The organism is Bacillus sp. JK62, assembly GCF_053663455.1.
In genome coordinates this window covers 452909-568251 of the sequence record NZ_JBSJQA010000006.1, presented here as the reverse complement: position 1 = coordinate 568251, position 115343 = coordinate 452909, and the positions used below count along the sequence as shown (strand labels likewise).

The 115343-nt window shown below is 46.0% G+C and carries 114 protein-coding genes (2 of these 114 running past the window's edge); 113 read left to right on the top strand and 1 reads right to left on the bottom strand.

Annotated elements, in window-relative coordinates:
- From ffh to mutL, 109 genes are all read left to right on the top strand, one after another.
- A protein-coding gene (gene ffh / locus ACWJJ4_RS16105; protein WP_014417759.1) for a signal recognition particle protein crosses the window boundary here: on the top strand, positions 1 to 606 show its end. Its footprint begins 735 nt before the window's first position; only the last 606 of its 1341 coding nucleotides appear in the window; its start codon lies beyond the left edge, outside the window; its stop codon occupies positions 604 to 606.
- A gap of 105 nt (positions 607 to 711) precedes the next feature.
- Positions 712 to 984, top strand: coding sequence for a 30S ribosomal protein S16 (rpsP, locus tag ACWJJ4_RS16100; protein WP_003154296.1), 273 nt, complete (start codon positions 712 to 714; stop codon positions 982 to 984).
- Positions 984 to 1229: a KH domain-containing protein gene (locus ACWJJ4_RS16095; RefSeq protein WP_007611392.1), complete on the top strand. Its 246-nt coding sequence runs from the start codon at positions 984 to 986 to the stop codon at positions 1227 to 1229. The genes rpsP and ACWJJ4_RS16095 overlap by 1 nt, the downstream gene beginning before the upstream one ends.
- Before the next feature lie 90 nt (positions 1230 to 1319).
- The gene (locus ACWJJ4_RS16090; RefSeq protein WP_003154291.1) at positions 1320 to 1706 is read left to right on the top strand and encodes a YlqD family protein; all 387 of its coding nucleotides are present in this window, start codon (positions 1320 to 1322) and stop codon (positions 1704 to 1706) included.
- 4 nt (positions 1707 to 1710) lie between these two features.
- Complete coding sequence (gene rimM / locus ACWJJ4_RS16085; RefSeq protein WP_003154290.1) at positions 1711 to 2235, top strand: ribosome maturation factor RimM; 525 nt, start codon at positions 1711 to 1713, stop codon at positions 2233 to 2235.
- Positions 2232 to 2963, top strand: a complete 732-nt coding sequence (gene trmD, locus ACWJJ4_RS16080) for a tRNA (guanosine(37)-N1)-methyltransferase TrmD (RefSeq protein ID WP_003154289.1) — start codon at positions 2232 to 2234, stop codon at positions 2961 to 2963. Before rimM ends, trmD begins: the two co-directional genes overlap by 4 nt.
- Positions 2964 to 3103: 140 nt before the next feature.
- Positions 3104 to 3451, top strand: a complete 348-nt coding sequence (gene rplS / locus ACWJJ4_RS16075; protein ID WP_003154288.1) for a 50S ribosomal protein L19 — start codon at positions 3104 to 3106, stop codon at positions 3449 to 3451.
- A gap of 142 nt (positions 3452 to 3593) precedes the next feature.
- On the top strand, positions 3594 to 4442 hold the full coding sequence (ylqF, locus tag ACWJJ4_RS16070) for a ribosome biogenesis GTPase YlqF (RefSeq protein ID WP_070081818.1): 849 nt from the start codon (positions 3594 to 3596) through the stop codon (positions 4440 to 4442).
- 72 nt (positions 4443 to 4514) lie between these two features.
- On the top strand, positions 4515 to 5282 hold the full coding sequence (locus ACWJJ4_RS16065) for a ribonuclease HII (RefSeq protein ID WP_094246942.1): 768 nt from the start codon (positions 4515 to 4517) through the stop codon (positions 5280 to 5282).
- Positions 5283 to 5298: 16 nt separating this feature from the next.
- Positions 5299 to 7002: a glycosyl transferase gene (locus ACWJJ4_RS16060; protein WP_454021808.1), complete on the top strand. Its 1704-nt coding sequence runs from the start codon at positions 5299 to 5301 to the stop codon at positions 7000 to 7002.
- Entirely contained in the window at positions 6999 to 7280 is a 282-nt protein-coding gene (locus ACWJJ4_RS16055; RefSeq protein WP_007409769.1) for a FlhB-like flagellar biosynthesis protein, read from the top strand. The genes ACWJJ4_RS16060 and ACWJJ4_RS16055 overlap by 4 nt, the downstream gene beginning before the upstream one ends.
- A gap of 174 nt (positions 7281 to 7454) precedes the next feature.
- Positions 7455 to 8612 (top strand): ADP-forming succinate--CoA ligase subunit beta, encoded by a 1158-nt coding sequence (gene sucC / locus ACWJJ4_RS16050; RefSeq protein ID WP_003154283.1) that lies wholly within the window; start codon positions 7455 to 7457, stop codon positions 8610 to 8612.
- A gap of 28 nt (positions 8613 to 8640) precedes the next feature.
- Positions 8641 to 9543 (top strand): succinate--CoA ligase subunit alpha, encoded by a 903-nt coding sequence (sucD, locus tag ACWJJ4_RS16045; protein ID WP_003154281.1) that lies wholly within the window; start codon positions 8641 to 8643, stop codon positions 9541 to 9543.
- Between the two features lie 64 nt (positions 9544 to 9607).
- Positions 9608 to 10507: a DNA-processing protein DprA gene (dprA, locus tag ACWJJ4_RS16040; RefSeq protein WP_454021807.1), complete on the top strand. Its 900-nt coding sequence runs from the start codon at positions 9608 to 9610 to the stop codon at positions 10505 to 10507.
- A 181-nt stretch (positions 10508 to 10688) separates the two neighbouring features.
- Positions 10689 to 12764 (top strand): type I DNA topoisomerase, encoded by a 2076-nt coding sequence (gene topA / locus ACWJJ4_RS16035; RefSeq protein WP_454021806.1) that lies wholly within the window; start codon positions 10689 to 10691, stop codon positions 12762 to 12764.
- Positions 12765 to 12828: 64 nt separating this feature from the next.
- On the top strand, positions 12829 to 14136 hold the full coding sequence (trmFO, locus tag ACWJJ4_RS16030; RefSeq protein WP_012117550.1) for an FADH(2)-oxidizing methylenetetrahydrofolate--tRNA-(uracil(54)-C(5))-methyltransferase TrmFO: 1308 nt from the start codon (positions 12829 to 12831) through the stop codon (positions 14134 to 14136).
- A gap of 69 nt (positions 14137 to 14205) precedes the next feature.
- Positions 14206 to 15123: a tyrosine recombinase XerC gene (gene xerC, locus ACWJJ4_RS16025; protein WP_007409774.1), complete on the top strand. Its 918-nt coding sequence runs from the start codon at positions 14206 to 14208 to the stop codon at positions 15121 to 15123.
- Between the two features lie 15 nt (positions 15124 to 15138).
- The gene (hslV, locus tag ACWJJ4_RS16020; protein ID WP_003154267.1) at positions 15139 to 15684 is read left to right on the top strand and encodes an ATP-dependent protease subunit HslV; all 546 of its coding nucleotides are present in this window, start codon (positions 15139 to 15141) and stop codon (positions 15682 to 15684) included.
- A gap of 16 nt (positions 15685 to 15700) precedes the next feature.
- Complete coding sequence (gene hslU / locus ACWJJ4_RS16015) at positions 15701 to 17104, top strand: HslU--HslV peptidase ATPase subunit (RefSeq protein WP_014305002.1); 1404 nt, start codon at positions 15701 to 15703, stop codon at positions 17102 to 17104.
- Positions 17105 to 17141: 37 nt separating this feature from the next.
- Positions 17142 to 17921: a GTP-sensing pleiotropic transcriptional regulator CodY gene (gene codY, locus ACWJJ4_RS16010; RefSeq protein ID WP_003154263.1), complete on the top strand. Its 780-nt coding sequence runs from the start codon at positions 17142 to 17144 to the stop codon at positions 17919 to 17921.
- 353 nt (positions 17922 to 18274) lie between these two features.
- On the top strand, positions 18275 to 18664 hold the full coding sequence (flgB, locus tag ACWJJ4_RS16005) for a flagellar basal body rod protein FlgB (RefSeq protein ID WP_003154260.1): 390 nt from the start codon (positions 18275 to 18277) through the stop codon (positions 18662 to 18664).
- Positions 18664 to 19116 (top strand): flagellar basal body rod protein FlgC, encoded by a 453-nt coding sequence (gene flgC, locus ACWJJ4_RS16000; protein WP_003154259.1) that lies wholly within the window; start codon positions 18664 to 18666, stop codon positions 19114 to 19116. The genes flgB and flgC overlap by 1 nt, the downstream gene beginning before the upstream one ends.
- Positions 19117 to 19126: 10 nt before the next feature.
- Positions 19127 to 19447 (top strand): flagellar hook-basal body complex protein FliE, encoded by a 321-nt coding sequence (fliE, locus tag ACWJJ4_RS15995; RefSeq protein ID WP_007409777.1) that lies wholly within the window; start codon positions 19127 to 19129, stop codon positions 19445 to 19447.
- Positions 19448 to 19489: 42 nt separating this feature from the next.
- The gene (fliF, locus tag ACWJJ4_RS15990; protein ID WP_101563016.1) at positions 19490 to 21100 is read left to right on the top strand and encodes a flagellar basal-body MS-ring/collar protein FliF; all 1611 of its coding nucleotides are present in this window, start codon (positions 19490 to 19492) and stop codon (positions 21098 to 21100) included.
- A gap of 12 nt (positions 21101 to 21112) precedes the next feature.
- Positions 21113 to 22129, top strand: coding sequence for a flagellar motor switch protein FliG (gene fliG, locus ACWJJ4_RS15985; protein WP_003154256.1), 1017 nt, complete (start codon positions 21113 to 21115; stop codon positions 22127 to 22129).
- Complete coding sequence (gene fliH / locus ACWJJ4_RS15980; RefSeq protein ID WP_094246938.1) at positions 22122 to 22877, top strand: flagellar assembly protein FliH; 756 nt, start codon at positions 22122 to 22124, stop codon at positions 22875 to 22877. The genes fliG and fliH overlap by 8 nt, the downstream gene beginning before the upstream one ends.
- Positions 22874 to 24190, top strand: coding sequence for a flagellar protein export ATPase FliI (fliI, locus tag ACWJJ4_RS15975; protein WP_094246937.1), 1317 nt, complete (start codon positions 22874 to 22876; stop codon positions 24188 to 24190). Before fliH ends, fliI begins: the two co-directional genes overlap by 4 nt.
- A 5-nt stretch (positions 24191 to 24195) precedes the next feature.
- Positions 24196 to 24639 carry a flagellar export protein FliJ gene (gene fliJ, locus ACWJJ4_RS15970; RefSeq protein ID WP_003154253.1) on the top strand — a complete coding sequence of 148 codons (444 nt, stop codon included), beginning with the start codon at positions 24196 to 24198 and terminating at the stop codon, positions 24637 to 24639.
- Positions 24640 to 24650: 11 nt separating this feature from the next.
- The gene (locus tag ACWJJ4_RS15965; protein WP_015388236.1) at positions 24651 to 25265 is read left to right on the top strand and encodes a MotE family protein; all 615 of its coding nucleotides are present in this window, start codon (positions 24651 to 24653) and stop codon (positions 25263 to 25265) included.
- Positions 25266 to 25271: 6 nt separating this feature from the next.
- A complete protein-coding gene (locus ACWJJ4_RS15960) occupies positions 25272 to 26615 on the top strand; it encodes a flagellar hook-length control protein FliK (RefSeq protein WP_454021805.1) in 1344 nt (447 codons plus the stop codon).
- Positions 26616 to 27056 (top strand): flagellar hook assembly protein FlgD, encoded by a 441-nt coding sequence (gene flgD, locus ACWJJ4_RS15955; RefSeq protein ID WP_173612750.1) that lies wholly within the window; start codon positions 26616 to 26618, stop codon positions 27054 to 27056.
- Positions 27057 to 27080: 24 nt separating this feature from the next.
- Positions 27081 to 27857, top strand: coding sequence for a flagellar basal body rod protein FlgG (flgG, locus tag ACWJJ4_RS15950; RefSeq protein WP_003154244.1), 777 nt, complete (start codon positions 27081 to 27083; stop codon positions 27855 to 27857).
- A 39-nt stretch (positions 27858 to 27896) separates the two neighbouring features.
- Entirely contained in the window at positions 27897 to 28112 is a 216-nt protein-coding gene (locus ACWJJ4_RS15945; RefSeq protein ID WP_003154243.1) for a flagellar FlbD family protein, read from the top strand.
- A complete protein-coding gene (fliL, locus tag ACWJJ4_RS15940; RefSeq protein ID WP_454021804.1) occupies positions 28109 to 28528 on the top strand; it encodes a flagellar basal body-associated protein FliL in 420 nt (139 codons plus the stop codon). The genes ACWJJ4_RS15945 and fliL overlap by 4 nt, the downstream gene beginning before the upstream one ends.
- A gap of 33 nt (positions 28529 to 28561) precedes the next feature.
- Positions 28562 to 29560 carry a flagellar motor switch protein FliM gene (gene fliM / locus ACWJJ4_RS15935; protein ID WP_003154240.1) on the top strand — a complete coding sequence of 333 codons (999 nt, stop codon included), beginning with the start codon at positions 28562 to 28564 and terminating at the stop codon, positions 29558 to 29560.
- Positions 29550 to 30668 carry a flagellar motor switch phosphatase FliY gene (fliY, locus tag ACWJJ4_RS15930; protein ID WP_077722196.1) on the top strand — a complete coding sequence of 373 codons (1119 nt, stop codon included), beginning with the start codon at positions 29550 to 29552 and terminating at the stop codon, positions 30666 to 30668. The genes fliM and fliY overlap by 11 nt, the downstream gene beginning before the upstream one ends.
- A gap of 26 nt (positions 30669 to 30694) precedes the next feature.
- On the top strand, positions 30695 to 31057 hold the full coding sequence (gene cheY / locus ACWJJ4_RS15925; protein WP_003154238.1) for a chemotaxis protein CheY: 363 nt from the start codon (positions 30695 to 30697) through the stop codon (positions 31055 to 31057).
- A 14-nt stretch (positions 31058 to 31071) separates the two neighbouring features.
- The gene (fliZ, locus tag ACWJJ4_RS15920) at positions 31072 to 31725 is read left to right on the top strand and encodes a flagella biosynthesis regulatory protein FliZ (protein WP_003154237.1); all 654 of its coding nucleotides are present in this window, start codon (positions 31072 to 31074) and stop codon (positions 31723 to 31725) included.
- Entirely contained in the window at positions 31718 to 32383 is a 666-nt protein-coding gene (gene fliP / locus ACWJJ4_RS15915; RefSeq protein ID WP_003154235.1) for a flagellar type III secretion system pore protein FliP, read from the top strand. The genes fliZ and fliP overlap by 8 nt, the downstream gene beginning before the upstream one ends.
- A gap of 14 nt (positions 32384 to 32397) precedes the next feature.
- The gene (fliQ, locus tag ACWJJ4_RS15910) at positions 32398 to 32667 is read left to right on the top strand and encodes a flagellar biosynthesis protein FliQ (protein WP_003154234.1); all 270 of its coding nucleotides are present in this window, start codon (positions 32398 to 32400) and stop codon (positions 32665 to 32667) included.
- Positions 32668 to 32673: 6 nt separating this feature from the next.
- Positions 32674 to 33453: a flagellar biosynthetic protein FliR gene (gene fliR, locus ACWJJ4_RS15905; RefSeq protein ID WP_454021803.1), complete on the top strand. Its 780-nt coding sequence runs from the start codon at positions 32674 to 32676 to the stop codon at positions 33451 to 33453.
- On the top strand, positions 33453 to 34532 hold the full coding sequence (gene flhB / locus ACWJJ4_RS15900) for a flagellar biosynthesis protein FlhB (protein WP_007409787.1): 1080 nt from the start codon (positions 33453 to 33455) through the stop codon (positions 34530 to 34532). Before fliR ends, flhB begins: the two co-directional genes overlap by 1 nt.
- 33 nt (positions 34533 to 34565) lie before the next feature.
- Complete coding sequence (flhA, locus tag ACWJJ4_RS15895) at positions 34566 to 36599, top strand: flagellar biosynthesis protein FlhA (RefSeq protein WP_003154231.1); 2034 nt, start codon at positions 34566 to 34568, stop codon at positions 36597 to 36599.
- The gene (flhF, locus tag ACWJJ4_RS15890; protein WP_146276778.1) at positions 36599 to 37690 is read left to right on the top strand and encodes a flagellar biosynthesis protein FlhF; all 1092 of its coding nucleotides are present in this window, start codon (positions 36599 to 36601) and stop codon (positions 37688 to 37690) included. Before flhA ends, flhF begins: the two co-directional genes overlap by 1 nt.
- Positions 37687 to 38580 carry a MinD/ParA family protein gene (locus ACWJJ4_RS15885; RefSeq protein WP_031379117.1) on the top strand — a complete coding sequence of 298 codons (894 nt, stop codon included), beginning with the start codon at positions 37687 to 37689 and terminating at the stop codon, positions 38578 to 38580. Before flhF ends, ACWJJ4_RS15885 begins: the two co-directional genes overlap by 4 nt.
- Entirely contained in the window at positions 38577 to 39644 is a 1068-nt protein-coding gene (locus ACWJJ4_RS15880; RefSeq protein ID WP_017417783.1) for a protein-glutamate methylesterase/protein-glutamine glutaminase, read from the top strand. The genes ACWJJ4_RS15885 and ACWJJ4_RS15880 overlap by 4 nt, the downstream gene beginning before the upstream one ends.
- 5 nt (positions 39645 to 39649) lie before the next feature.
- A complete protein-coding gene (cheA, locus tag ACWJJ4_RS15875; RefSeq protein WP_017417784.1) occupies positions 39650 to 41668 on the top strand; it encodes a chemotaxis protein CheA in 2019 nt (672 codons plus the stop codon).
- A 22-nt stretch (positions 41669 to 41690) separates the two neighbouring features.
- Positions 41691 to 42164 carry a chemotaxis protein CheW gene (gene cheW, locus ACWJJ4_RS15870; RefSeq protein ID WP_003154225.1) on the top strand — a complete coding sequence of 158 codons (474 nt, stop codon included), beginning with the start codon at positions 41691 to 41693 and terminating at the stop codon, positions 42162 to 42164.
- Positions 42165 to 42179: 15 nt separating this feature from the next.
- Positions 42180 to 42809, top strand: coding sequence for a CheY-P phosphatase CheC (cheC, locus tag ACWJJ4_RS15865; protein WP_014417781.1), 630 nt, complete (start codon positions 42180 to 42182; stop codon positions 42807 to 42809).
- Positions 42806 to 43306: a chemoreceptor glutamine deamidase CheD gene (gene cheD / locus ACWJJ4_RS15860; protein ID WP_003154219.1), complete on the top strand. Its 501-nt coding sequence runs from the start codon at positions 42806 to 42808 to the stop codon at positions 43304 to 43306. The genes cheC and cheD overlap by 4 nt, the downstream gene beginning before the upstream one ends.
- A 26-nt stretch (positions 43307 to 43332) precedes the next feature.
- Positions 43333 to 44097: an RNA polymerase sigma-28 factor SigD gene (gene sigD, locus ACWJJ4_RS15855; protein WP_003154217.1), complete on the top strand. Its 765-nt coding sequence runs from the start codon at positions 43333 to 43335 to the stop codon at positions 44095 to 44097.
- A 27-nt stretch (positions 44098 to 44124) separates the two neighbouring features.
- Positions 44125 to 44598 (top strand): DUF6115 domain-containing protein, encoded by a 474-nt coding sequence (locus ACWJJ4_RS15850; RefSeq protein WP_062623359.1) that lies wholly within the window; start codon positions 44125 to 44127, stop codon positions 44596 to 44598.
- A gap of 143 nt (positions 44599 to 44741) precedes the next feature.
- Positions 44742 to 45482: a 30S ribosomal protein S2 gene (rpsB, locus tag ACWJJ4_RS15845; RefSeq protein ID WP_003154215.1), complete on the top strand. Its 741-nt coding sequence runs from the start codon at positions 44742 to 44744 to the stop codon at positions 45480 to 45482.
- Between the two features lie 99 nt (positions 45483 to 45581).
- Positions 45582 to 46463, top strand: coding sequence for a translation elongation factor Ts (tsf, locus tag ACWJJ4_RS15840; RefSeq protein WP_003154214.1), 882 nt, complete (start codon positions 45582 to 45584; stop codon positions 46461 to 46463).
- Positions 46464 to 46608: 145 nt separating this feature from the next.
- A complete protein-coding gene (gene pyrH, locus ACWJJ4_RS15835) occupies positions 46609 to 47331 on the top strand; it encodes a UMP kinase (RefSeq protein WP_003154213.1) in 723 nt (240 codons plus the stop codon).
- Between the two features lie 2 nt (positions 47332 to 47333).
- Positions 47334 to 47891, top strand: coding sequence for a ribosome recycling factor (gene frr, locus ACWJJ4_RS15830; RefSeq protein ID WP_003154212.1), 558 nt, complete (start codon positions 47334 to 47336; stop codon positions 47889 to 47891).
- Positions 47892 to 48016: 125 nt separating this feature from the next.
- Positions 48017 to 48799 carry an isoprenyl transferase gene (locus ACWJJ4_RS15825; protein WP_003154211.1) on the top strand — a complete coding sequence of 261 codons (783 nt, stop codon included), beginning with the start codon at positions 48017 to 48019 and terminating at the stop codon, positions 48797 to 48799.
- 3 nt (positions 48800 to 48802) lie between these two features.
- A complete protein-coding gene (locus ACWJJ4_RS15820) occupies positions 48803 to 49600 on the top strand; it encodes a phosphatidate cytidylyltransferase (RefSeq protein ID WP_007409796.1) in 798 nt (265 codons plus the stop codon).
- Positions 49601 to 49655: 55 nt separating this feature from the next.
- Complete coding sequence (gene dxr / locus ACWJJ4_RS15815; RefSeq protein ID WP_070081828.1) at positions 49656 to 50807, top strand: 1-deoxy-D-xylulose-5-phosphate reductoisomerase; 1152 nt, start codon at positions 49656 to 49658, stop codon at positions 50805 to 50807.
- A 6-nt stretch (positions 50808 to 50813) separates the two neighbouring features.
- A complete protein-coding gene (gene rseP, locus ACWJJ4_RS15810; RefSeq protein ID WP_007611459.1) occupies positions 50814 to 52082 on the top strand; it encodes an RIP metalloprotease RseP in 1269 nt (422 codons plus the stop codon).
- A gap of 31 nt (positions 52083 to 52113) precedes the next feature.
- Complete coding sequence (proS, locus tag ACWJJ4_RS15805; protein WP_003154202.1) at positions 52114 to 53808, top strand: proline--tRNA ligase; 1695 nt, start codon at positions 52114 to 52116, stop codon at positions 53806 to 53808.
- Between the two features lie 111 nt (positions 53809 to 53919).
- On the top strand, positions 53920 to 58233 hold the full coding sequence (locus ACWJJ4_RS15800) for a PolC-type DNA polymerase III (protein ID WP_024085302.1): 4314 nt from the start codon (positions 53920 to 53922) through the stop codon (positions 58231 to 58233).
- A 239-nt stretch (positions 58234 to 58472) separates the two neighbouring features.
- Complete coding sequence (rimP, locus tag ACWJJ4_RS15795) at positions 58473 to 58943, top strand: ribosome maturation factor RimP (protein WP_003154197.1); 471 nt, start codon at positions 58473 to 58475, stop codon at positions 58941 to 58943.
- Between the two features lie 39 nt (positions 58944 to 58982).
- Positions 58983 to 60104 carry a transcription termination factor NusA gene (nusA, locus tag ACWJJ4_RS15790; RefSeq protein ID WP_003154195.1) on the top strand — a complete coding sequence of 374 codons (1122 nt, stop codon included), beginning with the start codon at positions 58983 to 58985 and terminating at the stop codon, positions 60102 to 60104.
- Positions 60105 to 60117: 13 nt separating this feature from the next.
- Positions 60118 to 60393, top strand: coding sequence for a glucose-induced regulator RulR (gene rulR, locus ACWJJ4_RS15785; RefSeq protein ID WP_003154193.1), 276 nt, complete (start codon positions 60118 to 60120; stop codon positions 60391 to 60393).
- A gap of 1 nt (position 60394) precedes the next feature.
- Positions 60395 to 60697, top strand: coding sequence for a YlxQ family RNA-binding protein (locus ACWJJ4_RS15780; RefSeq protein WP_003154192.1), 303 nt, complete (start codon positions 60395 to 60397; stop codon positions 60695 to 60697).
- Positions 60698 to 60716: 19 nt separating this feature from the next.
- Positions 60717 to 62864 (top strand): translation initiation factor IF-2, encoded by a 2148-nt coding sequence (gene infB, locus ACWJJ4_RS15775; protein WP_015388229.1) that lies wholly within the window; start codon positions 60717 to 60719, stop codon positions 62862 to 62864.
- Positions 62861 to 63139 carry a DUF503 domain-containing protein gene (locus ACWJJ4_RS15770; RefSeq protein ID WP_003154188.1) on the top strand — a complete coding sequence of 93 codons (279 nt, stop codon included), beginning with the start codon at positions 62861 to 62863 and terminating at the stop codon, positions 63137 to 63139. The genes infB and ACWJJ4_RS15770 overlap by 4 nt, the downstream gene beginning before the upstream one ends.
- Before the next feature lie 16 nt (positions 63140 to 63155).
- Complete coding sequence (rbfA, locus tag ACWJJ4_RS15765; protein WP_003154185.1) at positions 63156 to 63509, top strand: 30S ribosome-binding factor RbfA; 354 nt, start codon at positions 63156 to 63158, stop codon at positions 63507 to 63509.
- An 83-nt stretch (positions 63510 to 63592) separates the two neighbouring features.
- Positions 63593 to 64522 (top strand): tRNA pseudouridine(55) synthase TruB, encoded by a 930-nt coding sequence (truB, locus tag ACWJJ4_RS15760; RefSeq protein ID WP_069013689.1) that lies wholly within the window; start codon positions 63593 to 63595, stop codon positions 64520 to 64522.
- 19 nt (positions 64523 to 64541) lie between these two features.
- On the top strand, positions 64542 to 65483 hold the full coding sequence (gene ribF / locus ACWJJ4_RS15755; protein ID WP_007611467.1) for a bifunctional riboflavin kinase/FAD synthetase: 942 nt from the start codon (positions 64542 to 64544) through the stop codon (positions 65481 to 65483).
- Positions 65484 to 65648: 165 nt separating this feature from the next.
- Positions 65649 to 65918, top strand: a complete 270-nt coding sequence (rpsO, locus tag ACWJJ4_RS15750) for a 30S ribosomal protein S15 (RefSeq protein WP_003154182.1) — start codon at positions 65649 to 65651, stop codon at positions 65916 to 65918.
- A 174-nt stretch (positions 65919 to 66092) separates the two neighbouring features.
- Positions 66093 to 68216: a polyribonucleotide nucleotidyltransferase gene (pnp, locus tag ACWJJ4_RS15745; protein ID WP_172614695.1), complete on the top strand. Its 2124-nt coding sequence runs from the start codon at positions 66093 to 66095 to the stop codon at positions 68214 to 68216.
- Positions 68217 to 68328: 112 nt separating this feature from the next.
- Positions 68329 to 69288 (top strand): polysaccharide deacetylase family protein, encoded by a 960-nt coding sequence (locus ACWJJ4_RS15740; protein WP_003154180.1) that lies wholly within the window; start codon positions 68329 to 68331, stop codon positions 69286 to 69288.
- 39 nt (positions 69289 to 69327) lie between these two features.
- Entirely contained in the window at positions 69328 to 70563 is a 1236-nt protein-coding gene (locus tag ACWJJ4_RS15735) for a M16 family metallopeptidase (RefSeq protein ID WP_003154178.1), read from the top strand.
- A gap of 78 nt (positions 70564 to 70641) precedes the next feature.
- On the top strand, positions 70642 to 70899 hold the full coding sequence (locus ACWJJ4_RS15730) for a YlmC/YmxH family sporulation protein (protein ID WP_003154176.1): 258 nt from the start codon (positions 70642 to 70644) through the stop codon (positions 70897 to 70899).
- Between the two features lie 156 nt (positions 70900 to 71055).
- On the top strand, positions 71056 to 71946 hold the full coding sequence (gene dpaA, locus ACWJJ4_RS15725) for a dipicolinic acid synthetase subunit A (protein ID WP_025851250.1): 891 nt from the start codon (positions 71056 to 71058) through the stop codon (positions 71944 to 71946).
- Positions 71947 to 71948: 2 nt separating this feature from the next.
- The gene (dpaB, locus tag ACWJJ4_RS15720) at positions 71949 to 72539 is read left to right on the top strand and encodes a dipicolinate synthase subunit B (RefSeq protein WP_007409809.1); all 591 of its coding nucleotides are present in this window, start codon (positions 71949 to 71951) and stop codon (positions 72537 to 72539) included.
- 134 nt (positions 72540 to 72673) lie between these two features.
- Positions 72674 to 73714 (top strand): aspartate-semialdehyde dehydrogenase, encoded by a 1041-nt coding sequence (gene asd / locus ACWJJ4_RS15715; protein ID WP_003154169.1) that lies wholly within the window; start codon positions 72674 to 72676, stop codon positions 73712 to 73714.
- An 87-nt stretch (positions 73715 to 73801) separates the two neighbouring features.
- The gene (gene dapG / locus ACWJJ4_RS15710) at positions 73802 to 75016 is read left to right on the top strand and encodes an aspartate kinase (RefSeq protein WP_025649453.1); all 1215 of its coding nucleotides are present in this window, start codon (positions 73802 to 73804) and stop codon (positions 75014 to 75016) included.
- A 30-nt stretch (positions 75017 to 75046) separates the two neighbouring features.
- A complete protein-coding gene (gene dapA, locus ACWJJ4_RS15705) occupies positions 75047 to 75916 on the top strand; it encodes a 4-hydroxy-tetrahydrodipicolinate synthase (RefSeq protein WP_003154166.1) in 870 nt (289 codons plus the stop codon).
- A 178-nt stretch (positions 75917 to 76094) separates the two neighbouring features.
- Positions 76095 to 77762, top strand: a complete 1668-nt coding sequence (rnjB, locus tag ACWJJ4_RS15700) for a ribonuclease J2 (RefSeq protein ID WP_003154163.1) — start codon at positions 76095 to 76097, stop codon at positions 77760 to 77762.
- Positions 77763 to 77877: 115 nt separating this feature from the next.
- A complete protein-coding gene (locus tag ACWJJ4_RS15695) occupies positions 77878 to 78615 on the top strand; it encodes a ClpP family protease (RefSeq protein ID WP_025851243.1) in 738 nt (245 codons plus the stop codon).
- Positions 78612 to 78821: a YlzJ-like family protein gene (locus ACWJJ4_RS15690; RefSeq protein ID WP_003154161.1), complete on the top strand. Its 210-nt coding sequence runs from the start codon at positions 78612 to 78614 to the stop codon at positions 78819 to 78821. The genes ACWJJ4_RS15695 and ACWJJ4_RS15690 overlap by 4 nt, the downstream gene beginning before the upstream one ends.
- Positions 78822 to 78955: 134 nt before the next feature.
- Positions 78956 to 81316, top strand: a complete 2361-nt coding sequence (locus ACWJJ4_RS15685) for an FtsK/SpoIIIE family DNA translocase (RefSeq protein WP_025649451.1) — start codon at positions 78956 to 78958, stop codon at positions 81314 to 81316.
- Between the two features lie 124 nt (positions 81317 to 81440).
- A complete protein-coding gene (locus ACWJJ4_RS15680; protein WP_015388224.1) occupies positions 81441 to 82166 on the top strand; it encodes a GntR family transcriptional regulator in 726 nt (241 codons plus the stop codon).
- A 111-nt stretch (positions 82167 to 82277) separates the two neighbouring features.
- Positions 82278 to 83507 carry an MFS transporter gene (locus tag ACWJJ4_RS15675; RefSeq protein WP_071391824.1) on the top strand — a complete coding sequence of 410 codons (1230 nt, stop codon included), beginning with the start codon at positions 82278 to 82280 and terminating at the stop codon, positions 83505 to 83507.
- 106 nt (positions 83508 to 83613) lie between these two features.
- Positions 83614 to 84069, top strand: a complete 456-nt coding sequence (locus tag ACWJJ4_RS15670; protein WP_003154157.1) for a MarR family winged helix-turn-helix transcriptional regulator — start codon at positions 83614 to 83616, stop codon at positions 84067 to 84069.
- Positions 84069 to 87188 carry an MMPL family transporter gene (locus ACWJJ4_RS15665; protein ID WP_173612754.1) on the top strand — a complete coding sequence of 1040 codons (3120 nt, stop codon included), beginning with the start codon at positions 84069 to 84071 and terminating at the stop codon, positions 87186 to 87188. Before ACWJJ4_RS15670 ends, ACWJJ4_RS15665 begins: the two co-directional genes overlap by 1 nt.
- Positions 87189 to 87339: 151 nt before the next feature.
- Positions 87340 to 88620 carry an EF-P 5-aminopentanol modification-associated protein YfmF gene (gene yfmF, locus ACWJJ4_RS15660; RefSeq protein ID WP_014305019.1) on the top strand — a complete coding sequence of 427 codons (1281 nt, stop codon included), beginning with the start codon at positions 87340 to 87342 and terminating at the stop codon, positions 88618 to 88620.
- A complete protein-coding gene (gene yfmH, locus ACWJJ4_RS15655; RefSeq protein ID WP_454021802.1) occupies positions 88617 to 89903 on the top strand; it encodes an EF-P 5-aminopentanol modification-associated protein YfmH in 1287 nt (428 codons plus the stop codon). Before yfmF ends, yfmH begins: the two co-directional genes overlap by 4 nt.
- Before the next feature lie 58 nt (positions 89904 to 89961).
- Entirely contained in the window at positions 89962 to 90690 is a 729-nt protein-coding gene (gene ymfI, locus ACWJJ4_RS15650) for an elongation factor P 5-aminopentanone reductase (RefSeq protein ID WP_454021801.1), read from the top strand.
- A 75-nt stretch (positions 90691 to 90765) separates the two neighbouring features.
- Positions 90766 to 91023, top strand: coding sequence for a DUF3243 domain-containing protein (locus ACWJJ4_RS15645; RefSeq protein ID WP_003154150.1), 258 nt, complete (start codon positions 90766 to 90768; stop codon positions 91021 to 91023).
- A gap of 127 nt (positions 91024 to 91150) precedes the next feature.
- Positions 91151 to 91942, top strand: a complete 792-nt coding sequence (locus ACWJJ4_RS15640; protein ID WP_003154149.1) for a DUF3388 domain-containing protein — start codon at positions 91151 to 91153, stop codon at positions 91940 to 91942.
- Between the two features lie 18 nt (positions 91943 to 91960).
- Positions 91961 to 92860 carry a helix-turn-helix domain-containing protein gene (locus ACWJJ4_RS15635; RefSeq protein WP_070081839.1) on the top strand — a complete coding sequence of 300 codons (900 nt, stop codon included), beginning with the start codon at positions 91961 to 91963 and terminating at the stop codon, positions 92858 to 92860.
- Positions 92861 to 92933: 73 nt separating this feature from the next.
- Positions 92934 to 93515: a CDP-diacylglycerol--glycerol-3-phosphate 3-phosphatidyltransferase gene (pgsA, locus tag ACWJJ4_RS15630; RefSeq protein WP_003154147.1), complete on the top strand. Its 582-nt coding sequence runs from the start codon at positions 92934 to 92936 to the stop codon at positions 93513 to 93515.
- 17 nt (positions 93516 to 93532) lie between these two features.
- Entirely contained in the window at positions 93533 to 94783 is a 1251-nt protein-coding gene (locus ACWJJ4_RS15625; protein ID WP_454021800.1) for a competence/damage-inducible protein A, read from the top strand.
- Positions 94784 to 94952: 169 nt separating this feature from the next.
- Positions 94953 to 95996, top strand: a complete 1044-nt coding sequence (recA, locus tag ACWJJ4_RS15620) for a recombinase RecA (protein WP_003154145.1) — start codon at positions 94953 to 94955, stop codon at positions 95994 to 95996.
- Positions 95997 to 96163: 167 nt separating this feature from the next.
- On the top strand, positions 96164 to 97345 hold the full coding sequence (locus ACWJJ4_RS15615; RefSeq protein WP_077722212.1) for a serine hydrolase domain-containing protein: 1182 nt from the start codon (positions 96164 to 96166) through the stop codon (positions 97343 to 97345).
- Positions 97346 to 97637: 292 nt separating this feature from the next.
- Complete coding sequence (gene rny, locus ACWJJ4_RS15610) at positions 97638 to 99197, top strand: ribonuclease Y (protein ID WP_003154140.1); 1560 nt, start codon at positions 97638 to 97640, stop codon at positions 99195 to 99197.
- A 60-nt stretch (positions 99198 to 99257) separates the two neighbouring features.
- A complete protein-coding gene (locus tag ACWJJ4_RS15605) occupies positions 99258 to 100052 on the top strand; it encodes a TIGR00282 family metallophosphoesterase (RefSeq protein ID WP_003154137.1) in 795 nt (264 codons plus the stop codon).
- Between the two features lie 199 nt (positions 100053 to 100251).
- Positions 100252 to 100512, top strand: a complete 261-nt coding sequence (gene spoVS, locus ACWJJ4_RS15600; protein ID WP_003154135.1) for a stage V sporulation protein SpoVS — start codon at positions 100252 to 100254, stop codon at positions 100510 to 100512.
- A 257-nt stretch (positions 100513 to 100769) separates the two neighbouring features.
- Positions 100770 to 101816 (top strand): L-threonine 3-dehydrogenase, encoded by a 1047-nt coding sequence (gene tdh / locus ACWJJ4_RS15595; RefSeq protein WP_326375040.1) that lies wholly within the window; start codon positions 100770 to 100772, stop codon positions 101814 to 101816.
- Positions 101817 to 101828: 12 nt separating this feature from the next.
- Positions 101829 to 103007, top strand: a complete 1179-nt coding sequence (locus tag ACWJJ4_RS15590; protein ID WP_029325912.1) for a glycine C-acetyltransferase — start codon at positions 101829 to 101831, stop codon at positions 103005 to 103007.
- Between the two features lie 142 nt (positions 103008 to 103149).
- On the top strand, positions 103150 to 104679 hold the full coding sequence (gene miaB / locus ACWJJ4_RS15585) for a tRNA (N6-isopentenyl adenosine(37)-C2)-methylthiotransferase MiaB (RefSeq protein WP_003154116.1): 1530 nt from the start codon (positions 103150 to 103152) through the stop codon (positions 104677 to 104679).
- A 2-nt stretch (positions 104680 to 104681) separates the two neighbouring features.
- Positions 104682 to 105113, top strand: coding sequence for a RicAFT regulatory complex protein RicA family protein (locus ACWJJ4_RS15580; RefSeq protein ID WP_003154113.1), 432 nt, complete (start codon positions 104682 to 104684; stop codon positions 105111 to 105113).
- Positions 105114 to 105366: 253 nt separating this feature from the next.
- Positions 105367 to 105912: an outer spore coat protein CotE gene (cotE, locus tag ACWJJ4_RS15575; RefSeq protein WP_003154111.1), complete on the top strand. Its 546-nt coding sequence runs from the start codon at positions 105367 to 105369 to the stop codon at positions 105910 to 105912.
- 118 nt (positions 105913 to 106030) lie between these two features.
- Positions 106031 to 108616: a DNA mismatch repair protein MutS gene (gene mutS / locus ACWJJ4_RS15570; protein WP_094246926.1), complete on the top strand. Its 2586-nt coding sequence runs from the start codon at positions 106031 to 106033 to the stop codon at positions 108614 to 108616.
- A gap of 15 nt (positions 108617 to 108631) precedes the next feature.
- Positions 108632 to 110509, top strand: a complete 1878-nt coding sequence (mutL, locus tag ACWJJ4_RS15565) for a DNA mismatch repair endonuclease MutL (protein ID WP_038463888.1) — start codon at positions 108632 to 108634, stop codon at positions 110507 to 110509.
- 399 nt (positions 110510 to 110908) lie between these two features.
- Here the strand turns inward: mutL and ACWJJ4_RS15560 are convergent, their stop codons facing one another.
- Complete coding sequence (locus ACWJJ4_RS15560) at positions 110909 to 111118, bottom strand: hypothetical protein (protein WP_454021799.1); 210 nt, start codon at positions 111116 to 111118, stop codon at positions 110909 to 110911.
- Positions 111119 to 112185: 1067 nt separating this feature from the next.
- Between ACWJJ4_RS15560 and ACWJJ4_RS15555 the strand changes: the two genes are divergently transcribed.
- The 4 genes from ACWJJ4_RS15555 to fabD (ACWJJ4_RS15540) form a co-directional block, all read left to right on the top strand.
- A complete protein-coding gene (locus tag ACWJJ4_RS15555; protein ID WP_038458061.1) occupies positions 112186 to 112863 on the top strand; it encodes an MBL fold metallo-hydrolase in 678 nt (225 codons plus the stop codon).
- Positions 112864 to 113177: 314 nt separating this feature from the next.
- Complete coding sequence (gene fabD / locus ACWJJ4_RS15550; protein WP_454021798.1) at positions 113178 to 114047, top strand: ACP S-malonyltransferase; 870 nt, start codon at positions 113178 to 113180, stop codon at positions 114045 to 114047.
- Positions 114048 to 114183: 136 nt separating this feature from the next.
- Positions 114184 to 115158, top strand: coding sequence for an acyltransferase domain-containing protein (locus ACWJJ4_RS15545; protein WP_003154101.1), 975 nt, complete (start codon positions 114184 to 114186; stop codon positions 115156 to 115158).
- A 1-nt stretch (position 115159) separates the two neighbouring features.
- Positions 115160 to 115343, top strand: partial view of an ACP S-malonyltransferase gene (gene fabD / locus ACWJJ4_RS15540; RefSeq protein WP_454021797.1) — the 5' portion only. 2057 nt of this gene lie beyond the right edge of the window; 184 of the gene's 2241 nt are visible here — the first part of the coding sequence; the start codon lies at positions 115160 to 115162; its stop codon lies off the right edge, out of view.

Here is a 115343-nt window from a genome sequence, read left to right as displayed (position 1 = left end):
GTCATTTTAACAAAGCTTGACGGGGATACCCGCGGAGGTGCGGCGCTTTCTATCCGCGCGGTCACCGAAACGCCGATTAAATTCGCCGGAATGGGAGAAAAGCTCGATGCTCTTGAAGCGTTCCATCCTGAACGGATGGCATCCCGGATTCTCGGAATGGGTGACGTGCTGACGCTGATTGAAAAAGCTCAGGCGACCGTTGATGAAGACAAAGCCAAAGAGCTTGAGCAGAAAATGAGGACGATGAGCTTCACATTGGATGATTTTCTGGAGCAGCTCGGCCAGGTCCGAAACATGGGGCCTCTTGACGAATTGCTGCAAATGATGCCCGGCGCAGGCAAAATGAAAGGCTTGAAAAACATCCAAGTCGATGAAAAACAGCTGAATCATGTGGAAGCGATCATTAAATCAATGACTGTTCTTGAAAAAGAACAGCCGGATATTATTAACGCCAGCCGGCGGAAGCGGATTGCCAAAGGAAGCGGAACATCCGTTCAGGAAGTCAACCGTCTTTTAAAGCAGTTTGAGGAAATGAAAAAAATGATGAAGCAGATGACCAACATGTCAAAAGGGAAGAAAAAAGGCTTTAAATTACCTTTTATGTAATCGGTTATACATGATAAAACCGTTGTTAAGAAAAAACACTTTACAAACACTTTTATCATTGTTAATATACTATCTTGTTGAAATATTTTCGGAGGTGCTAGTAAAATGGCAGTAAAAATTCGTTTAAAACGTATGGGAGCAAAAAAATCTCCTTTCTATCGTATTGTTGTAGCAGATTCTCGTTCACCGCGTGACGGCCGTTTCATCGAAACAGTCGGCACATACAACCCGGTTGCAAAGCCGGCTGAAGTGAAAATCAACGAAGAGCTTGCTCTTAAATGGCTTCAAACAGGAGCTAAACCTTCTGATACAGTCCGCAACTTGTTCTCAAGCCAAGGAATTATGGAAAAATTCCACAACGCTAAACAAGGCAAGTAATGACTGATCAGAACTTGGAAGATTTGATTGTCAGCATTGTGGCTCCGCTTGTCGACCATCCGGAAGACATAACGGTCACAAAGGAAGAGACTGATCAAAAGATTGCGCTGCGCTTATCTGTCAATAAGTCAGATACCGGTAAGATTATCGGAAAGCAAGGCCGGACTGCAAGAGCGATTCGAACCGTCGTTTTTGCAGCTGGCGCACAGTCTTCTAAGAAAGTTCAATTTGAAATATTTGACTGAAAAAGGGAGAGGGCCGGCACCTCCCCTTTTTTTACACGTAAAAAAGGCAAATGAACAGAAATATGTTGGAAGAGTGGGGAGTCTGGTCCTATGCAGATTATTCACAGGGTAACCGTTATGCAGGTTCTGACCGAGCAAAGCAAGGAAAAGCTTTTGGCCTCTTTTGCAGAAAAAAAGCAAACGCTTGAACGAGAATGCAGCCAGCTCTATTTTCAGCTTAGAAAACATGAAAAAGATCAGCAGAATCCCGATGTAGCAGAATCTTTTAAAAAAGCCATTGAAAAAAGACAAGACAAAATCAAAATGATCGATTTCCAAATAAGCCAGACAGAGTCGCTCCCGCTTGGAAGCGAAGTGAAGGAAAAGGAGATCGATGCGCTGCTTTCAATCAATGTCGGTGATAACTGGCATGAAAAAACAGCGGCAAATACCATCGTCATAAAAGACGGGGTAGTAATTGAAATCCGCCCGAGGTGATAATATGACAAACAGATGGTTTAATGTAGGCAAAATTGTAAATACCCACGGCATTAAAGGCGAAGTGCGGGTCATTTCTAAAACGGACTTCGCCGAAGAACGGTACAAGCCCGGCAATACGCTCTATTTGTTTGCGGAAGGGGCTGCGGAGCCAATCAAAGTAACGGTCAGCGCCCACAGGCTTCACAAGCAGTTTCACCTGCTGCAATTCAAAGAAATGCCGAGTCTCAATGAAGTCGAACACTTAAGAAACATGGTGATCAAAGTCCCTGAAGAAGACTTGGGAGAGCTTGAAGAAGATGAATTTTATTTTCATGAAATCATCGGCTGCGAGGTTGTGTCAGAAGACGGGGAACTGATCGGCACAGTGAAGGAAATCTTGACGCCCGGGGCTAATGACGTATGGGTGGTTGCAAGAAAAGGCAAAAAAGATGCGCTCATTCCGTATATTGCTTCTGTGGTAAAGGATATTAATATAAATGAGAAGAAAATTAAGATTCATGTAATGGAAGGGTTAATAGACGAATGAAAATCGACTTTTTAACACTGTTTCCCGAAATGTTTCAAGGGGTGCTCGGCTCATCCATTCTGCAAAAAGCACAGGAAAAAGAGGCTGTCCGTTTTGACGTCATCAATTTCCGGGCTTTTTCGGATAATAAACACCAAACGGTTGATGATTACCCGTACGGCGGGGGAGCCGGGATGGTGTTAAAGCCGCAGCCCGTATTTGATGCGGTTGAAAAGCTGACAGCCGGTACGGACGCCAAGCCGCGCATTATTCTCGTCTGCCCGCAAGGTGAGCGTTATACGCAGAAGAAAGCCGAGGAGCTGGCGGAAGAGGAACATCTCATGTTTATTTGCGGACATTATGAAGGGTATGATGAACGGATCCGGGAACATCTTGTCACTGATGAAATCTCCATCGGGGATTTTGTGCTGACCGGGGGAGAGCTCCCTGCCATGATGATTGCCGACAGCGTTGTCAGGCTTTTGCCGGGCGTCCTCGGAAAAGAAGCATCCCACGTGGAGGATTCCTTCAGCACGGGGCTTTTAGAGCATCCGCACTATACGAGGCCAGCAGATTATAAAGGCTTAAAAGTGCCTGAGACCCTTCTGTCCGGCAACCATGCCAAAATACAAGAATGGCGCAATAAAGAATCAATCAGAAGAACCTTTTTAAGACGTCCGGATCTTCTTGAAAACTATCCTCTCACTGATGAGCAAAGAAAATGGATTTCCGAGTGGGAAAACGAATAGATTCTATTGCGCAGGTGATGAAGATATGATAAGATACTACTTGTGGCTTAAGGAGGCTTATCCTTCAGAAGCTTGAAAACGATGTTCCGCTGTGCCTTGCAGTTGTGGCCAAGAGCATCTGTTGGAAGGAGTTGAAAACGATGCAAAAACTAATTCAAGATATCACAAAAGAACAGCTTCGCACTGATCTTCCTGCGTTCCGTCCTGGTGACACTTTACGTGTACACGTAAAAGTTGTTGAGGGTAACCGTGAGCGTATCCAGATCTTCGAAGGTGTTGTGATCAAGCGTCGTGGTGGTGGAATCAGCGAAACGTTCACAGTTCGTAAGATTTCTTACGGTGTTGGCGTTGAACGTACATTCCCTGTACACACACCAAAAATCGCGAAAATCGAAGTTGTACGTTACGGTAAAGTACGTCGCGCTAAGCTTTACTACCTGCGTGAACTTCGCGGAAAAGCGGCTCGTATTAAAGAAATCAGACGATAATGATAACGAACGAAAAGAGCTTGTTACCCGTAACAGGCTCTTTTTTTATATGAAATTTGTAAAAGCGGAACAAGCAACGTAAAATACATAAGAGATCATCGGAACATCCGGTTCCGGTAAATAAGGCAGGTGTCGAAGTCACATGACCATTCAATGGTTCCCGGGCCATATGGCTAAAGCGAGACGGGAAGTAACAGAAAAACTGAAATTAATTGATATCGTATACGAATTGGTGGATGCGAGAATCCCGATGTCATCGAGAAATCCGATGATTGAGGAGATTTTAAAAAATAAGCCGCGCATTATGCTTTTAAATAAAGCCGATAAGGCGGATGCGGCTGTGACTGCCCAGTGGAAGGACCACTTTCAGGAACAGGGCATTCCCTCTCTTTCAATAAACTCCGTTAACGGGCAGGGACTGCATCAAATCGTGCCGTCCTCGAAAGAGCTGCTGAAGGATAAGTTCGATAAAATGAAAGCAAAAGGCATTAGGCCGAGAGCAATCCGCGCATTAATCATCGGCATTCCGAATGTCGGCAAGTCTACGCTCATTAACCGGCTGGCCAAAAAAAACATTGCCAAGACGGGAGACAGGCCCGGCATTACCACTTCACAGCAGTGGGTAAAGGTAGGCAAGGAATTAGAGCTGCTCGATACACCGGGAATTTTATGGCCTAAATTTGAAGATGAGCTTGTCGGCTTGCGCCTGGCGATCACCGGGGCGATTAAAGATACGATTATCAACCTGCAGGATGTGGCTGTTTTCGGGCTGCGCTTTCTGGAAGAGCATTATCCCGACCGTTTGAAGGAGCGCTACGGACTTCAGGAAATCCCTGAGGATATCGCCGCTCTTTTCGACGCGATCGGTGAAAAACGCGGCTGTTTGATGGGCGGCGGAATGGTTGACTATGATAAAACAACGGAAGTCATCATTCGGGACATCCGTACGGAAAAATTCGGCAGGCTTTCATTTGAAGCACCATCAGAATAAAGACGCGCAGCGATGCGGGTCTTTATTTTTTCCGCAGAATACCGATATACATAATGTAAGGGAGAAGAGAACGTGAATACATTAACCGTAAAAAGCGTAAAAGAACGCCTGCAAGAGATCAGGGACGAAAGCGACCCCTTCCTTGCCCAATGTGAGAAAGACCCGAGAAAAAGCGTACAGACGCTTTTAGAGCAATGGCTGAAAAAGCACGCGAAGGAAAAAGCTCTTAAAGAGCAATGGCTGAACATGACGGCATACGAAAGACTGTCATCCAAAAAGGGCTTCCGCCTGATTGCGGGTGTTGACGAAGCCGGAAGAGGGCCGCTTGCCGGACCGGTTGTCGCCGGCGCCGTCATTTTGCCGGCAGAATGCGAGATTCTCGGTCTCACGGACTCGAAGAAATTGTCGGAAAAGAAGCTCGAGGAGTATTACAGCCGGATCACGGAAGAAGCGGCGGCTGTAGGAGTCGGCATTGTCCATGCGGACGTCATTGACCGGATCAACATTTATGAGGCCGCGAGACTGGCGATGGTAAAAGCCGTCAATGCTTTAACGGAAACTCCTGATTATCTGCTTGTTGATGCCATGACCCTTCCGCTCGACATTCCGCAGTCATCAGTTATAAAAGGGGATGCCAAAAGCGTGTCAATTGCCGCCGGAGCCTGCATAGCAAAAGTAACGCGGGACCGTCTCATGGCTGAGTACGCCAAAACCTACCCCATGTACGGCTTTGAAAAAAATAAAGGCTACGGAACGAAAGAACATCTTGAAGCTCTTCAGGCATACGGACCGACAACTATTCACCGAAAAACGTTCGCTCCCGTTCAATCTTATTGTTAGAAAAGAGGCTTAAGACATGAACATTAGCGGCGAAATCCAAGCGGCTTTCAGACAGCTGACGGCGGAAATCCCTCCGGACCGGCAGGACGGCGGTAAAGACAGCGGCGCTCAAAGGCTGCTGTTAGGGAAGGTTCTCCGTTTGCTGGACGATCAAAGCGCTCTTATCCAGATCGGCGGCCGGACGATGCAGGGAAAGCTTGAAACCGCCCTCCGACCGCAGGCGTATTACTGGTTTTCTTATGACAAACAGCCGGCGGAAAAAACGGGCCGGCTTCATGTCATCGACCAATTCGAAGGAAGCCCGAAAACCGTTCAGGAAGCGGCGGGTAGACTGTTAAACGCACTTTCCGTCAAACCGGGCCCTGTGTCTCTGCAGATTGCCGAAACGTTTATGCAGCAGAAGCTGCCGATGACGGAAAACAGTCTCAAAGCCTGCATCCGCTGGGCTGAATCGCTTCCGGCCGCCGAATTGAAAAAAGCGGCGGAAACAATCGTATTTGCGCTGAAACGGGAACTGCCCGCACATCCGGAAGTCTTGTCAGCCATTCATGCCGTTAAATATCCGGTTCCGACCCGTCGCCTCCTCTCAGGACTGCTTCAGGCAATCAATCAGGCTCCGCAATCGGCAAAAGAGCTGTCTGTGCTCAAAGAGGCGGTTTCTGACGTGTTAAACGCGGAAACGGATCTTCATGCAGAACGTCTCTTGAAGAAGCTTGCCGGGGCTGCACGCATGCCGATCTCAGAAACCGGGCTGATGGATGAAGGAGAACGGACGGAATCAAAACAATCACCATTTGTCCGGGAGACTCGTGAAAACGGAAAGGCAGTCTCAAGCCAACCTTCTCCTCCGAGTGCGCGGACAGATCCGGAACTTCCTGAAAAAACGGCAAAACAGATTATAGAGAAATTAATGACATCGGCAGAAAAAACTGAAAACCGCCCTGTAAAAGTAACGGCGGAGATCATTAAGGCTTTCATTTCTCAAGAAAAAACATTTAAAACAGCACCTGTTCTTCAAAACGCACATCTGACAGAACAGGAGGCGGCTGTTTTCGAAAAAGCCGTTCAGCTCACCGAATTGAAATATGCGGAAAAACATGATGTATTAAGCCTTTTGCAGAAAATCAAAAAAGGATTGGGCACGCGTGATGAATTATCATTCATTACAGCGCTTGAAAAAGGCGTATCTCCGCAGCCGGAGAAACAAGCGCTGAAAACCGCCCTCCAAGCCGTCCGGACGCTTCAAGAAGCGCCCCAATCCGTTAAACAAGAGGCGGAACCGCTTATTCATAAATTAAACGGCCAGCTGTTTATTGAGCAGCATAACCCTTCTTTTACGCAGATGGTGCTGTCATTTCCGCTGGGAGCGTCCGCGTATGAGAATGACATCACAGTTCTCTTTAAAGGACGGAAGAAGCCGGACGGAAAACTTGATCCGTCACATTGCAGGCTCCTGTTTTTGCTGCATCTTGAAACACTGCAAGAAACCGTTGTGGACTGCATGATTCAGCAAAATGTAATGACCATTACGGTTGAGACTGATTTTGAGCTTCAGGCAGCCATCGACCCTCTCGTACCGGCTTTAAAAGAAGCCGTAAAAGAAACGGGCTTCAGCCTGTCAGGCGTCACGTCTAAAAAACGGCGCCCGAAAGACCAGAGCGCTCTTGTGGAAGAGTTTATAGAAAAAGACGGCGGAAGAAAAGTGGATGTGAAAATATGAAAGAGCAAACGCCGTTAAGAAGAGCTGTCGCCCTGCATTACGACCGGCAGAAAGACCAAGCCCCGAAGGTTGTCGCAACAGGCAGGGGGCATGTGGCGGAAAATATTATAAAAGAAGCTGAGAAGGCTGGGGTCCCCATTCAGGAAGACAGAACCCTTGTCGAATTAATGCGCCATTTGACGGTTGACGATCAGATACCGGAGGCGCTCTATGAAACCGTTGCCGAAATTTTTTCATTTGTTTACAGACTGGACGAAACCCTGAAAAACGAAAAATAAGGACCATTCATTTCCCGGACTCCGTTTAAATTTATATTTTCAATAAAATAAAAGTTAGAATGTTTGGAAGGATATAAAGATTTTGTTTTGAACCCTAGACAATTCTTCCAGTATTATATAGAATGAAAGCGCAGTCTATTTTTAGTTTTGCTACATAAGTTAGGAGGATGGGAAATGAATATCCATGAGTACCAGGGAAAAGAAGTCCTCAGAAAATACGGGGTGTCTGTTCCTGAAGGTAAAGTGGCTTTTACAGCAGAGGAAGCAGTTGAAAAAGCAGAGAGCCTGTCAAGCTCGGTTTATGTCGTAAAGGCGCAAATCCATGCTGGCGGCCGCGGCAAAGCTGGTGGGGTAAAGATTGCAAAAACAAAAGATGAAGTGAAAGAGTATGCCGAAGAACTGTTAGGCAAGACGCTCGTCACACATCAAACGGGTCCGGACGGACAAGTAATAAAACGCTTACTTATTGAAGAAGGCTGCGATATTAAAAAGGAATACTATGTCGGGCTTGTACTTGACCGCGCTACTTCAAGAATCGTTTTAATGGCGTCTGAAGAAGGCGGAACGGAGATTGAAGAAGTAGCGGAAAAAACACCTGAAAAAATTAAAAAAGCGGTAATTGATCCGGCTGTCGGCCTTCAGGGCTATCAGGCAAGGGAAATTGCGTTCGCAATTAACATCCCGAAAGAGCTAGTCGGCAAAGCCGCTAAATTTATGCTCGGTTTATATAAAGCATTTGTTGAGAAGGACTGCTCCATCGCCGAGATCAACCCTCTCGTCGTTACGGGGGACGGAAACGTCATGGCGCTGGATGCTAAGCTGAACTTCGACAGCAATGCGTTATACAGACAAAAAGACATTATGGAATACAGAGATTTAGATGAAGAAGATCCGAAAGAAATCGAAGCGTCAAAATACGATTTAAGCTACATTTCCCTTGATGGAAATATCGGCTGTATGGTAAACGGCGCGGGTCTTGCAATGTCTACAATGGATATCATTAAACACTACGGCGGAGAACCTGCAAACTTCCTTGATGTCGGGGGCGGCGCAACCGCAGAAAAAGTGACGGAAGCTTTTAAAATCATTCTTTCCGATCAAAACGTAAAAGGAATTTTCGTTAATATTTTCGGAGGCATCATGAAGTGTGATGTCATCGCCGAGGGTGTTGTTGAAGCGACGAGACAAGTCGGATTGACATTGCCGCTGGTCGTGCGCCTTGAAGGGACAAACGTAGATTTAGGAAAGAAAATCCTGAATGAATCAGGCTTAAACATCACATCTGCGGAATCAATGGCAGACGGCGCACAGAAAATCGTATCCTTAGTTTAGGAAAGAATGAAAGGCAGGGGACCAGATAATGAGTGTTTTTATCAATAAAGATACAAGAGTTATTGTACAGGGGATTACAGGTTCTACCGCTTTATTTCATACAAAGCAGATGCTGGAATACGGCACGAATATCGTTGGCGGTGTAACACCTGGAAAAGGCGGAACGGAAGCGGAAGGCGTACCGGTATTCAATACGGTCGCAGAAGCGGTTCATACAACGGGCGCTGATGCGTCAGTTATTTACGTGCCGGCTCCGTTTGCGGCGGACGCAATTATGGAAGCGGTTGACGCGGAAATTGATCTTGTCATTTGTATCACTGAGCACATTCCGGTTTTGGACATGGTGAAAGTGAAGCGCTTTATGGAAGGCAAGAAAACGAGATTAATAGGGCCGAACTGTCCGGGTGTTATTACACCTGAAGAATGCAAGATCGGCATTATGCCGGGATACATTCATAAAAAGGGCCATGTAGGCGTTGTATCCCGTTCAGGAACATTGACATACGAGGCCGTCCATCAGCTTTCAGAAGCAGGCGTAGGCCAATCTACCGCTGTAGGGATCGGCGGCGATCCGGTCAACGGCACGAACTTTATTGACGTGTTAAAAGCGTTCAATGAAGATCCTGAAACACATGCCGTCATCATGATCGGAGAAATCGGCGGCACAGCTGAAGAAGAAGCGGCTGAGTGGGTGAAAGCGAACATGACGAAGCCTGTTGTCGGCTTTATCGGCGGTAAAACCGCGCCTCCGGGAAAACGCATGGGCCATGCGGGCGCCATCATCTCCGGAGGAAAAGGCACGGCAGAAGAAAAAGTCAAAACGATGAATGCCTGCGGAATTGAAGTCGCGGAAACCCCTTCTGTAATGGGTGAAACGCTGATTAAGGTGTTAAAAGAAAAAGGCTTATTTGAAACGTGCAAAACGCACTGATCGAAGCAGGGGCAGCCGTAACGGCTGTTCCTGTTTTTGCTGAAAAAAGAGGAGGTTGCCAGATTTGGATCAAGCATCGCGCTGTTTAATGGTCTGCAGTATTAATCAAATCATTTCCCCGTCTCTTCTATTAAAATGGTGGAAAGCTGATCACTCTCTGTCTTTTTTACCGGATCCGCATCCATTAACTGTTTTATCAGAAGGGAAAACAGCCCCGGAAGAAATTTTTCGGGAAATAGAGCGCAAGGATCCGGAACTTGATGAAGTTCTGTCCGATTACCGCCGTGAAGGCATTACTGTCATTCCGATTTCATCAACCCGCTACCCAACATGGCTTAAAGCGATTTATGATCCGCCGGCTGTCTTGTATGCAAAAGGAAACACGCTGCTTCTTGAAAAAGGCAGAAAAATCGGGATTGTAGGAACGCGGAAACCGACGGAAGACGGAATAAAAGCGGCTGGGCATCTTTCCGCCGAACTCTCAAAAAAAGGCTGGGTCATTGTAAGCGGGCTTGCATCCGGTATAGACGGATTGTCTCATAAGGCGAGCATCAGGGCAAAAGGGCTTACGATCGGCGTGATAGCCGGCGGATTCCATCACATCTATCCCCGGGAAAATCTCCTGTTAGCAGAATACATGGCTGAACACCATCTCCTACTCTCAGAACATCCTCCTGAAACAAAGCCGAAAAAATGGCATTTTCCGATGAGAAACCGCATAATCAGCGGACTAAGTGAAGGAATTGTGGTCGTGCAGGGAAAAGAAAAAAGCGGTTCATTAATCACAGCTTACCAGGCCCTCGATCAAGGCAGAGAGGTATTTGCCGTTCCGGGTTCCATATTTAATCCATATTCCGGAGGACCTATAAAACTCATTCAAGAAGGGGCGAAAGCTGTATTATGCGCAGAGGATATTGACGGAGAGCTGACCGCCCGATGCGTTCAGTATACGGAACCCTTTTGAAATATCGTTTGACAAACGGTATTGTAATATTTAATAATAGTGAGGATTTAAAGTTGCATATTATTTTCATGTATAAAATGACGTTCATCATAAAGAATGAAATGTTGAAAGCCATAAAAAGGCAGCTCTAAAATGAATTGATACTTGAAAAGAGAGAGAACACCTCTTGAGGGGGATGAAAATGTCTGATTATCTAGTCATCGTGGAATCGCCGGCAAAGGCGAAAACGATTGAACGTTATTTAGGGAAGAAATATAAAGTCAAAGCTTCAATGGGACATGTCCGGGATCTTCCGAAAAGTCAAATGGGAGTTGACATCGAACAGAACTTTGAACCGAAATATATTACGATCCGCGGAAAAGGCCCTGTTTTAAAAGAATTAAAAACAGCGGCAAAGAAAGCAAAAAAAGTCTATCTCGCGGCTGACCCCGACAGAGAAGGGGAAGCGATTGCATGGCATCTCGCACACAGTCTTGATCTGGATCTCAGCTCGGACTGCCGGGTCGTCTTTAATGAAATAACGAAAGACGCCATTAAAGAATCATTTAAACATCCGCGCATGATTAACATGGATCTTGTCGATGCGCAGCAGGCGCGCCGCATACTAGACAGACTCGTCGGATACAAAATCAGCCCGATCCTTTGGAAAAAAGTAAAAAAAGGCCTCAGTGCGGGCCGTGTGCAATCCGTTGCGCTCCGGTTGATCATCGACCGGGAAAAGGAAATCAATGACTTTAAACCTGAAGAGTACTGGACGATTACCGGCTCATTTTTAAAGGGAAAAGAGACGTTTGAAGCCGGATTTTTCGGGAAAAACGGCAAAAAGCTTCCTTTAAAAAGCGAAGAAGACGTAAAAGCCGTCCTTGCTCAGCTGAAAGGCAATAAGTATACAGTTGACAAGGTGACGAAAAAAGAGCGCAAACGAAATCCCGCTCTGCCGTTTACAACGTCCACTCTTCAGCAGGAGGCTGCCAGGAAGCTGAATTTCAGAGCGAAGAAAACGATGATGATCGCTCAGCAATTATATGAAGGAATTGATCTCGGCAAAGAAGGGACAGTCGGACTCATCACGTATATGAGAACGGACTCAACGCGGATTTCCAATACAGCCGTTGAAGAGGCGTCAGCTTTTATTGATCAGGCGTACGGAAAAGAGTACTTAGCGGGAAAACGGAAACCGGCAAAGAAAAATGAAAACGCTCAAGATGCCCACGAAGCGATCCGCCCGACTTCAGTGCTCAGAAAACCAGCCGACTTAAAAGCGGTGCTTGGAAGAGACCAGCTCAGACTATACAAGCTGATTTGGGAGCGCTTTGTTGCAAGCCAGATGGCGCCTGCCGTCCTTGATACGATGAGTGTCGATCTCAGCAATAACGGATTGACATTCCGGGCAAACGGAAGTAAAGTCAAATTCGCCGGCTTCATGAAAGTCTATGTAGAGGGTAAAGACGATCAGCTGGAAGAAAAAGACCGCATGCTTCCGGACCTTAAAGAGGGAGACGCGGTTTTATCAAAAGATATTGAGCCTGAGCAGCACTTTACTCAGCCGCCTCCGCGTTATACAGAGGCGCGCCTGGTTAAAACGCTTGAAGAACTGGGGATCGGCCGTCCTTCGACATATGCGCCGACTCTTGACACCATCCAGCGCCGCGGTTACGTGGGATTAGACAATAAACGGTTTGTGCCGACTGAGCTTGGGCAGATCGTGCTGGATCTTATCATGGAGTTTTTCCCGGAAATCATCAACGTTGAATTCACGGCTAAAATGGAAAGAGACCTTGACCATGTTGAAGATGGCCAGACAGAATGGGTTCAAATCATTGACAGCTTCTATACCGATTTCGAAAAACGCGTGAAAAAAGCGGAAGCTGAAATGAAAGAAGTGGAAATTGAACCTGAATACGCAGATGAAGATTGTGAATTATGCGGCTCCCGGATGGTTTATAAAATGGGCCGATACGGTAAATTTATGGCGTGTTCCAACTTCCCTGACTGCCGGAATACAAAACCGATTGTCAAACAAATCGGCGTAAAATGTCCGAAGTGCCATGAAGGAAACATTGTCGAACGAAAATCAAAAAAGAAACGCGTCTTTTACGGCTGTGACCGTTATCCTGAATGCGACTTCGTATCTTGGGACAAACCGATTGAACGAAAATGCCCGAAATGTGAAAATATGCTCGTAGAGAAAAAGCTTAAAAAAGGCATACAAGTCCAATGCGTCGAATGCGATTATAAGGAAGAACCACAGAAGTAGCGGTGAGCAGAGCCTTGCTCACCTTCTTTGTGTGGAAGGGACAAACAACAGGAGATGAAAAGAAATGAACCAGCAAACAGTTAATGTAATCGGAGCAGGCCTTGCCGGAAGTGAAGCGGCATGGCAGCTTGCAAAACGAGGAATTCAAGTAAAACTATACGAAATGCGGCCCGTCAGGCAGACGGCAGCCCATCATACTGATAAATTCGCTGAACTGGTATGCAGCAACTCCCTCCGTTCAAATACACTCGCCAATGCGGTAGGCGTATTAAAAGAAGAAATGCGGGCGCTTGACTCAGCAATCATTCAATCTGCTGATAAATGCTCGGTTCCCGCAGGGGGAGCGCTTGCAGTTGACCGCCATGAATTTGCGCAAAGCGTGACGGATCTCGTGAAAAACCATCCGAACGTAACAGTTCTTACTGAGGAAGTAACAGAGATTCCGGAAGGCCCGACGGTGATCGCGACCGGACCGCTTACGTCAGAATCGCTTTCACAGCAGCTGAAAGAGCTCACGGGAGAAGAGTATCTGTATTTTTATGACGCGGCGGCGCCGATTGTCGAAAAAGACAGCCTTGATATGGAGAAAGTGTACTTAAAATCCCGTTACGACAAGGGAGAAGCGGCATACTTAAACTGCCCGATGACAGAGGAAGAGTTTGACCGTTTCTATGAAGCATTGACGACGGCTGAGACGGTTCCTTTAAAAGAATTCGAGAAAGAAATCTTCTTTGAAGGCTGTATGCCGATTGAAGTCATGGCGAAAAGAGGCAAGAAAACGATGCTGTTCGGACCGATGAAACCGGTCGGACTGGAAGATCCGAAAACAGGCAAGCGCCCTTATGCAGTCGTTCAGCTCAGACAGGATGACGCGGCGGGAACGCTTTATAATATTGTAGGTTTTCAGACACATTTAAAATGGGGAGACCAAAAAGAAGTGCTTAAACTGATCCCCGGCCTTGAAAATGTTGATATCGTCAGATACGGCGTCATGCACAGAAACACATTTATCAACTCGCCGAGCCTTTTGAACCCGACATATCAATTTAAACAGCGGAACGATCTGTTTTTCGCGGGCCAAATGACCGGTGTAGAGGGTTATGTTGAATCTGCCGCTTCAGGTCTTGTAGCGGGAATCAATGCCGCCAAACTTGTGCTCGGTCAGGATCTTGTGACATTCCCGCAGGAGACGGCGATCGGAAGCATGGCTCACTACATTACGACGACAAATCAGAAGAACTTCCAGCCGATGAATGCAAACTTCGGCCTCTTAAAAGAATTGCCTGTAAAAATTAAAAACAAAAAAGAACGAAATGAAGAATACGCTAAACGCGCAATTGAGACTATTCAAACTATTTCGAAAACGATATAGCTTTTCATTGCAACTTCGATGCATTATATGATACCATTTAAAAGCCCTTCGGAGAGGGAGGTCTTCATAATGACTGAGAATGTTAACTTTTTTTTAAAGTTATTCGTTGAATATTTACAAATTGAAAAAAATTATTCACAATATACTATTGTGAATTATGTTAATTCGATTGAAGAATTTGGGATGTTTCTGCATGCTCAAAATATAAATGGAATGAAAGAAGCTGCATATCATGATGTGAGAATATTTTTGACAGAGGCTTATGAAAAAGGCCTGTCAAGAAAAACAATCAGCAAGAAAATTTCAGCTTTGAGAAGCTTCTATAAATTTTTAATGAGGGAAAAGCTTGTTGAAGAGAATCCGTTTCAGCTTGTTCATCTGCCGAAACAAGAGAAACGGATTCCGAAGTTTCTTTATGAAAAAGAACTTGAGGAGCTATTCGCTGTCTCAGACAGAAGTCAGCCGTCAGGGATGCGCGATCAGGCCCTGCTTGAGCTTCTTTATGCGACCGGAATGAGGGTCAGTGAGTGCTGTACGCTCACTGTCGGCGATCTTGACCTGTTCATGGATACGGTGCTCGTTCACGGGAAAGGCAAGAAGCAGCGCTATATCCCGTTCGGCTCATATGCCCGTGATGCGCTGGAGCTGTATATCAACAGCGGAAGGCAGTGCCTGCTTGAAAAAGCAAAAGAGCCTCATGATGTGCTGTTTGTCAATCAAAGAGGCGGCCCGCTGACCGCCAGAGGAATCCGGTATATTTTAAGCGGGCTTGTAAAAAAAGCATCCGGCACTTTACATATACACCCGCATATGCTTCGGCACACGTTTGCGACTCATCTGCTGAATGAAGGGGCTGATTTAAGAAGCGTCCAGGAGCTTTTGGGCCATTCCAATCTGTCTTCTACGCAGATATACACGCATGTATCGAAGGAAATGCTGAGAAACACATATATGTCCCACCACCCGAGAGCTTTTAAAGAAAATTAAAAGGAGGCCCTTCTCATGTCATCTTTTCATGCGACAACGATTTTTGCCGTCCAGCATAACGGGAAAAGCGCTATGTCAGGAGACGGCCAGGTCACATTCGGTCAGGCTGTAGTCATGAAACATACTGCGAGAAAAGTGAGAAAGCTGTTTAACGGAAAGGTTCTGGCCGGATTTGCGGGATCTGTTGCAGACGCTTTCACACTTTTTGAAATGTTTGAGGCGAAGCTTGAAGAATACAACGGCAATTTAAAACGTGCGTCGGTTGAGCTTGCGAAAGAATGGCGCAGCGATAAAGTGCTGCGCAAGCTGGAAGCCATGCTGATTGTCATGAACCAGGATACCTTGCTTCTCGTATCGGGAACAGGTGAAGTGATTGAGCCGGATGACGGCATTTTGGCAATCGGCTCCGGCGGAAACTACGCCCTGTCAGCAGGAAGAGCGCTGAAAACCTATGCCGGAGAGAATCTGTCCGCCAAAGATATTGCAAAAGCCGCTTTGAAAATCGCAGGCGAGATTTGTGTGTACACAAACGATCAGATCATTTTGGAAGAACTTGAATAGAAAGGACTTGAGGCGCATGGAAAACAAACCGTTAACACCGAGACAAATCGTAGATCGGTTGGATCAATACATTGTAGGACAGCAGGATGCGAAAAAAGCTGTCGCCGTGGCATTAAGAAACCGCTATCGCAGAAGTCTTCTTGATGAAAAACTGAGAGACGAGATCGTTCCCAAAAACATCCTGATGATGGGCCCGACCGGGGTAGGGAAAACAGAGATCGCCAGACGGATCGCCAAGCTTACCGGTGCGCCATTTATAAAAATTGAAGCGACAAAATTTACAGAAGTCGGCTATGTAGGCAGAGATGTCGAATCAATGGTCAGAGACCTTGTTGAGACATCCGTGCGGCTCATTAAAGAAGAAAAAATCAGCGAAGTGAAAGAACAGGCTGAAGAAAATGCAAACAAACGTATAGTGCGGCTTCTCGTTCCGGGAAAGAAAAAACAAGCGGGTGTGAAAAATCCGTTTGAAATGCTTTTCGGAGGAAGCCAGACGGCAAATGATGATGAAGCCGACCAGCAGGAAGAAGCAAGCCTTGAAGAAAAAAGAAAACGCATGGCGCATCAGCTCGCATTGGGAGAGCTCGAAGACCATTACGTCTCCGTAGAGGTGGAAGAGCAGCAGCCGTCGATGTTTGACATGCTGCAAGGCTCCGGGATGGAGCAGATGGGCATGAATATGCAGGATGCGCTGAGCAATCTGATGCCGAAAAAGAAAAAACGCCGCAAAATGACGGTCAGAGAAGCAAGGAAGGTTCTGACCAATGAAGAGGCAGGCAAATTAATCGATATGGATGAAGTCGGCCAAGAGGCCGTGTTAAGAGCTGAAGAGGGCGGCATTATCTTTATTGACGAAATAGATAAAATCGCAAAAAACGGAGGGGCTTCTTCCTCAGCAGATGTATCGAGAGAAGGCGTTCAAAGAGATATCCTTCCGATTGTCGAAGGATCTACCGTCGTCACGAAATACGGCTCCGTCAAAACAGATCACGTGCTGTTTATCGCAGCCGGGGCATTCCATATGGCCAAACCGTCTGATCTGATACCGGAGCTGCAGGGCCGCTTTCCGATTCGTGTAGAATTGAGCAAGCTGACGGTGGATGATTTTGTGAAGATTCTCGTCGAACCCGATAACGCGCTGTTAAAACAATATCAGGCTTTATTGCAGACAGAAGGTATATCTCTTGAATTTTCTGACGAAGCTATTCGTAAGATCGCCGAAGTGGCTTATCATGTGAATCAGGACACGGACAACATCGGAGCGAGAAGGCTTCACACGATATTGGAACGTCTCTTGGAAGACCTGTCGTTTGAAGCGCCGGACGTGACGATGGAAAAAGTCGCCATCACGCCGCAATACGTTGAAGAAAAGCTCGGAACGATTGCAAACAACAAAGATCTAAGTCAATTTATATTGTGAAAATTTAATAAGAGGAATTCTAGGAGGATTATTTATCATGGCTTTACTACAAAAAACACGAATTATTAACAGCATGCTGCAGGCTGCGGCAGGCAAACCCGTAAACTTTAAAGAAATGGCTGAAACGCTTCGTGACGTCATTGATTCTAATATTTTCGTCGTCAGCCGCAGAGGAAAGCTTTTGGGCTACTCTATTAATCAGCAGATTGAAAATGACCGCATGAAAAAAATGCTTGAAGACCGCCAGTTCCCGGAAGAGTACACGAGAAATCTGTTCAATGTTCCGGAGACGTCTTCAAACCTTGATATCAACAGCGAATACACGGCGTTTCCTGTGGAAAACAGAGACCTGTTCCAAGCGGGCTTAACAACGATCGTGCCGATCATCGGCGGAGGAGAGAGACTGGGCACGCTGATTCTGTCCCGTCTGCAGGATCAATTTGAAGATGATGATCTCATTCTTGCTGAATACGGGGCAACCGTTGTAGGAATGGAGATTTTAAGAGAAAAAGCGGAAGAAATCGAAGAAGAGGCGCGAAGCAAAGCGGTTGTTCAAATGGCGATCAGTTCTCTGTCTTACAGTGAACTTGAAGCGATTGAGCATATCTTTGAAGAGCTTGACGGAAACGAAGGCTTGCTTGTGGCAAGTAAGATTGCGGACCGTGTCGGCATTACGCGTTCAGTAATCGTTAACGCGCTGAGAAAGCTGGAAAGCGCAGGCGTCATTGAATCCAGATCACTGGGAATGAAGGGGACGTACATTAAAGTTCTGAACAACAAATTCCTTATTGAATTGGAAAACCTTAAATCTCATTAAGACAAAAGCAGGATCCCTGAAAATGGGGGTCCTGCTTTTTTTATGGACAATAGGTGAAAAGTTGCAGTTTAAAGTTGCTTATTGGAAGCTGATCTGAGATAATCCATCTTGCTGTGTGAAAAAAGGAGGAAGATACAGAAATTCTGCTATTTTCAGTCTTATATTAAACAAATGCTTGTAGTCCAAATACTCTAGGACTTAATACCTACATGCAAAATAGATATAATTGAGCACTTTTTTTTAGCCTAACTTCATAGACTTTAAGCCTGTTATTTCTTACAATAAGCATATGGTTTTACAATTCTCGACAAGGATTTTTAGGAGAAAAATATCTGAAATGGAGGTAAGTGGATTTGGACTTATTTTCTGGAACTATACAAAATCTTGAGAATGCCTTGGGGAGAGCGGACATTAAGCAAAAAGTCTTAACTAATAACATCGCCAATATAGATACACCGAACTATAAGGCAAAAAAAGTCTCTTTCCGAAATTTGTTAGATCAGGAAACATCCAATCTTGAGGCGGTAAAAACCGACTATCGGCACGTTGACTTTACGGGTTCAGGGGACGATTATTCTATCGTGTCCAGCAGTGATACATCGTACCAGCAAAACGGAAACAATGTCGATATCGACAAAGAAATGACAGATTTAGCCGAAAACCAAATTAATTATCAGGCTTTGGTTGAAAGAATGAGCGGCAAATTCAATTCTCTGAAAACCGTCTTGACAGGAGGAAAATAATGAGTGGCTTTCAAAGCTTAAATATTTCGGGCTCCGCTTTAACTGCACAGCGTGTCCGGATGGACGTCGTATCGTCCAACCTGGCTAATATGGATACAACGAGAGCGAAGCAGGTAAATGGCGAATGGGTGCCTTACAGAAGAAAGCTGGTATCTCTCCAATCCGGAGGCGAATCATTTTCGTCCCTTTTACATTCCAAGATGAACGGAACAGGAAGCGCTGGAAATGGCGTAAAGGTATCTGGCGTTACGGAAGACCCGTCCGCTTTTAATCTCGTTTATGATCCGGAGAATCCTGATGCGAATAAAGACGGATATGTGCAAAAACCAAATGTAGACCCATTAAAAGAAATGGTGGATCTTGTCAGCAGCACGAGATCATATGAAGCAAACGTAACTGCATTAAACGCCTCCAAAGGCATGCTTTTGAAGGCTTTAGAAATCGGAAAGTAAGGTGATGTAAGTGGTTAACGCTATTACTCCTTTTCAGCTTCAACAAACCCAAAACACTCAAAACGTAACGAATCAATTAAACCAAACTCAAAAAACTGATTCTTCAAACCAAACAAGCTTTTCGGAGCTTTTAAAAAACTCTATTGATTCGTTAAATGAGTCACAAGTAAAATCTGACCAAATAACGAACGAACTGGCTGCAGGAAAGGATGTAAACCTTGACGAGGTCATGATCGCTGCCCAAAAAGCAAATATCTCTCTGACGGCCGCTACCGAATTCCGCAATAAAGCCGTGGAAGCCTATCAGGAAATCATGAGAATGCAGATGTAGTGGTCAGATTGAAGAGAATGACTGGAATGACCGGGGGTTAACATGAATCGTACTCTAATGCAAATGAAAACCAAAACGGCAGCGTTTTGGAACAACAGATCAAAAACACAGAAGATACTCATGGTAAGCGGCTTGGCCGCATTCATTATTTTACTCATCGTCGTTATTATTTTTACTTCGTCTGAAAAGATGGTGCCTCTTTATAAAGATTTGTCCGCGGAAGAAGCGGGGAAGATTAAAGAAGAGCTCGATACGAAAAAGGTGTCTTCTGAACTTGCTGACGGCGGCACGGTCATTAAGGTTCCTGAGAGCCAAGTGGATTCGCTTAAAGTCCAGCTTGCCGCGGAAGGCCTGCCGAAAACGGGATCAATTGATTATTCGTTTTTCGGACAAAATGCGGGCTTCGGCCTGACAGATAATGAGTTTGACGTTTTAAAGGTTGAGGCGACTCAGACCGAATTGTCAAACCTGATAAATGAAATGGACGGTATTAAAAACTCGAAGGTCATGATCAATATGCCGAAAGAAGCCGTGTTCGTCGGTGAAGATCAGCCGGCAGCGTCCGCATCCATCGTTTTGCAGATGAAACCGGGCTACTCGCTTGATCAAAACCAGATCAACGGGCTGTACCATCTCGTTTCTAAAAGTGTTCCGAACTTAAAAGAAGATAATATCGTCATAATGGATCAAAATTCTACATATTATGACAAAAGTGACAGCGGTGCAGGGTCCGTTTCTGACAGTTATGCATCTCAGCAAGGTATTAAGTCGCAGGTCGAAAAGGACATTCAAAAACATGTTCAGTCACTGCTCGGCACAATGATGGGGCAGGATAAGGTCGTTGTTTCCGTAACGGCGGATATTGACTTCACGAAGGAAAAACGCACTGAAGACACTGTCGAACCTGTCGATAAAGAAAACATGGAAGGCATAGCGGTAAGCGCCGAAAAAGTTGCGGAAACGTATAAAGGCGACGGCGCGGCCAACGGCGGCACGGCCGGAACGGGAAGCAATGACACCGCGAACTATGCTGAGACAAACGGCGGTTCAAACAGCGGGGACTACGAAAAAAGCAGCAATAAAATCAACTATGAAGTCAACCGTATTCATAAAGAAATCGCGGAAAGCCCGTATAAAGTGCGTGATTTAGGCATTCAAGTCATGGTGGAGCCGCCTAATCCGAAAAATGCCGCTTCCTTATCAGCACAGAGACAGGCTGATATACAGAAGATTTTAGGAACGGTCGTCAGAACGTCTCTTGATAAAAACGAAACGCAAAATCAAAACCTGACAGACAATGATATCAACAATAAAATCGTTGTATCCGTTCAGCCGTTTGACGGAAAAACAAGCCTGAACACAGATTCGGCACAATCTTCAGGTCTTCCGATCTGGGTATACATTACAGGCGGCGTACTGCTTGCGGCCATTATTCTGCTTATTATTCTCCTCATCAGAAAGAAACGCTCACAAGAGGATGAATACGAAGAATATGAATATGAAACACCGCCGGAGCCGGTTCGATTGCCTGATATCAACGAAGAGAAAATTGAAACGGAAGAAACAGTCAGACGAAAACAGCTTGAAAAAATGGCTAAAGAAAAACCGGAAGACTTTGCTAAATTGCTTCGAAGCTGGCTGGACGAGGATTAGGGGGAATGGAAAATGGCGAAACGTGATCAGAACAAGCTTACAGGAAAACAAAAAGCAGCCATCCTCATGATTTCCTTAGGCCTTGATGTATCAGCTTCTGTGTACAAGCATTTGTCTGAAGAAGAAATTGAAAGATTGACTCTCGAGATTTCGGGAGTCAGAAGCGTCGATCATCAAAGAAAAGATGAAATCATTGAAGAATTTCATAATATCGCAATCGCTCAGGATTATATTTCACAAGGCGGTTTAAATTACGCCCGCCAAGTGCTTGAAAAAGCGCTCGGAGAAGACAAAGCGGTAAGCATTTTAAACAGGCTCACCTCTTCTTTGCAGGTAAAGCCGTTTGATTTTGCGAGAAAAGCGGAGCCCGAACAGATTTTAAATTTCATTCAGCAGGAACATCCGCAAACGATGGCGCTGATTTTATCCTACCTTGACCCGGTGCAGGCCGGACAGATTTTGTCTGAGCTGAACCCGGACGTTCAGGCTGAGGTGGCAAGAAGGATTGCGGTTATGGACAGAACGTCTCCCGAAATCATAAATGAAGTGGAGCGGGTCCTTGAACAAAAGCTGTCCTCCTCCTTTACGCAGGATTATACGCAGACCGGCGGCATAGAAGCCGTTGTTGAAGTGTTAAACGGTGTAGACAGAGGAACGGAAAAAACGATCCTTGATTCATTAGAAATCCAAGATCCTGAATTGGCGGATGAAATCAAAAAACGGATGTTTGTCTTTGAAGATATTGTCACCCTTGATAACCGTGCGATTCAGCGCGTGATCAGAGACGTTGAAAACGACGACCTCCTGCTTTCATTGAAGGTTGCGAGCGAGGAAGTCAAAGAGATCGTCTTCAGCAATATGTCACAGCGTATGGTTGAAACGTTTAAAGAGGAAATGGAAATTATGGGGCCTGTGCGTTTGCGTGATGTGGAAGAGGCGCAATCAAGAATCGTGGGCGTCGTCCGCAAGCTGGAAGAAGCCGGAGAAATTGTAATCGCGCGAGGCGGAGGAGACGATATTATTGTCTAATATCATTAAACAGCAATCATCATTTTCTCCTGAACAAAAACGGCGCAAGCTTTCCTTGCAGGAAGTCAGGAAAACACATTCCCAGCCAGACCGGGAGGAACTTGAAAATCCGGAGGCGCTCATGGCCTTTGCCAAGGCCGAAGCCGACAGGGTGTCTGAAGAAGCGAAAAATCAATTGGATCACACTCTTCGGCAGATTGAAGAAGAGAAAAACCGCTGGGCGGAAGAAAAACAAAGATTGATGGAAGAAGCGAAGGCAGAAGGATATAAAGAAGGCATGGCATTGGGAAAAGCCGATGCTCAAGCTGAATATGCCAATCTCATCAGCCGGGCCAATGCCGTTATGGAAATGGCGAGACAGTCAGTCGAGGAAAAACTGGAAAGCGCTGAAGAAGAAATTATTGAGCTTTCCGTTGCGCTCGCTAAAAAAGTCTGGCGGCAAAAAAGTGACGATAAAGAGGCTTTCCTTCTGCTGGTCAAACAGGTAGTAGCCGAAGTAAAAGATTATGATGACATCTCCATCTATGTGGACCCTGAATATTATGAGACGGTTCATCAGCATATGGACGAAATTCAGCAGCTGTTATACAAAGAATGCAGATTAAGCTTATATGCCGATGAAAAAGCCGCAAAGGGAACGTGCTCGATAGAAACTCCGTTCGGACGTGTTGATGCAGGCATAGACACCCAGCTGATGCAATTAAAGCAAAAACTTTTAACGGCGCTTGAGGCGGGAGCGGAGCAATGAAGACACAGTATTTAATAGAATCAATTGAAACAGCGGATCCGTACAAACGCTACGGCAAGGTTAAACGGGTCATCGGGCTGATGATTGAATCAAAAGGGCCCGAAAGCTCAATCGGAGATGTTTGTCTCATTTATCCGAAAGGCCATGCAAAAAAAGCGATTAAAGCTGAGGTTGTAGGCTTCCAGGATGAAAACATTCTGCTAATGCCTTATCTGGAAGCGGCCAGCATCGCGCCGGGCAGCATTGTGGAGGCCACTGGCGAGTCGCTCCGTATCAAAGTAGGGGCGGGGTTAATCGGACAAGTTGTCGACGCGTTCGGCGAACCTCTTGACGGCCGGGCGCTTCCGAAAGGTTTGTCCCCCGTTTCGACAGAACAGCAGCCGCCAAACCCGATGAAACGCCCGCCGATACGGGAAAAGATGGGTGTCGGCGTCAGATCGATTGACAGTCTGCTGACGGTAGGAAAAGGGCAGAGAATCGGGATTTTTGCCGGAAGCGGAGTCGGGAAAAGCACCTTGATGGGAATGATTGCGAAGCAGACTGAAGCTGATTTAAACATTATCGCACTTGTCGGTGAACGGGGGCGCGAGGTGCGTGAATTCATCGAGAAGGATTTAGGCGAAGAAGGCCTGAAACGCTCGATAGTCGTAGTCGCGACCTCTGATCAGCCTGCGTTAATGCGATTGAAAGCGGCATATACGGCCACCGCCATTGCGGAGTATTTCCGCGATAAAGGCCGGAATGTGATGTTCATGATGGACTCCGTCACGAGGGTCGCGATGGCTCAGCGGGAAATCGGCCTGGCAGCGGGAGAACCGCCGACAACAAAGGGATATACACCTTCTGTGTTCGCTATTTTGCCTCGTTTGCTGGAAAGAACGGGCGCAAATGAACAAGGAACGATAACCGCTTTTTATACGGTTCTCGTTGACGGAGATGACATGAACGAACCGATTGCCGATACGGTGCGCGGAATATTAGACGGGCATATCGTTCTCGATCGGGCGCTTGCCAACAAAGGGCAGTTCCCGGCCGTGAACATCCTGAAAAGCATCAGCAGGGTCATGTCTAATATTTCAGACACAGCGCACATAGAGGCGGCCAACAAATTCCGCGATCTTCTGTCAACTTATCAAAACTCTGAAGATCTCATTAATATCGGAGCTTACAAAAGAGGGTCATCAAGAGAAATTGATGAAGCGATTCAGTTTTATCCGCAGCTTATTCAATTTTTAAAACAAGGAACGGAAGAACCTGCTCAATTGGAAGACAGCATTGCGGCATTGACGAGTCTGACAGGAAATGAGGAATAAACATCATGGCGTACCAATTCAGATTTCAAAAGCTGCTGGAATTAAAAGAAAATGAAAAAGACCAAACATTGACTGAATACAGACAATCGGTTTCTGAATTTGAGACAGTGGCTGAAAAACTATATGAAAATATGAGCAAAAAAGAATTGCTCGAAAAAGACAAAGAATCAAAGCTGAAATGCGGGATGAGCGTTCAGGAAATGAGACATTATCAGCAATTCGTTTCCAACCTTGAGAACACCATCTACCATTATCAAAAGCTTGTCATTATGAAACGAAATGAAATGAATGAGAAGCAGGAACAGCTCACCGAAAAAAACATTGAAGTAAAGAAATTTGAAAAAATGCGGGAAAAACAATTTAATATGTTCGCACTTGAAGATAAAGCTGCAGAGATGAGGGAAATGGACGACATTTCAATCAAGCAGTTTATGATTCAGGGGCATTAGGAGCGAATGAAATGGCCGATAAAGAAAAGAGATCTGGAAAGTTCGGTTCAATCCTGCTTTTTATCATGATCCCGCTGATTTTTCTGATCATCGTCGCAAGCATCATCCTTTGGGCTGCCGGCGTTGATGTGATGAAGCCGATTCAGGAAACAGCCGCTAAAACGCCTGTTTTAAAAGAATTGGTTCCCGAAACGAAAGAAATGAAAAGCGCGGCGGAAAAGCAGAAGGAAGACAGAACGGCTTCTCTTGAAAAGACCATAAAGGAACAAAAAAGTGAAATTAACATTTTGAATAAAGATTTAGACACAAGCAAGTCCGAAATCGATAATCTGAATCAGAAAATCCGTTCGCTGAAACAGGAAGCTGAACAGCAGCAGAAAACGAAGACGGATGAAACAAAAAAAGACGCTTCGGATTCAGCCGGAAAAGATAAAATGATCAACATCTATAAAAGTATGGACAGCGGTAAAGCGGCAAGCATTATCGTAAAGCTGAAAGAAAAAGAAGCCCTCGATATTTTAAATGGATTAAGTAAAAAGCAGCTTGCTGAAATCTTGACGAAAATGACTCCTGAACAAGCGGCTAAATATACAGAAAAACTATCCGCTGACGGAAATAAGGAGTGATGTAAGTTGAAGCTGCTTGAATTAACGGGTAATCGTACGCAGACTGCGCAAAACAGCAATGTGAAGATGAATGAAAACAGCTTAGGTCTATTTCAGAACTGGCTCCTGTCGGAAATCACTTCTCCCCGGCAGCCCGGAGATGAAACAAAAACAAGTGACGCAGAGCTGAATGATGCCCTATCGAAAATCGGTGATTGGCTGAAAGCCGGCCCGGAAGATAAAGAATTGCAGCTTAAACAGCTGCTTGAGGCGGTAAAAGCTCTTGAAGGAAAGCAGACGGCTGAAACAGCTCTTCCTTTATTGAAACAGCTTGCCGAATCCGTTGAAGACATGTTAGCGGGAAAACAGCAGGGGGCGAAGCCTGAAACGAATGAGCCGGATTCTTCCGCAAAAGACGGGGATTCCGTCAAGGATGCGCTTGAGAAGGGCTTGCTTTTCATTCAAGAAGCCGTATCCCGGCTCTTCACATCTCAGCAGGAACTGCCGGACAGCACGCAGGCAAAGGCGGTTTACCGGGAAGGCGCCCGTTTATTAGAGGCATTGAAAAAACAAGGCGTTCCGGACCGCGTGATTCAAGACCTGCGGCAGACATTTTTTCCGAAAAACGAATCTGCATCTAAACTTTACGCCATGACAGCCGCTGAGCTGAAGAGCTTTCAAAGCGTCGCGGAGCAGCTTGCGGGCCTTTCTCAAAAGGGAACAAAGGAATGGGATATGGCTGAAACTGAGCTGAAAGCTTTTGTGTTATCTCAATCATCTGAATCATCCCAAGAGTCAGCCGGGAAAACGGAACAGCAAAACGGCGGCACGGTTTCTCAAGCAAAGGCGCCTGACAGCAAATTGTCTGCACATATACTGTTTTCGGGAACGAGAAGCCTTGCCGGCATTCAGCAAGCGTCCGCAGGAGCTGAACAGCAGCCGGCAGAAAATAAACCGTTAACGGATCAGGTTATCAGCGGCTGGAAACAGATGAAATACACGCCTTTCGGGAAAGCAACCGGAAGCTTTACGATTCGTCTTAATCCCGAGAACCTCGGATTTGTCACAATTAAGGTGACAAACGAAAACGGGATGTTTCAAAGCAAAATAATCGCATCCAGCCAGTCCGCGAAAGAGCTGCTGGAACAGCATCTTCCTCAGCTGAAACAGTCGCTTCCGAATATGTCGGTCCAGGTCGACCGTTTTACAGTCCCGCTTCAAGGCGGGGATCAGCAGCCTGTTTACGGGCAGACGGCCGATCACAATAAACAGCAGCATCAGGGACAGAGAGAACAGAAGAACCAGCAGCAGTCAGGCGATTTCGGAGATATGCTGGAGGAGCTTTCTCTCAATGAAATGGAGGAAGAATAGTTGACATCAGTAAACTCGGATTATGCCGCGGCGGGCGCTTCAACCACTTCAAGCACGAAGAGCACCTCCGCAGTAAACAGCAGCACGAATTTAGGGAAAGACGAATTTCTGAAGATCTTAATGACACAGGTTCAAAACCAGGACCCGCTCAATCCGGTTGATGACAAAGAATTCATCAGCCAGATGGCGACATTTTCTTCATTGGAGCAAATGATGAATATGAATACGACGATGACTAAATTTGTAGAAAATCAAGATCCGTTTACGATGTATGTGAACTGGATCGGCAAAAATGTCACATTCAGCGACAGCGACGGGAAGGATCAGACAAGCCCAGTCAATTCAGTCAAGCATTCAAACGGCAATTACGTGCTCGTGCTTGAAAATGGCAAAGAGGTCAGTCCGTGGAATGTCACGGCCGTCAGCGAAACATCTAAATAAAAAGAAACCCAGGGGGAATTTAACATGTTACGTTCATTATATTCCGGTATCAGCGGCATGAAAAACTTTCAGACAAAACTAGATGTAATCGGCAATAACATCGCCAACGTCAACACAGTGGGATTTAAGAAAAGCCGCGTTACATTTAAAGATATGATCAGCCAGACAGTCGCCGGCGGTTCAAACGTGACCAATTCAAAACAAATCGGCTTGGGTGCCGCGACTTCTTCCATTGATGTCGTTCATTCAACCGGCGCCCCGCAGGCTACACAGAATAAAACCGACCTAGCCATTGACGGAGACGGATACTTTCAGATTAATACAGGTTCGGGAATCGTTTACACACGTGCGGGGAATTTCGGAAAGGACAATCAAGGCAACCTTGTTACGACTGACGGGTACTACCTTGAAAAAATCGGAGGCGGCAAAATCAATATTCCGACTGATGCGAAAGATTACAGCATCGGTGCAGACGGAACCGTTACATACACTGATGCAGGGGATGCGGTTCATGATGCCGGACAAATCGGTCTGGTCACGTTCCCTAACAGCGCCGGTCTGGAAAAAATCGGAGGCAATCTTTACAGAGAATCATTAAGTTCAGGAGCTGCGAGCGCAGTCACCACTCCGGGCGAAAACGGAACGGGTAAGCTTTTGGCAGGCTATCTTGAAATGTCAAACGTAGATCTGACAGATGAATTTACCGAAATGATCGTTGCTCAGCGCGGTTTCCAATCAAACTCAAAAATCATTACGACTTCAGATGAAATCCTTCAGGAGCTGGTTAATCTGAAACGGTAAGGAGGGAGGAGAGGCGGTTAGGCCGCTTCTCCGGATTGCATGATTCAAGTCACCCGTTTAAACGGCCAGCCTTTTACGCTGAATGCGCTGTTTATCGAACAGATTGAGTGCTTCCCCGACACGACGATTACACTGTCCAACGGCAAAAAGTTCGTAGTGAAAGAACCGGAAGAAGCAGTTCTCAAAAAAGTCATATCGTTTTACCATAGCATACAAATATTTTCACTGGATCAGGGAATAGAGGAAGAAGAATGAAGAAAAAATTAGTCATCATTTTGCTGATTATTTTAATTGTCATCGCCGGCCTCGGAACGGCAGCATATTTTGTCGTCAGCGGACACTCCGGCAAAGATAAAAAGCCGACAATTGACGAAGTCGTTGCAGCCACTGTGTCTGTCGACGATATCACGACAAACTTAAAGTCTGACAGCATCATCCGTATCGGCATCAAGCTTGAAACCGACTCGGCTAAAGCGAAGGAAGAACTTGAAAAACGCGATTTTCAGGTGAAAGACAACATCATTTCCATTTTAGCTGACACAAGCGCCGGAGAGATTGAGGGAGATAAAGGAAGAGAAGCGTTTAAACAATCATTAAAAGAGAAAGTAAACAGCTATCTCCTAGAAGGAAAAGTTCAGAAAGTGTACATTACCTCCTTTAATCTGCAATAAAAACAAATTTGACAGAATACGGAGGTGAAGAAAATGTCAGGAGAAGTTCTCTCCCAAAATGAAATAGACGCACTGCTTTCCGCCATTTCCACGGGTGAGGCGGATGCGGAAGAGCTGAAAAAGGAAGTTAAAGAGAAAAAAGTAAAGGTATATGATTTTAAACGGGCTCTCAGATTCTCGAAAGATCAGATACGCAGTTTAACCCGGATACATGATAACTTTGCGAGGCTTCTCACAACACACTTTTCCGCCAAGCTCAGAACGTATATTCATATATCCGTCAGCTCAGTTGACCAGGTGCCGTATGAAGAATTTATCCGTTCCATACCGAACATGACGATTTTAAATTTATTCGATGTTCATCCGATGGAAGGCAGAATCATGATGGAGGTTAATCCCACCATCGCATACGCAATGCTGGACCGCGTCATGGGAGGCATCGGCATCACTCATAACAAAGCTGACAGCCTTACGGAAATTGAAACGAATATTATTTCTAACTTATTTGAAAATGCACTGGGCAACTACAAAGAAGCTTGGCAATCGATTGCTGATATTGACCCTGAAATGACTGAATTTGAAGTGAATCCTCAGTTTGTACAGATGGTTTCCCCAAATGAAACAGTCGTTGTCATTTCTCTCAATACACAGATAGGTGAAATCAGCGGTGTCATTAATCTTTGTATTCCCCATGTCGTACTTGAGCCGATTATCCCTAAGCTTTCCGTACATTATTGGATGCAATCAGACCGGAATGAAGCGAAGCCCGAAGAAACGAAGCTGCTTGAAAAGCGCATCATGACGGCTCAAATTCCCGTTGTGGCTCTCTTGGGCGCTTCTGAACTGACAATAGAAGAATTTTTAAGTTTGGAAGTCGGGGACTGTATAACTCTGGACAAATCAGTGACTGATCCTCTTACTGTATTGGTCGGAAACAAACCGAAGTTTTTAGGGCAGGCCGGCCGGGTGAATCGAAGACAGGCAGTGCAAATTTTAGATCACGACATAAGAGGTGAACAAGATGAACAATAGATTATCTCAAGATGAAATCGATGCTCTTCTTAACGGCACAAGCAGTCAGTCAGAGGATACAGAACAGCCTCAAGGGGCGAACTTGTCTGAACTTGAGCGCGATGCGATCGGAGAAATCGGGAATATTTCGTTCGGCAGCTCGGCTACGGCGCTGTCCACTCTTTTAAATCAAAAAGTGGACATTACGACGCCGAGTGTGACCGTCATTTCAAAAAGCAAAATCAGTGATGAATTTCCTCATCCGTATGTTGCCATTGAAGTGAACTACACAGAAGGCTTTGACGGCAGCAATTTGCTCGTCGTCGAACAAAGCGACGCGGCCATCATCGCGGATTTGATGATCGGCGGAGACGGCCGGGGCGCCGATCCGTCACTCGGTGAAATCCACCTGAGCGCCGTGCAGGAAGCAATGAATCAAATGATGGGCTCGGCTGCTACGTCAATGTCGACCGTATTCAGTAAAAAGATTGACATTTCTCCGCCAAGGGTTGAACTTCTGGATGTGACGGAAGAAAAAGGGACCGACAGAATACCTGAGGATGACCTGCTCGTAAAAGTGTCATTCCGTCTGAAAGTCGGTGAATTAATCGATTCGAGCATCATGCAGCTTTATCCGATTACGTTTGCGAAAGATCTGATCGCAGAACTGATGACTGCAGACCAGCAAGAGTCAGAGGCCGCAGAAACCGTCTCAGAACCACAGGAAACATACGAAACGCCGCAGCCGGAACCGCAGGCAAAACCTGAGCTTCCGAAGAGACAGGGAACCGCAAAAAAAGCTGCGCCTGTTCAAGTCGCTCCGGTAGAATTCCAGGCGTTTGATCATAACGAAGCGGCGCAAGGATCAAGGAATAACCTTGATATGCTGATGGATATTCCGCTTTCCGTTACGGTTGAGCTCGGCAGAACGAAGAGAAGCGTCAAAGAAATCCTTGAACTTTCTGCGGGAAGCATTATTGAGCTTGACAAGCTGGCTGGTGAACCTGTTGACATCCTGGTCAACCAGCGGATCGTGGCAAAGGGCGAGGTCGTTGTCATAGAAGAAAACTTCGGCGTGAGAGTCACTGATATTCTAAGTCAGGCAGACCGCCTTAACAATTTAAAATAAGCGAACATAGAGGAGAGAAACAGATTATGGCACACAGAATTTTAATTGTAGACGATGCAGCATTTATGAGAATGATGATCAAGGATATTTTAGTGAAGAACGGTTTTGACGTTGTAGCTGAAGCTTCAGACGGAGCGCAGGCAGTCGAAAAATTCAAAGAGCATTCCCCCGACCTAGTGACAATGGATATTACTATGCCTGAAATGGACGGGATTACAGCTCTAAAGGAAATTAAACAGATCGATCCGCAGGCGAAAATCATCATGTGTTCGGCTATGGGCCAGCAGTCAATGGTTATTGACGCGATTCAAGCCGGCGCAAAAGACTTTATCGTGAAACCGTTCCAAGCGGACCGCGTGCTTGAAGCCATTAATAAAACATTAAGCTAAAGGGTGTACGACTGTTGAAAAAGAGTCATGGTTTACTAGCTTTGATTTGTTGTTTCGTTTTACTCAATGTACATCCGTTCCCTGCTTTTGCGGCGGAGTCTGACAATTCCACCGTCAACGAATGGTTTGACAAACAATCAACAAACAAAACAGAGAAAAAAAGCGATACATCGAAACAAACGGCTGATCAAGAGATAGGGGATGCTTCTGCATCTTCTGTCTCCGCTTTTGATTTTGTAAAGATGATCGGGGCGTTATTATTTGTCATTCTGCTGATCTATGGATTTGTCAAACTGATGAATAGAAGAAACCGTCTGCTGAAGCCGTTTCAATATGTAGAAAATATCGGCGGAACGTCAGTCGGCCAAAACCGTTCCGTGCAGCTGATTAAAGTGGGAAACAGCGTTCTCGTAGTCGGTGTGGGCGAAACGATACAGCTTTTAAAAGAAATTGAAGATGAAAAAGAGCGCGAGGCGATTCTGAGCCAATACGAAGAGTCGATGTCTTCAAAAGTGGAATGGACCAAGCTCGTAAATCCGCGTAAGGATGGAGAAAAAAAGCCGCAAACGATGCTTCCGTCGTTTTCAAAAGCGCTGAAAGAACAGCTGAACGAGCTGAAACAAAGCCGTTCTGAAGGAAAGAAGAAAGGCCCTTATCATCATGAATGAATTCGTTAATCTTTTTAATTCAAGCAGTCCGACCGAAGTCAGCTCCACTGTTAAATTACTGCTGCTTTTGACTGTCTTTTCAGTAGCGCCGGGGATTCTGATTTTGATGACCTGCTTTACGAGAATCGTCATCGTTCTGTCTTTTGTGAGAACCTCACTGGCGACGCAGAACATGCCTCCGAACCAGGTTTTAATCGGCCTTGCGCTGTTCTTGACGTTTTTTATTATGGCGCCGACTTTTTCAGAGATTAATAAGGAAGCCTTAACGCCGCTGATGGACAACAAAATCAGTCTCGATGAAGCATATACAAAAGCCGAGAAGCCGATTAAAGAGTATATGAGCAAGCATACAAGACAGAAGGATCTGGCGCTGTTTATGAACTATGCCAAAATGAAAAAACCTGAATCGATTCAGGATATTCCTTTGACGACGATGGTCCCCGCTTATGCGATATCAGAACTCAAAACCGCTTTTCAAATGGGCTTTATGATTTTTATTCCGTTTTTAATTATCGATATGGTCGTGGCGAGCGTCTTAATGTCAATGGGAATGATGATGCTTCCGCCGGTTATGATCTCTCTGCCCTTTAAAATATTGCTTTTCGTTTTGGTCGATGGATGGTATTTAATCGTGAAATCTTTGCTTGACAGCTTTTAGGGTAGGTGCTAATTGTGAGTTCAGAATTTGTAATTTCCATGGCGGAAAAAGCCGTATATGTAACACTAATGATCAGCGGGCCGCTGCTTGCGATCGCGCTGATCGTCGGTTTGCTCGTCAGTATCTTTCAAGCGACAACTCAAATCCAGGAACAGACGCTAGCGTTCATTCCGAAAATCGTGGCGGTGATGCTTGGACTGATCTTTTTCGGTCCTTGGATGCTGTCGACGATTCTTTCGTTCACAACTGATCTGTTCTCTCATCTGAACCGATTTGCAGGGTAGAATCAAATGAATTCCATCATTGATTTATTTCCCGCTTTTTTATTGGTCTTTATCAGAATCTCTGCTTTTTTTGTAACGGTGCCGGTGTTCGGACATCGGAATCTGCCGGCGGTTCATCGGATCGGCTTTGCTTTTTTTCTTTCGGTGATCTGCTTCAGCACGCTGAAACATGCGCCGGAAATAGAAACAGGGGAACAGTATATGCTGCTTGTCATAAAAGAGGCCGTTGTGGGCTTGAGCCTCGGGCTGATTGCTTTCATGATGATGACAGCCATTCAGATAGCGGGTTCCTTTATTGATTTTCAGATGGGCTTTTCCATCGCCAATGTCATTGATCCGCAATCAGGAACGCAAAGCCCGCTGATCGGACAATTCGTTTATACGCTGGCGCTGTTATTTATGCTCAGCGTAAACGCCCATTATCTTTTATTGGACGGGATTTATTACAGCTTTCAGTATATCCCGCTTGATCAGGCATTTCCGTCGTTTGGAAATGATCACTTTGGGCTTTTTATCGCAAAAAGCTTCAATGCCATGTTCATTATCGCTTTTCAAATGTCTGCGCCGGTTGTGGCCAGTCTGTTTTTAGTTGATTTGGCGCTCGGTATTGTGGCGAGAACGGTGCCGCAGCTGAATGTTTTCGTTGTCGGGCTTCCTCTGAAAATAGCCGTGAGCTTTATTATGCTGATCGTTTGTATGGCGGTGATGTTTGTCGTCGTCCGCAACATCTTCAGCCTTACCGTTGAAACCATGCGGAATCTATTGGCATTGGTCGGTGTGACATGATGAGACTCAGACTGAATCTGCAATTCTTTGCCGGTGAAAAAACGGAGAAAGCCACTCCGAAAAAACGGAAGGATACAAGAAAGAAAGGACAGGTCGCGAAAAGTACGGATGTGAATACAGCCGTTTCTTTACTGATTATCTTTCTTTCGCTGATCGCGCTCGGTCCTTATATGCGGGACAGGCTGCTGTCCTTTATTAAAACGTTTTATACGAAATCGATATCATTACATCTGTCAGCATCTGCCGTGCATGAACTGTTCGTGGATACGGTGAAAGATATCAGCCTCATTCTCGCGCCGATAATGCTGGTCGCGCTTGTGGCAGGTGTCGTGAGCAATTACATGCAGGTGGGTTTTCTGTTTTCTGCGGAAGTCCTCAAGCCTGACTTGAATAAGCTCAGCCCGCTGAAAGGATTTAAGCGGATTTACAGCATGAGGGCGATTGTTGAACTGGTCAAATCCATTTTGAAGATTACTGTGGTCGGTTTTGCCGCCTTTATGGTGCTCTGGCTGCATTATGGCGATATTCTCCGCCTTCCGCTTTTAACGCCTGCGGAAGTGCTCACTTTCGTTTCTAAGCTCACGCTTTGGATGGGGCTTGCGGGATCAGGGGCTCTAATGCTGCTGGCCGGGCTTGATTACTTATATCAGCGTTTTGACTATGAGAAAAATATCAGAATGTCAAAGCAGGATATAAAAGATGAATACAAAAAATCGGAGGGTGATCCGATTATCAAGTCTAAAATTAAGCAGAAGCAGCGGGAAATGGCGATGAGGCGGATGATGCAGGAAGTGCCGAAAGCGGATGTCATCATTACCAACCCGACCCATTATGCGATTGCTTTAAAATATGATGAAAAGAAAATGGACGCCCCTTACATTGTTGCCAAAGGGGTCGACCATCTCGCATTAAAAATAAGGCAGATCGCCAAAGAACACGATGTCATGACGATTGAAAACAGGCCGCTCGCGCGTGCGTTATATGATCAGGTTGACATTGACCAGGCTGTGCCGGAAGAGTTTTTCAAAGTCATTGCGGAAATTTTGGCTTATGTATATAAAACGAAACAAAAAGTATAGTGAATTTCAGATTCAAAAGGAGAGAAAAACAGCATGTCAACAAGAGATTTATCGGTTTTAATAAGTGTTGTCCTCATTGTGGCAATGCTGGTGATTCCATTCCCTCCATGGTTGTTAAGTATTTTGATCATCATTAATATCTCTCTTGCGTTGATCGTGCTTCTCACCACAATGAATATGCAAGAACCGCTGCAATTCTCGATATTCCCGTCATTGCTGCTGTTATTGACGCTGTTTCGGCTTGCGCTCAATGTGTCGACGACACGTTCGATTCTTTCTCACGGAGAAGGGGGAAAGGTTGTTGAGACATTCGGGAATTTCGTTGTCGGCGGAAATGTGCTGGTAGGGCTTGTTGTCTTCATTATCTTGATTATTATTCAGTTTATCGTCATTACAAAAGGCGCCGAGCGGGTATCGGAAGTGGCGGCGAGATTTACGCTCGATGCGATGCCCGGAAAGCAAATGAGTATTGACGCGGATTTAAATGCCGGCATGATTACGGAGCAGGATGCAAAGCACAGACGTGAAAAAGTCGCTCGGGAAGCGGATTTTTACGGCGCCATGGACGGTGCGAGCAAATTCGTCAAAGGGGATGCCATCGCGGGGATCATCATCGTGATGATCAATATTATTTTCGGAATCGTAATCGGCATGCTGCAGCAGGGGATGAGCATACAAGAAGCTGCGTCTCACTTTACAATGCTGACGGTCGGTGACGGTATCGTTTCTCAAATGCCGGCCTTGCTCATTTCAACGGCTACGGGGATTGTCGTGACGAGAGCGGCCTCTGAAGGAAACCTCGGTCACGATATTACAGGCCAGCTGTTTGCTTATCCGAAGCTCTTGTATGTAGCCGCGGGAACTGTACTTTTGCTCGGTCTGCTTACACCGATCGGCATTCTGCTGACGGGGCCGATCGCCGGTCTGCTTGCATTCGGCGCTTATATGCTGTCCAAAGCGGATAAGCCGAGCGAAGAAGAGGAAGAAATTCTTGAAGAAGAGGCTCAGGCGGATGAACTGAAAAGCCCGGAAAGCGTTGTGCAGCTTTTACATATTGATCCGATTGAATTTGAGTTCGGATACGGACTCGTGCCGCTTGCAGACGCGGGGCAGGGCGGTGATCTTCTTGACCGCATCGTCATGATCAGACGTCAGCTTGCGCTTGAATTGGGACTTGTCATTCCGGTTGTGCGCATCAGGGATAATATCGCGCTCCAGCCGAATGAATACAGATTGAAAATTAAAGGCAATGAAGTCGCTAAAGGAGAGCTCCTGCTGGATCATTACTTAGCGATGTCACCGACGCCTGAAGATGACGTCATTGAAGGCATTGAAACGATTGAACCGTCGTTCGGACTTCCCGCAAAATGGATCAGCGAAGCTGCAAAAGATGAAGCGGACATGCTGGGGTATACAGTTGTTGATCCGGCGTCAGTCGTATCTACGCATATTACAGAAAAAATTAAGCAGCATGCTCACGAACTGGTCGGCAGACAGGAAACAAAGCAGCTGATCGATCATCTGAAGGAAAATTATCCTGTGCTTGTTGAGGAAGTCACGCCAAACCCTCTTTCTGTCGGCGATATTCAAAAGGTGCTTGCCAAATTGCTGAGAGAAAAAGTTTCAATCAGAAACTTGGTGACCATTTTTGAAACTCTTGCCGATTACGGAAGATTAACGACAGATTCAGACCTTTTGACAGAATACGCGAGACAGTCGCTTGCCAAACAAATCACGGCACAATATGCGAGAGAGCATGAAACGCTGAAGGTCATCACATGCTCAGGCCGGGTGGAAAAAGCGATTGCAGACGGGGTTCAGCAGACTGAACAGGGCAATTACCTGTCACTCGATCCTGAGGTTTCAGACAGCATCATCCGTTCTGTCGCTAAAGAGGCCGAGCAGCTTTCCATCCGTCAGGAGTCAGCGATTCTTCTTTGCTCTCCTGCTGTCAGAATGTATGTAAAACAGCTGTTAGAACGGTATTTCCCTGATCTTCCGGTTCTTTCTTATAATGAGCTGGAAGCAAATGTTGAAGTACAGAGCATTGGAGTGGTGGATATTTAATGAAAATAAAAAAATTTACAGCCGCTTCAATGCAGGATGCCGCGAAGCAAATCAAAAAGGAACTCGGCAATGATGCCGTTATTTTACATTCCAAACAAGTAAAGAAACGAAAATGGCTGGGGCTGCGGTCGCAGCAGGCCGTCGAAGTGATAGCGGTTTTAGATCGTGACGTCAGGGAAGCGAGAAAAACGCCGCCGGCTGCCGCTGGAGAAATGAAAAAGACGGAAACGGCGGAGAAAGCTGAGCCTGTTCAGCCGCCGCGTCTTCCGGATCAAAGTATTTCTGGCGAACTGGCGCATTTGAAAGAAGTGCTCCCTGAACCATTAAAAAAAGCCGAGAGACTATTGAAGCAAGCTGGGCTTCCTGATCATACGCAAAACGCCGTACTCAGTGAATTGCTCAGTTCTTCAATTGTTTCCGGAGATTTAACTGAAGATAATGTCAGCTCAAAACTGCAGGATTTGTTAGTGAAAAAACTCCCTTTGGCAGACAGGTGGCAGGAAGGGATTCAATCAAAATACGTCGTGCTTTTCGGTTCAACCGGGGCCGGCAAAACGACTACACTTGCGAAACTTGCGGCCTCATCAATGCTGACAGAGCATAAAAAAATTGCCTTTATGACGACGGATACTTACCGGATTGCCGCGGTCGAGCAGCTGAAGACATATGCGGAGCTGCTTCAGGCTCCTCTTGAAGTATGCTATTCAAAGGAAGAATGTCTGAAGGCACTGGAAAAATTCGCTGAATACGACCATGTTTTCATTGATACAGCCGGCAGAAACTTTAAAGAAGAGCAGTATATTACGGAATTACAAGAGATGATTCCGTTTGAATCAGGATTACAATCCTTTCTCGTATTATCGGCATCTGCAAAATATGAAGATATGAAACAGGTGCTGAAACAGTTTTCCGGTGTGCCGGTCAATCAATTCATTTTCACGAAAACGGATGAAACCGCCTCACTCGGCTCCGTGTTTCAAGTGCTGTCGGAATCAAGAATCGGCGCCGCCTATTTGACAAATGGACAGGATGTGCCTGAAGACATCCTATCGGCTTCACCAAAAGAGTTTGTAAGGATGCTTTTGGCATGAAACCCGATCAGGCAGAGTCATTAAGAAGGAAAATGAGAGAGCGGCAAATGATCAAGCCGGAGCTTTATGAGAAAAAAGCGAAGACATTAGCCGTCATCAGCGGTAAAGGCGGCGTCGGAAAATCTAATTTAACATTAAACATGGCAGTTGCCCTGCAGGAAAAAGGAAAAAAAGCACTCATCATTGATCTTGACATCGGAATGGGCAACATTGATGTGCTGATCGGCGCTGCTTCTTCCCGCACCATTATTGATGTGATGGAGAATCGGCATGCATTGGCTCAATCACTTTCCTCCGGTCCGAAAGGCCTTCGCTACATATCCGGAGGAACGGGGCTTGAGGCGATCTATCAAGCAGACAGAGAGAAGTGGTCGGTTTTTATGAATGGTCTTTCCGCTGTATTAAGCGATTTTGATTACGTTCTGTTTGATATGGGAGCGGGACTTTCAAAAGAACAGCTGCCGTTTATTTTATCGGCGGAAGACATTCTCGCCGTGACAACGCCTGAGCCGACGGCCATTATGGATGCCTACAGCGCGATCAAACATCTTTTGCTTGCGGATGAACGGCTGACCGTAAACATTGCCGTCAATCGCGCCCGCGCCCAAAAACAGGCGCTGGACACGTACAACCGCCTTTCTCATGCGATTCACACGTTTTTAGGCGCGGAGGTGCGTTTCGCCGGCTCCATACCCGATGATCCGCTAGTAAGTCAAGCCGTCATTGACCAGGTGCCTTTTTTAATAAAAAGTCCTCAAGCAAAAGCCAGCAGGTCCGTCCGTCTTCTGACGGATGTCTTGTTTCAAACGGAAGAAAACAAACCAAGAGAAGAGAAACCGGCATTTATTGAGAGATTATCTTCTTTTTTATTGAGGAGGACTTTACAGTGATTCGTGTGCTTGTCGTTGATGACTCAGCTTTTATGAGAAAGATGATTACCGATTTTCTGGCTGCGGAAGTGCAGATAGAAGTCATCGGGACAGCCAGAAACGGGGAAGAGGCGCTGAAGAAAATAGAGCTTCTCAAACCGGATGTTGTCACGCTTGATATTGAAATGCCGGTCATGAACGGAACGGATACATTGCGGAAGATCATCAGCATATATAAACTTCCCGTCATCATGGTATCGAGCCAGACACAGCAAGGGAAGGACCGAACGATCAACTGCCTGGAAATGGGCGCTTTTGATTTTATCACTAAGCCTTCCGGATCGATTTCACTTGATCTTTATAAAATTAAAGAGCAGCTGATTGAGAGAGTGATTGCAGCCGGGCTGTCCCGCGCACAAAAACCTGAGGCGGCAGTGAAAGAGCCTTCTATCCCGGAACGTCCGGCTTTGGCGGGATTTGAAAGACCGAAAGCAAAATCCGCCAAGCAGGCCGTATTTATCGCGACCTCTACAGGCGGACCGCGTGCCCTGCAAAAGGTGATTCCGAAACTGCCGAAGGATTTAAAGGCGCCTGTATTTGTCGTTCAGCACATGCCTGAAGGCTTCACCGCTTCACTTGCAGACAGACTCAACCATTTGTCAGATATTCAGGTCAAAGAAGCGGAAAACGGTGAAGAAGCGAAAGACGGATGGGTGTACATCGCGCCCGGCGGAAAAAATATGACGGTTGCAGAGGAAGGCGGAAGGCTCCGCATCATTCTTGACGTTCATGATACGGAAAGCCGGCATAAACCGTCAGCCGATTATTTGTTTCGGTCGGCAAGCCGCTTATCCGATTACGAAAAGGTAGCCGTCATTATGACAGGCATGGGCAGCGACGGAACCGAAGGCGTAAAAGAAATGCTCAGAACAGGCGGCGTTAAAACGATTGCGGAATCGGACGAATCCTGTGTTGTGTTCGGAATGCCGAAGTCAGCGATAAAGGCGGGCCTCATTCATGAGATTAAACATGTGGAAGATATCGCGGCATCCATCACCGGATGTGTGAAAAAAGAGAGGGTGTGAATCAATTGGATATGAATCAATATTTAGATGTCTTTATTGATGAAAGTAAAGAGCACTTACAGACATGTAACGAAAAGCTGCTGCTGTTGGAAAAAGATCCGGCAGACCTTCAGCTTGTGCATGACATCTTCAGAGCTGCCCATACGCTGAAAGGCATGAGCGCAACGATGGGATATACAGATCTGGCGCATTTAACCCACCTGATGGAAAATGTGCTGGACGCCATCCGCAACGGAGAAATGCCCGTTACATCGGATTGGCTGGACGTGCTGTTTGAAGCGCTTGATCATCTTGAAGAGATGGTGCAGTCCATTATTGACGGAGGAGACGGCAAACGTGATATTTCTGAAGTAAGTGCGAAGCTCGACGTAAATGCGGTGCATGAGACTGCGGCTTCAGCCGAAACAGCAGAACCGCCGGCTTCAAAACAACAGACTTCAACTGAATGGAATTATGATGAGTTCGAACGGACTGTTATTGAAGAGGCGGAAGAGCAAGGATTCAGCCGCTATGAAATAACGGTTTCCCTGAATGAAAGCTGCATGCTCAAAGCCGTGCGCGTGTACATGATATTTGAAAAGCTGAATGAAGCCGGGGAAGTCGCAAAAACGATACCCGCCGCGGAAGTACTTGAGACGGAAGATTTCGGAACGGATTTTCAGGTGTGTTTCTTGACAAAACAGCCTGCTGAAGAAATTAAAGAACTCATCAGCGGCATTTCAGAAGTGGAGAAAGTCGAAATTTCTGCCGGTGCGCCGTTAAAAACGGCCGAAAAACCGCAAGCGGCTGAACCGGTGAAGGAAACTCCGGTTAAAAAGGCTGAAAAAACGCCGAAGCCGCAAGCGAAAACGGAAGAACAGCCGAAGCATCACAGCGGCTCGAAAACGATTCGTGTCAACATTGAAAGACTGGATTCTTCAATGAATCTTTTTGAAGAACTTGTCATTGACCGCGGACGTCTTGAGCAGATCGCCAAAGAGCTTGACCACAATGAGCTGACTGAAACCGTTGAACGCCTGACCAGAATTTCGGGCGACCTTCAGTCTATTATTCTTAATATGCGGATGGTGCCGGTAGAAACCGTCTTTAACCGTTTCCCGAGAATGATCCGCCAGCTTCAAAAGGAATTAAACAAGAAAATCGAATTGTCCATCATCGGAGCTGAAACGGAGCTGGACCGCACGGTGATTGATGAAATCGGCGATCCGCTTGTGCATTTAATCAGAAACAGCATCGATCACGGCATTGAATCGCCTGAAGTGCGGGTGAATAAAGGAAAACCGGAATCGGGTCATGTCGTGCTTAAGGCATATCACAGCGGCAATCATGTCTTTATTGAGGTTGAAGATGACGGGGCCGGCCTGAACAGAAAGAAAATTCTTGAAAAAGCGCTCGAGCGGAGTGTAATCACCGAACGTGATGCTGAAACGCTTGAAGATAATGAGATTTACGAGCTTATTTTTGCTCCTGGCTTCTCGACTGCCGATCAAATTTCTGACATTTCAGGGCGGGGCGTCGGCCTGGATGTCGTAAAAAATAAACTCGAATCACTCGGCGGCTCTGTCAGTGTCAAATCCGCGGAAGGTCAAGGTTCTCTTTTCAGTATCCAGCTTCCGCTGACACTTTCAATTATATCCGTTCTTCTCATTAAACTGGAAGAAGAGACGTTTGCGATACCGATTTCTTCTATTATAGAGACGGCTGTTATTGATAAGAAAGATATCCTGCAGACGCATGACAGAGAAGTGATTGATTTCAGAGGCCAAATCGTTCCGATCGTCTATCTGAAAAAAGAATTCGGCATTACGGATTCAAAACAGGATGCCGATCAGTTCCATGTAATCGTCGTGAAAAAGGGCGATAAATCCACTGCTTTTGTCGTGGACTCTTTTATCGGACAGCAGGAAGTCGTACTGAAATCACTCGGCGACTATTTGACGAACGTCTTTGCGATTTCCGGCGCTACGATTCTCGGAAACGGAGAAGTGGCGCTGATTATTGATTGCAATGCGCTGATCTACTAAAACGACACGAGGAGGTGCCCGCATGACTGCTGAAATCAAAACAGGTGAAAAAATGATTGTGTTTATGATAAACGGGAAAGAATACGCTATCTCAGTTTCCCAGGTGAAATCAATTGAAAAGTGGCAAAAACCGACGAGGGTCCCGGGGGTGGAATCTTATATCCGCGGCGTTATCAATCTGCGCGGAGTGATTACCCCGGTTCTTGATTTAAGAAAACGTCTGAACCAGCCTGAACAGGACATCACAGAAGAGACACGGATTATCATCATTTCTTACCGTGACGCCGATGTCGGATGGGTCGTGGATGAGGCCAATGACGTCATCACCGTGCATGAAAATGAAATTGAATCCGCGCCTGAAAGCCAGACAAAGGAAACGGATGTGTGGATTAAACAGATCGTCAAGCAAGATAACAGGCTCCTCAATATTATCGATGCGCATGCGGTGCTGGATAAAGGTGCTTCGGCATCTGCGTCCGGAGAGCCGAATGCTTAAAGGGGAAAAGACAACATGAGTAAGTTTGAAGCGATCAAAGAAGAGCAGATGGATATTTTGCGGGAAGTCGGAAATATCGGGGCGGGTCACTCGGCTTCTGCCATGGCTCAGCTGCTGAACAGAAAGATAGACATGGAAGTGCCGTTTGCGACTTTATTGACATTTGATGAGCTCGCTGATTTTTTCGGCGGGGCTGAAACGCCGGTCGCCAGTATCTTTTTAAGAATGGAAGGCGACATGACCGGTTCTATCTTTCTCATCATGCCTTTTGATCAAGCGGAACAGTTTATCAGAGAGCTGATCGGAAATCCGGATTTTGATATTGACCAGTTGGGTGAAGATCATTTGAGTTCTTCTGCTTTACATGAGTTCGGCAATATTTTAGCAGGCTCCTATTTAACGGCATTGGCTGATTTGACAAAGCTTGAGATTTACCCGAGCGTGCCGGAAATCTCACTTGATATGTTCGGCGCGGTTATCAGTGAAGGACTGATGGAGCTCAGCCAAGTCGGAGAGCATGCCATTGTCGTGGATACTTCTATTTTTGACCAGGGCAGCCGGCAGGAGCTCAAAGCCCATATGTTTATGCTCCCGGACTATGATTCTTTTGAAAAGCTCTTCGTCTCATTGGGTGCGGCTTTATGAGCCGTGCGGAAGCCGCAGTCGTTAAAGTGGGGATTGCGGATGTTCAAGTCGCGCGTTACCCGGATAAAATCCGAACCTCGGGACTCGGTTCATGCGTGGGGCTGGTTTTATACGATAAAGACAAACAAACGGCAGGACTCGTTCACGTCATGCTGCCGGACTCCGGTTTATCAAAAACGGCGGAGCTCAACCGTGCAAAATACGCGGACACCGCCGTTAAGATGACAATTGATATGCTTTTGAAAGCCGGCTGCCGCAAGTTTGCCCTGAAGGCAAAACTCGCCGGGGGAGCGGAGATGTTTAAGTTTAAAATGACAAACGACCTGATGAAAATCGGTCCGAGGAATGTAGCGGCTATCAAAGAGCAGCTTTCATTGTATAACATTCCGGTCATCAGTGAAGATACGGGCGGCTCAAGCGGCCGGACGATTGAATTTGAGCCAAAGTCCTGCATGCTGCACATTCGAACTGTTAAACAAGGTGAAACAACGATTTAATAAAGGTATGAGGTAGGGGGATAACAATGCAATCCTTGAATTATGAAGATCAGGTGCTTTGGTCGCGCTGGAAAGAGTGGAAAGATCCTAAAGCCGGTGATGATTTAATGCGCCGTTACATGCCGCTGGTCACATATCATGTCGGCAGAATTTCCGTCGGACTGCCGAAATCGGTGCATAAAGACGATCTAATGAGCCTTGGTATGCTTGGTTTATATGATGCCCTGGAAAAATTTGACCCCGGCCGGGATTTAAAATTTGATACCTATGCCTCGTTTAGAATTCGCGGTGCAATCATCGACGGGCTGCGTAAAGAAGATTGGCTGCCCAGAACTTCACGGGAGAAGACAAAAAAAGTCGAAGCGGCAATCGAAAAACTTGAACAGCGCTACCTTCGGAATGTGACGCCTTCAGAGATCGCAGAAGAGCTGGGCATGACGGAACAGGACGTAGTATCAACGATGAATGAAGGTTTTTTTGCCAATCTCTTATCAATTGATGAAAAGCTTCACGACCAGGATGACGGTGAGAATATTCAAGTGATGATCAGAGATGACAAAAATGTGCCGCCGGAAGAAAAAATCATGAAGGACGAGCTGATCGCTCAGCTTGCGGGCAAAATTCACGAGCTCTCTGAAAAAGAGCAACTTGTCGTCAGTTTATTCTATAAAGAAGAACTGACTTTGACCGAAATCGGACAAGTCCTGAACCTTTCGACGTCGCGGATTTCACAGATTCATTCAAAGGCGCTGTTTAAATTAAAGCACCTGCTTGAAAAAGTAATTCAATAATGAACTCATGGTTAGCGAGTGAAAAACATGTCAACACTATTATGGCTTTTAAGCTTTGTGCTTCACGGCGTACTGCTTTATGCCGTCATTATTCTGTACACGAGGTTTTCAGCCCTCAAGGAGACGGAGCGCCAGCAGAAGAAGATTCTTGAAGAGACGGAAAACACTCTTGCAGCGTTTCTGCTTGAGCTGAAAGAAGAAAATGAAAGACTCGAAGACGCAAAAAGCCGGAATGATCAAGCACCTGACGCAGAAGACGCCGAACCCCGGCCGGAACCGAAAAAAGAGCCTGATATTCCGGACCACATGGAAAAGCTCATCAGTGCAACGGAACGGGCTGAAAGTGATGAAAACAGCGGCGCGCATTCGTTTGAAGAACGTGTTTCAGAATTATATGAACAAGGGCTCACCCCCGCGGAAATCGCCAAACGGGTGCAGAGCGGAAAGACAGAAATCGAGCTGTTTTTAAAATTTCGCGGCAAAGCTGTAAAGGATTCTTGATTGTCGCATAAAGCTGTGTTATATTATGTCTTGGTGTTAAATACACACGCTTAACGATTTATGCAGAGGGTGCTGCAAACGGCAGTTCTGCACAAAAATGACCTAAGCGGAGGAAAAAAACCATTTTATTAGGAGGAAATCACATGTCAGTTATTTCTATGAAACAATTGCTTGAAGCTGGTGTTCACTTCGGCCACCAAACACGCCGCTGGAACCCAAAAATGAAGCGTTACATTTTCACGGAGCGTAACGGAATCTACATCATTGACCTTCAAAAAACAGTGAAAAAAGTAGAGGAAGCTTACAACTTCACGAAAAACCTTGCTGCTGAAGGCGGAAAAATCCTTTTCGTCGGCACAAAAAAACAAGCTCAGGATTCTGTTAAAGAAGAAGCTGTACGCTCTGGCATGTACTATGTCAACCAACGCTGGTTGGGCGGTACACTGACAAACTTCGAAACAATCCAAAAACGCATTAAGCGTCTGAAAGACATCGAGAAAATGCAAGAAAACGGTACATTTGAAGTACTTCCGAAAAAAGAAGTTGTTCAATTGAAAAAAGAATTAGAGCGTCTTGAAAAATTCCTCGGCGGAATTAAAGACATGAAGGATCTTCCTGATGCATTATTCATCATCGATCCTCGCAAAGAGCGCATCGCTGTTGCGGAAGCTCGCAAATTGAACATTCCTATCATCGGAATCGTAGATACAAACTGTGATCCTGATGAAATTGATGTCGTAATCCCTGCAAACGATGACGCAATCCGCGCTGTCAAACTTCTTACTTCTAAAATGGCAGATGCTATTCTTGAAGCGAAGCAAGGCGAAGAAGAAGCGGAAGCTGCTGAAGAGACTGCACCTGAAACAGAAACGACAACTGCGTAACCTAATCAAAAGGTGATAAGAGGGACTGCCTTTTATCACCTTTTTTCAAGAAAAATGTATCTATACATATCTTGTTTACACATATAAGGAGGAATTCAAATGGCTATTACTGCACAGCAGGTAAAAGAACTGCGTCAAAAAACAGGCGCTGGTATGATGGACTGTAAAAAAGCACTGACTGAAACTGACGGAGATATGGACAAAGCAATCGACCTTCTGAGAGAAAAAGGAATTGCGAAAGCGGCTAAAAAAGCTGACCGTATCGCTGCTGAAGGTTCTACTCTTATTAAAACTGACGGCAACAAAGGCGTTATCTTAGAAGTAAACTCTGAAACTGATTTCGTTGCGAAAAACGAAGGCTTCAAAGAGCTTCTGAACACGCTTGCTGACCACCTTCTTGCAAACGCTCCTGCTGATCTTGAAGAAGCGATGGGTCAAAAGATGGAAAACGGTTCTACTGTTGAAGAATACATCACAAGCAACGTTGCTAAAATCGGAGAGAAAATCACTCTTCGCCGTTTTGCTGTTCTTACAAAAGAAGACAGCGAAGCGTTCGGTGCTTACCTTCACATGGGAGGCCGCATCGGCGTATTATCCGTTCTTAGCGGAACAACTGACGAAGATCTTGCAAAAGACATCGCGATGCATGTTGCAGCGGTAAATCCTCGTTATATTTCCCGCGACCAAGTGTCTGAAGAAGAAGCAAACCATGAGCGTCAGATCCTGACTCAGCAAGCTCTTCAAGAAGGCAAACCGGAAAACATCGTAGCTAAAATGGTTGAAGGCCGTCTGAACAAATTCTTCGAAGAAATTTGCTTATTAGACCAAGCTTTCGTTAAAAACCCAGACGAAAAAGTGAAACAAGTTGTGGCTGCGAAAAACGCATCTGTTAAAACTTACGTCCGCTACGAAGTTGGAGAAGGCATTGAAAAACGCCAAGAAAACTTTGCTGAAGAAGTTATGAACCAAGTGAAAAAATAATGGCGGAAAGCCTTGGCGAATCTTTCGCGGCTTTTCAGGCAGTATAGGGGACACTACTTGTGTTCCCTATTTTTAAAACTATATTTACAAACCTTTTTTTCTCTTGCATAATAGGAAACGGCAATGTTTACACTTGGAGGTTATTATGGAAAAACCAAAATACAATCGTATCGTTTTAAAGCTTAGCGGAGAAGCATTGGCAGGAGAGCAGGGAAACGGCATTAATCCGACTGTTATCCAATCCATCGCTAAACAGGTAAAAGAAATCGCTGAGCTTGACGTCGAAGTGGCCGTAGTTGTAGGCGGCGGCAACTTATGGCGCGGAAAAACAGGCAGTGACTTAGGAATGGACCGTGCGACGGCCGATTATATGGGCATGCTTGCTACTGTCATGAACTCACTTGCCCTGCAGGACAGCCTGGAAACGCTCGGAATTCAGTCCAGAGTGCAGACATCAATTGAAATGCGTCAGGTCGCTGAGCCTTATATCAGAAGAAAAGCCATCCGCCACCTGGAGAAAAAACGCGTTGTGATTTTTGCCGCGGGAACAGGAAACCCTTATTTCTCTACGGACACAACCGCAGCGCTGCGTGCCGCTGAAATCGAAGCGGATGTGATTTTAATGGCGAAAAATAATGTCGACGGTGTGTATAATGCCGATCCGAGAAAAGATGAGTCAGCTGTTAAATACGAAAAATTATCTTATCTCGATGTGTTAAAAGACGGGCTGGAAGTCATGGATTCTACGGCTTCTTCACTATGTATGGATAATGATATTCCGCTGATCGTCTTTTCTATTATGGAAGAAGGAAATATTAAGCGTGCCGTAATCGGCGAATCAATCGGAACGATCGTAAGGGGGAAATAACGTTGTCAAACGAAGTATTAACACAAACAAAAGAACGCATGGAAAAAGCGGTTGCTGCTTATTCACGTGAATTGGCGTCAGTCCGCGCGGGACGTGCCAACCCATCTCTATTGGATAAAGTGACAGTAGAATACTACGGTGCCCAAACACCTTTAAACCAGCTGTCTTCCATCAATGTGCCTGAAGCGCGTATGCTTGTTGTCACACCGTATGACAAAACGGCAATCGGCGATATTGAAAAAGCGATCCTGAAAGCTGATCTTGGCGTAACTCCGACAAGTGACGGAACAATTATCCGCATCGCGATCCCGGCTCTGACGGAAGAAAGACGTAAAGAACTTGTCAAAGTCGTGAAAAAATACGCGGAAGAAGCGAAAGTAGCAGTCCGTAATGTCCGCCGTGACAGCAACGATGACCTCAAAAAACTTGAGAAAAACGGGGACATTACAGAAGACGAGCTTCGTGCTTCCAGTGAAGACGTTCAAAAGTTGACAGATGAATATGTGTCAAAAATTGACAGTGTCACGAAGGACAAAGAAAAAGAAATCATGGAAGTTTAATGAAAAACTATGTACAATAGATAATGTGAAAAGACCCTCTCATGTTTACAGGGGGTTTTTTTGTTAATACTGTTGATTACATTGATCATCAGCAACGCAACCTTTTTGGGTGACGGAGGAATCTCATGCTCAACATACTCAAAAATTGGAAGAATCAGCAGAATGCGGCTTCCAACTTAGAACGGTATACAAAAGAAGACATACTGAAGGGTGAAATTCCCGCACACATTGCCATTATTATGGACGGAAACGGACGCTGGGCGAAGAAGCGCTCACTCCCGCGGATTGCCGGACATCATGAAGGAATGAAAGTGGTAAAAAGGGTGACAAAGCTCGCAAATCAGCTCGGCGTTAAAGTTCTGACTCTTTATGCGTTTTCAACTGAGAATTGGAAGCGCCCGAAGATGGAAGTCGACTTTTTGATGAAGCTTCCGGAAGAGTTCCTGAATACGTATCTTCCTGAATTGATAGAGGAAAATGTACAGGTGAAAATTATCGGAGATGAATCCGCGCTCCCTTCTCATACGTACAGGGCGATTGAGAAGGCCGTAAAAGATACAGAACAAAATGACGGGCTGATTCTCAATTTCGCTTTGAACTACGGCGGACGCACGGAAATCGTCAATGCGGCAAAAGCACTGGCCGAACAGGTGAAAAGCGGCACGCTGAATATCGAAGACATTGATGAAGCGCTCTTTTCCGGGCATTTAATGACAGAATCAATCCAGGACCCGGAGCTGCTCATCAGAACGAGCGGAGAAATCAGACTGAGCAACTTTATGCTTTGGCAGGTGGCTTACAGTGAATTTGTTTTTACAGATGTCCTGTGGCCCGATTTTAAAGAAGATCACTTTCTGCAGGCAGTGGGAGAATTTCAGCAGCGGGGCCGGAGGTTTGGCGGAATTTAGAGGATGGTGGAAATGAAACAAAGATTGTTAACAGGTGTTCTGGCAGCGGCACTATTTTTATTTTTGGTTATTTTCGGAGGATTGCCGTTCACCGTATTTGTTTACGTGATGGGAAGTATAGCGCTTTTTGAGCTTTTGCGGATGAAAAAGCTCAGATTTTTTTCTTTTCCGGGTCTGATCAGCCTCTTATTGTTATGGCTGTATATGATGCCGGACAAATATCATTTTTTCGATGCGAAAATGGAAGTAACGATTTTCGCCGTATTGATTCTGCTCAGCTATACGGTGCTCGTGAAAAACACCTTTACGTTTGACGAAGTCGGGTTTATCGTTCTCGCGACGGTATATATCGGACTGTGTTTTCATTATTTTATTGAAATCAGAAACATTGAAACAAACGGGCTTTTGTATATCTTTTATGCCTGCGTTGTCATATGGTCAACGGACTCAGGCGCATATTTCGTCGGAAAGTCGCTCGGGAAGCGGAAGCTGTGGCCCGAAATCAGTCCCAACAAAACGGTGGAAGGGTTTCTCGGCGGTATTGTCATCGCCCTTATTTTTACGGCTGTTTTTCAGCTGTTTGCGCACCTTCCGATTTCATACCCGGTTCTTTTGGTCATCACGCTTGTTCTGTCTGTGTTCGGACAGATCGGGGATTTGGTTGAATCAGCGCTTAAGCGGCACTATGATGTGAAGGATTCGGGGAAAATCCTTCCCGGGCACGGCGGCATTTTAGACCGATTTGACAGCTTTTTGTTTGTCATGCCGTTCTTATACTTTCTGCTTGCGCTTTTTTCATGAGAAAGGCTAATATGAAAATAAGACCGATCTGGACGCATAGAATGGGAGTGGCATTTTGAAGAATATTTGTCTTTTAGGAGCAACAGGATCAATCGGGGAGCAGACGTTAGACGTATTGCGCATGCATCAAGATCAGTTCCGTCTCGTCTCGATGACTTTCGGTAAAAACGCCGAGAAAGCGATCCCGTTGATCAGAACGTTTCAGCCGAAATATGTAGCAGTCGGCGACATGGATACATATCAAAAAGTGAAAGAAGCGTCTTTTTCTCATGAATGTCAAATCGGCATCGGAGAAGAAGGCCTGATTGAAGCGGCAGTCATGGACGAAGTGGATATCGTGGTCAATGCGCTGCTTGGAAGCGTCGGTTTAATCCCGACTTTGAAAGCGATTGAACAGAAAAAAACAATTGCGCTTGCAAATAAGGAAACTCTCGTCACTGCCGGGCATATAGTGAAAGGACACGCAAAACGATACGGTGTTCCTCTTCTTCCGGTCGACAGCGAACATTCCGCTATTTTTCAGGCGCTGCAAGGCGAACAGAGCAAAAATATCGAGCGCCTGATCATTACGGCATCCGGCGGCAGTTTCAGAGATAAAACGCGGCAGGAGCTTGAGTCTGTAACGATTGCCGACGCCCTTAATCACCCGAACTGGTCGATGGGTGCAAAGATTACGATTGACTCGGCTACAATGATGAATAAAGGGCTTGAAGTCATTGAAGCGCATTGGCTGTTTGACATTCCGTATGAACAGATTGACGTTGTATTACATAAAGAGAGCATCATTCATTCGATGGTTGAATTTCACGACAGAAGCGTCATCGCCCAGCTTGGAAATCCGGACATGAGGGTGCCGATTCAATACGCGCTGACATATCCGGACCGGCTGCCTCTGCCTGAAGCAAAAAGGCTTGAATTATGGGAGATCGGAAGCCTTCATTTTGCGAAAGCTGACTTTGAAAGGTTCCGCTGCTTACAATTTGCCTTTGAATCAGGTAAAATAGGGGGAACGATGCCGACGGTTTTAAATGCGGCCAACGAAGAAGCCGTTGCCGCTTTTCTTGCCGGACGGATTTCATTCTTATCGATTGAGGACCTGATTGAAAAAGCATTGGACCGCCACAGCGTAATTCAGGATCCGAGTCTTGCGGATATCCAAGAAGTGGACAAAGACACCCGGGGATACGTTAATTCAATACTCACATAAGGTGGTATGTTCGTGAATACAGTTATCGCGTTTATTATTATTTTCGGAACGCTCGTTTTTTTCCATGAGCTCGGGCATTTATTGCTCGCCCAAAGAGCGGGAATCCTTTGCCGTGAATTTGCGATCGGCTTCGGCCCTAAAATCTTTTCATTTAAAAAGAATGAAACCGTGTATACGATCAGACTCCTTCCGGTCGGGGGGTTCGTCCGCATGGCCGGTGAAGACCCGGAGATGATTGAAGTCAAACCCGGTTATACCGTCGGGCTTCTTTTTAATAAAGATGACGAAGTGGAAAAAGTCATCATTAATCAAAAGGAAAAATATCCCGACGCTTTAATTATCGAGGTGGAGACGGCTGATCTTGAGCACGAAATGAAGATTACCGGGTACGAGCAGGGGAAAGAAGATGAACTGGCGGGCTTTACTGTCAGTCAGACCTCTTTTTTTATCGTAGACGGAGAAGAAGTGCAGATTGCGCCTTACAATCGACAATTCGGGTCTAAACCCGTATGGAAGCGGATTAAGGCGATTGCTGCCGGTCCGATAATGAACTTCATCTTAGCGTATGTCATTCTCGTCATGCTCGGATTCATTCAAGGCGTGCCTTCGAATCAGCCTGAGCTCGGGAAGCTGACAGACAATGGACGCGCAGCTGCTGCCGGTTTAAAAGAAGGCGACTATATCCAGAGCATTAACGGTGAAAAAATGAGGTCATGGACCGACATCGTGACAGCAGTAAAAGAAAATCCCGGGAAAAAAATCGATGTCGCCGTCAAACGGGACGGCAAATCGTTTCATATCTCGGTTACACCTGAAGCTGTAAAAGATGAAAATAAAAAAACAATCGGCCGCTTCGGCTCTTATGCGCCGACTGAAAAAGGCGCGCTTGCAGCGATTGCTTACGGCGCGACATCTACCGTTGATGTCACAAAAGCGATCCTGACCAATCTGAGCAAACTTGTGACAGGCCAGTTTAAGCTTGATATGCTTTCGGGCCCTGTCGGCATTTATGATATGACCGATCAAGTTGCAAAAACCGGTATTATCAACTTATTCCAGTTTGCGGCGTTTTTAAGCATCAACCTGGGAATCGTCAACCTGCTGCCGATACCGGCGCTTGACGGCGGACGGCTGCTGTTTTTATTCATTGAAGCAATCCGCGGCAAGCCGATAAACCGTGACAAGGAAGCATTTGTCGTATTTATCGGCGTAGCTTTCTTAATGCTTCTTATGCTGGTTGTCACATGGAACGATATCCAGCGTTTATTCTTATAATTGACTAGTAAAAAATCAGAGGTGCGAAGACATGAGACAAAGTTTGACGCTTATTCCGACCCTGAGAGAAGTGCCGGCTGATGCTGAAGCAAAAAGCCATAAGCTTCTGCTGAGAGCGGGATTTATCAGACAAAATACGAGCGGGGTTTACAGCTACATGCCCCTGGCTTACAGGGTCATTCAAAACATTCAGAAGATCGTGCGTGAAGAAATGGAAAAAATCAACGCGGTGGAAATGCTGATGCCGGCCCTTCAGCAGGCTGAAACATGGCAGGAATCAGGCAGATGGTATACGTACGGGCCTGAATTAATGCGTCTGAAAGACCGCCACGGCCGTGAATTTGCTTTAGGCGCGACACATGAAGAAGTCATTACTTCTCTCGTGCGCGATGAGGTGAAATCTTATAAGCGTCTGCCGCTCACTCTTTACCAGATCCAGTCTAAATTCAGAGATGAAAAACGCCCGCGTTTCGGGTTATTGCGCGGACGCGAATTCATCATGAAAGATGCGTATTCTTTCCATGCTTCTGAAGAAAGTCTGGAGGAAACGTACCAAAACATGTACGGCGCATACAGCAGCATTTTCGCACGCTGTGAATTAAACGTCCGTCCCGTTATTGCCGACTCAGGCGCGATGGGCGGAAAAGACACGCATGAATTTATGGCTCTTTCTGAAATAGGGGAAGATACCATCGCTTATTCCGATGGATCCTCTTACGCAGCCAATACGGAAATGGCGGAAGTTGTCATGAACAGCGAGCCGTCAGATGAAACACCCGAGGCATTGGAGAAAATTGATACGCCGAATGTCAAAAGCATTGAAGAGCTCGCTTCGTTCTTGCAGATCGAGCCGAGCGCCTGCATCAAATCAATGCTGTTTAAAGCGGATGACCGATTTGTTCTCGTGTTAGTAAGAGGCGATCATGAGGTCAATGACGTGAAAGTGAAAAACCTTCTGAACGCGGAAGTGGTTGAGCTTGCGTCTCATGAAGAAGTAGCGGAGAAACTTGGCACGGAGCCGGGATTTGCGGGGCCGATCGGCGCTGCCGGCGACATTGAGATTTATGCCGACCAAGCCGTGAAAGTAATGGTAAACGCCGTTTGCGGCGCGAATGAAAAAGACCGTCATTACCGAAACGTAAACATCGAACGTGACGCGTCTGTAAAAGCGTACGCCGATCTTCGAATCATTCAGGAAGGCGATCCGTCACCTGACGGAAAAGGCACGATCCGTTTCGCTGAAGGGATTGAGGTCGGACAAGTCTTTAAACTCGGCACGCGTTACTCTGAAGCGATGAATGCGACATACCTTGATGAAAACGGGCGTGCGCAGCCGATGTTGATGGGATGTTACGGAATCGGCGTGTCCAGAACGCTTTCTGCCATCGCTGAACAGCATCACGACGAAAAAGGCTTGATCTGGCCGAAGAGCGTTGCTCCGTATGATCTTCATATTTTGGCGCTGAATATGAAAAACGAAGCGCAAAAAGAGCTTGCTGAACAGCTTTACGGCAAATTCCAGGCGGAAGGTTATGAGGTATTATACGATGACCGCGCTGAACGCGCAGGCGTGAAGTTTGCTGATTCTGATCTGATCGGCCTTCCGATCCGCATCACTGTCGGAAAACGTGCCGACGAAGGCATCGTAGAAGTGAAAATCCGCAAAACCGGTGAATCTGCCGAAGTTTCAGTGGATGAGCTTTCTGAATTTATTAAGACGAAGTAATCACCATAACGAATCGTACAAAATCATGTTAAAATAGAGAAAAAAGAAGGTACCTCATCACCTGCGGAGGTACCTTCACTTATGATGTTTTAAGGGAGGGATACTGTCTGAATGGAACAGTTATCAGTAAACAGAAGACAGTTTCAGATTCTTCTGCAGCAGCTTAATATGACAGATGATACCTTCATGACATACTTTGAAGACGGAGAGATTGATAAACTGACAATCCATAAAGCAGAAAAAGCCTGGCATTTCCAATTTCGCTTTAAGGCTCTTTTGCCGTATCAAATATATGATTCATTCATGATGAGGTTAACACAATCGTTTGCTCACATCGCCCGTGTCACATCGTCTGTTCAGGTCATCGACCCTACAGTGACAGAGGAGCTTGTACAGGATTATTGGACACGCTGTATTGAAGAGCTTGAAGGAACCTCGCCGCCGATGGTGGCTCTTTTGAATCAGCAGAAACCGAAGCTCAAGGGAAATAAACTGATCGTGAAAACAAAAACAGATACAGAAGCATCTGCGCTCAAAAATAAATACAGCGCACTGATTCAGCACAGCTACCGCCAATTCGGCTTTCCGGAACTGCAGCTGGATACCGAAATTTTCGTATCTGACCAAGAAGTCCAGAAATTCCGCGAGCAAAAGCTTGCTGAAGATCAGGAGCGGGCGATGCAGGCGCTTATCGAGATGGAGAAGAAGGAAAAAGAGGGCGATGAGGATCAGGCACCGTCCGGACCGCTTGTCATCGGCTATCAAATTAAAGAGAACGAAGAAATCCGGACGCTTGACAGCATCATGGATGAAGAAAGAAGAATTACGGTGCAGGGGTTTGTGTTTGATGCTGAAACACGCGAGCTGAAAAGCGGACGCACGCTCTGCATTTTCAAAATCACGGACTATACAAACAGTATTTTAGTAAAAATGTTCGCCAGAGAAAAAGAAGACGCCGCTTTGATGAAAACGCTGAAAAAAGGCATGTGGGTGAAGGCGCGGGGAAGCATTCAAAACGATACATTCGTCAGAGACCTCGTCATGATTGCAAATGACGTGAATGAAATAAAAGCCAAAACCCGTGAAGACACCGCTCCTGAAGGCGAAAAACGGGTTGAACTTCATCTGCATTCTCCGATGAGCCAAATGGATGCTGTAACGGGCATCGGAAAGCTTGTCGAACAGGCGAAAAAATGGGGACATGAAGCGATTGCGTTAACTGATCACGCCGTTGTGCAGTCTTTCCCGGATGCCTATTCCGCCGCGAAAAAACACGGCATAAAAATGATTTACGGAATGGAAGCCAATATCGTGGATGACGGCGTTCCGATCGCATACAATCCAGCTCACCGTCTCCTGGAAGAAGACACATACGTCGTCTTTGACGTTGAAACGACAGGTCTGTCCGCAGTGTATGACACCATCATTGAGCTTGCCGCAGTCAAAATAAGAGGCGGAGAAATCATCGATAAATTCGAAGCGTTCGCCAATCCGCACCATCCGCTGTCAGCAACGACAATAGAGCTTACCGGGATTACGGACGACATGGTCCGCGACGCTCCCGATGTCGTTGACGTCGTCCGGGATTTTAAAGAATGGATCGGCGATGACGTGCTTGTGGCTCATAACGCCAGCTTTGATATGGGATTTTTAAATGTGGCGTACAAGCGTCTTTTGAAAACGGAAAAAGCGAAAAATCCGGTCATTGATACGCTGGAACTCGCGCGTTTCCTGTATCCTGAGTTTAAAAATCACCGCTTAAATACGTTATGTAAGAAGTTTGATATCGAATTAACCCAGCATCACCGAGCGGTCTTTGACGCTGAAGCAACGGGCTACCTGCTGTTGAAAATGCTCAAAGATGCCGCTGAAAAAGACATTTTTTATCATGATCAGCTGAATGAGAATATGGGACAATCCAATGCTTATCAAAGATCAAGGCCTTATCACGCTACATTGCTCGCCGTAAATGAGACCGGCCTTAAAAATCTGTTTAAGCTTGTGTCCATTTCTCATATTCAATATTTCTACAGAGTGCCGCGCATTCCGAGGTCGCAGCTTAATAAATACAGAGAAGGTCTGTTAATCGGCTCTGCCTGTGACAGGGGAGAGGTCTTTGAAGGCATGATGCAAAAATCACCTGAAGAGGTTGAAGATATCGCATCCTTCTATGATTATCTTGAAGTGCAGCCGCCGGAAGTATACAGACACCTTCTGCAGCTTGAGCTCGTCCGGGATGAAAAAGCGCTGAAAGAAATCATCGCCAACATCACGAAGCTCGGGGAAAAATTGAATAAGCCGGTCGTTGCCACCGGAAATGTCCACTATTTAAACGATGAGGATAAAATTTACCGGAAGATCTTAATATCTTCCCAAGGCGGCGCCAACCCGTTAAACCGGCACGAACTGCCTAAAGTGCACTTCAGAACGACAGATGAAATGCTGGATGCTTTCTCCTTTCTCGGTGCGGAAAAAGCGAAAGAAATCGTGGTTGACAATACGCAGAAAGTCGCTTCGATGATCGATGAGATCAAACCGATCAAAGACGATCTGTACACGCCGAAAATTGACGGAGCTGATGAAGAAATCCGTGAAATGAGCTATCAGCGCGCCAGAAGTATTTACGGTGAAGAGCTTCCTGAAATTGTGGAAGCGAGAATAGAAAAAGAATTAAAAAGCATCATCGGTCATGGATTCGCCGTTATTTATCTCATCTCTCATAAGCTTGTAAAACGGTCTCTGGATGACGGTTATCTCGTCGGCTCCCGGGGGTCCGTCGGTTCATCGCTTGTGGCGACCTTAACGGAAATCACTGAAGTGAATCCGCTCGCTCCGCACTATGTGTGCCCGAGCTGCCGATATTCCGAATTCTTTAATGACGGATCAGTCGGTTCCGGTTTTGACCTTCCGGATAAAAGCTGCCCGTCTTGCGGCACACCTTTGAAAAAGGACGGGCATGATATCCCGTTTGAAACGTTCTTAGGCTTTAAAGGTGACAAAGTACCCGATATCGACTTGAACTTTTCAGGTGAGTATCAGCCGCATGCCCATAACTACACGAAAGTATTGTTCGGTGAAGATAACGTGTATCGCGCGGGAACGATCGGCACCGTTGCGGAAAAGACGGCTTACGGATATGTGAAAGGCTATGCGGGCGACCACAACCTACACATGCGCGGCGCAGAGATCGACCGTCTGGTGCAGGGCTGCACCGGCGTTAAGAGAACGACCGGCCAGCACCCGGGGGGGATTATCGTTGTCCCGGATTACATGGATATTTACGATTTTTCCCCGATACAATTCCCGGCAGATGCGACGGGGTCTGAATGGAAAACGACTCATTTTGACTTCCACTCCATTCATGACAACCTGCTGAAGCTTGATATATTGGGGCACGATGATCCGACAGTCATCCGGATGCTCCAGGATTTAAGCGGAATTGATCCGAAGACGATTCCGACAGATGATCCGGAGGTTATGAAGATTTTCCAAGGCACAGAATCGCTCGGCGTCACTGAAGAGCAGATCGGCTGTAAAACGGGGACGCTCGGCATTCCTGAATTCGGGACGCGATTTGTGCGGCAGATGCTTGAGGATACGAAGCCGACGACGTTCTCCGAGCTTGTCCAGATTTCCGGGCTTTCCCACGGAACGGACGTATGGCTCGGCAATGCGCAGGAACTGATACACAACAATACGTGTGAGCTGAGCGAAGTGATCGGCTGCCGTGATGACATTATGGTTTACTTGATCTATCAGGGCCTTGAGCCTTCACTGGCCTTTAAAATCATGGAATTCGTCCGTAAAGGCAAAGGCCTGACGCCGGAATGGGAAGAAGAAATGAAAAAGAACAATGTGCCGAACTGGTATATTGATTCATGCAAAAAAATCAAATACATGTTCCCGAAAGCCCACGCCGCCGCATACGTGCTGATGGCGGTGCGGATTGCCTATTTTAAAGTGCATCACGCGCTTTTATATTATGCTGCGTATTTTACCGTCCGCGCAGATGACTTTGACATTGATACAATGATTAAAGGCTCGACCGCCATCAGAGCGGTGATGGATGATATCAGCTCTAAAGGGCTTGATGCTTCGCCGAAGGAGAAAAACCTCCTTACCGTGTTAGAGCTTGCGCTTGAAATGTGTGAGCGCGGCTATTCCTTCCAGAAGGTCGATCTATACCGTTCGAGCGCTTCGGAATTTATCATTGACGGCAACAGTCTCATCCCGCCGTTCAACTCAATTCCGGGACTCGGAACCAACGCCGCTCTCAATATTGTGAAAGCGCGGGAAGAAGGGGAGTTCCTTTCAAAAGAGGATCTTCAAAAACGCGGAAAAGTGTCAAAAACCATTTTAGAGTATTTAGACCGTCACGGCTGTCTTGAGTCGCTTCCGGACCAAAATCAGCTGTCTCTGTTTTAAGCTTTGTGCACAGCCTCCGAGCGGAGTTTGATTTGCATTAAATATATGGTTATGGTATAGTTTTATTGGAAATGCTAACGATTACCGAGGCAAAGAGTGGGGAAACCCGCTCTTTTGTATTGAACAGGCAATTTTGCCTCGACATGTCCATCGTTTTCTCAATGCCCCTGCTCTTTTGAAGCAGGGTTTTTATGCAGAGGAACGGCTGATATGATATCGACAGCACAAGGAGGAAAAACATGAGCAAAAAAGTGACTGATACCGTTCAAGGAATGGCTCAGCCCATACTGGATGACCTTCAGCTTGAACTCGTAGACATTGAATTTGTCAAAGAGGGTCAAAACTGGTTCCTTCGCGTGTTTATTGATTCCGATAACGGTGTTGATATTGAGGAGTGCGCCAAAGTCAGCGAAGCGTTAAGCGAAAAGCTGGATGAGGCCGATCCGATCACTCAGAACTACTTTCTTGAAGTATCTTCTCCTGGAGCCGAGCGTCCATTAAAGAAAAAAGCCGACTTCGAAAAATCACTGGGCAAAAATGTGTACATGAAAACGTACGAACCGATTGACGGTTTAAAAGTGTTTGAAGGCAAATTGGCTGAATTTGATGGACAAACTGTTACAATAGAGATGACGGTCAAAACAAGAAAGAAACGGGTCAATATTCCGTATGAAAAAATAGCTAACGCGAGATTAGCTGTAACATTTTAATGAATGAAGTATTAGTGTTTAAGGGGGGAGACCGCTAACATGAGCAGTGAACTATTAGATGCTCTCACTATTCTTGAAAAAGAAAAAGGCATCAGTAAAGACATTATCATCGAAGCAATTGAAGCTGCCTTAATTTCCGCGTATAAGCGAAATTTTAACCAGGCGCAAAACGTACGGGTCGATCTGAACCGTGAGACGGGCACGATCCGCGTGTTCGCAAGAAAGGATGTCGTAGACGAGGTATACGATTCAAGACTTGAAATCTCGCTTGACGACGCCCAGCACATCCATCCGAACTACCTTGTCGGAGATGTCGTTGAAATAGAAGTAACGCCGAAAGACTTCGGCCGCATTGCTGCGCAGACGGCGAAACAAGTGGTGACGCAGCGTGTCCGTGAAGCTGAGCGCGGCGTGATTTACTCAGAATTTATCGATCGTGAAGAAGACATCATGACGGGAATTGTACAGCGCTTAGACAGCAAGTTTATTTACGTGTCTCTCGGCAAGATTGAAGCGCTGCTGCCCGTCAATGAACAAATGCCGAATGAGAGCTATAAACCGCACGATCGGATTAAAGTATTTATCACAAAAGTCGAAAAAACGACAAAAGGGCCGCAGATCTATGTATCAAGAACGCATCCTGGCCTGTTGAAGCGTCTTTTTGAAATCGAAGTGCCGGAAATTTATGACGGAACGGTCGAACTGAAATCTGTTGCCAGAGAAGCGGGCGACCGCTCTAAAATCTCCGTCCGCACTGATGACCCTGACGTTGATCCGGTCGGTTCATGCGTTGGTCCTAAAGGCCAGCGGGTGCAGGCGATCGTCAATGAACTGAAAGGCGAAAAAATTGATATCGTCAACTGGTCTGATGATCCGGTTGAATTTGTTGCCAATGCGCTCAGCCCGTCTAAAGTGCTGGATGTCATCGTCAGCGAAGAAGAAAAAGCCACGACTGTCATCGTTCCTGATTACCAGCTTTCTCTGGCAATCGGAAAAAGAGGGCAAAACGCCCGCTTAGCCGCGAAATTGACAGGCTGGAAAATCGATATCAAAAGTGAAACGGATGCAAGAGACCTTGGCATCTATCCGAGAGAGCATGAAGAAGATGACGATTTAGAGCCGCTCTTTATGGAGCCTGAAACAGCCGAATCGGATGAATAAGAGGTGACTTTAGGTGAATAAGCGAAAAAAAATTCCTCTGCGCAAATGCGTGGTAACGGGGGAAATGAAGCCTAAAAAGGAACTGATCCGAATTGTCCGTTCTAAAGAAGGAGAGATTTCAGTCGATCCGACCGGAAAGAAGAACGGGCGGGGTGCCTATATCACCCTTGAGAAAGAATGCATCTTAGCTGCGAAAAAGAAAAACACATTGCAAAATCAATTTCAATCACAAATCGATGACCAGATTTTCGAAGAATTGCTGGAACTGGCGGAAAAGGTGAAAAAATAACATGTCTGGAATGGAATGGTTTCCCTTGCTGGGTCTGGCCAATCGAGCTCGTAAGGTCGTGTCGGGCGAGGACTTGGTTATAAAAGAAATTAGAAATGCGCGTGCAAAACTTGTTCTGCTGACAGAAGATGCATCTGCGAATACTGCAAAAAAAGTATCCGATAAATGCAATTATTATAAAGTGCCTTATAAAAAAGTCGAAAGCCGCGCGGATCTCGGCCGCTCTATCGGCAAGGAATCACGTGTCGTTGTCGCCGTCACTGACCAAGGTTTTGCGAATAAGCTGATCAGCTTGCTCGATTAATATTTTTGGGGGTGAACGAATGGCTAAAATGAGAGTTTACGAATATGCAAAAGCCATCAATGTTTCAAGCAAGGAAATTTTGACTGCGCTGAAAAACATGGATATAGTAGTAAATAACCATATGGCAATGCTTGAAGAAAAGACCATTAAGCAGCTTGATGCGAAATTTAAAAAAGGCGGCGCCGGCGTTACATCTCAGAAGCCTGCGGAAACGAACAAAAACAAGCCGCAAGGGATTAATCAGCAGCCTGCTGGGAATCAACCAAACAAAATTCGAGACGGAAAGAAGAATGACGTGCAGAATAATCAATTTAACAAAAACAAGAAGAACAACAACAACAAAAACAAAAACAAACGCAATCATAACAACAAAAATCAGTATCAGCAAAAACCGCTGAAACCGAAAAAAGAGCTTCCTGAGAAAATTACGTTTTCCGGCTCTTTAACAGTCGGGGCCTTAGCCGAAGAACTTGGCAAAGAACCGTCTGAACTCATTAAAAAACTGATGCTTCTGGGCGTAATGGCTACGATTAACCAGGAGCTTGACAAAGACACAATCGAACTGATCGCATCTGAATACGGTGTGGAAACAGAAGAAGTGATTGTGCTCGAAGAAACTGAGCTTGAAAAGTATGAAGAGGCTGACAAAGAAGAAGATCTTCAAATCCGTCCGCCTGTCGTGACGATCATGGGCCACGTTGACCACGGGAAAACGACCCTTCTTGACAGCATCAGAAAAACAAAGGTTGTTGAAGGTGAAGCCGGCGGAATCACCCAGCATATCGGGGCGTACCAGATCGAAGAAAACGGCAAAAAAATCACGTTCTTAGATACTCCGGGACACGCGGCGTTCACAACAATGCGTGCGCGCGGTGCGGAAGTAACTGATATTACCATTTTAGTCGTAGCGGCTGATGACGGCGTTATGCCGCAAACAGTCGAAGCCATCAACCATGCGAAAGCGGCTGAGGTTCCGATTATCGTTGCCGTGAATAAAGTGGATAAAGAAAGCGCGAACCCTGACCGTGTCATGCAGGAGCTGACTGAATACGGACTCGTTCCTGAAGCATGGGGAGGAGAAACGATTTTCGTTCCTCTGTCCGCTCTTACAGGCAAGGGAATAGACGAGCTTGTCGAAATGATTCTGCTTGTCAGTGAAGTGGAAGAGCTGAAAGCCAATCCGAACCGTCAGGCAAAAGGAACGGTTATTGAAGCTGAGCTCGATAAAGGAAGAGGATCTGTCGCGACACTTCTCGTTCAAACGGGAACATTGCATGTCGGAGATCCGATCGTTGTCGGAAATACATTCGGCCGCGTGCGGGCCATGGTCAATGATCTCGGCCGCCGCGTGAAAACAGCCGGACCGTCCACACCTGTAGAAATCACGGGCTTAAACGACGTACCGCAGGCTGGCGATCAATTCCTCGTCTTTAAAGATGAAAAAACAGCCCGTTCTGTCGGTGAAGCACGCGCTTCCAAGCAACTGGAAGAACAGCGCAGCGACAAAGCGAAGCTGAGCCTCGATGATCTGTTTGAACAAATTAAACAAGGCGATGTCAAAGACATCAATTTAATCGTAAAAGCTGACGTTCAAGGTTCAGCCGAAGCGTTAACAGCCGCTCTTCAAAAAATTGAAGTAGAAGGCGTAAAAGTGAAAATCATTCACACAGGCGTCGGTGCGATTACGGAATCAGACATCATTCTCGCATCTGCTTCAAATGCAATCGTTATCGGGTTTAATGTGCGCCCAGACGGAAATGCTAAGAGCACGGCTGAAGCTGAAAATGTAGATATCCGTCTTCACCGTATCATTTACAAAGTCATCGAAGAAATTGAAGCGGCGATGAAAGGTATGCTTGATCCTGAATACGAAGAAAAAGTCATCGGTCAGGTTGAAGTGCGCCAAACATTCAAAGTGTCGAAAATCGGCACGATTGCCGGCGGATATGTAACAGACGGCCACATTACACGTGACAGCGGACTCCGCCTGATCCGTGACGGCGTGGTCATCTTCGAAGGGGAAGTAGACGTTCTGAAACGCTTCAAAGATGATGTGAAAGAAGTTTCACAAGGATATGAATGTGGTATAACGATTAAGAAATACAATGACATTCGCGAAGGCGACGTCCTTGAAGCGTATGTCATGCAGGAAATCGAAAGAAAGTGATCGGATTTGCGGAATGTGAATGCATCATTTATGATGCGGGATCATTAAAGGAGAAACGAGCCGTTCTGAAGCGGATTATAACGAGGGTTCAGAATAAGTTCAACGTGTCGGCCGCAGAAATCGGCTATCAGGACACTTGGCAGCGGACCAGCTTCGGAATCGCCGTCGTCTCCTCCTCTCACGTTCAGGCGGAAAAGGAGATCCAGCGTGTACTCGCGTTTATTGACTCCTTTCCCGAGATAGAACGGACGATCACTAGAACAGAGTGGTTTTAACTTAGAGGTGATTGAATTGAGTATGAGAGCAAACCGTGTCGGCGAGCAGATGAAAAAAGAGCTCGGGGATATTATCAGCCGAAAGCTGAAAGACCCGAGAATCGGATTTCTCACTGTAACAGACGTACGTGTTTCAGGTGATTTACAAATAGCGAAGGTGTATATCTCCGTCCTCGGCGGAGAGAAAAAGAAAGAGGAGGCGCTGAAAGGGCTTGAGAAAGCGAAAGGATTTATCCGTTCCGAAATCGGCAGCCGAATCAGACTCCGCAAAACGCCTGAGCTTGAATTTGAATTTGATGAATCAATTGAGTACGGCAATCGTATTGAAACATTGATTCACGAACTGCATTCAGATAAACCGTCTGAATAACGGGAAAGAGGATGGGCGAGTGTCGTCTGTCCTCTTTTCTGCGTTTTACGGGATACAATTGATAACAAAGGAGCGAAAGACAGATGGTTAACGGAGTTCTCCTTTTACATAAACCGGTCGGCATGACTTCTCACGACTGTGTAATGAAAATAAGAAAACTGTTAAAAACAAAGAAAGTCGGGCATACGGGAACCCTTGATCCGGAAGTGTCAGGCGTACTGCCGATCTGTGTCGGACGGGCTACAAAGATCGTTGAGTACGTCACCGACAAGTCAAAAACGTACGATGCTGAGATCACTCTCGGTTTCTCCACATCGACCGAAGACCAGACGGGAGAAACGGTCAGCGTAAAACCTGTCAGGGAGCCGCTGAAAGAAGCGGATATCAAAGCCGTTTTAGACGAATTGAAGGGACCGCAGGAGCAAGTGCCGCCGATGTATTCCGCGGTAAAGGTCAACGGGAAAAAGCTCTATGAATACGCCAGAGCGGGTATTGAAGTGGAGCGGCCGAAGCGGAATATCACGATTGAAGATATCGCGCTCACTTCCCCTGTCACTTATAACGAAGACACAGCATCATTCCGCTTTACAGTCACGTGCTCAAAAGGCACTTACGTCAGAACGTTGGCGGTGACAATCGGTGAAAAACTCGGCTATCCTGCGCATATGTCGCATCTCATCCGCACTGCTTCCGGCGATTTCAGCCTTGATGAATGTTTCACGTTTGAGGAACTTGAACAGCAGGTTTCGGACGGAACGGTTGCAGAGCATGCCGTGCCGATCGATAGAGCGCTCAATCATTTGCCGAAATGGGTCATAAGTGATACATTAGCTAAGAAAGCTGAAAACGGGTCAGTGTTTGACATCCCGGCGGAATTTTCTGCAATGACAGCTGACGCCCGTATAGCGGTCTGTACTGAAGACGGAGAATGTGTGGCCATTTATATGCCGCATCCTTCAAAAAAAGGACTGCTGAAACCGGCTAAAGTGCTCATGCAAAAAAGCGAACAATAAGAAAAAAGGTGACCGTTCTGTGAAGACGATACATATTTCTCATCCGCATCATTTACAAAAAGAAGAGCAGCCGGCGTCTGTCATGGCGCTCGGCTACTTTGACGGCGTTCATTTGGGACACCGGAAAGTAATCGGAACAGCCAGACAAATTGCCGAAGAAAAAGGCCTGTCGCTGGCCGTTATGACGTTTCATCCCCACCCTTCCCATGTGTTGGGCAGGGACAAAGAGCCAAAGGATCTGATTACGCCGCTTGAAGATAAAATCAGCCAGATCGGGCGTTTAGGCGCTGATGTGCTGTATGTCGTAAAGTTTGATGAAGCGTTTGCGTCTCTGTCTCCAAAACAGTTTGCCGAGGAGTATATTTTAGGGTTGAACGCGCGGCACGCTGTGGGAGGCTTCGATTTTACGTACGGAAAATACGGAAAAGGCACGATGGAGACGCTGCCGGACGATTTAAACGGCAAGGCCGGATGCACGACTGTTGAGAAACAGACCGAGCAGGACAGAAAGATCAGCTCCACTTATATCCGGTCAGCGCTGCAGGATGGTGACGTTGAACTTGCGCACACTCTTCTCGGCCAGCCGTATTTTATCCGGGGCACTGTGATTCACGGAGACAAAAGAGGCCGCACCATCGGTTTTCCGACCGCGAATGTCGGCCTGCACAACAGCTATATCGTGCCGCCGACAGGCGTGTATGCAGTGAAAGCCGAAATAAAAGGCGAGGTGTATGAAGGCGTCTGCAACATCGGCTACAAACCGACCTTTTATGAAAAGCGTCCCGATCAGCCGTCAATTGAAGTTCATTTGTTTAATTTTCAACAGGATGTATACGGAGAAGACGTTAAAATCGAGTGGTACAAACGAATCCGAAGCGAACGGAAGTTTAACGGCATCGATGAACTGACGGCTCAGATCGGGAAAGACAAACAAGAAGCGATCCGTTTTTTCAGCAAATAACGGAAAAAACATCAAAAGTACACAAATTTTATTCTAAAAGATTTGCATATGGGCGCGATTTTTAGTATCATATGTTTCGTAGTCTTAAAACCATTGCTTGGCAATCCGAAGTCACCGACGGTTGCTAGGTAACTGGGGCTAATTATGATATGGAGGTGAAACAGGATGGCAATTACTCAAGAGCGTAAAAATCAACTCATCAGCGAGTTCAAAACACACGAATCTGATACTGGTTCTCCAGAAGTTCAGATCGCTATCCTAACAGACTCAATTAACAACTTGAACGAGCATTTGCGTACTCACAAGAAAGATCACCACTCACGTCGCGGTCTTCTTAAAATGGTAGGTAAACGTCGTAATCTTCTTACGTATCTGCGTAATAAAGACGTAACTCGTTACCGTGAGTTAATTAACAAACTAGGCTTACGTCGATAATCGTAAAAAGCGGGAGGATTCCCGCTTTTTTATCGTATTAAAGCGAAAAAAATAATAATAAAAAAACAATGAAATCCTTTTACATACTACTTTGACATTGATATGTTCAATTCATTTCGTTCATAATAGGAGTAATTGATTATTTCACACATTAAGAGAGGAGCTCGTAATCGAATGGGACAAGAGAAACATGTCTTTACCATAGATTGGGCCGGCAGACAGCTTACAGTAGAAGCCGGCCAGCTTGCCAAACAGGCAAACGGCGCTGTCATGGTCCGCTACGGCGATACTGCAGTGCTCAGCACAGCAACCGCATCAAAAGAACCGAAACCGCTAGATTTTTTCCCGCTTACCGTTAACTATGAAGAAAGATTATACGCAGTAGGTAAAATTCCGGGCGGTTTTATTAAAAGAGAAGGCCGTCCAAGTGAAAAGGCCGTTTTAGCCAGCCGTCTGATCGACCGTCCGATCCGCCCGCTTTTCGCAGACGGATTCCGTAACGAAGTACAGGTCATCAGCATTGTCATGAGTGTTGATCAGGACTGCTCATCTGAAATGGCTGCAATGTTCGGTTCATCACTCGCTCTTTGCGTTTCCGATATCCCGTTTGAAGGCCCGATCGCGGGTGTGACGGTAGGCCGCATTGAGGGGAAATTCGTCATCAATCCGACGGTTGACCAGCTTGAAAAAAGTGATATCAACCTCATCGTTGCGGGCACAAAAGATGCCATCAACATGGTGGAAGCCGGAGCGGATGAAGTTCCTGAAGAAATCATGCTTGAGGCGATAATGTTCGGTCACGAAGAAATTAAGCGCCTGATCGCATTCCAAGAAGAAATCGTCGCAGCAGTCGGCAAAGAGAAAACAGAGATCGAACTGTATGAAATTGACGAAGAGCTCAGCGCAAAAGTAAAAAGCCTTGCGGAGCCGGATCTGCTCAGCGCCATTCAGGTTCACGAAAAACATGCTCGCGAAGACGCGATCAATGAAGTGAAAAATGCAGTTGTCGCGAAATTCGAAGAAGAAGAGCATGATGAAGATACGATTAAAAAAGTGAAACAGACACTGTCTAAACTCGTGAAAAACGAAGTGCGCCGTTTGATCACAGAAGAAAAAGTCCGTCCGGACGGCCGCGGCGTTGATCAAATCCGCCCGCTTTCTTCAGAAGTCGGCCTTCTGCCGAGAACACACGGATCCGGGCTGTTTACGAGAGGACAGACGCAGGCGCTCAGCGTATGTACATTAGGAGCCCTTGGAGACGTTCAGATTCTTGACGGTTTAGGCGTGGAAGAGTCAAAACGCTTTATGCATCATTATAACTTCCCGCAGTTCAGCGTAGGGGAGACAGGCCCGATGCGCGGACCGGGACGCCGTGAGATCGGTCACGGTGCTCTTGGAGAGCGTGCGCTTGAGCCGGTCATTCCGAATGAAAAAGACTTCCCGTATACGGTCCGCCTCGTATCTGAAGTGCTTGAATCAAACGGTTCCACTTCACAGGCCAGCATCTGCGCAAGTACGCTTGCCATGATGGACGCAGGTGTTCCGATTAAAGCCCCTGTTGCAGGTATCGCGATGGGACTTGTGAAATCAGGCGAGTACTATACGGTATTAACCGATATTCAAGGAATGGAAGACGCCCTCGGTGACATGGACTTTAAAGTAGCCGGCACGGAAAAAGGCGTGACAGCGCTGCAAATGGACATTAAAATTGAAGGCCTTTCAAGAGAAATTCTTGAAGAAGCGCTTCAGCAGGCGAAAAAAGGAAGAATGGAAATCTTGGACAGCATGCTCAGCACGCTTGGTGAATCAAGAAAAGAACTTTCTCAATATGCGCCGAAAATTTTAACGATGACCATTAATCCGGATAAAATCCGTGACGTTATCGGACCGAGCGGTAAACAAATCAACAAAATCATTGAAGATACCGGTGTTAAAATTGACATTGAACAAGACGGCACCATCTTTATTTCTTCTACTGATGAAAGCAGCAACCAAAAAGCGAAAAAAATCATCGAAGATCTTGTCAGAGAAGTCGAAGTCGGCCAACTTTACCTCGGTAAAGTGAAACGGATTGAGAAATTCGGCGCTTTTGTTGAAATCTTCAGCGGAAAAGACGGTCTCGTTCACATCTCTGAACTAGCGCTCGAACGGGTCGGCAAGGTTGAGGATGTTGTGAAAATCGGTGACGAAATCCTTGTGAAGGTAACTGAAATTGACAAACAGGGACGAGTGAATCTGTCGCGTAAAGCAGTGCTGCGCGAAGAGAAAGAAAAAGAACAGGAACAACAACAATCTTAAATGAAAACCTAACAAGGAGCCTGGGAGACCCGGCTTCTTTATTTTGAGAAAGACAACAGACGGGTTCTACCTTGTCCTCCTCATACATAATGTGTGATGAGGGGGGAAGGACATGTTGAAAAAATTCGTGCCGTTTGCCGTTTTTTTATTTCTTTTTTTTGTTTCGTTTGAAATGTTAAAAAACCCGTATACAGTTGATTACATAGACGCAATGAAAAAAGACGCGGTAACTGTGTCAGCATCAAAAGATCCGCTCTATGAAGAATTACTGCAAAAAGCGTCAGAGTATGAAGTGAAGCCGCAAGACGCGCGGATTGATAAAATATGGAAGAGTATACCGGGATATAACGGTTTAAAAGTCAATGTGGAAAAATCCTATAAACAAATGAAAAAGGACGGAGAATTTCACGAAGACGACCTTGTCTATGAGCAGGTAAAGCCGAAAGTCCATCTTGATTCTCTCGCGCCCGAACCCATTTATAAAGGAAATCCCGACAAACCGATGGTCGCTTTCCTGATAAATGTCGCCTGGGGAAATGAATACGTGGAGCAAATGCTGCCTATTCTGAAGCAGCACCAGGTCAAAGCAACTTTCTTTCTTGAAGGGAAATGGCTGAAAAACAATCAGGAACTGGGGAAAAAAATAGCGGCAGACGGACATGAAATCGGAAATCATTCATACAATCACCCTGATATGAGCAAACTGACTTCAGGAAGCATTTCCGAACAGCTTGACAAAACCAATGCACAAATCAGCGAGACGCTCGGCATGAAGCCGAAATGGTTTGCGCCGCCAAGCGGCAGCTTCAGAAAAGCCGTGGTCGACCTTGCGGCGGAAAAAGGAATGGGCACCATCATGTGGACCGTTGACACCATTGACTGGCAAAAACCGTCTCCCGCTGTTTTACAAACAAGGGTGTTGAGCAAAATACATAACGGAGCCATGATTTTAATGCATCCGACTGATCCGACTGCGAAAAGCCTGGATACACTGATTGCAAAAATCAAAGAAAAAGGCTACGCGCTCGGCTCAGTGTCTGACTTAATGGATGAAAACAGGCTGATGAAGTAGCAGGCGGCAGTTGCCTGTCTTTGAATAGGAGGAACAGACTTGATAAAACGCTATACATGCCAAAACGGTGTAAGAGTTGTGCTTGAAAATAATCCAACGGTGCGGTCTGTGGCAATCGGCGTCTGGATCGGGACGGGATCACGTCATGAAACGCCGGAGACAAACGGTATTTCGCACTTTCTTGAGCATATGTTTTTTAAAGGAACAAATACCAGGTCCGCACGTGAAATCGCAGAATCCTTCGATCGGATAGGCGGCCAAGTGAATGCCTTCACTTCAAAAGAATATACGTGCTATTACGCCAAAGTGCTGGATGAGCATGCAAACTACGCACTTGATGTGCTGGCTGATATGTTCTTTCATTCTGCTTTTGACGAAGATGAGCTCAAAAAAGAAAAGAACGTCGTATATGAAGAAATCAAAATGTATGAAGACGCGCCGGATGACATTGTCCACGATCTGCTGAGCAAAGCGACATACGGCAATCATTCGCTCGGATACCCGATTCTCGGGACGGAGGAAACGCTTTCATCGTTTAACGGCGATTCTCTCAGACAGCATATGGATGACTTTTACACGCCGGACCGCGTCGTCATTTCTGTCGCCGGAAATGTAACGGAACAATTCATTAAAGACGTGGAGAAATGGTTCGGTACATACGAAGCGAAGGGCAAAGCAAGCGGCATCAGCGAGCCTGAGTTTCATTATGAAAAGCTGACCAGAAAAAAAGACACCGAACAGGCGCATCTCTGTCTCGGTTTCAAAGGCCTGAAAGTCGGAGATCCGGACATTTACGATTTGATCGTCTTAAACAACGTGCTTGGCGGAAGCATGAGCAGCCGTCTTTTTCAGGATGTGCGCGAAGATAAAGGACTGGCCTATTCTGTATACAGCTATCACAGTTCCTATGAAGACAGCGGTATGCTGACGATTTACGGAGGCACCGGCGCGAATCAGCTCGGACTTCTGTCTGAAACCATTCAGGAAACGTTATCGGTTCTAAAACGTGACGGTATCACTCCGAAAGAGCTGGAAAACAGCAAAGAGCAAATGAAGGGGAGCTTAATGCTCAGCTTAGAAAGCACAAACAGCAAAATGAGCCGGAACGGGAAAAACGAACTCCTGCTCGGAAAGCATAAGACCATGGATGAAATTATCGCTGAATTAAATGCGGTCAGCCTGGAAAGCGTCAACGGTCTCAGCCGCCGCTTATTTACGGATGATTACGCACTATCGCTCATCAGCCCGACCGGCAATATACCGGCCTCGTCTTAAGCTGCAAAGCAGTCTGCCTCTGTACGGGGCAGGCATTTTTTTTTGCTCCGGGTCATATAGTACAAGGGGGTGGCTATCATGAGGCTCAGTGAACTGTCAGGTAAAGAAATTGTGGACATTAAACGTGCAGAGCGGCTCGGCGTGCTCGGCCAGACCGATTTGGAAATTAATGAACAGGACGGACAAATTACCGCGCTGTTGATACCGACGGTAAAATGGTTCGGACTGCGAAAACAAGGCCACGACATCCGCGTCCCCTGGAACCATATCCAAAAAATCGGGTCAGACATGATCATTTTAGACGTTCCGGGGGAGATCACGCCTCCCGAAGAGTAGATCTTATTCATTTTTTGCAAGCACCGGCTCATACAGCCGGTGCTTTTTTCATGAAAAAGACGCTGTACATTCACCGCCCTTTCTCTTTGCACATACGATGAAGAGGAGGATGACACTTAAAAGATCCAGTAACTGTAAAGAAGGTGAACGTTTCAGATGTTAACCGGATTAACAATTGCGATCATTGGCGGTGACGCAAGACAGCTTGAGATTATAAGAAAGCTGACAGAACAGCATGCCGATATTTATCTTGCAGGGTTTGACCAATTGGATGACGGTTTTACAGGAACCGTCAAATGCAAAATTGATGAGATTCCCTTTCAAAAAATAGACAGTATCATCCTGCCTGTATCGGCAACGACCGGAGAAGGCGTTGTTTCCACGGTTTTTTCAAATGAAGAAGTGGTATTAAAGCAGAGCTATCTTGAGCGGACACCGGAGCATTGCGTCATTTATTCAGGCATCTCCAATGCATATCTTGAGGGGATCGCCAGCGAAGCCGGCCGTAAGCTTGTGAAATTATTTGAGCGGGACGACATCGCGATATTCAACTCGATTCCCACTGTTGAAGGAACAATCATGATGGCGATTCAGCATACGGATTATACCATTCACGGATCAAATGTCGCCGTTCTCGGCATGGGGCGCACCGGTATGACGATCGCCCGGACGTTTGCAGCGTTAGGGGCGAAAGTAAAAGTGGGCGCGCGGAGTTCGGCTCATTTAGCCCGTATATCGGAAATGGGGCTTTCTCCTTTTCAACTTGAAGAGCTTACTGAACATGTAAATGATATTGATATCTGCATTAACACCGTACCGAGCTTGATTCTGAATCAAAGCGTTTTATCGCGCATGACGCCGAAGACCTTGATTTTGGATTTAGCATCCCGTCCGGGCGGAACGGATTTCAAATATGCTGAAAAACAAGGCATTAAAGCGCTGCTTGCTCCGGGTCTTCCGGGAATTGTGGCCCCGAAAACAGCCGGACAGATTATTGCGAACGTATTGAGCAAGCTTTTGGCAGACTTAAAGAAAGAGGGGAAATAGCCATGTCTCTGAAAGGGAAAAGAATCGGATTCGGATTAACCGGCTCGCATTGCACATATGAGGAAGTTTTTCCGCAAATAGAGGCGCTTATCAGTCAAGGAGCTGAAGTCCGGCCGGTCGTGACGTCAACCGTTCAATCGACCGATACCCGCTTTGGGGAGGGGGGAGATTGGGTCAGAAAAATTGAAGAAGCAACAGGCTTTGAGGCGATTGATTCCATCGTAAAAGCGGAGCCTCTCGGGCCGAAACTTCCGCTCGACTGCATGGTCATCGCCCCTTTAACCGGAAATTCAATGAGCAAACTCGCAAATGCGATGACTGACAGCCCCGTCCTTATGGCTGCGAAAGCCACGATCCGCAACGGCCGGCCGGTCGTGCTCGGAATTTCAACAAATGACGGACTCGGTTTAAACGGAACGAATTTAATGAGGCTGATGTCCGCAAAAAACATATATTTCATCCCGTTCGGCCAGGATGACCACGTGAAAAAACCGACATCGCTCGTCGCCAGAATGGATCTCCTTCCGATTACGGTAGAAAAAGCTCTTTTGCACCAGCAGGTTCAGCCGGTGCTCGTACACCATCATGAATAAAAAATCATGATGACAGAAAATCATTCCGGAATAAAAAAATTCGGTCAATCCGTGACTATTCTATGGTAAAATAAAACGTAAAATGCAAAGTCAATTCAACAAATGATGCTTAATTGGCGGAAGGAGTTTTACAGATGGGAAGAGGATTACACGTAGCAGTTGTCGGAGCGACGGGAGCCGTAGGACAGCAAATGCTGAAAACACTGGAAGACAGAAACTTTGAAATCGAAACACTCACACTACTATCCTCAAAGCGTTCTGCTGGTACGAAAGTAACGTTTAAAGGCGAAGAATATACAGTGCAGGAAGCTGTTCCTGAAAGCTTCGAAGGCGTTCATATCGCGTTATTCAGCGCTGGCGGAAGCGTATCACAAAGCTTGGCGCCTGAGGCTGTAAAACGGGGAGCCATCGTGATTGACAATACGAGCGCATTCCGTATGGACGAAAATACACCGCTCGTGGTGCCTGAGGTGAACGAAGGTGATCTGCACAAACATAACGGCATTATCGCCAACCCTAACTGTTCAACGATTCAGATGGTGGCTGCGCTTGAACCGATCCGCAAAGCGTACGGTTTGAAAAAAGTCATTGTATCTACTTACCAAGCTGTGTCCGGAGCCGGCAATGAAGCGGCGAAAGAATTGTACAGCCAGACAAAGGCGATTTTAAACAATGAACCCGCAGAACCGTCCATTATGCCGGTTAAAGGCGACAAAAAGCATTATCAAATCGCATTTAACGCCATTCCGCAAATTGATAAATTCCAAGACAACGGCTATACGTTTGAGGAAATGAAAATGATTAATGAAACGAAAAAAATCATGCATATGCCGAAGCTGGAAGTGGCTGCGACATGTGTCAGACTGCCGATTGAAACAGGGCACTCAGAATCTGTTTACATTGAGCTTGACCGTGATGACGCAACCGTTGAAGATATTAAACAGCTTTTAAAAGAAGCTCCGGGTGTTACGCTTCAGGATGATCCGGCGGAGCAGCTTTACCCGATGCCTGCTGATTGCGTCGGCAAACGCGATGTATTTGTAGGAAGAATCCGGAAAGATTTGGACAGAGCAAACGGTTTTCATTTGTGGGTTGTTTCTGATAACCTGTTAAAAGGCGCCGCTTGGAACTCAGTTCAAATCGCGGAAAGCCTGCAAAAACTGAACCTCGTATAAAACAAACGTATTTTCTATAGGCGAACAGAAGAGAGTAAGGCTCTGCCTGCTCTCTTCTGTTACGTAGACTAATTTGGAGTGAAAATAGTGAAGATCATTGTTCAAAAATTCGGCGGAACATCCGTAAAAGATGACAAAGGCCGCAAGCTTGCGCTAGCACACATTAAAGATGCCATAAGTGAAGGTTATAAGGTTGTCGTTGTCGTATCGGCGATGGGAAGAAAAGGAGACCCGTACGCGACAGATTCTTTAATCGGGCTCCTTTACGGCAGCCAGTCCGACATTTCTCCGAGAGAGCAGGATATGCTTCTGTCTTGCGGAGAAACGATTTCGTCCGTTGTTTTTTCCAGCATGCTGAAGGAAAACGGCATAAAAGCCGCAGCTTTAACAGGAGCCCAGGCCGGCTTTTTAACCAATGCCCAGCATACTGACGCCAAAATTATAGAAATGAAAACAGAGCGGCTTTTCGCTGCACTCGCCAGCCATGATGCCGTCGTTGTCGCAGGGTTTCAGGGAGCGACTGAAAAAGGCGACACGACGACGATCGGCAGAGGAGGAAGCGATACATCAGCGGCGGCGCTCGGCGCGGCGGTTGATGCTGAGTTTATCGACATTTTTACGGACGTGGAAGGCGTTATGACAGCCGATCCGAGAATCGTGGAAAATGCTAAGCCGCTTCCGAATGTCACATATACGGAAATCTGCAACCTTGCTTATCAAGGCGCGAAAGTCATTCATCCGCGCGCGGTGGAAATCGCCATGCAGGCAAAGGTGCCGATCCGCGTGCGCTCCACTTATTCAAAAGACAAAGGCACTTTGGTGACGTCCCATCATTCGTCTAACGTCGGCAGCGATGTATTCGAACGGCTGATTACAGGGATCGCCCATGTGAAAGATGTGACGCAATTTAAGGTTCCCGCCAAAATGGGGCAATACAACGTTCAGACTGAAGTCTTTAAAGCAATGGCAAATGCCGGAATCAGCGTAGATTTCTTTAACATTACGCCGAGTGAAATCGTATATACCGTAGCCGGCAGTAAAACGGAAGCCGCGCGCAGCATTTTGGCTGAATTAGGATATGAACCGACAGTGACGGAAAGCTGTGCGAAAGTGTCAGCGGTCGGCGCCGGAATAATGGGTGTTCCGGGTGTCACGTCAAAAATCGTCTCCGCACTTTCTGATAAAGGCATTCCGATTCTGCAATCTGCCGACAGCCATACGACGATCTGGGTGCTCGTTCATGAAAAAGATATGGTAACGGCCGTAAATGCGCTGCATGAAGTGTTTGAACTTTCAAAGTAAATGTGATTGAATCATGATGAGGTGAAAAAAATGAATGTCGGAAATATATCTACAGCGATGATTACCCCCTTTGACAGTAAAGGGAATGTAGACTTTCAAAAACTGTCTACATTAATCGACTATTTGTTGAAAAACGGCACGGATTCTTTAGTCGTCGCAGGCACGACCGGCGAATCCCCGACACTTTCAACGGAAGAAAAAATTGCACTCTTTGAATTTACAGTCAAAGAAGTGAACGGACGCGTGCCTGTTATTGCGGGTACGGGAAGCAACAATACGAAAGACTCCATTAAACTGACAAAAAAAGCTGAAGAAGCCGGCGTCGATTGCGTTATGCTTGTCACGCCGTATTATAATAAGCCTTCCCAAGAGGGGATGTACCGTCATTTTAAAGCCATAGCTGAAGAAACGTCTCTTCCTGTGATGCTTTACAACGTGCCGGGCAGAACGGTCGCTTCGCTTGCGCCGGAAACGGCCATCAGACTTGCGGAGATTCCGAATATCTCTGCGATTAAAGAAGCGAGCGGCGATCTTGATGCCATTACGAAAATCATTGCCGAAACACCGGAAGATTTTTACGTCTATTCAGGTGATGACGGGTTAACGCTTCCTATTCTTGCAGTCGGCGGAAGAGGAGTCGTGTCAGTGGCCAGCCATATTGTGGGTTCTGACATGCAGCAGATGATTAAAAACTATACGAACGGGCAGACGGCAACCGCGGCACTGATTCATCAGAAGCTTCTGCCGATCATGAAGGAGCTCTTTAAAGCGCCTAATCCGGCTCCGGTCAAAACGGCGCTGCAGCTGAAAGGCCTTGATGTCGGATCTGTGCGTCTTCCTCTTATCCCGCTGAATGAAGATGAACGTCTGAGCCTGAGCAGCGTCATCAGCGAACTGTAAGAAAAAATTTATACAGTTGAAATACGCGGTCATTCTCATTTTTATCGTGAGTTTGACCGTTTTGTATACATATTGGTTTTCCCTAAACCTTCCGCTTCTTCTTGTTTTCTAAAATTGATATCAGTTATAATAGGAACAAGTGATGATGGACGGGTATGAGACTAGGAGGATACAGATTTTGAAAAAGAAAAATACAGAAAACGTCAGAATTATCGCCCTTGGCGGCGTCGGAGAAATTGGGAAGAACCTATATGTCATTGAAATTGACTCAGACATATTTGTAGTGGATGCAGGTCTGATGCACCCTGAAAATGAAATGCTCGGTATTGATGTCGTCATTCCGGATATTTCCTACTTAGTAGAACGGGCTGACCGCGTGAAGGCCATCTTTCTGACACACGGGCACGATGAAAACATCGGGGGCGTCTTTTATTTATTGAACAAGCTGTCGGTGCCGGTATACGGAACGAAGCTTACGCTTGCATTACTGAGAGAAAAACTCAAGCAGTACGGGCATAATCGAAAAGCTGATTTACGTGAAGTTCACTCTAAATCAGTCATTACATTTGAATCAACGAAAGTATCGTTCTTTAAAACGATCCACAGTATTCCGGATTCAGTGGGAGTCAGCTTCAAAACATCACTTGGCTCTATTGTATGCACGGGAGACTTCAAATTTGACCAGACGCCTGCTTATCATCAATCATGTGATATTGGCGAAATTGCCAAAATCGGAAACAGCGGCGTGCTCGCCCTGCTTTCTGACAGCGCCAATGCGGAGCGCCCGGGGTATACTCCGTCAGAAGCATATGTAAGCGGTGAAATTTCCGATGCGATGAACAATTCAGAAAACCGTGTCATCATTGCTGTATTCGCGTCTAATATCAACCGGATCCAGCAAGTGATACAGGCTGCCGTCCAGAACGGCCGCAAACTTGCAATCGCCGGAAAAAATCTGCAAAACGTGCTTCAGCTTGGACGCAAGCTCGGCTATATTGAAGCCGAAGATGAAATGTTTATTCCTGTGCAAGATGTGAAAAAATATCCGAAGCGGGACGTGGCAATTGTTACAGCCGGAAGTCATGGTGAGCCGCTGGCCGCTCTTACGCGAATGGCCAAGCAGGCGCACAAGCAGCTTAACATTGAAGAAGGAGACACCGTTGTCATTGCATCAACACCGATTCCGGGGCATGAATTGATATATTCCAAAACCGTCAACCTGCTTGCCCGCGCCGGCGCTCAAGTCATTTTCGCCCAAAAACGAGTGCATGTGTCCGGTCACGGTTCGCAGGAAGAATTGAAACTCATGCTTAATTTGCTGAAACCGAAATATTTAATTCCGGTTAACGGTGAATTCAGAATGCAAAAAGCGCATTCCAAAATCGCAGAAGAGATCGGCATGAAACGCAGCGATATTTTCTTGATTGAAAAAGGTGACGTCGTTGAATTCCGCGGCCAGAATGTGAAAATCGGGGATAAAGTCACATACGGAAACGTTCTGATTGACGGCCTCGGAGTCGGCGACATCGGCAACATCGTGCTGAGAGACCGCCGCTTATTGTCACAAGACGGCATTCTCATCGTCGTGATTTCACTCGATAAGCAGAAGAAGAACCTTGTTTCAGGCCCTGAGATCATTACGCGCGGTTTCGTGTATGTCAGAGAATCAGAGGGGTTAATTGTACAAGCTACTGAGCTCGTCCGCTCTATCGTGACTGAAGCGACGGAAACATCTGCCGTAGAATGGTCCACGCTGAAACAAGCAATGCGTGATGCGCTGAATCAATTCCTTTATGAAAAAACAAAACGCAAGCCGATGATCATTCCGATCATTATGGAAGTATAATGTATACAAAGCCGGAGCGCATCATGCTCCGGCTTTGTTTTTGTTCATGTCCCGGATGGAAATCATCATCTTTGTTCATAATACAAAGAGACATTCGGAAAGGGTGAAAGATAAAATGGATCATCGTATGGAAAACACCGAGGAACAGCAGCCCGAAAAATCAGATGCGAAAGACAGCATTATGAGCAAAATTCAGCAGCTGGGAGAGACATCTCTGCCGCAAATGTCCCAAGATACCAATATTCACTGCCTGACGATCATCGGCCAAATTGAGGGGCACGTCCAGCTCCCGCCGCAAAATAAAACAACCAAATATGAACATGTCATTCCGCAAATCGTCGCCATTGAGCAAAATCCGAAAATCGAAGGACTTCTGATCATCTTAAACACCGTCGGAGGCGATGTGGAAGCGGGGCTTGCGATTGCGGAAATGCTCGCATCCTTATCAAAACCGACCGTCTCAATCGTACTCGGCGGGGGCCACTCCATAGGTGTGCCGATCGCCGTGTCATGTGATCATAGTTTTATCGCGGAGACAGCGACAATGACCATTCACCCCGTTCGGCTTACAGGTCTGGTTATCGGTGTTCCGCAAACGTTTGAATACCTGGATAAAATGCAGGAGCGGGTTGTCAACTTTGTGACCCATCATTCAAATATTTCCGAAGAAAAATTCAAAGAGCTGATGTTTTCAAAAGGAAACTTAACCAGGGACATCGGAACGAACGTAGTCGGCAAAGATGCGGCTGATTACGGACTAATTGATGACGTGGGCGGCGTCGGACAGGCGATAAAAAAGCTGAATCAGCTGATTGAGGAACGAAAGGGCGAGGAAGGAAGGATGATTCAATGATCCTTTATACCGTCATGCCCCAAGAAGTCGTTTACGGTCAGGATATAGAGCAAAGCGTGCATGAACAGGTAGATTACGCCGGTGTGCCGCTGCTAGTTGAGATGAAGGGAAATGAAGCTGAAGTCGTACAGATTTTAAGTACGAACCCGATGGATTTTCTGAATCCGGACATCGCTCCGGGACAAAAAATCAAGCTGAAAATCTAACCGGCATTCAGTCCGCTTCTCGGGGGCAAAATATGCTATAATAGGGGAATCCTACAGAAAAATGCAGCCGGCAAAAGGCTGCTTTTCTTCATGATGTATGATTTTACATTTTTTAACGCAGTAAGGTGATGAGTGTGGCAAAGAAAAAACGGAAATCTAAAAAGAAACAAGAGAGTAAGCTCAATCTAAAATACGAACTAAGCGGACTGCTCTGTGTTGCAATCTCGATTATTGCTGTTTTGCAGCTCGGCGTTGTGGGACAGACATTTGTGTACTTGTTCCGTTTTTTTGCCGGAGAGTGGTTTATTTTATGCTTAATTGCGCTCTTCCTTCTCGGAATTTCGCTGTTTTGGAAAAAGAAGAGTCCAAGCCTTTTAACGAGAAGAAAGGCGGGGTTGTACTGTATTATCGCCAGTATTTTGCTGCTGTCTCACGTGCAGCTCTTTAAAAATCTGTCTCATCACGGGTCGATTCGGTCGGCAAGTGTCATCGGCAACACGTGGGAGCTGTTTATGATTGACATGAAACAGCAGGCTGCTTCCCCTGATTTGGGCGGCGGCATGATCGGCGCGGTACTGTTTGCAGCTTCCCACTTTTTATTTGCATCAACGGGTTCACAGATCATGGCGATCGTGCTGATCTTAATGGGGCTGATTCTTGTAACGGGGCGTTCACTGCAGGAAACGCTCAAAAAGTGGACGAGCCCCGTCGGCCGGTTTATCCGCGGCCAATGGCAGGCATTTCTTGAGGATATGAAGACGGTCAGAACGAATATGTCTTCGCCGAAAACAAAAACCAAATCGGGCAAAAAACAAAAACGGGTTCAAAAGAAAAAAGAAATGCCTGAGCCCGAAGAAGAGGATGAGGAAATCATTTCGCCGATCATCCATTCAGAGCCGATTATTTCAAGCTTTTCAGACCGTCAGGAAGAACGCGTCGAACCGCTGATTCCGGAAAAAACGCAGGAGACGGCGCAAGCGGCAAAAGATGAGCCTTCCGGCGGCGCTCAAGACAGTGACGAAACGGCTGCCGCTCCGCCGATGACGTTTACAGAGCTTGAAAATAAAGATTATCAAATGCCTTCATTGGATATTCTGGCTGACCCGAAACATACCGGCCAGCAGACCGATAAGAAAAACATTTACGAGAATGCAAGAAAACTCGAACGGACTTTTCAAAGCTTCGGGGTAAAGGCGAAAGTGACCCAAGTTCATCTCGGCCCGGCGGTCACAAAATATGAGGTGTATCCGGACGTCGGGGTCAAAGTCAGTAAAATCGTGAATCTGAGCGATGACCTCGCGCTCGCGCTTGCCGCCAAGGATATCCGGATAGAAGCGCCGATTCCGGGTAAATCAGCAATCGGCATCGAGGTGCCCAATGCTGAAGTTGCGATGGTTTCGTTAAAAGAAGTGCTTGAATCCAAGCTCAATGACAAGCCGGACGCGAAGCTTCTGATCGGCTTGGGACGAAATATTTCCGGGGAAGCCGTGCTTGCCGAACTGAACAAAATGCCCCACCTGCTCGTAGCGGGGGCAACGGGAAGCGGAAAAAGCGTCTGTGTCAACGGTATTATTACGAGCATTCTGATGAGGGCCAAACCGCATGAAGTGAAGATGATGATGATTGACCCGAAAATGGTTGAGCTGAATGTGTATAACGGCATTCCTCATCTGCTTGCGCCAGTCGTGACAGATCCGAAAAAGGCCTCGCAGGCTTTGAAAAAGGTCGTCAATGAGATGGAGCGCCGCTATGAGCTGTTCTCCCATACGGGTACGAGAAATATAGAAGGCTATAACGACCATATTAAGCGGTCAAATGCCGAAGAAGAAGTCAAGCAGCCTGAGCTGCCGTACATCGTCGTCATCGTTGACGAGCTTGCCGATCTGATGATGGTCGCTTCGTCCGACGTGGAAGATTCAATTACGAGACTTTCACAGATGGCGCGGGCGGCGGGAATTCATTTGATTATCGCGACTCAGCGGCCTTCAGTTGACGTTATTACCGGTGTTATTAAAGCCAACATTCCGTCAAGAATTGCCTTCAGTGTTTCATCTCAGACCGATTCACGGACAATTTTAGACATGGGCGGCGCTGAAAAGCTTCTGGGGCGCGGAGACATGCTGTTTCTGCCTGTAGGCGCGAATAAGCCTGTCCGGGTCCAGGGAGCATTTTTATCGGATGAAGAGGTTGAGCATGTCGTCGATCATGTGATTACGCAGCAAAAAGCGCAGTATCAAGAAGAGATGATTCCGGAAGAAGTGTCGGAAACACACAGTGAAGTAACGGATGATCTCTATGACGAAGCGGTCGATTTGATTATCGGCATGCAGACGGCATCAGTCTCCATGCTTCAAAGGCGGTTCAGAATCGGATATACGAGAGCAGCCCGTCTGATTGACGCAATGGAGGAACGGGGCGTCGTCGGGCCGTATGAAGGAAGCAAACCGAGGGAAGTACTATTATCTAAGGAACAATATGATGAGCTCTCTTCTTAAAAAGGAGAGAGTTTTCACTGAAAATGATATCACCAAAATCATTCCTATTTATTTTTTTATTAAAACATGATATAGTTGTCCCAATTGTTCAATAATTTATGAAAGTGGTTTACGGAGGGGAAACATGTCTACAAAAGCTGACAATCGTCACTTGTACCTAAAAGTGATTGAGCGAATCAAAGAGGATATACAAAACGGAATTTACACCGAAAAGGAAAAGCTTCCTTCTGAATTTGAGCTTTCAAAATCTATGGGTGTCAGCCGGGCAACTCTGCGTGAAGCTTTGCGTATCCTTGAAGAGGAGCATGTGATTATCAGAAGGCACGGTGTGGGCACTTTCGTCCATACAAAACCGCTGTTTCTTTCAGGTATTGAACAGCTCAACAGCGTGACGAAAATGATTCAGCAGGCGAACATGGTGCCGGGTACGATTTTTTTGTCGTCTCAGGTCATCACGCCGTCTGATGAAGATATCGCTAGATTCCGGCTTGAGCCTGAGCAGGAGCTTTTTTATTTGGAACGCGTGAGAACGGCAAGCGGCACTCCGGTCGTTTACTGTTTAGATACGATTCCGATGCACATTCTGCCGAATTCTTTCTGTCATGAACAGGAATCTATTTTTGATCTTTTGGAAAAAAACTCCGGGTCTGTGATCAGCTATGCCGTTGCTGATATCGAACCGATCGGATATCACGATACGATTTCACCGGTTTTGGAATGCGAGCCGGAGACGGCGCTTTTATTGCTGAAGCAAACCCACTATAATCAGAATGATGAACCTGTGCTGTATTCATTAAATTATTTCCGGGCTGATAAGTTCAGTTTTCATGTTGTAAGAAAACGTTTTTAAGACAGACGCGTCATGTGTCTGTTTTTTTATTTGCCGCTTCAATACATACTTTGTTTTCCGCAAGGCACAATAAAACAGGAAACAACCAAGTATAGTGAATGGGTGAATAAGTTGAGTAAGAAGAAAAATGGAACAAAAAATATCATTGCTCTGGCTTCTGTACCGCTCGTGATGACACTCGGGAATTCCATGCTGATTCCTGTGCTTCCGATGATTGAAAAGAAGCTGTCCATATCGTCTTTTCAAGTATCGTTAATTATAACGGTCTATTCGATTGTGGCGATTATTTGTATTCCGATTGCCGGATATTTGTCCGATAAATTCGGAAGAAAAAAGGTTCTTCTGCCTTGTCTTCTCATAGCCGGTGCGGGCGGAGCGCTTGCCGCGATAGCTTCCACCGCGTTCAAGCATCCTTATCCCATTATTTTGGCGGGACGGGTGCTGCAAGGAATCGGTTCGGCAGGGGCGGCTCCTGTAGTGATGCCGTTTATCGGTGATTTATTCAAAGGGGATGATGAGCGGATTACCGCGGGGCTCGGCGACATTGAGACGTCAAACACGGCCGGGAAAGTATTAAGCCCGATTCTCGGATCGCTCTTGGCTGCATGGTTTTGGTTTATGCCGTTTTGGTTCATTCCGTTTTTTTCGCTCATCAGTTTTTTTCTCGTATTGTTTTTGGTGGCAAAGCCGGAGAAACAAAAAGAAGCGCCTTCTATTTCCGAATTTGTGAAAAATGTCGGCCGCATATTTAAGCGTGACGGACGCTGGCTCTTTACGGTATTTATCATCGGCTGCGTGATTATGTTTTTGCTGTTCGGGGTTCTTTTTTATTTATCAGACTCACTGGAGAAGAAATACGGAATTGACGGTGTGGCTAAAGGAGCGCTTTTGGCAATCCCGCTTTTATTTCTATCCGTCAGTTCATATATATCAGGCAGAAAAATCGGGAAAGACCAAGGCAAAATGAAGTTTTGCATTGTTTTCGGAATGAGTGCCGTGACACTGTCGTTTATCGGCCTATGGTGGAATCACAGTTTTTATTTATTATTTATCTTTTTGTGTGTCAGCGGTATCGGTATCGGAATAGCATTACCGGCATTAGACGCTGTCATCACAGAAGGCGTAGACAACGAGGAATCGGGAACCATCACCTCATTTTATAACAGCATGCGGTTTATCGGAGTAGCGGCGGGACCGCCGATCTTTGCTGCCCTGATGTCAAATGCAGGCTGGCTGATTTTTATTTTATCCGCTTTTTGCGGCATTGTGTCTGTATTTTTAGCGCTGTTAAATATCTCATCACAAGAAAAAGAAAAAAAGGAATCATTAAAGACGGTGTAATCTGCACTGTCTTTTTTTATTTTATTTTGAAGATTGACATGATACCGTCAAGTCGTTATCCTTTTTAATAGTTAAACATTTTAACTATTGGAAGGAGGGGGAAAAGGTGCATGAAGAAAAAGTAAAGCAGCTGATTCAGCGTTATTCCGATGTATACCTGCACGTCTTAAAAAAAATTGACAGCATTATCGCTGAAAAAGTGAACAAAGAGCTGACATTGGATCAATATTACATACTCCGCTATATTATGCTCAATCCGGATTGCAAATCAATTGAACTGGCCGCGGTGTGCCACGTCAACAAAAGCGCCATTACATCGATGACGAACCGCCTGTATGAAAAAGGCTACATCAATAGAGAACGCAGCCAAAGCGACCGCCGGAGCATACTTTTAAATGTCACGGAAAAGGGGACGGAAGTATTTCACCGTGTGGAGCGGCGGATTGAGGAACTCGTCCGTTCATATATTATGTATTTTGATGAAGACGAGGCGGAGATGTTCGTTAATACATATGAAAAATTATATCGATTGATGATGACAGAGGAGGATCAGCAGACATAATGAAAAACATTATCCGAGCCCGCTGGATCATCGCCGCGTTATGGATCGCCGCAACGGTGATATTTATGCTTACAGCGCCTGATATGGCTGAATTGACACGGGAGAAAGGGCAGATTTCCGTACCGGACGGATATTCCTCTTCTTATGCCCATGAATTGCTTGATGAAATGTCTGATTCAGATGCACCGTCTTCTTCTGCCGTCATCGTATTTCACGAAAAAGGCTTAATGACAGACAAAAAAGATCGTCTGGAAGAAGCCGTCAGCACTTTGTCTGAACAGAAAAAAGCGCTTCAGATTAAAACGGTGACTTCATACTTCGGGGAGAAAAATGACGACATCAAAAAACAGCTGCTGTCAAAAGACAGACAAACGATGCTCGTTCAGCTGCAGCTTGATACATCCAAAAACGATATCCTCGAAATAAAAAATAAAATTGATAAAGAGCTGAAACCGTACGGCGTATCATACAGCATTACAGGCCAGTCGCTGATCGACGAAGATGTGTTAAAAAGCTCACAGGACGGCTTGAAAAAGACTGAATATATAACGGTCGCTTTTATCCTGATCGTGCTGATCCTTGTATTCCGGTCAGTGGTCGCTCCGTTTGTGCCGCTTTTATCTGTATTGATATCTTATTTAGTCAGCCAGTCGATTGTCGCATTTTTAGTCGGCCAGCTGAATTTTCCGCTCTCAACTTTTACGCAGATTTTCATGGTTGCGATTATGTTCGGAATCGGTACAGACTACTGCATTCTGCTTCTCAGCAGATTTAAAGAAGAACTGTCGCATGGCGCTGATATAAGAGAAGCGATCGTCGTCACCTACAAAACGGCCGGAAAGACGGTTTTGTACAGCGGCGGTGCGGTGCTGATCGGATTTGCCTGCATCGGATTTGCGACATTTAAGCTGTATCAGTCGGCAGCCGCCGTTGCGGTCGGTGTCGCGGTGTTGCTGCTTGCGCTCATGACGATCGTGCCGTTTTTTATGGCTGTTTTAGGAAAAAGACTGTTTTGGCCTGTTAAGGGCGATATTTCCCATCCTCAAAGCAAAGCATGGGAAACGGCAGGGCGGTTTTCATTTAAAAGGCCGCTCATCAGTCTTGCAATCGTTGCGGTATTCACCGTCCCGCCTATCCTTCTTTACAAAGGATCGCTATCTTACAACAGCCTTGACGAAATCGGGGACAAATATGAATCCGTCCGCGCGTTTAATACGATTTCAGGCGCATTCGGCCCGGGAGAACTTCTTCCGGCCACAGTCGTCATCAAAAATGATGAGCCATTAAATACCGAAAAACACCTGATTGATATCGAAAAAATCAGCAGAGAACTTGAAAAAACAGAGGGTGTAAAAACGGTCAGAAGCGCCACGCGCCCTGCCGGAAACGGATTGAATCAATTATTTGTCACAAATCAGGCAAAGCAGCTTCAAGAAGGGCTTGATAAAGGCAATACAGGACTTGAAAAAATCACGGACGGATTAGGGCATGCCGCAAAGTCGTTAGCTGATTCACAGCCGCAGATCGAAGAGTCGGGGAAAAGCGTCAATCAGCTTATTAACGGAACATTGTCTCTGAAATCCGGGCTTTCTGATATAGGAGAAAACCTGAATAAACTGCAGGCTGGCGTGAATGAGAATAAAGCCGGCGTCGCCCAGATGAGAAATCAGATTGAAGAGCAAAAACAAATGCTGACTTCACAGCTCAAACAAAACAGCGGTCTCGCTTCAGAAACGCAAAACGCTTTAAAATTGGTAAAAACCGTCCTGCCGATGAAAGATGAAGCCAGCAGACAGCTTGCCGATTTGAACAAGCAGCTTGCCCGGCTGCCGTTTGCAAAATTGGAAGCGTCAATACCGTCAGTCAAAACCGATCCCTCTTACAAAGAAATCAAATCGGCCTTTACGGGTGTACAGTCAGCCGTTTCCAAGGCAAACGCGGATGCAGAAGCGTTTTCTAAACAGGTCGACAGTCAAAAGGATCATCTGCAGCAAGCGGAAAAACAATTTGCCCGGCTGGCAGCCGCACAGAAGAAGATTGACACTCAAATTAACGCAATGATCAATGGACTGACCAGTATTGAAAACGGTCTGCAGCAAGTGTCAGACGGACAGGGGGCTCTTGCAGGACAAATGCCGCGCCTTGAATCGGCGGCAGGACAGCTCGCGGAGGGTCAGAAAAAAATGAAGAGCGGTCTCGGTGATTTTTCTTCCCGGCTCAGCGATCTTTCTTCAGGCCTTAACGATAGTGTAAAAGGGCTTAAGAAAGTATCAAGCGGCATGATGGGGGCGAATGATTACCTGGGTGAGCTTCACAAGGCGTCAGATAAAGAAATGACAGGCTGGTTTGTGCCGAAAGACGCGTTGACAAACAGTGATTTCACAAGCGTGTTTAATACGTACATGTCAGATGACAGAAAAACGACAGAATTGACCGTCGTTCTTGATAACAATCCTTACTCAAATACGGCCATTCAAGATATTCAAGCGATCAAAGCGAGCGTAAAAAGAGCCATTCCGAACACGGATCTGAAGAATGCCTCTTTCGGCGTTTCGGGAGTCTCCAGCATGAATGCCGATCTGAAAGAAGTATCGGATTCAGACTTCAAACGGACGGCAATGTTTATGCTGGCGGGAATTTTTCTGATTCTCATCATGATGCTGCGCTCTCTCATTATGCCTGTTTATTTAGTGGCGTCGCTCGTACTGACGTATTTCGCATCCATCGGCGTGACGGAATACATCTTTACACACTTCTTCGGGTATCCGGGCGTAAACTGGGCCGTACCGTTCTTCGGCTTTGTTATTTTGATGGCTCTTGGTGTGGATTATTCCATCTTTTTAATGGACCGCTTTAATGAGCTGAAAAAAGAAGGAACGGGGCCCGCAATGATCAGCAGTATGAAAAATATGGGTTCCGTCATCATTTCTGCGGCGATTATTTTAGCGGGAACCTTTGCGGCCATGCTGCCGTCAGGCGTTCTTTCCTTATTACAGATTGCAACCGTGGTATTAACTGGCCTTCTCATGTACGCAATTGTCGTCCTTCCGTTTTTTGTACCGGTCATGGTGAAAATATTCGGAAGAGCCAACTGGTGGCCTTTCAATTTGAAAAAATAACGTACAATGCCTCTGCCTGTTTTCGGGCAGAGGTTTTTTGTTTCCTTATAAATCCTCCAGTTGATATAATTACATCTGCGCACTCTTTTTTGCGAATGCTGAAATTTGGTCATAATACATACTATTAAAGAATGAACGAAGGAGGTTTCACATGACTTATGTAAATGAAATGAAGTCAAAGCACGGCGGGATCACCGCCCATATCGTAAAGACTGAGAAATTTAAAACCGTTTCGCTGACGTTTAAAATGCTGGCTCCTTTAACGAAAGAGCTTGTAACAAAAAGGGCGCTGTTTCCGCATGTGCTTCTGCGCGGAACAGAAAGCCGCCCGAAAACCGCTGATCTGCGTTCTTATTTTGATGAGCTGTACGGCACATCCGTTTCAGCTGATCTGACAAAAAAGGGAGAACGTCATGTCATTACGTTCAGACTTGAGATTCCTAACGAAAAGTATCTGAAGGACCGCACACCGTTATTGGAAAAAGGCCTTCAGCTTTTATCAGAGCTTGTCTTTTCGCCCGCTTTGGAAAACGGCGCCTTCCTGCCCCTTTATGTCACGCAGGAAAAACGGACGCTGAAACAGCGGATTCAAGCCGTATATGATGATAAGATGAGATATTCTAATCTGCGTCTCGTTCAGGAAATGTGCAAAAGCGAACCGTATGCCCTTCACGTCAACGGCGAGTTCGATGATGTTGAACACATTACACCGCAAGATTTGTATGAAGCCTATCAAAAAGCCATACGCGAAGATCAGCTGGACCTGTATGTCATCGGCGATGTTGATTCAGATCAGGTGAAAACGGCCGTTGATACGTATTTTAAAACGGAAGAACGGGAGCTGCAGCCTTTTGAAAGAAGCGCGGCGAATGAACAGCCCGATCCGAAGGAAGTCATTGATGAAGAGGACGTCAAGCAGGGCAAGCTGAATATCGGATTCCGGACCAATACGACATACACAGATCCGGATTATCCGGCATTGCAGGTGTTTAACGGGCTGTTCGGGGGGTTCTCTCATTCAAAGCTGTTTATAAATGTCCGTGAAAAAGCGAGCCTCGCCTATTATGCAGCCTCAAGGGTGGAAAGCTTCAAAGGGCTTTTGATGGTCATGTCGGGCATTGAGGTGAAAAATTATAAGCAGGCCGTCACCATAATCGAAGAACAATTTCAGGCTATGCAAAACGGTGACTTTTCAGAGGACGATATCGCCCAAACGAAAGCCGTTATTAAAAACCAAGTGTTAGAAACGATTGATACGGCATACGGCTTAGCGGAATTTCTGTATCAGCAGGCTTCAGCCCAAGTGGAGATACCGATCGAAACTTTCCTCGACAATATCGAGAAAGTGACAAAAGAGGACATTATCAATGTCGGAAAGAACATTAAGCTGGATACGACTTATTTCTTAAAAGGGACGGGGGGAGCATCTTGACTAAACCGATAAACTTCGAACAGCTTCAGGAAACGCTGTATCATGAAAAAATGGCAAACGGCCTTGATGTCTATGTGCTGCCGAAACAGGGTTTTAATAAAACATACGCCGTGTTTACGACAAAGTACGGTTCCATTGACAATCAATTCGTTCCTTTAAATAAGGAAGAAATGGTACACGTCCCTGACGGAATCGCGCATTTTCTGGAGCATAAACTGTTTGAAAAAGCGGACGGCGACGTGTTTCAGGACTTCAGTAAGCAGGGGGCGTCGGCAAATGCCTTTACATCATTTACACGAACCGCTTATCTGTTCTCCAGCACTTCTAATGTAGAGAAAAACCTGGAAACACTCGTGGATTTTGTTCAGGACCCGTATTTCACGGAAAAATCAGTTGAAAAAGAAAAAGGCATCATCGGCCAGGAAATCAATATGTATGATGATAATCCGGATTGGCGGCTGTTTTTCGGCCTTATCGAAAATATGTATAAAGACCACCCCGTGAAAATTGACATTGCCGGAACGGTGGAGAGCATCTCTCATATTACGAAAGATCTGCTGTATGAGTGCTACGAAACGTTTTATCACCCGAGCAATATGCTGCTCTTTATCGTCGGTCCCGCAGATCCTGAAGCGGTCATCAGCCAGGTGCGGAAAAACCAGGAGAAAAAGCCGTTTACAGACCAGCCTGAAATCAAACGTAAAGAGGTTCAGGAGCAGGAAGCGGTTTTCCGCCGGGAGCAGGAATTAAAAATGAACGTGCAAGGCTCAAAATGTCTTGTCGGTTTAAAGGCGAAAGACCCTTATAAAACGGGGCGGGAGCTGTTGAAGCACGAGCTCAGCATGAACCTCATGCTTGAATGTCTCTTCGGAAAAAGCTCACCGCATTACGGCAACTTGTACGATAAAGGCTACATTGATGAAACCTTCAGCTTTGATTACACGGCTGAATACGGATTCGGTTTTGCCTCTGTCGGAGGAGATACACCGGAGCCGGATAAGCTCGCTGACGAATTAAAACAGATGCTGCTTGATGCAGAATCAGCCGTGACTGCGGAAAAACTTGACCTTGCGAGAAAAAAGAAAATCGGGTCATTTTTAAAAGCGCTCAATTCACCTGAATATATTGCCAACCAATTCACACGCTACGCCTTTTTAGATATGAGTCTGTTTGATGTCGTAACCGTACTGGAGCAGATCACCCTGGAAGACGTAAAGCGGGTCATTAAAGAAGAAATGTCAGAAGACAGGCTGACAGTCTGCAAAGTCGTGCCAAAATCATAACAAAACATCCCTCACGCCCTGAGGGATGTTTTTCTGGGGAAAGAAGGAGTATTGATTGATGAAACAGACAGCGCTCGTAACCGGAGCAAGCGGCGGAATCGGACAAAGTATAAGTGAAGTCCTCGCAAAAAACGGATATGACGTCCTTTTGCATTATCATTCTAATAAGGAAGCCGCACACAGGCTTGCGGAAAGGCTGAGCGCATCATTCGGCGTAAAAGCCTCCGTTATACAGGCTGATCTGTCCTCACCGGATGGCGCGGAGACACTCAGCCGTTCCGTTAAGCATCCTGTGGATGCTCTGATATTAAACAGCGGCAAAAGTCATTTCGGCCTGATTACGGACGTTACGGATGACACGGCGCGGGAGATGGTGCAGCTGCATGTGACGAGTCCGTTTCTTTTGGCGCGTAATCTGGTGCCCGGCATGATCCGGAAAAAAAGCGGGGGCATTGTCGCGATCGGTTCCGTCTGGGGAGAAACAGGCGCATCGTGCGAGGTATTATACAGCATGGTCAAAGGAGCGCAGCATTCGTTCGTCAAAGCGCTTGCCAAAGAGCTCGCTCCGAGCGGCGTCCGCGTGAATGCAGTCTCGCCGGGTGCCGTTGATACAAATATGCTTGATCAGTTCACGTCTGATGAAAAAGAAGCGTTGGCAGAGGAAATTCCCGCGGGCCGGCTGGCGAAGCCGGAGGAAATCGCCGAAGCGGCGGCCTTTTTATTATCGGACAAGGCTTCCTATATTACGGGGCATATATTATCCGTAAACGGCGGCTGGCACTGCTGAAAAAAATGTGTGTATAGTTTGCATCTGCACGGACAAAATAATTTTGTAACAACAGATGAAATGGAGGAACCCAACATGTCAGTATTAGAAAACTGGGATAATTGGAAGAATTTCCTTGGCGACAGATTGAACTATGCGCAGGAAAAAGGGATGAGTGATGAAACGATCACTGACCTCGCTACAGAAATCGGCGGTTACCTTGCGAACGAAGTCGACTCGAAAAACCATCAGGAAAAAGTGCTTGCTGATCTTTGGAGCGTTGCTTCTGAAGATGAACAGCGCGCCATCGCAAATATGATGGTGAAGCTTGTTGAAAATAACAGCACTCATTAAGAGGGGGGATTTCTCCTCTCTTTTTTTATGTTTTCCTCTATAGAGCAACATTCTTCTTTCTAATTAGAGAAAAATGTTTTATGATAAAGGAAGGTAAAAATTTGCCACAATGGAGGGGGTATATCATTTGGCAAAGCTCGAATGGTATTTTGAATATGAAATTCAAGTGAACCGCCCCGGCCTGCTCGGGGATATTTCATCTCTTCTCGGGATGCTGTCAATTAATATTGTCACAATTAACGGTGTCGACCTTTCCAGAAGGGGAATGCTGCTCAGATGCCGGCATATAGATCAAATTAAACGATTGGAATCAATTTTAAAAACAATGGAGACCATTAAAGTAACGAAGCTGAGAGAACCGAGGCTTCGCGACCGTCTCGCAGTCCGTCACGGAAGATACATTCAGCGTGATGCCGATGACAAAAAAACCTTCCGTTTTGAAAGGGACGAGCTCGGTCTTCTGGTTGACTTTATGGCCGAGCTGTTTAAAAAAGAAGGGCACAAACTGATCGGAATCCGAGGAATGCCGAGGGTCGGAAAAACGGAGTCCATCGTTGCGTCAAGCGTTTGTGCCAGCAAAAGATGGCTTTTCGTATCATCAACGCTGCTAAAACAAACGATCCGGAGCCAGCTGGTTGCCGATGAATACAGCACGGAAAACGTGTTTATCCTCGACGGCATCGTTTCGACAAGACGGGGATCTGAGCGCCATCTTCAGCTCGTCAGTGAAATTATGCGGCTTCCGGCGACAAAGGTCGTGGAGCACCCCGATATTTTTGTTCAAAATTCGGAGTATACGCTCGATGATTTCGATTATATTATCGAACTCAGAAATGATCCTGACGAAGTCATTACATATGAACATGCAGAAGAACCGCAAATGTTTGATCAGACCGGTTTTTCAAGCTTTGATTTTTAATATTGGAAGGTGTTTGTTGTGACAGAATTAGCAATCCGGCTTAAAGAAGCCAGAGAGGAAAAAGGGATGTCATTGGATGAACTCCAGGCGGCGACGAAAATTCAGAAAAGATACTTAACCGCTCTGGAAGAAGGCAATTATGACGTCATTCCCGGCAATTTTTATGTGCGGGCGTTTATCAAGCAATACGCTGAAGCTGTCGGGCTTGATTCAGATCAGTTATTTGAAGAATATAAAAAAGACATCCCTAACACGTACCATGACGATGTGTCGGAAAAAATCTCCGGTCTCGCCATGCAAAGGGAGCTTCCTAAGTCCGCTTCAAAGGCGGCGGAATGGCTTCCGACCGTCCTTGTCGTCATCGGTGTCATTCTCGTCATCGCGATCATTTATGCGATTATTCAGTTCGGAATGAGCAAATCCGGGCAGACAGACGGAGATAAGGCCGTCACCCAAAGTGAGAGCAAGTATGAGATTCCTAAGGATTCTGCGCTGAAAAACGACGGCAATACAAACGACGAAGCGCAATCTGACAGCAAAAAAGACAAAAAGGACACAAAAGCGTCAGAGCAGAAAAAGAAAGAAAAAAGCAGCGATAAGACGGAGATCAAAGCGGCCGGAACGGAAGGCTCGGCTTCTTCATACAACGTCTCCGGGGCAGATAAGTATAAGCTTGAACTGATTGCTTCTGACAGCGCATGGATCCGCGTCCGGGATGACAGCGGCGGTTCTTTAAAAGAAGGAACGCTGCAAAAAGGCGAAACCTTTAAAAAAGACGTCACGGATCAAAAGCAGATTGAAATCCGCACGGGCTATGCCCCTAACCTGAAAATTAAAATCAACGGAGAGGTTCTGTCCTATGAACTCAATCCGCATGATGTGATGGCGCAGACCATCACAATCAAGATGAAAAAATAAAAGGGGAAAAGTCATCTGAACGATTAAGATGACTTTTTCTTCACGTCCGAGTACATATTATTGGAGGGGCTTTATGTTTAACTTACCGAATAAAATCACACTGGCAAGAATCGCTTTAATTCCTGTATTTATGATTATCATGCTTGTTCCTTTTCATTGGGGCAGCGTTCATATAGGGGATGAATCGATTCCGGTCGCGCATCTTACGGGAGCTGTTTTATTCATTATCGCATCAACGACTGACTGGGTGGATGGCTACTACGCCAGAAAACTGAACCTCGTGACAAACTTCGGGAAATTTTTAGATCCGCTGGCTGACAAACTGCTGGTGTCCGCGGCATTAATTACGCTTGTGCAATTTGACCTTGCGCCGGCGTGGATGGTCATCATCATCATCAGCCGCGAATTTGCCGTAACGGGATTAAGACTTGTGCTGGCGGGAACGGGGGAAGTTGTAGCCGCCAATATGCTGGGGAAAATTAAAACATGGGCCCAGATCATCGCTGTTGCCGCGCTTTTGCTGCATAATCTTCCGTTTGAGCTCGTTTCTTTCCCGTTCGGCGATATCGCTTTATGGGTGGCCGTGCTCTTCACAGTCATTTCCGGCTGGGATTATTTTGCGAAGAACTGGGATGCGTTAAAAACATCTAACTAAGGAAGAAGGACTTAAAGATGGAAATAGCAAAAAAAGCAGAAATCATTGCGGTCGGCTCGGAGCTTCTGCTCGGCCAGATCGCCAATACGAACGCGCAGTTTATCAGTAAAGAGCTGGCGGAAATCGGTGTAAACGTGTTTTACCATACCGCTGTCGGTGACAATCCGGAGCGGCTTAAGCAAGTCATCCGCATTGCCGAAGAGCGCTCAGACCTGATTATTTTTTCAGGCGGCCTCGGGCCGACCAAAGACGATTTAACGAAAGAAACCATTGCAAACACACTGGGGCGCCCGCTCGTTCTGAATGACGAAGCATTCCGGTCGATCGAAGAATATTTCGCGAAAACAAAACGGACCATGTCGCCGAATAACCGCAAACAGGCGCTCGTCATTGAGGGCTCGGACGTTTTGGCGAATCATTTCGGCATGGCGCCGGGAATGCTTGCAGAGCACGGCTCAAGGCTTTATATGCTGCTTCCCGGACCGCCGAGCGAGCTGCGTCCGATGTTTGAAAATGAAGCGAAGCCGCTGCTTCTTAAAAAGCTCGGTTCTAATGAGAAAATCGTTTCAACCGTGCTGCGGTTTTTCGGAATCGGTGAATCCCAGCTTGAAGCTGATTTAGAAGATATCATTGACGCGCAGACGAATCCGACGATTGCGCCGCTTGCTGCTGACGGCGAGGTCACGCTGCGTTTAACGGCGAAACATGCTGACGAAAAAGAAACAGAACGGCTTTTAAAAGAAACGGAAGCCGCCATTTTAGAACGTGTCGGTGAATTTTTCTACGGATATGATGATACGTCCCTGGTGAAGGAGCTTTCAAAAGCATGCAGACAAAACAAAATCACGATTTCTTCTGCCGAAAGCTTTACAGGCGGCCTGTTTTCAGAGTGGGTGACTGATTTAAGCGGTGCGTCTCAACTATTTGCAGGGGGCGTTGTCTGCTATTCCGACAGCGTGAAACAGCATGTGCTCGGCGTGAAAGCTGAGACGCTCGCAGAAAGCGGAGCGGTCAGCAAAGAGTGTGCGAAAGAGCTTGCAGCCGGTGTGAGAAAGCTGACCGGAAGCGATATCGGCATCAGCTTTACCGGGGTTGCGGGTCCCGACCCGCAGGAAGGGCATGCGGCGGGCCGCGTCTTTATCGGCATTTCAGCGGAAGGAAAAGAAGAGGTGCACGAATTTCACTTTGCCGGCTCAAGAACCGGAATCAGAAAGCGCGCCGCTAAATACGGCTGCCATCTCATTTTAAAAATGCTGGATCAAAAATAAAGTTTTAAAGAGCCGTTTTCTCTGATTTTTAAGTTTTATAAGGGAAATTATGCTCTTTTGCAGAAAAGCGAACGCGGAAAAAATCCGAATATGCGTTCGCTTTTTTCTTGGCAAATGCCAGTAAACAAGGTATAGTATATGTAGTGGCAAGATAAAGGAGGAAAAATAAATGAGTGATCGTCAGGCAGCCTTAGATATGGCTCTTAAGCAAATAGAAAAACAATTCGGCAAAGGTTCCATCATGAAGCTCGGAGAAAAAACGGATACAAGAATTTCAACGGTGCCAAGCGGCTCCCTTGCACTTGATACCGCTCTCGGAATAGGCGGATACCCGCGCGGACGGATTATTGAAGTATACGGACCTGAAAGCTCAGGTAAAACGACTGTAGCGCTTCACGCAATCGCTGAGGTTCAGGAAAAAGGCGGACAGGCCGCATTTATTGATGCTGAGCATGCTCTTGATCCTGTTTACGCGCAAAAGCTCGGTGTCAATATCGAAGAGCTTCTGCTTTCTCAGCCGGATACGGGAGAGCAGGCGCTTGAGATTGCTGAAGCGCTGGTGCGAAGCGGAGCTGTTGATATCGTAGTCGTTGACTCTGTTGCGGCGCTTGTTCCAAAAGCTGAAATTGAAGGTGACATGGGTGATTCACACGTCGGTTTACAGGCGCGTCTTATGTCTCAGGCGCTCCGTAAGCTTTCCGGCGCCATCAATAAATCTAAAACAATCGCAATCTTTATTAACCAGATTCGTGAAAAAGTCGGCGTTATGTTCGGAAATCCGGAGACGACACCGGGCGGCCGCGCGCTGAAATTCTATTCTTCCGTGCGCCTTGAAGTGCGCCGTGCCGAGCAATTAAAGCAGGGTAACGACGTGATGGGGAATAAAACGAGAATTAAAGTCGTAAAAAACAAAGTCGCTCCTCCGTTCCGTACGGCTGAAGTGGACATTATGTACGGTGAAGGAATCTCCAAAGAAGGGGAAATCATCGACCTTGGAACTGAACTGGATATCGTGCAAAAAAGCGGTTCGTGGTATTCTTATGAAGAAGAACGCCTCGGTCAGGGCCGTGAAAACGCCAAGCAGTTCTTAAAAGAAAATAAAGACATCATGCTGATGATTCAGGAACAAATCCGTGAATATTACGGTTTAGACAATAACGGTGTAACGGACAAAGCGGAGGAAGTTCAGGAAGAGATGGAATTAGAAGAATAAAAACACGATCAAAAGAGCGGAGTAAGCAATTTCCGCTCTTTTTTTTGTGTGTTTCAAAAAACACTGGCTGTTTCGGAAAATTTTATCTGGAATGTTACAACTTTTTTCACCCTTCACTCGTCTAACATCATGGCGAAAGTTGAAATTATATCTGAGGAGGAAAAAAGATGACGAGCCCCCGCCGCACAAGAATAAATAAAAAAAGAAAGAAGAAGCTGATGAAAACGGGAGGGCTGTTTCTTTTTCTGCTGCTTGTCACTGTTTTTATTATGATCTGGACCGTCACAGCGCATCATCGGGAGAAGGAATCCGTTAAAAATGCTCCCGCCGCTCAATCTGATACTTCAAAAGACCAGACTCAACAGAAAAAAGAAAAGACGCAAAAAGAGAAAACACCTAAATCAATCGATCGCAATAAACAGATCAGCAATTACTTGCAACAGATCGGGTTCAGCGGCACAGCAATGATCGTAAAAGATGGAAAAGTTGTGCTGAAAAAAGGCTTTGGCTATGCGGACCGAAAACAAAAAATTAAAAACAATCCGGAGACATCATATTATATCGGTTCTTCACAAAAAGCGTTAATCGCGACGGCTGTCCTGCAGCTTGAAGAAAAAGGGCTGCTGCAGACGAGTGACCCCGTCAGTACATACTTGCCGAATTTTCCTAACGGCACGCGCATTACATTGAAAAACCTGCTCAATCATACGTCCGGCATAAACGGGCATATTGAGGGTCGGGGACCGATTTCTCCAATTGATTTAATCAAGGATATAGAATACCGCGGAATTAAACGGCAGCCCGGGGTTTGGGATTACAGGGATTCCAACTATTCAGTGCTTGCTTATATCGTATCTCAGGTCAGCGGGGAGTCTTATGAACAATATATAAAAGAACACGTGTTCAAACCGGCCGGAATGAAGCATGCCGGATTTTACAAAACATTTGCTGAAGCCAAATATCCTGCCGTCGGCTACAAAGTCGATGAGAGCGGCAGTCTTGTAACGCCGCACCTTTTGGACTTATCGCAGCTGTACGGGGCGGGCGACATGTATATGAGCGCTGAAGATCTCTATAAATTTGATAAAGCGATCGTAAACGGCACGCTCCTTTCAAAAGAAAGCTTCACAAAAATGTTTACAGCAGGAAGCAGTGCCGCTTACGGGATGGGGTTTTACATTGATCCGGGAAGCTATTCCAATCACGGTGTTATGCCCGGTTACAACATTTTGAACAGCTTCAGCCATTCGGCAAGCAAATATGTCATATTACTGTCAAACATTCAGAATAACGCCAAATTAGGACAGGTAAACAATAGAATTTACCAATTGCTTAACCAGGCGGACTGACAGAGCCGTCATTCACGAAAAGCGGAGGAAGGTATGGTATGATATATACATGGGCAACGATCCGAGCTGAAGGCGAATCGTTAAGCTGGCAAGCTTGACAAGTATTTCCGACACAATTACAATGAAGTTGTAACATTTGTTTTTTTAACATGATTGTTAAACCATTTAAACTTGACAAGGGCATGAGAGACTCATTCCCTGTGAAGGTTCTGTATGTTGAGAAAATCAGACAATGTACATGCCGGCACTTATTTAAGCAAAAACCAAGTTCATAGCAAGAGGAGGTGAAAGTATGACCCCAATGACGGTTCTCATCTCCATTTTGCTGACTCTGCTCGGTTTAGTTGTTGGCTACTATGTTCGTAAAACCATTGCCGAAGCAAAGATTGCGGGCGCACGCGGTGCTGCCGAGCAAATCCTTGAAGATGCAAAGCGTGATGCTGAAGCACTGAAAAAAGAAGCTCTGCTTGAAGCAAAGGACGAAATCCATACACTTCGAATAGATGCTGAACAGGAAGTTCGTGAAAGACGAAATGAGCTTCAAAAACAAGAAAACCGTTTACTTCAAAAAGAAGAAAATCTTGACCGTAAACACGAAGGAATTGATAAACGGGAAGCGATGTTGGAGAAGAAAGATCATTCTCTGAATGAACGACAACAACATATTGAAGAGATGGAAAGCAAAGTGGATGAGATGATTCGTATGCAGCAGTCAGAACTCGAACGCATTTCGAGCCTGACACGGGATGAAGCGAAACAAATCATTCTTGACCGGGTTGAAAATGAGCTTTCACATGACATCGCCATCATGACAAAAGAAACCGAAAACCGTGCGAAAGAAGAGGCAGATAAAAAGGCGAAAAACATTCTGTCGCTTGCTTTGCAGCGCTGTGCAGCAGATCATGTTGCCGAAACGACGGTATCGGTCGTCAATCTTCCGAATGATGAGATGAAAGGACGTATCATCGGCCGTGAAGGGCGTAACATTCGTACGCTTGAAACGCTTACAGGTATCGACCTGATTATTGATGACACACCTGAAGCAGTCATTCTTTCCGGATTTGATCCGATCAGACGGGAGACGGCAAGAATCGCTCTTGATAAACTCGTTCAGGATGGCCGTATTCATCCGGCGCGCATTGAAGAAATGGTTGAAAAATCCCGCCGTGAGGTTGATGACTATATCCGGGAAATGGGTGAGCAGACGACGTTTGAAGTCGGCGTTCACGGACTCCACCCGGATCTGATCAAGATCCTCGGCCGGTTGAAATTCCGTACAAGCTACGGGCAGAACGTACTGAAACATTCTATGGAAGTTGCGTTTTTAGCCGGTTTAATGGCTTCCGAGCTTGGAGAAGATGCAAAGCTTGCCAAGCGGGCCGGTCTTCTGCATGACATCGGTAAAGCAATTGACCATGAAGTGGAAGGAAGCCACGTGGAAATCGGAGTGGAGCTTGCGACCAAATATAAAGAGCATCCAGTCGTTATTAACAGTATTGCGTCACACCACGGAGACGAAGAGCCGACTTCCATTATCGCCGTTCTGGTCGCTGCCGCTGATGCACTGTCAGCCGCAAGACCGGGCGCGAGAAGTGAAACGCTCGAAAACTATATCCGCAGACTTGAAAAGCTTGAAGAAATCTCCGAGTCTTACGAAGGTGTTGAAAAATCATTTGCGATTCAGGCCGGCCGTGAAGTTCGCATCATGGTGAAGCCGGACTCCATTAATGATTTAGAAGCCCATCGTTTGGCGCGTGATATCCGTAAACGAATTGAGGACGAGCTTGATTATCCGGGACACATTAAAGTGACCGTGATCAGAGAAACTCGAGCCGTAGAGTATGCAAAATAAAGTGATGCTTAGCGCATCACTTTATTTTTTTGAGTCCCTGAAAAGGAAGGAATGGAATGTATGAGAATTTTATTTATCGGAGATGTTGTCGGTTCCCCGGGCCGCGACATGGTAAAAGAATATGTCCCGAAACTGAAAGCGAAACATAAACCGCATTTTACAATTATTAACGGAGAAAATGCAGCACACGGAAAAGGACTGACAGAAAAGATCTACCACAGCCTGATGGAAGCGGGAGCAGATGCCATTACAATGGGAAACCATACGTGGGATAAAAGAGAGATCTTCGACTTTATTGATGATGTGCCGCATCTTGTCCGGCCGGCGAATTTCCCGGAAGGTACGCCGGGCAAAGGCATTACCTATATTAAATCGAACGGAAAAGAGCTTGCCGTCATTAATTTACAGGGGCGGACGTTTCTTCCGCCGCTTGATGATCCGTTTGCTAAAGCGGATGAATTAATAGAAGAAGCGAAAAAGCGCACGCCGTACATTTTTATTGATTTTCACGCCGAAGCGACAAGCGAAAAAATTGCGATCGGCTGGTACACAGACGGAAGAGCCTCTGCCGTGGTAGGCACCCATACACACGTGCAAACGGCAGATAACCGCATTTTGCCGAAAGGAACGGCATATATTACTGATGTAGGCATGACGGGTCCGTACGACGGAATTCTCGGTATGGACAGAGAAACGGTCATCAAGCGGTTTAAAACCAATCTTCCCGTCCGGTTTACGGTGGCGGAAGGTAAAACTACGCTGAGCGGAGTGCTCATTGACATCGACGATCAAACGAAAAAGGCCGTAAATATCGAACGGATATTAATCAATGATGACCATATGTTCTTTGAATAGGTGATCATGTGTTTATTTTATAAAAATATTAAAAGGAAAAGCAGGAATATAGCAACTTCTTAGTGAATATAGTAGAAATGGAAGGTAGCCCGCTATTTTTGAAAAGCATTGTGGGGATGGCTTTTTGGATAGCAACATCTAATAATGATTGTTCTAATGAACACTCACTTATCCATTGTAAAACTAAGGGGGAGCAGAAATGGAAATCTTAAAAGTTTCAGCAAAATCAAGTCCAAATTCAGTAGCAGGCGCGCTTGCCGGCGTATTGAGGGAACGCGGAGCCGCCGAAATTCAAGCAATTGGGGCGGGTGCCTTAAACCAGGCTGTTAAAGCGGTTGCGATTGCCAGAGGCTTTGTCGCGCCAAGCGGCGTAGATTTGATTTGTATTCCGGCTTTTACAGATATACAGATTGACGGAGAAGAAAGAACGGCGATTAAGTTAATCGTCGAACCCCGTTAAAAACAAAAACATGACATTCTCAACCTGCTTGCGTAAGGCGAGCAGGTTGTTTTTATTGCTGTCATATTTTCTCACAATATTATATTAATAGTACGAAGAGATGATAAATGGCTTTATTCATATAATATTCAAAAAAAATCCCGCCCATTTTTCCGGACGGAAGCAGTTGTTTTCTTGGAGTGGACACTGGTATTTACCTCCTTTTTAACTCATGTTACAATCCAGTTATTACAGTGTTTTTTCGAGGAGGAGTGTACATGTTGGGAGGAAAGATGAAAGCTATCGTCAAAAATGAAAACGCTTTCGGAGCAACTCTGAAAGAAATTCCCATACCTTCCATTAATGAGAATGAAGTTCTCATTAAAGTACAGGCCGCATCTATATGCGGTACAGATGTGCATATTTATAATTGGGATCAATGGGCGCAGAAACGAATCAAAACACCTCAAGTATTCGGACATGAATTCAGCGGTATCGTAGCGGAAACAGGCAAGCACGTCACAAATGTCAAAATAGGTGACTACGTTTCGGCTGAAACCCACTTCGTCTGCGGTACTTGTGTCCCGTGTTTAACAGGAAAACATCATGTGTGCACCCATACAAAGATACTCGGCGTAGATACAGCCGGCTCCTTCGCTGAATATGTCAAAGTGCCGGACCGAAATGTTTGGAAAAACCCCGCTGATATGGACCCCGCCGTCGCCTCTGTTCAGGAGCCGCTTGGCAACGCGGTGCATACGGTGCTGGAAAGCAGCCGGCTTGCGGGCGGTTCCGCTGCAATTATCGGCTGCGGACCGATCGGGCTGATGGCGGTGGCGGTGGCTAAAGCGGCCGGTGCATCCCGTATTGCGGCCATTGATAAAAATGATTACAGGCTGGCTCTTGCGAAGAAATTGGGAGCTGCGATCACCATTTCAGCTGACGAGGAAGATCCGCTTGAGGTGATCGACACCTTAACAGGCGGAGAAGGGATCGACCTTGTCTGCGAAATGTCAGGCCACCCGGCAGCCATAACACAAGGATTAAAGATGGCGGCGAACGGGGGAAGGTTCCACATGCTGAGTCTGCCGGAACGTCCGGTGACGGTTGACCTGACAAATGACGTGGTGTTTAAAGGACTTACCGTCCAAGGCATCACAGGCAGAAAAATGTTTGAAACATGGCGGCAGGTATCGCACCTGCTTGAATCCGGCCTTGTTGATCTGACGCCGGTGATCACGCATCAGTTTCCGCTTGAAGACTTTGAAAAAGGGTTTGACCTGATGAGAAAGGGACAGTGCGGCAAAGTCATTTTGATTCCATAAGGGGAGGGTTCTATCATGAAAGAATTTGAATTTCTAAAAGCAGAGCTTGATAAAATGAAAGAAAATAAAACGTGGCAGCAAATGAAACAAATTGAAACGAAGCAGGGTCCGTCGGTGGAAGTCAAAGGGGAAAACGTGATACAGCTTTCATCGAACAATTATCTCGGTTTGACGTCGCATCCGAGACTTGTCGAAGCGGCCAAACGCGCCGCGGAAGAATTCGGAGCGGGTACGGGGTCCGTCCGTACAATCGCCGGAACATTCACAATGCACAATGAGCTGGAGAAAAAATTGGCAAACTTTAAAAAAACAGAAGCGGCACTTGTTTTTCAATCGGGGTTCACAACGAATCAGGGCGTCTTATCAAGCATTCTTACAAAAGAAGATATCGTGATCTCTGACGAACTGAACCATGCTTCCATTATTGACGGAATCAGGCTGACAAAAGCAGATAAAAAGGTGTACCGCCATGTTGATATGGACGATTTGGAAAGGGTGCTGAAAAAATCAATGAATTACCGCATGCGCCTGATCGTCACCGACGGCGTATTCTCAATGGACGGCAACATCGCTCCTTTGCCTGACATCGTCAAACTTGCAGAGGCGTACGATGCCTTTGTGATGGTCGACGACGCGCATGCTTCCGGCGTACTCGGAAAAAACGGAAGGGGAACGGTTAATCACTTCGGGCTTGACGGAAGAGTCCACATACAAGTGGGCACATTAAGCAAAGCCATCGGAGTGCTTGGCGGTTACGCCGCAGGGTCGCAGGTTCTGATCGATTACCTGCGCCATAAAGGACGCCCTTTCTTATTCAGCACTTCTCATCCGCCTGCGGTAACGGCCGCATGCATAGAAGCCATTGACGTCCTGCTGGAAGAGCCGGAGCATATGGAAAAGCTATGGGAGAACACGGCGTATTTCAAAGACAAACTGGTTCAAATGGGGCTGACCCTCACAAAAAGCGAAACACCGATCGTGCCGATATTAATAGGGGAGGAAGAAAAAGCCCAGGCATTATCAGACCTTTTATTGACCCGCGGCGTGTTTGCGCAAAGCATCGTGTACCCGACGGTCGCCCAAGGAAAAGCGAGAATCCGCACCATTATTACGGCGGAGCATACAAAAGAGGAGCTTGACCGGGCCCTGGAAGTAATCCGTTCAGCCGCAAAAGAGCTTCAGCTTGTGTAAGGGGGAAATGATTCCCTCTTTTTTATTTCTTATTGATTCTTATTCTCAATAAGGTGTACAATAATAGGCTGGCGGTTGTGCCAAACGCTTTTAACCAGTATACTTGAGGGTGGAAGTTTCGGTTGAAAGGAGACATTCGAACATGAATGAAAAGCAAAAGCAGGAAAGCGGACAAGTGAATCCGGCGGACAAAAAATCCGAAAAGGATTACAGCAAGTATTTTGAAGCCGTATATATTCCGCCTTCTTTAAAAGATGCGAAAAAACGGGGCAAAGAATCCGTTCAATATCATAACGATTTTAAAATCTCAGAAGAATTTAAAGGCCTCGGTGAAGGCAGGAAATTTTATATCCGCACGTACGGATGCCAAATGAACGAGCATGATACGGAAGTCATGGCGGGTATTTTTATGGCGCTCGGTTATGAAGCGACAAATTCGGTTGATGACGCGAACGTTATTTTATTAAACACTTGCGCCATCCGGGAAAACGCTGAAAACAAAGTGTTCGGAGAGCTCGGCCATTTAAAGGCGCTCAAAAAAAATAACCCGGACTTGATTCTCGGCGTCTGCGGCTGCATGTCACAGGAAGAATCAGTCGTAAATCGCATCCTTAAGAAGCACCCGTTTGTCGATATGATTTTCGGCACACACAACATTCACCGTCTGCCGGAACTGTTATCAGAGGCATATTTATCAAAAGAGATGGTCATTGAAGTGTGGTCGAAGGAAGGGGATGTCATTGAGAACCTTCCGAAAGTCCGCAACGGAAAAATTAAAGGCTGGGTCAACATTATGTACGGCTGCGACAAGTTCTGCACATACTGCATCGTACCGTATACCCGCGGAAAAGAACGAAGCCGCCGTCCTGAGGAAATTATCCAGGAAGTCAGAAGACTTGCAAGCGAAGGCTATAAAGAAATCACGCTGCTCGGTCAAAACGTGAATGCGTATGGAAAAGATTTTGAGGATATGACGTACGGTCTCGGTGATTTAATGGACGAACTGCGTAAAATTGATATTCCGAGAATCCGGTTCACGACGAGTCATCCGCGTGACTTTGATGATCATCTGATCGAAGTGCTAGCCAAAGGCGGCAACCTTTTAGACCATATCCATCTTCCGGTTCAATCGGGAAGCTCAGCGATGTTAAAAATGATGGCCCGTAAATATGACCGAGAACGCTATCTGGAGCTTGTCGGAAAAATTAAAGCGGCGATGCCGAACGCTTCACTGACGACCGATATTATTGTCGGTTTTCCGAATGAAACGGATGAACAATTTGAAGAAACCCTTTCGTTATATCGCGAAGTGGAATTTGACAGCGCATATACGTTTATTTACTCTCCTCGTGAAGGCACACCAGCGGCGAAGATGAAAGACAATGTTCCGATGAGGGTCAAGAAAGAACGTCTTCAGCGCCTCAATGATTTGGTGAAAGAAATTTCAGCCAAAAAAATGAAGGAATATGAAGGCAGGACTGTCGAAGTATTAGTTGAGGGAGAAAGCAAAAATAACCCTGACATTCTTGCCGGCTATACGGAAAAAAGCAAGCTCGTCAACTTCAAAGGGCCGAAAGACGCCATCGGCAAGATTGTACGCGTCAAAATCGAACAGGCGAAAACATGGTCGCTTGACGGTGTGATGGCAGGAGAAGCAATCGAGGTGAAATAATAATGACGCTTTACTCAAAGAAAGACATTGTACAGCAGGCTAGGAACCTTGCGAAAATGATTTCTGAAACAGAAGAAGTTGATTTTTTCAAACGCGCTGAGGCGCAGATTAACGAAAATGAAAAAGTCTCTGCGATTATTAATCAGATTAAAACCCTGCAAAAGCAAGCCGTTAACCTGAAGCACTACGAAAAGCTTGAAGCGCTGAAACAAGTGGAAAGTAAAATTGACGCCCTGCAGGAAGAGCTTGAAGGGATTCCGATCATTCAGGAATTCAGAGATTCCCAGATTGAGGTCAATGACCTTCTTCAGCTTGTCGCACATACGATCTCAAATCAGGTGACAAACGAAATCATTACATCTACCGGAGGCAACCTGCTGACGGGAGAAACCGGTTCAAAAGTAAAACATTCGAATAACAGCTGTTCTATTTAAACACGGGGCCTTCATCGGCCCTTGTTTTTTTGCTGTTTGAGAACTAATTGTAATATGTACTAAATTTTCATTGTCTCAACGTTTTGTCCTATTTTTACTGGAAAGTTTTATCATACTTAAAAGTAAAGTTTCTGGGCAGGGCTGCATACAATGAAACAGAAACTTTGTATTTTTATATTTTTATTATAAAAATGCACATGAGACAAATGCCCAGCATAAGATAACACGAAGAAGAACAAGGAGGCCTGCCGGAATGTCTGAATACAGGGAAATTATTACGAAAGCGGTAGTTGCGAAAGGAAGAAAATTCACCCAATGCACCAACACGATCTCGCCTGGAGAAAAACCGTCAAGTATATTGGGCGGCTGGATTATCAACCACAAGTACGATGCCGAAAAGATCGGGAAGACTGTAGAAATTGAAGGGTATTATGATATAAACGTCTGGTACTCTTACGCCGATAATACAAAAACGGAAGTTGTAACCGAGAGAGTAAAGTATGTCGATGTGATTAAACTCAGATACAGAGACACAAATTACTTAGATGACGAACACGAAGTCATTGCCAAAGTGCTGCAGCAGCCGAATTGTCTTGAAGTCACCATTTCTCCTAACGGAAATAAAATCGTGGTTCAGGCAGAGAGAGAATTTTTAGCAGAAGTGGTCGGTGAAACGAAAGTCGTCGTCGAAGTCAATCCTGACTGGGAAGAAGACGATGATGATGATTGGGAAGACGATCTTGATGAAGAATTAGAGGACATTAACCCTGAATTTTTAGTCGGAGATCCTGAAGAATAAGTTGAGGCTAGGGGAGTTTAACACCCCAAGTCTCTTTTTTATATATAAAGATATCACTCTTTTGTTTATGTTATAATGGGATTCGGATAAGAGAAGATACATAGTGAGGGATTAAATGATGGCTAGTTACACGCCTATGATACAGCAATATTTGAAGATAAAGGCAGAGCACCAAGATGCCTTTTTATTTTTTCGGCTTGGTGACTTTTATGAAATGTTTTTTGAAGATGCAAAAAAAGCGTCGCAAGAGCTTGAAATTACACTGACAAGCAGAGACGGAGGTTCGGCTGATAAAATTCCGATGTGCGGCGTGCCGTATCATTCTGCGGCGGCTTATATTGAACAGCTGATTAAAAAGGGCTATAAAGTGGCGATCTGTGAGCAGACGGAAGATCCGAAGGCGGCTAAAGGCGTTGTAAAAAGAGAAGTCGTCCAGCTGATCACCCCGGGAACCGTGATGGATGGAAAAGGCATCCATGAGTCGGAAAACAACTTTATCGCTTCCGTTTCCGAATTTCGTAACGGATACGGTCTCGCTTTATCGGACTTAACGACCGGAGAAAACCTGGCCGTATTTATTGAGCGGATTGAAGATGTCATGTCAGAAATTTACTCAGTCGGCGCAAAGGAAATTGTCGTATCAAGCAAGTTTAACGAACATACAGCTGCTCAGCTGAAAGAACGGTGCAGCGCAACGATTTCGATCGAAGACGGGGAAATAACAGAACGCATTGAAATCGCAAAGCACTTGCCGGGCGAAGAGCTGACAGAGACGTTTATGCGTTTATATACGTATTTGCAGAAAACGCAAAAACGGAGCCTGGATCATCTGCAGCCGGTTCAAGTATATGAATTGGAAGAAGCGATGAAAATTGACCTGTATTCAAAACGGAATCTTGAGCTCACGGAAACGATCCGTTCGAAAAGCAAAAAAGGGTCATTGCTTTGGCTTTTAGACGAGACGAAAACAGCGATGGGCGGCCGGCTTCTCAAACAATGGATTGACCGTCCGCTGATCAGGGCATCCCAAATCGAAGAACGCCAGGAAATGGTCGAGACGCTGATCAATCATCTGTTTGAGCGTGAAGATCTGCGCGAGCGCCTGAAGGAAGTATACGATTTAGAACGTCTGGCGGGCCGGGTCGCATTCGGAAACGTCAACGCAAGGGATTTAATCCAGCTGAAAGAATCTTTAAAACAAGTGCCGAGCATTAAAGAGCTTGTAGGGTCTCTTAACCATAAAAAAGCAAAAGAACGCGCCGGCTTGATTGATCCGTGCGGAGATTTGCTTGACCTGTTAGAAGAAGCCCTTCATGAAAACCCGCCGTTATCGTTAAAAGAAGGCAACTTAATTAAAGACGGCTATCATCAGAAGCTCGATGAGTACCGTGACGCCAGCAAAAACGGTAAAGACTGGATTGCCAGACTGGAGCAGCAGGAACGCGCTTATACGGGCATCCGTTCATTAAAGGTCGGTTTCAATAAAGTGTTCGGCTATTATATTGAAGTCACAAAAGCAAACCTTCATCTGCTTGAGGACGGGCGGTATGAGCGGAAGCAGACCCTCACAAACGCCGAACGGTACATTACGCCGGAATTGAAGGAAAAAGAAGCGCTTATTTTAGAAGCGGAAAACAACATCTGCGAGCTGGAATATGAGCTTTTTGCCGGACTGCGTGAAAAGGTGAAACAATTTATTCCGCGTCTGCAGCGTCTTGCCAAACAAATGAGTGAGCTGGATGCGCTGCAATGCTTTGCTACGATCAGTGAAAACAGGCATTACACAAAGCCCGTCTTTTCTGATAATGAAGTAAAAGTCATTGAAGGGAGACACCCCGTCGTCGAAAAGGTGATGGACAGTCAAGAATACGTGCCGAACAACTGCCTGATGGGCGATTCGCGGGAAATGCTCCTGATTACGGGTCCGAATATGTCAGGTAAAAGCACGTACATGAGACAGATCGCACTTCTATCGATCATGGCCCAGATCGGCTGTTTTGTGCCCGCAAAAGAAGCGGTTCTGCCGATTTTTGATCAAATCTTCACGAGAATCGGGGCGGCGGATGATTTGATTTCCGGACAAAGCACCTTTATGGTGGAAATGCTGGAAGCGAAAAACGCGATTGTGAACGCCACAAAAGACAGCCTGATCCTGTTTGATGAAATCGGCCGCGGGACATCAACGTACGACGGAATGGCGCTGGCACAGGCGATTATTGAATATGTTCATGATCATATCGGCGCTAAAACACTGTTCAGCACGCATTATCATGAGCTGACGGTGCTTGAAGATAAGCTTCCTCAGCTGAAAAACGTTCATGTGCGCGCAGAGGAATATAACGGAACGGTCGTGTTTCTCCATCAAATCAAAGAAGGAGCCGCAGATAAAAGTTACGGCATTCATGTCGCCCAGCTTGCGGAGCTTCCGGACGATCTGATCAGCCGGGCGCAGGAGATTTTGAAACAGCTTGAGCAGACGGGAGATAAACCGGAGCTTCCGGCGGCACCTGAGAAAAAGCCCGCCGTCAAAGAAGAACCGGCACAGCTGTCCTTTTTTGCTGACGGTGAAAAAGAACAGAAGACACCGGCTGTTTCTAATAAAGAAAAACAAGTGCTTGAAGCTTTTAAGTCAATCAATATTCTCGATATGACGCCGCTTGAGGCGATGAATGAAATGTACAAGCTGCAAAAAAAATTAAAATAGAAAGAGGTGACGGACTTGGCAAAAGTCATCCAGCTGTCAGATGAACTCTCAAATAAAATAGCGGCCGGTGAGGTGGTCGAACGGCCTGCCTCAGTCGTTAAAGAATTGGTGGAAAACGCCATCGACGCAAACAGCACAGTCATTGAAATCGACATAGAGGAAGCGGGGCTTTCGTCGATTCGGGTGCTCGATAACGGCGAAGGTATGGAAACCGATGATTGCAAGCGAGCTTTCCGCCGCCACGCGACCAGCAAAATCAAAGATGAAAACGACCTGTTCCGGGTGAGAACACTCGGTTTCCGCGGAGAAGCTTTGCCAAGTATCGCGTCTGTTTCTCATCTGGAAATCAAAACGAGCATCGGCGAGGGAGCGGGAACCCATCTCATTCTTCAGGGCGGGAATATCATTTCTGAACAGAAATCCTCCAGCAGAAAAGGAACGGAGATTATCGTTACCAACCTGTTTTTCAATACACCCGCCAGATTGAAATATATGAAAACCGTGCATACGGAGCTCGGCAATATTACGGATGTCGTCAACCGGATTGCTCTTGCGCATCCGGAAGTATCCATCCGTCTCCGCCATCAGGGGAAAAATCTGCTGCAGACAAACGGTAACGGGGACGTGCGCCATGTGCTGGCCGCAATTTACGGGACGGCGGTTGCGAAAAAAATGATACCGCTCCATGTCAGCTCGCTTGATTTTGAAGTCAAGGGCTACATTGCGCTTCCGGAAATCACGCGTGCATCCAGAAACTACATGTCATCTGTCATTAACGGAAGATACATTAAGAATTTCCCGCTTGTAAAAGCGGTGCATGAGGGCTATCACACACTTCTGCCGATCGGCCGCCATCCGATTACGTTTATCGAAATTACGATGGACCCGATTTTGGTCGATGTCAATGTCCATCCGTCGAAGCTTGAAGTCCGCCTCAGCAAAGAGACGGAGCTGCATGAGCTGATCCGTGACGGGATAAAGGAAGTGTTTCAAAAGCAGCGGCTTATTCCGAGCGCCCAGCTACCGAAAAAATCAGCGCCGGCACCGGCCAAAAACGAACAGCAATTTATGACATTCGAGGAAAGCGCGCCTGAGCGGAAACTTCCTGAAAAAACGCCTGAGCCGTCTTACTCACCGATGAAACTGAGTTCGGTCGTAAAAGAGCCTGAGCCGGTCATAGAAGAAGAGTCCCTGACGGATGAAGCAGGTCACGGAGTGCCGCCGAAGATCGGCATGCCGGTAACGGAAGCGCCTGTTTCCGATATTCCGGAGCCTGAAGTGGAGGCTGACTCTGAAGAAATACGGGAAGAAAGAGTTCCGGTGATGTATCCGATCGGCCAAATGCACGGGACATATATTTTAGCCCAAAACGAAAACGGCTTGTATATCATTGACCAGCATGCGGCGCAAGAACGGATTAAATACGAATATTTCCGGGAGAAAGTCGGGCAGGTCGAGCCTGAAGTACAGGATATGATCGTGCCGCTCACCTTTCATTATGCGGCAAATGAAGCGCTGATCATTGACCAGCATCAGCATGAGCTTGAAAGCGTCGGAGTATTTTTAGAAGCATTCGGCACGAACAGCTACATCGTCCGCTGCCATCCGGCCTGGTTTCCAAAAGGGGAAGAAGCTGAACTGATTGAAGAAATCATTCAGCAGGTGCTTGACGCCAAACAGATCGATATTAAAAAACTGCGGGAGGAAGCGGCCATTATGATGAGCTGCAAAGGCTCAATCAAAGCGAACCGCCATTTGCGCAACGACGAAATCAAAGCGCTCTTGGACGACCTGCGCCGAACGACAGACCCGTTCACATGCCCGCACGGCCGGCCGATCATTATCCATCACAGTACGTATGAAATGGAGAAGATGTTTAAGCGTGTGATGTAATAACAACGTTTATGTGAGACTAAACCGTTATTTACCCGCAAGCAGCCTTACTAGTTTGAATGACCCAGCCTTTCAGAGATAACTTTTGAGTTTTTTAATTTCTGGCATAATTGTTGCATGGTATACCGTAAATCATGAAGATAATTTGTTTAACATCCAGCTGTTTTTCTGTCATATAAAAATTGTTTATGGGTAGTAATTGGGGTTGGCGATGTAGTATCCTGTGTTTGGTGGAACCGTCTATATCGTCAATTGACTGCATTAATAGTGAAATAATGGAGAAAACGATTCCTGAAAAATCTCATGCTATTTGTGAAGAATTTAAATAAAATTGGAATTTGGCGGGTTATACTATTCGCAAGTTAGTCAAGGGGGACTAGTAATTAGCCCCCCTTATATTTAGTTCTTCCTGCATTTTTTTCTATTTTTGATTAAACTGAAAACCACTAAGAGAACTACACCGACAGCAACAATATAAAATGAAATTTCCGCTGCGGCGGTGTTAATATTCTTAAGGACAAGGATAAGCCCTATTAAAATTATAGGAATGATATAAGTTAGAATTCTTATAGCTATTGGGCTCGGTTCAGCATTACTTTTATCTTCCATAGTTACCTCCGATCTTAAACACTTTAGAAAATAATCACTTTAAAGCTTAACACAGGATAAATTTGTTAAACACCAACAATAGCCCCGTTTAAAGGAAAAGCATAAGAGTTTTAGTAATCCACAAAGTTGTTGCCGGGTTGCCAGTTACTTTTAGAGCATCCGCATAGCACGCATCTTCAACTGCACCAGTAAAATTGCCAATGATATTAAGAATTATTTTAAAACTACCGATTCCACCCATAGCAGCTTTAACTTTAGTAGGTATTGCGTCCCAAGCTGCTCTCAGTGCTTTTATAGCTCAGGACAAATCACCTTGAACAGTAAACTCCGACCCATATCACATAGTCTATTTGTCTAAATCTTAATATTTACTTTTTACACTTAATGATTTTATGTTAGTTTTGTTTTTGCACAGTAAAAAGATAACTTTATTTAGCCCTAACAAAACATCTGAGCTCCTTGTCAATAATCACATATAAATCGTCTTCAACTGACGTCTTTTTTCATGCGCGACGCTTTTGTGAATTGTTGCAGCTAGACTGGTTTTTGAACGGTTTTCTCGCAAAAGAAAAGAGTGTAAATTACGCCGTACTTTTCTCAGTTCAATTATGTTAATGTCAACATAACGTTGAATTCGGTGTAAGAACTAAGGTATTCTGATATATTTCGAGAGCCCGTGTGATTTAGTTTATCTTGAAGAAAAGGATTGAAATAATAATCTTAATTGCGGGTCATTTCTAAAAACTGATTATCTCCTCCGGCTGCTTCGCAATTGCTTTTCAAAACAAAAGCTCAATTTGTTTTATTTTTATCCGAAAATTATACCATCCTTCATTTTCTGAATAAAATTACCTAAAGAATTCATCTAAATGAACATCCTGATTTCCTGATATATCAGCATAGCAATTTGTAAAAATGGCCCAGACTGGTGCTTTTGGCGGGAGCAGAAAGTTTTTTAACTTTACCGGAAAATCCATGGAAAAACGTGGTGTCATCTGGTAAAGTGGTTACAGTCGGCTGGGCGGCGGCAGCAGTCTGCCCGGATCTTTTAAATGGGAATGGTGACAATGGATCATACATATGAAGTGCATCAAATCAAAACTTATCACCAGATGTGGTCCAACTATTGTTATATCATCGCAGACCGCTCAAAAAAATCTGCGATAGCGGTGGACCCGTCCTGGGAAATCGATAAAATAACCGATAAACTGCATGAATTGGATGTTGATTTATCAGCTATTTTATTAACACATTCGCATTATGACCATGTAAACTTGGCGGAGCCGCTTCAGCAAATCTATCATTCTGATATATACATGTCGTCGGCGGAAATCGATTTCTATCAATTCCGGTGCAGAAACTTAATAGCGCTTGAAGACGGACAAACCTTTGCGGCCGGAGGGTTTATCATCAGAAGTATATTGACCCCGGGACATACAGCCGGGGGAATGTGCTATTTGCTATCTGATCACCTTTTTACCGGTGACACCGTGTTTACAGAAGGGTGCGGTATATGTGAGGACAGGGGCAGCTCAGCTGAAGATATGTTTCACAGTATACAGAGGATCAAAGCCTCTATTCCGTCGCATGTGCGTGTGTATCCGGGGCACTCCTTCGGGGAGAAGCCGGGTCAAAAAATGGAGAGTCTTTTGAAAAACAATATTTACTTTCAGATTGAAAAAAAAGAACATTTCGTGAATTTCCGCAACAGAAAAAATCAAAAAGGGCTGTTTCATTTTAAGTAGCGTATAATTTGGTTCTATATAACTAGTTTTTCTTTTGGGGTACGGAACTTCTGAAATGAAATGATAGTTATTGCTCGCTTTTTGGTGATGAATGGCTGAGTAACGGGAGTTTGCGGAAGAGAACGCCGGGCAGGCCGGATGGGACATTCTGCTTACGCCTGTTCCAAAAGCCCTGAGTCCGCCTTCTGGCAGGGAAAAATAGGCATTATTCAGGAGTTCGCATAGGATAAATTAACTTGACATGGTATTTTTGTGAAGTTACTATCAACTTGAACATGCTTCTTAACTGAATCCGAGAAAGGATGGCTGAGAAAATGATCACATACATATTCCCCGGACAAGGTTCTCAAAAGCAGGGAATGGGAAGCTCATTGTTTGATGAATTTAAAGACTTAACGGAGCAGGCTGATGAAACACTCGGATATTCCATGAAACGGCTTTGTCTTGAGAATCCGTATTCCAACCTTCACAAGACGCAGTTCACCCAGCCTGCTTTATATGTTGTAAACGCGTTATGCTATTTGAAAAAAATCCAAGAAAATGACATAAAGCCGGATTATTTGGCCGGCCACAGTTTGGGAGAATATAATGCGCTGTTTGCAGCAGGTGCTTTTGATTTTATTACCGGCCTGCAGCTTGTCCGTAAAAGAGGCGAATTAATGAGTATGGCCACTGACGGAAAAATGGCCGCCGTTATGGGGTTAACCGCAGCTCAAGTGTCGGACGCCCTTCAAACGCACGGATTACATACGATTGATATTGCCAATATGAATTCTCCTCACCAAGTTGTCATATCCGGACGCAAAGAAGACATTGAAAGAGCCAAAAGCGTATTCGAAGGATTAAAAGACGTTACGATGTTTCATCCGTTAAACGTCAGCGGCGCTTTTCACTCGAGATATATGAGCGAAGCAAAACAAGAGTTCGAAAATTTTTTACAGTCATTTCATTTTTCTGCTATATCAATTCCTGTCATTTCTAATGTGCATGCCAGACCTTATGAGCAAGACGGAATCCACTCCGTTCTGGCCGATCAGATCGACCACTCAGTGCGATGGAACGACAGCATCCGCTATCTGCTGGACAAAGGGCGGATGGAATTTGAAGAAGTCGGCCCGGGCCATGTGCTGACAGGACTTATTCACCGCATCAAAAAAGAAACTGAAGCTTCACCCGCCATGTAGCGGAACGCAAGTCAAAATTCTTATCTCACACAATAGTGCCAGCCATACAACATCACGACCACTTCACCTGCACACGACATCACGAAAAACGTACAAATCAATATTTTGAAAAAATAAAGAGCAAAAAGGAGAACAAATGAACCAGCCAATTGTTTTCATGTTTTCTGGACAGGGTTCCCAATACTATCAAATGGGGAAAGAGCTGTTTGCACATAACGCCGCTTTTCGGCAGAAAATGCTTGACTTGGACGATTTTGCAGTCAGCCGTTTCGGTTACTCTGTCCTGAAAGAGGTTTATCATACAGGCAATCGTCTGTCTGATCCATTTGACCGCCTTCTTTTCAGCCATCCTGCCATTTTTATGGCTGAGTACGCACTTGCATATGCTTTGGAGCAAAGAGGCATACGTCCCGATTATGTGATCGGAGCAAGCCTCGGAGAGTATGCAGCGGCCGCTGTATCGGGTGTGCTGAGCGCCGAGGATGCTTTAGATTGCGTGCTGGAACAGGCCCGAATCATTACGGAAACTTGCCGTAACGGCAGCATGCTTGCGATACTGGGTGATCCGGCTTTATATCAAGATGATCCGCTGCTCGGCGAACATAGTGAATTGGCATCTGTAAACTATCATTCTCACTTTGTCATCTCGGGAGAGCGGGAACATATCAAAAAGATCATGGACGATCTGAGAGAGAAGCAGATTCCTCATCAGCTATTGCCGGTATCTTACGGGTTTCACTCAGCGCTGGTTGATCAGGCGGAACAGCCGTACAAGCGTTTTTTAGCTCAGAAATCAATCCGGACTCCGTTTATACCGTACATCTCCAGTGCGACCGGAGAGGCTGAGACCGATATACAAGCGGACTTTTTCTGGGATATTGTAAGAAAGCCGATTCGATTCCGCGAAGCGCTTCAATTCGCAGACAGCCGCCAAAAAGGATTGTATATCGATGCCGGGCCTTCCGGAACGTTGGCCGCATTTGCCAAACAGATTCTTCCCGCAGGATCGGCTGAACGCATCCGTGCCATTATGACGCCGTTTCATAAAGAACAAACCCATTTGCAGCAAATAGAAGACAGTATTTTATCACCGCCCGGAAGGAGACTGTAAGATGATCAGCTTTGTTTTTCCAGGCCAAGGCTCGCAAAAAATAGGGATGGGAGAGGACCTGTTCGGCCGCTATCCTGAATTAACCGCAAAGGCCGATCACATTCTCGGATATTCCATTCAGGAGCTGTGCCGGGACGGAGAACGTCTCAATCAGACTCAATTCACTCAGCCGGCGCTCTATGTCG

Excerpts from the sequence above, each read along its gene's own strand:
- fabD (WP_454021798.1), top strand. The coding sequence starts at position 113,178 with ATGATCACATACATATTCCCCGGACAAGGTTCTCAAAAGCAGGGAATG.
- tdh (WP_326375040.1), top strand. The coding sequence starts at position 100,770 with ATGTTGGGAGGAAAGATGAAAGCTATCGTCAAAAATGAAAACGCTTTC.
- rpsB (WP_003154215.1), top strand. The coding sequence starts at position 44,742 with ATGTCAGTTATTTCTATGAAACAATTGCTTGAAGCTGGTGTTCACTTC.
- truB (WP_069013689.1), top strand. The coding sequence starts at position 63,593 with ATGGTTAACGGAGTTCTCCTTTTACATAAACCGGTCGGCATGACTTCT.
- trmD (WP_003154289.1), top strand. The coding sequence starts at position 2,232 with ATGAAAATCGACTTTTTAACACTGTTTCCCGAAATGTTTCAAGGGGTG.
- fliP (WP_003154235.1), top strand. The coding sequence starts at position 31,718 with ATGAATGAATTCGTTAATCTTTTTAATTCAAGCAGTCCGACCGAAGTC.
- ACWJJ4_RS16095 (WP_007611392.1), top strand. The coding sequence starts at position 984 with ATGACTGATCAGAACTTGGAAGATTTGATTGTCAGCATTGTGGCTCCG.
- ACWJJ4_RS15730 (WP_003154176.1), top strand. The coding sequence starts at position 70,642 with ATGAGGCTCAGTGAACTGTCAGGTAAAGAAATTGTGGACATTAAACGT.
- ACWJJ4_RS15690 (WP_003154161.1), top strand. The coding sequence starts at position 78,612 with ATGATCCTTTATACCGTCATGCCCCAAGAAGTCGTTTACGGTCAGGAT.
- trmFO (WP_012117550.1), top strand. The coding sequence starts at position 12,829 with ATGAACCAGCAAACAGTTAATGTAATCGGAGCAGGCCTTGCCGGAAGT.
- rimP (WP_003154197.1), top strand. The coding sequence starts at position 58,473 with ATGAGCAAAAAAGTGACTGATACCGTTCAAGGAATGGCTCAGCCCATA.
- flgC (WP_003154259.1), top strand. The coding sequence starts at position 18,664 with ATGAGTGGCTTTCAAAGCTTAAATATTTCGGGCTCCGCTTTAACTGCA.
- sucD (WP_003154281.1), top strand. The coding sequence starts at position 8,641 with ATGAGTGTTTTTATCAATAAAGATACAAGAGTTATTGTACAGGGGATT.
- dapA (WP_003154166.1), top strand. The coding sequence starts at position 75,047 with ATGAATGTCGGAAATATATCTACAGCGATGATTACCCCCTTTGACAGT.
- ACWJJ4_RS15680 (WP_015388224.1), top strand. The coding sequence starts at position 81,441 with ATGTCTACAAAAGCTGACAATCGTCACTTGTACCTAAAAGTGATTGAG.
- hslU (WP_014305002.1), top strand. The coding sequence starts at position 15,701 with ATGGAAAACAAACCGTTAACACCGAGACAAATCGTAGATCGGTTGGAT.
- rpsO (WP_003154182.1), top strand. The coding sequence starts at position 65,649 with ATGGCAATTACTCAAGAGCGTAAAAATCAACTCATCAGCGAGTTCAAA.
- yfmF (WP_014305019.1), top strand. The coding sequence starts at position 87,340 with ATGACTTATGTAAATGAAATGAAGTCAAAGCACGGCGGGATCACCGCC.
- miaB (WP_003154116.1), top strand. The coding sequence starts at position 103,150 with ATGAATGAAAAGCAAAAGCAGGAAAGCGGACAAGTGAATCCGGCGGAC.
- ACWJJ4_RS16055 (WP_007409769.1), top strand. The coding sequence starts at position 6,999 with ATGAAAGAGCAAACGCCGTTAAGAAGAGCTGTCGCCCTGCATTACGAC.
- ACWJJ4_RS15850 (WP_062623359.1), top strand. The coding sequence starts at position 44,125 with ATGTCAACACTATTATGGCTTTTAAGCTTTGTGCTTCACGGCGTACTG.
- cheW (WP_003154225.1), top strand. The coding sequence starts at position 41,691 with ATGACTGCTGAAATCAAAACAGGTGAAAAAATGATTGTGTTTATGATA.
- ACWJJ4_RS15885 (WP_031379117.1), top strand. The coding sequence starts at position 37,687 with ATGAAACCCGATCAGGCAGAGTCATTAAGAAGGAAAATGAGAGAGCGG.
- fliG (WP_003154256.1), top strand. The coding sequence starts at position 21,113 with ATGGCGAAACGTGATCAGAACAAGCTTACAGGAAAACAAAAAGCAGCC.
- rseP (WP_007611459.1), top strand. The coding sequence starts at position 50,814 with ATGTTCGTGAATACAGTTATCGCGTTTATTATTATTTTCGGAACGCTC.
- fliR (WP_454021803.1), top strand. The coding sequence starts at position 32,674 with ATGAATTCCATCATTGATTTATTTCCCGCTTTTTTATTGGTCTTTATC.
- fliY (WP_077722196.1), top strand. The coding sequence starts at position 29,550 with ATGAACAATAGATTATCTCAAGATGAAATCGATGCTCTTCTTAACGGC.
- topA (WP_454021806.1), top strand. The coding sequence starts at position 10,689 with ATGTCTGATTATCTAGTCATCGTGGAATCGCCGGCAAAGGCGAAAACG.
- ymfI (WP_454021801.1), top strand. The coding sequence starts at position 89,962 with ATGAAACAGACAGCGCTCGTAACCGGAGCAAGCGGCGGAATCGGACAA.
- flhA (WP_003154231.1), top strand. The coding sequence starts at position 34,566 with ATGTCAACAAGAGATTTATCGGTTTTAATAAGTGTTGTCCTCATTGTG.
- ACWJJ4_RS15625 (WP_454021800.1), top strand. The coding sequence starts at position 93,533 with ATGGAAATAGCAAAAAAAGCAGAAATCATTGCGGTCGGCTCGGAGCTT.
- flhF (WP_146276778.1), top strand. The coding sequence starts at position 36,599 with ATGAAAATAAAAAAATTTACAGCCGCTTCAATGCAGGATGCCGCGAAG.
- fliJ (WP_003154253.1), top strand. The coding sequence starts at position 24,196 with ATGGCGTACCAATTCAGATTTCAAAAGCTGCTGGAATTAAAAGAAAAT.
- rimM (WP_003154290.1), top strand. The coding sequence starts at position 1,711 with ATGACAAACAGATGGTTTAATGTAGGCAAAATTGTAAATACCCACGGC.
- tsf (WP_003154214.1), top strand. The coding sequence starts at position 45,582 with ATGGCTATTACTGCACAGCAGGTAAAAGAACTGCGTCAAAAAACAGGC.
- cheD (WP_003154219.1), top strand. The coding sequence starts at position 42,806 with ATGAGCCGTGCGGAAGCCGCAGTCGTTAAAGTGGGGATTGCGGATGTT.
- ylqF (WP_070081818.1), top strand. The coding sequence starts at position 3,594 with ATGACCATTCAATGGTTCCCGGGCCATATGGCTAAAGCGAGACGGGAA.
- ACWJJ4_RS15645 (WP_003154150.1), top strand. The coding sequence starts at position 90,766 with ATGTCAGTATTAGAAAACTGGGATAATTGGAAGAATTTCCTTGGCGAC.
- ACWJJ4_RS15695 (WP_025851243.1), top strand. The coding sequence starts at position 77,878 with ATGGATCATCGTATGGAAAACACCGAGGAACAGCAGCCCGAAAAATCA.
- sigD (WP_003154217.1), top strand. The coding sequence starts at position 43,333 with ATGCAATCCTTGAATTATGAAGATCAGGTGCTTTGGTCGCGCTGGAAA.
- pgsA (WP_003154147.1), top strand. The coding sequence starts at position 92,934 with ATGTTTAACTTACCGAATAAAATCACACTGGCAAGAATCGCTTTAATT.
- ACWJJ4_RS15740 (WP_003154180.1), top strand. The coding sequence starts at position 68,329 with ATGTTGAAAAAATTCGTGCCGTTTGCCGTTTTTTTATTTCTTTTTTTT.
- ACWJJ4_RS15780 (WP_003154192.1), top strand. The coding sequence starts at position 60,395 with ATGTCTGGAATGGAATGGTTTCCCTTGCTGGGTCTGGCCAATCGAGCT.
- nusA (WP_003154195.1), top strand. The coding sequence starts at position 58,983 with ATGAGCAGTGAACTATTAGATGCTCTCACTATTCTTGAAAAAGAAAAA.
- ACWJJ4_RS15800 (WP_024085302.1), top strand. The coding sequence starts at position 53,920 with ATGGAACAGTTATCAGTAAACAGAAGACAGTTTCAGATTCTTCTGCAG.
- pyrH (WP_003154213.1), top strand. The coding sequence starts at position 46,609 with ATGGAAAAACCAAAATACAATCGTATCGTTTTAAAGCTTAGCGGAGAA.
- recA (WP_003154145.1), top strand. The coding sequence starts at position 94,953 with ATGAGTGATCGTCAGGCAGCCTTAGATATGGCTCTTAAGCAAATAGAA.
- cheY (WP_003154238.1), top strand. The coding sequence starts at position 30,695 with ATGGCACACAGAATTTTAATTGTAGACGATGCAGCATTTATGAGAATG.
- spoVS (WP_003154135.1), top strand. The coding sequence starts at position 100,252 with ATGGAAATCTTAAAAGTTTCAGCAAAATCAAGTCCAAATTCAGTAGCA.
- sucC (WP_003154283.1), top strand. The coding sequence starts at position 7,455 with ATGAATATCCATGAGTACCAGGGAAAAGAAGTCCTCAGAAAATACGGG.
- ACWJJ4_RS16090 (WP_003154291.1), top strand. The coding sequence starts at position 1,320 with ATGCAGATTATTCACAGGGTAACCGTTATGCAGGTTCTGACCGAGCAA.
- proS (WP_003154202.1), top strand. The coding sequence starts at position 52,114 with ATGAGACAAAGTTTGACGCTTATTCCGACCCTGAGAGAAGTGCCGGCT.
- dpaA (WP_025851250.1), top strand. The coding sequence starts at position 71,056 with ATGTTAACCGGATTAACAATTGCGATCATTGGCGGTGACGCAAGACAG.
- asd (WP_003154169.1), top strand. The coding sequence starts at position 72,674 with ATGGGAAGAGGATTACACGTAGCAGTTGTCGGAGCGACGGGAGCCGTA.
- rpsP (WP_003154296.1), top strand. The coding sequence starts at position 712 with ATGGCAGTAAAAATTCGTTTAAAACGTATGGGAGCAAAAAAATCTCCT.
- dpaB (WP_007409809.1), top strand. The coding sequence starts at position 71,949 with ATGTCTCTGAAAGGGAAAAGAATCGGATTCGGATTAACCGGCTCGCAT.
- ACWJJ4_RS15545 (WP_003154101.1), top strand. The coding sequence starts at position 114,184 with ATGAACCAGCCAATTGTTTTCATGTTTTCTGGACAGGGTTCCCAATAC.
- ACWJJ4_RS15605 (WP_003154137.1), top strand. The coding sequence starts at position 99,258 with ATGAGAATTTTATTTATCGGAGATGTTGTCGGTTCCCCGGGCCGCGAC.
- flhB (WP_007409787.1), top strand. The coding sequence starts at position 33,453 with ATGAGACTCAGACTGAATCTGCAATTCTTTGCCGGTGAAAAAACGGAG.
- ACWJJ4_RS15665 (WP_173612754.1), top strand. The coding sequence starts at position 84,069 with ATGAAAAACATTATCCGAGCCCGCTGGATCATCGCCGCGTTATGGATC.
- ACWJJ4_RS15555 (WP_038458061.1), top strand. The coding sequence starts at position 112,186 with ATGGATCATACATATGAAGTGCATCAAATCAAAACTTATCACCAGATG.
- hslV (WP_003154267.1), top strand. The coding sequence starts at position 15,139 with ATGTCATCTTTTCATGCGACAACGATTTTTGCCGTCCAGCATAACGGG.
- mutS (WP_094246926.1), top strand. The coding sequence starts at position 106,031 with ATGGCTAGTTACACGCCTATGATACAGCAATATTTGAAGATAAAGGCA.
- ACWJJ4_RS15820 (WP_007409796.1), top strand. The coding sequence starts at position 48,803 with ATGGTGGAAATGAAACAAAGATTGTTAACAGGTGTTCTGGCAGCGGCA.
- rplS (WP_003154288.1), top strand. The coding sequence starts at position 3,104 with ATGCAAAAACTAATTCAAGATATCACAAAAGAACAGCTTCGCACTGAT.
- fliL (WP_454021804.1), top strand. The coding sequence starts at position 28,109 with ATGAAGAAAAAATTAGTCATCATTTTGCTGATTATTTTAATTGTCATC.
- fliF (WP_101563016.1), top strand. The coding sequence starts at position 19,490 with ATGAATCGTACTCTAATGCAAATGAAAACCAAAACGGCAGCGTTTTGG.
- ACWJJ4_RS15965 (WP_015388236.1), top strand. The coding sequence starts at position 24,651 with ATGGCCGATAAAGAAAAGAGATCTGGAAAGTTCGGTTCAATCCTGCTT.
- fliI (WP_094246937.1), top strand. The coding sequence starts at position 22,874 with ATGAAGACACAGTATTTAATAGAATCAATTGAAACAGCGGATCCGTAC.
- cheC (WP_014417781.1), top strand. The coding sequence starts at position 42,180 with ATGAGTAAGTTTGAAGCGATCAAAGAAGAGCAGATGGATATTTTGCGG.
- ACWJJ4_RS15560 (WP_454021799.1), bottom strand. The coding sequence starts at position 111,118 with ATGGAAGATAAAAGTAATGCTGAACCGAGCCCAATAGCTATAAGAATT.
- rny (WP_003154140.1), top strand. The coding sequence starts at position 97,638 with ATGACCCCAATGACGGTTCTCATCTCCATTTTGCTGACTCTGCTCGGT.
- ACWJJ4_RS15580 (WP_003154113.1), top strand. The coding sequence starts at position 104,682 with ATGACGCTTTACTCAAAGAAAGACATTGTACAGCAGGCTAGGAACCTT.
- ACWJJ4_RS15945 (WP_003154243.1), top strand. The coding sequence starts at position 27,897 with ATGATTCAAGTCACCCGTTTAAACGGCCAGCCTTTTACGCTGAATGCG.
- ACWJJ4_RS15825 (WP_003154211.1), top strand. The coding sequence starts at position 48,017 with ATGCTCAACATACTCAAAAATTGGAAGAATCAGCAGAATGCGGCTTCC.
- infB (WP_015388229.1), top strand. The coding sequence starts at position 60,717 with ATGGCTAAAATGAGAGTTTACGAATATGCAAAAGCCATCAATGTTTCA.
- fliM (WP_003154240.1), top strand. The coding sequence starts at position 28,562 with ATGTCAGGAGAAGTTCTCTCCCAAAATGAAATAGACGCACTGCTTTCC.
- flgG (WP_003154244.1), top strand. The coding sequence starts at position 27,081 with ATGTTACGTTCATTATATTCCGGTATCAGCGGCATGAAAAACTTTCAG.
- pnp (WP_172614695.1), top strand. The coding sequence starts at position 66,093 with ATGGGACAAGAGAAACATGTCTTTACCATAGATTGGGCCGGCAGACAG.
- cotE (WP_003154111.1), top strand. The coding sequence starts at position 105,367 with ATGTCTGAATACAGGGAAATTATTACGAAAGCGGTAGTTGCGAAAGGA.
- ACWJJ4_RS16060 (WP_454021808.1), top strand. The coding sequence starts at position 5,299 with ATGAACATTAGCGGCGAAATCCAAGCGGCTTTCAGACAGCTGACGGCG.
- ACWJJ4_RS15615 (WP_077722212.1), top strand. The coding sequence starts at position 96,164 with ATGACGAGCCCCCGCCGCACAAGAATAAATAAAAAAAGAAAGAAGAAG.
- codY (WP_003154263.1), top strand. The coding sequence starts at position 17,142 with ATGGCTTTACTACAAAAAACACGAATTATTAACAGCATGCTGCAGGCT.
- xerC (WP_007409774.1), top strand. The coding sequence starts at position 14,206 with ATGACTGAGAATGTTAACTTTTTTTTAAAGTTATTCGTTGAATATTTA.